The following is a 114518-nucleotide window of genomic DNA, read 5'->3' on the forward strand; positions in this document are numbered from 1 at the left end:
ACGTGTACCTCGACCAGGAACACATCGACGAAGAAGTCGAGCGCATCACCGGTGCGATCCCGATCGTGCCGATGCCAGGCGCAGACACCTCCGACATGGCGCCACACACCGCCGCGGCCGCGGAGACCCTCGCGGAGCAGGAACCGGACGACCCCGACCCAGCCAAACCCATGAAGTAGCCGCCAGGTTGGTGGGCTAACCGCTAGGTTGATGGGCCAACCGATACGCTAGTGCCCGGTGCTGACACGCTTCAGCGCCGGGCACTAACGTTTAACCACAGCGCCGTTTAACCACCAGCCGCGAACACACCGACCTCAAGCGAACAGGAGCCGCCATGGACGACATCGAGCTCTTCATGAACGCCTTCTCCTCCGTCAACCAAGACATCGGAGGGCTGCTTTGGAAACGCGGCTGGCTCGCCGACACCAACGTGGCCGACGACGAAGAACTCAGCTGGTTCTGGCCACCTACAGCCCCGGTAGGCTTCGGTGGACTGCCCGAATGGAGCGGCCGCCTGGCCAAACTGCCGGCCGGAACGCTGCCGCCGCGCCGCACCCCGTGGACCAAACCCACGACGCTGCGGAAAGTCAACGGGGCATGGCACCTGGAATTCGGTCAGGCACCACAGCTTGAAGCACGCGAAACCACGAAGTATTCGAACGAATACGACCTGCTACAAGACCTCAAAGCGATCGAATGCTGGCCCCTCACCGTGGAAGAAAACCGTGACATCCGCATGCACTGGCTCTACCAAGCCATGAAAGCCGAATCACGCCACGACCACTACCGCACCGTACGGCCCACCGAACCGTACGCAACCCGGATCGAGGAACTCCAAGAACACGTCGACTGGGAAAACGACGCCCTCGAGGCCGCACGCACCGGACGCGAACTACCAGCCCCACCCCAAAGAGCCCGGCCACACGGAGACGTCAAAGCGAAACTCCTCATGGCAGAAGCCGAATCATGGGCCTCAGCCGTACGCACCGCACGCGTAGGCGGCCCCGGCTGGAGCATCAACAACCTGTAGAGCTAGCAGCGGGGTGAGCCAGGCCCGGCGGCCAGGTGCTCCAGCGGACCTGGCGGAGCGGCCCTGGCTAGCCAGCCAGCGCTTTCAGCTGCTCGGCCCGCTCCCTCGTTGCTTCCGCCCCGGCTTCGGCGGCACGCTCAAACTTATTGAACGAAGTGAACCCCACATCGTCCATCGCAGGATCAATCAACACATCCGGCGGAAACAGCGACAACCGCATCTTGGTCAGCTGCGCCTGCATAATCTCGATCCCCCGCACAGCCTCCTTGAACGTGCCCTTAAGGAACCGCCCCGTAGGGACCGGCTGAGAATCCTTAGTCATATCCACGGTTTGCAAGGACGTCGCATTCACCGCAATCACATTCTGAGCCCCGAAGAAATGCGCCGCGTCCACCGGCAACTGATTCAACATCCCGCCATCCATCAACAAATCACTGCCAACCCGCACCGGTTCCAAAACCCCAGGGAACGCGGCCGAGGCATGCACCGCGGCGAGCAGATCCCCCGAATGCAGGTAGCGGGTGGTGCCGCTCGCGACATCCGTGGCCACCACAACCAACGGAATCTCAAGCTCCTCAAACGTCTCCGGCAAATACTGGGCCAAGAAGGAACGCAGACGCTTAGTCGAAAACACGCGGCCGCTGAAACCCCAATTCAGGACCTTCAACCAATCAACATTCACGCTGATCTTCTGAACCGACGCCGCATCATGCCCCGCCGCAATCAACGCACCGATGATCCCGCCCATGCTCGTCCCAGCAATCACCTCCGGACGCACACCCAACGGCTCCAGCTCGCGCCACACCCCCACATGACACAAACCACGAGCACCACCGCCACCCAACGCTAAACCAAGCACACAAACCTCCTACACCTACGGCGACGTGCCTGGTTCTACATTTCCGCATCAACCACAAAATCACCAGAGAAAACACCAATAAGACGCCGCCGCACCCGAGCCGTGCGAGACTGTCCATATGCTCACCGCCACCATGTGGGGAACCATCGCCGCCTCATCGCTCATCATCGGCGCCGTGCTCGGGTTCATCACGCCCTGGCCGCCGAAGCTCATCGGTGCGATCCTCGCATTCGGTGCCGGCGCAATCTTCTCAACCATCGCATTCGAACTCGCAGAAGAATCCATCACGAGCGGCGGGCCACTCGCCACCGCGATCGGCGTGGCACTCGGGGCGCTCACCTACTTCATCGCAGACCGGCTCATCGAAGGCCGCGAAACCCCGTCCGGTGCGGTCAGTGGGGCAAGTGCGGCGAGTGCGGCCAGTGAGGCGACCGAGGCCAGCACAGCGCAGCACTCATCCCGCACAAAGCGGCGAACCCGCCGCAATAACGCGGGAATGGTGCTCGTCATGGGAGCGATCCTCGACGGGATCCCGGAACAAACCGTGCTCGGTGTAGGAATGGGCGCCGGAAACGACGTCAGCATCGCGCTCCTCATTGCGATCTGCCTCGCCAACATCCCCGAATCCGTTGGCTCCGCCTCCGACATGAAATCGGCCGGTGTGCCGACGCGACGGATCCTCGGAATCTGGCTACTTGTCCCGGCGCTCTGCGCGCTGGCGACCGTGATCGGCTACGGACTCTCCCACACACTCTCCCCCGAAGCCCAAGCCGGAATCAACGGTTTCGCGGGCGGGGCGCTCCTCGTGATGCTCGTGGATTCGATGATCCCCGAAGCCCGCGCAAAAACCGGACGCACCGCAGGGCTACTCACCGTACTCGGCTTCGCACTCGGCGCCGGGCTCTCGCTGCTGACGTAACGGCGTGGACGGCGCTCGGTCCCGGCGCCGACGGCTGCCTTCAAGCGGCAGGGTGGGTGCGCCGCACACCCACCAACGCAACGATCACAACGCAGGACGCCACCGCCATCGTCAGCGCCATCGGCAACGCGGTAGTGCCATCGCCAATACCCGTCAACGGCGCCACCACGGCGGCTAAACCAAACTGAGCCGCACCCAACAACGCAGACCCCGCACCCGTACGCCCGCGCGAGGACTCCAAAGACAACGCCACCAAATTAGGTAGCAAGAAACCGTTACAGCACACCACCACAACAAACCCAGCCATCAGAGGCCACGCGGATGCCCCCAACAAGGTCACCGAAACCACGAGCCACGCGACAGCCGCAACCTGCGTACACCCCACCATCGTGACCCAGCGACGTGGCGGGATCCGGTCGATAATCCACGGATTCACCGCGCTCGCAAGCACCAGCGAAAGCGAGTTGAATGTGAACATGGCCGCATACTCGCCGGCTGAGAAACCATTCATGCGGATCATGATGAACGAACTCGCCGAAATATAGGCGAACATCGTAGCGAAACTGCCCACATACATGAGAGTCGGGAACACATAGGCGCCACGGGTCAGCAACTCCCCCATGTTGCCGAACGCCTTCTTCAAACCGCCCGAATGCCGGTCCTCGCTACGTAGCGTCTCCGGGACAGCCCACCACACACCCAAAGCCGCCACCGCGAAAACACACGCCAACATCACAAACACAGCACGCCACGAAAGCCACGGAATCAAAACCCCACCCACCGCGGGAGCGATCACCGGAGCGATCGACTGAATCGCCATGATCGTGGACAACGCCTTCGCGATCCCCTTACCGCGCCCGATGTCCGCGATAATCGCCTTCGACAACACCACCCCAGCAGCGCCGCACACACCCTGGAAACAGCGCGCCACAATCAATACCACAATGCTCGGAGCCAACGCCGCAACCAACGACGCCACACCCGAACCCACCAAGCCAAACACCAACAGCGTGCGCCGGCCACGCTGATCAGACAACGGACCGATCACCAACTGGCCCAACGCCATCGTGATCAAGAACCCCGTCAGCGACAACTGCGTCACCGACGCACTCGAACCAAACTCCCGGGAAATCTGATCCAGCCCCGGGATATAAGCGTCGATCGCAAACGGCGCCAGCCCACCACACAACCCCAACACCGCGATCATGCGGCGCGGCAGCGGACGGCTCACAGAACGTTCATCACTCATCAGCGACCATGCTACGACGCCCGCCCCGCAGCTAGCTCATTCGCTACCCCGGCATTCGCTACCCCGGCGTTCGCTACCCCACAGGTAAACGCAACGTCACCTTAGAGCCCTGACCGTGCCACGACTCCAAGCCCGTGGAACCGCCGTGCCGCTCAATGATGGCCCGCACCATCGGAAGCCCCAAGCCACTGCCGTCGGTGCCCCGCACCTCACGCGAACGACCAAGCTCTTCCCACACCGTCTCCAGCTCATCCGGCGCGATGCCGCGGCCCGTGTCCGCGCAGTCGATATAGACCGAACCATCCGCCTCACGGCCATGGATCTCGATGCGCGCACCCGGCTCCGAATACTTCACCGCGTTGCTGAGCACATTAGAGATAGCGAGGAACAACAAATCAGAATCCCCCTGAATGCGCGGCAACGGGCGCGGAGCACGCGGCAACGCGACCTCGATGTGCCGCTCACGCGCCCCCGGGATCTCCATGACCGTCTGAACGGCTTCTTCCACCAGGTCAGTCAGATCCACGCTCGAAAGCTCAAGTTCTGCATGTTCAACTTCGCTGATCTTCCGCAAGTCACTCAACAGGCTCGAAAGCCTCTGCGCCTGCACGCCAATGCTGTCCAACTGACGTTGCGACGGCTCATCCGCAAGTGCTGCACGGATCCCCTGAATAGGGTTCTTCAACTCGTGATCCAAGCGAGCCATGAGCCGATGCCGGCGCTGTGTCTGCTCCTCACGTTCCTTACGGACCGCACGCACCTCACCCCGGCGCAACCAGCCGACAGTCCACCATCCCGCAAGCAACACTGCAGTCGCCACGAGCCCCAGAATGAAAGGAACCCACGCGAGCTTGGTCGCGACCGTCAAAACCTTGCCGCTATCAAGTGGAGCCCACACGAGGCTCGCGACAAGACCCACCACCAGCGGCGCAAAAACCCACAACAACGTCCAATTCAGCTTGCCGCGGCGACGCTGCTTGCGCTGTTGCTGCTGCTGAGGGCGCGGTTGCTGGGTACGATGCGGGGCCGACTGACGCGGGGCCGGCTCAGTGTTGCCGTGGTGGGCTGGGGGCATGATCGGCGGATGCGGCGCCGATTGGCCCTGTAATTCAGTTGGGCGTGGTGGCTGGTTCATGCGCGCTCCACCTCGCCAGCGAAACGGTAGCCTTCGCCGGAGACCGTCTCGATCAACGACTGCCCGGCGCCCGCATCGCCGATCACCTTGCGGATCTCAGCAACACGGTGATCAACCGCTCGCGTGGTCACGATCGCCTCGAAACCCCACACGGTCTCCAGCAGACGCTGCCGCGAAAACACCTCATCAGGGTGGCTCATCAAGAACTCGAGCAGCGCGAACGCCCGCGGGGTCAACGACTTCTCGCGGCCATCAACAAAAATACGGCGAGCGGGCCTATCCAGCTTCAGATCGCCAGCAACCAGCGACTCCGCCGCACTCAACGGGGCACCACCCTGCCCGCTGCGCCGCAACACCGCGCGGATCCGCGCCATCAACTCGACCGGATCGAAAGGCTTGGTCAAGTAGTCATCAGCGCCGTCATCGAGCGCGGCGGCACGTTCGAACGACTCCCCGACCTCCGTCAACAGGATCACCGGAAGCCAGTCGTCATCGGCTCGGATGCGGCGCAAAACCTCGCGGCCATCAACCCGCGGCATCAAAACATCCAAAATAACCAAGCTCGGGCGGCGGTGCTCAATCTTCCGCAGCGCATCCGCTCCGTCCACGGCGACGTCCACGTCCAAACCGTTCCGGCTCAAAACGGGTGCCAGATGTTCCCTGATGGTCGCGTCGTCATCAACCAACAGAATCTGCGGACGAGGCGCAACACCGCCCATGAACACTCCTACCCTTCACAACGCCAAGCGGGCCCACCACGCGGTACGTCCGCGCGATGGACCCAGCCTAGCCGCTAATAACGAATTTCGACCCGTCGGTTCTTCTCACGGCCCTCGAAATCCGGGTTCTTTTTAGTGCCGTTATCAGCAACCGGCTTAGAGTCAGCGAAGCCCTTCGCATCAACCTTGACATCCTTGCGCGCCGACTTGATCGCATCAGCGACAGACTTTGCCCGCAGTTCGGAAAGCTTCTTGTTCCCGACCTTCGACGGCACATTATCCGTGTGGCCGCCCACCGAAATCTTCGCGCCCTTCGGAACATCCTTGACCAGCTCACCGATGCGCTTCTTCGCGTTGTCAGAAAGCTCATGCTTTTCGATGTTGAAAAGGATGTCAGAGGAAAGACTCAGGACTTCCTTACCCTCTTCTTTCCGCTTAGTTTCAAGCTTCTTGATCCCAAGATCCATCTTCTCGATCTTGAGATCGATGGGCTTGATCGAATCAGAAATCTCTTTATCACTCAGCTCAGCAAGATCATCATCAGCGAGCGCCGGCTGCGCCCCCGCCACCAAAGCGAGAGCCACAAGCGACGCCGCGACACCCGTTACGCGCCTCAATCGATCTCAACCCCCTGAGCCATCTCCACGCTGTTCCACAAGTTGAAGTCCATCTTGTGCACGTCCTCAGGTGGAGCCGCGAACACGGACGTCGCATACGTGCGCTTGCCCGGAGTCAGGTGCACACCCTGGTTGGTTATCGCTCTAGTGTTAAGCCGCTCATGCTTGTTGAGGTTCTTCTGGTCGATCGCGTACTCGAACACGTTGTGCTGATTCCCCGCGACTTTCCACAGGTTGAAGTTGCCCTCGTCTTCCGCGGTGGTGTGCAGCGTGTACCCGTAGACGACCTTGACGAACTTACCTTCACGCTTAGCTTCAAGCATGTCGACGGTTAGTGTGGCGTCCTTATCACCTTCCACGGTCACTCCCGTGGTGACGCTCAGGATCGGTTCCCGGTTGTCCATCTCGCCGGGCTGGCTGCCTTCGCCGGCTTCGTTACCCTGGCCAGATTCAGCGTCCGATGCGTCCGAATCGGTTGCTGTGGAATCACCTGACGTGGTCTGCGCTTGGTTTTCAGTACTTGCGTTATCGCCCTGAGCGCTCTGCTGCGCGGAAGCCTGGTTCGCGTTCTGGTCCTGGCCCTCATCGCTCACGCCCACCGAGCAACCTGCCAAACCAATGGACGACGCGAGCGCCAGGCCCAGGATCATCTTGCTTGCAGTTGACTTGTTCATGACTAAACCTTTCGCCTATACAGAAAGCTGTGCGCCTCCGTCTTGTTTTACAACGCTACGAACAATCAGGAGGCGTCTTTTCGCAGCTTTGTCTCAAGCAGTAAGTTTTTCGTATCGATATTGCGACAACCCAGAAACCCGTCAGTACCGGGCCCGGCCCGCGGTTCAGTACCGGATCTCGACGCGGCGGTTCAGTACCGGATCTCTACCCTGCGGTTCTGTGCGCGGCCTTCCAGGTTCGGTTTAGCATCCGAACCGTTATCCGCTACCGGCTTCGTATCTGCGAAGCCCTTCGCATCCACCTTGAGGTCCTTGCGGGCGGCCTTGACCGCATCGGCCACAGACTTTGCGCGCAGCTCGGACAGCTTCTTGTTCCCGACCTTCGACTTCACGTTGTCCGTGTGGCCACCCACCGAAATCTTCGCGTTCTTCGGAACGTCCTTGACCAGGGCGCCGATCTTCTTCTTCGCGTTATCCGAAAGCTCATGCTTATCGATGTCGAACAGAATGTCAGAAGACAACGTCACAACATCCTCGTTGCCGTCTTTCTCCTTGGTCTCAAGCGGCGTGATGTTGATATCAAGCGGCGTGATGTCGATATCGAGAGGGGTGATGTCCCCGTCGTTCGCCCACGCCGGCTGGACCGTCAACGCAAGCATCGACGCAACAGCAGCCGCTGCAATTACCTTCCTGCGTTTCAATCGATCTTCACATCCTTCGCCATCTCGGCGCCACGCCACAGCTGGAAGTCCATCTCGTGAACATCCTCAGGAGGGGCCGGGAACACGAACTTACCCGTGACCCGCTTATTCGGCATCAGCTTGATCTTCGCGGCATTATCCGAAGCCTTCCGGACCAGCGAATGGCGGTTCAAGTTCTTCTGATCAACCAGGTAAGGCCAGAACTGCGAGTTGTCATTCACATCGAATACCGATGCCCCGGGGTCAGTTGTATCCGTGTTCGCGGTGAAGCCATAGATCGCCTCGATCAGATCACCCTTCCGCTCAACCGAGAGCAACTCGACAGTCAGGCTCGCGTCCTTATCCTCACCGATCTTTGTACGAACCGTGGTGCTTGCCAACGCTTTCAAGGAATCCGCTGTGACACCGTCACCGGAGGCCGCGCCGTCAGCGTTGCCGACCTGGTCCCCGCCCGAGGCGGTGGCGTTCTCCTCAGCGCTCTCCTCCGGGCCCTCAGCAGGCTGGCTTTCCTGAGTCGTCGAGCCGCCGTCCTGCGGCTGCGCACCCTGTTGCTGAGCCGAAGCCTGCTCGGCGTTCTGGGTGTTGTCCTTACCTTCATCGCTCACGCCAACCGAGCAGCCGGTCAAAGCGAGCGAGGTCGCAAGCCCCAAACATACGATCGCTTTAGAAGTTGCTGACTTAAACATGACGAACCTTTCGCGTCTTCTAGCTTCAGTTGAGTTTTCGTGGAGTGGCTTTCTGCCGCCCCGTTGATATCAACGCTACGGCGAAGGACCCTTCAACCTATCGCAGATCTGTCGCCAACAACCCGGATTTTGTACCGAATTAGCGACAACGACGCGAAACTTCAGTCCGCGTTTACCTGAGGTTCGTTTTAGCTATGTTTCCCGGGTTTGCGTGCGGTGCGGCGTCGGAGCCGAACGCTGGGCAACGGCCGGGCGGCACCTACGCATTCCGCGGCGGGCGGGCAAGTCTCCGGAGCGGAACCGACGGGTCAGCCAACGCATCGGCGGGGACAACGATCCCCTGGTCGATGATGCGGCGGGCAGCACGCACCGTCATGCCGCCGTCGACGGCGGCGCACCCCGCCATGGTTCCATCCGGATTCAGCAGGAACGTCGCCTGCGGAGTGCCGTCCTCGTTGAACCGGTGGATGTACTGGGCTGAGTCCGCCGCTCCGGCCTCCGGGTGGGGTGCCGGGTGGGCTACTGGCTGGGGTACCAGCGAGCCCACGCCTTCAACATGAACTCCGTGGCGGTCAGACCAGAACCACGGCGCACCTTGCTGAGGAATGTCCTGCCCCAGGATCGCGGCGGCCGCTCGGGCGCCGCTGTGCATCGCATTCTCCCAATGCTCGGCGCGCGGCAACAGCTCGCCAGCGTCGGTGCGCATGCGAGCGGCATCGCCCACGGCAAAAACCGCTGGATTCGAGGTCTGCTGGCGCTCGTCAACAACCACACCATCGTTGACTTCAAGGCCCATAGCTTCGGCGAGCGCCGTGTTCGGTGTGATGCCGATCCCCACCAGGACCTGATCTGCCCGTAGCTGCGTGCCGTCCGTCAGAGTGACGACTCGCTCGGCGCCGTCGACTTGGATGCGCGCGGGGGCGGACTGGATGACGTCGACCCCGCGTTCAGCGTGCATCGCGTGAAGGTACTCGGCCAGGACCGGCCCAACGGCGGGAACGAGTGGCGGCTGCTCCGGCTCCACAAGAGTCACGTCAGCACCCAGCGCCAACAGTGTCGAAGCCGCTTCCGCACCGATCAGCCCCGCACCCACAACAACGATGCGGGTGCCTTCGCCGACGCTGTCTCGCAAACGGTCAGCGTCGGCGCGGGTGCGCAGCTCGAGAACCTCGGGCAGCTCGCCGCCGGGAACCGGGAGCTTGCGGGCGGCACCGCCCGTAGCGAGCACGATGCGGTCGGCGGCCACCGCATCGCCGTTACTCAACCGGACGGTTGGTTGCTCATTGGTGTCAACCCCCACGGCCGAGTCCTCGATGAGCTTCACGCGGTTCTCAACGAACCATTCCCGCGGCTGGAACTGAATCTGCTCGAGCGTCTTTGTACCCAGCAGATAATCCTTCGACAGCGGCGGCCGATCATAGGGCAACCCACCCGGCTCCACCATCGTGATCTCACCGTCAAAGCCACGCGAACGCAGCTCCTGCGCGACCGTGAAACCAGCCACGCCACCACCGACGATGGCGACAGACCCCACCGCCATCATTCAGCGTCAGCGGCAGGGACGCCCGGGTACAGAACCACGGTGTCGCCTTCGACCTCAACCTTGTGCGTCTTCGCGTCCACCGTGGCCGGCAAGCACAACGCCTTACCGCTCTTGAGGCAGAACCGAGCCGCATGCATCGGACATTCAACCTCGGTGCCTTCAATCCAGCCGTCGGCGAGGCTTGCGACCTCGTGAGTGCACTCGTCATTGAGCGCATAAAACGAGCCATCCTCGGCATGAAACACCGAGATGTCCTCGCCGGTCGAGTTCTCATCACCCGGAACCAGGTAGGCCTCCGCCTCCGGGATGTCACTGACAGGGATCTTGATGGTCTCGCTCATGAGTGCTCTCCTCTGTGTTGGTACAGCCACCGGAGTCAGTTGCGGTGCTCCACAAGGTTGCGGCGTTCAAGACGCAACGTGACATCCGCTGCCTTCGCAAGCTGCTTCGAGTGCGTCACCACGATGACGCACTTATTCTGCTGATGCGCGGCATCACGCAAAATCTCGATCACGCCGTCCGCGGTTTCTTCATCCAGGTTACCCGTAGGCTCATCAGCCAGGATCACCGGGGCGTCAGACACGAGTGCGCGGCCGATCGCGACGCGCTGCTGCTGCCCACCAGAAAGAGCCAACACATTCCGCTTAGCCGCTGCCGCATCGAGCCCCAGGCGGGTGAGGTCCTCAACCGTTGCCTTCGAGTTCACGAGGCGCAGGTTCTCAAGTGGGGTGAGATAGTCGATGAGGTTGTAGTTCTGGAACACCAACGCGATCTGGTCGCGGCGGTGGCGCGTGTAGCCGGTGGAAGCGATGTCCTTGCCGTCAAAGCGCACAACTCCGTTTGTGGGCGCATCCAGGCCGGCGAGCAGGCTCAGCATCGTGGTCTTGCCGGCACCGGAAGAACCCACGATCGCGTAAAACGTTCCGACCTCGAAGTCATAGTTCACGTTCTTCAAAACGCGCTGAGCGGCGCTACCGTACGTGAAATCGACGTTCTCAAGCTGCATGATAGACATAATTTTTTCCTAACTAAGTTTCGAAAGAATGCGTTTTGGACGCTGCATGATGAGAGGCAGAACCCCCACCGAAACGCCCATCAAGACGATGATGAATCCCCATGTGAGCGCCGTAGCGATACCGCCGGCGTTAGTCGCGAGGTGGATCGACGAAAGAGTCTCGTCCCCGGCCTGAGCGACAACCGCCCGCCCGAGAACTCCCGAAAGAACAGGCCCAAGAACCGCTGAAATGGCGGCGGCGACGGCCGCGAAAATGGTTGCCTCAAGCGCGAATTGCGAAAGCACATTGCCTTTGCTTTTCCCGAGCGAAAGCAACACACCCACCTCGTGGATACGGCCGCGCGCCCAGAACGTGCTCACCAACGCGAGCACCAACGCACCAGCAATGCTCAAACCCAGCAGCATCGTCGCCAACAGCTTGTCCACACCAGCGATAGCCTGAAGTACCGGCGCGAACTGAGCCGAATTGTCTTCCAACGACAGTTTCGGCGCGATCTTCTTGGCCGCGGCGAGCGCCTGCGGAAGCTCCTCGGCGTTATGCGTGAAATAACGGCCAGCCGTGATCGGCGCGCCGAGCTCCCGCGCTGAAGCGAGGTCCACGAACACGTTGTTCTCCGAGGCGCCGACCGGAAGCCCACTCGGGTTCTCCGTTTTCCCTTCAAAGATGCCGGCGACCGTCACGGTGACCTTCTTGGCACCCTGAGCGAGGGTCAACTTGTCCCCCACCTTGAGGTTGTTGTGGTCAGCGAACTCCCGATGGATCACAGCCTGCGATGCGGTTGCGCCCACATGCTTGCCCTCAACCAGCTGATACAGCTTGCCCTGGAACGCCGGGTTGAGCGAAGAATCACTCGCGCCAGTCACCGTGGCACCGCCAGCGAACTCAGGATCCAACTGAACCCCACGGTTGCTAGCTACCGGCTTGGCGCCTTCCGGTTGAGCAATCGTCTCCGCCTCTAAGCTGTGCCTAGCTACCTGCGGAAGGCCCGCCAAACGCTCAGCGACCTTCTCATCGACGCCGGCTTGCTCGGCTGGTGCCTGCTGAGTGGGCGGCTGCTGCTGCGCATCGGAGCCGGGCTGCGCTTCAGAACCAGGCGCCGCATCGACGTCTGCTGTTGCGGTGAAACCAGCGCCAACATTCGCGCTGATCGCGTTCTTAACCTCAGCCATGGAGGAACGCACACCAGACTGCGCAACGAGCGCGGTGAACACAACGGCCATGATGAGGATCATCAGGACGCTGCGCCGCGGTTTACGCAGAACGCTACGGATTGCTCGAGGCCACGGGTTCGTCATTTGTTGTCCACGAGGATCGCGCGAGGGCTCTTACGCAGCATCGGGATCGACGTGATCGCAACGACCACCGCGATCACAGCCACGCAGATAATCACGGCCTGGATCACCGAACCATTGGTCAGGCCAACAGCGAGGCTATCCAGCGTCTGAAGCGATGCTGAAGACTCCATGTCCGCACCGAACTGGCCCGCCTGCTCCATCTGCTGCTCAGTGGACTTGTTCACGCTCGCAAGCGTCACGCTACCCATCCACTGAGCGACGGCACTCGAAGCGAAGTACGCGAGGATGAACGCCGGAATCGCGATCAGGATGAGCTCCGCGAAATACTGGGCCGTGATGTTGCCCTTGCGAACGCCGATGGCGAGCAAGGTTCCGGTTTCCTTCTTACGTTCGTTGAGCCACAAGAACAGAACCAGCGCAACCACTGCGGTCGCGAAGATAGTGGCACCCACCATCGTGTTGCTCATGATGCTCTTGACGCCATCGACTGCCCCGGTGATGCCGGCGAGGTACTCGGCCGAACGCGAGAGCTGATAGTTGTTCCAGTCGATGCCCTGGGCCGCGGCGGCCTTCACGACATCCTCGAAGTTGGCGTCTTTAGCGACGAAGAAGTTCGCGTCCTGATAAATCTCGGTTTCCGGCGTGAACTGGTACAGCGCACGCGTCGTATCCAAGTCTGTGAACACCGTGTTCGCATACAGCTCGCTGCGCACAGCAACCGGGCGGGTGTTCTTACCCGAAACGATGCCCACAACCTCAGTCTTTACTTCCTTCGTGGACTGCTTCTGGTTGTCGGCGTCGTACTTATTACCCTTCAAGGTGAGGGTGCTGCCGAGCTTGAGGTTATTCGCTTTCGCAAGGTCCTCGTGAATCACGGCCTTGTTCTTGTCCTCCGCCGTCAAGTGGCGGCCTTCAACGAGCTTCAACGAGCCGCTGCGGAACGCGTTAGCCATATCGCTACGGTTCACACCCCACACGTTCACAGCGTTACCGAACTGTGCCTCGCGTTGCTGGTCATAGTCGTCGTGATCCGGCTTGAGCACCTTCGCCCCCACAAGATCAGCGGTCACGTTCTGCCGGGCCACATGGGAAGCAACACCGTCCAGGCCCGCGAGCTTTTCAATATCAGCCGGCTTGACGTTACCCGCGCCGCGCGGCGTACCCATGTTGTACTGCGGATTGTTCTCCAACACGAAACCACTACCGGTCTTCGCGTCCACCTCCTGCGCCACCTGATCCGCAGAACGCGTCACAGCCCCCGCGGACATCACCACAGTCGCCATCACAGCAAGAACAACAAAAATAATCAGAGTTTTAACAGGCTTGCGGACACAATAGCGCCAAGCCCTTCCCAGAAACGTCACAGTTTCCCTTTCACGGTAAAACGGTTGGCGCGTCCATGGCGCTGATCGCAAGACTCGTCGCGGGGCTACCCACAGTGGCATACATCGTGGAGAGCGAAAACTGATTCGCAGAATGCAGCGCGCCGTAAAGGTTCGTAAAGAAGGTATAACCCAATTCTGAATTGATCCTGAAAACCCGCTAGAGCGTCGCTGAAGGGACGCGTAGAGGTTCCCGGGAGCGCAGGTTGGGGCCGCGATACCGACTACGTATGGTCCCCGGCGAGCGCCCTATATTCCTGGGTTGCCGGCTTCCAGAACCCAGCCCGATGCGCGAGCAGCTCCTTGAAATGCCGCGGAGTCACCTCATCCAAAGCAGCGATGTAGCCAGGCACCATCTCGCGCGGGAGCCGCAACCCCATCGTGAGATGAGGGATCCAATCGATACGGTGATCATCCGGGTTCAGAGCGCTGATCTCGCGGGCCGCATGCCGCATCGGCTCCCCCGTTTCGAGCAGCCACGCGACGGTTTGCTTGCGGCGCGTACCGAAAATCACGGTTCCGACCCGCTGAAAATCCGCGGGGACAACGCCCGGCAACACCTCGGCGGCGCGATCAACGGCGGCGGGCGACATGTCGTGCGAAAAAGAGATGGTGATGTGCGGGGTCTGGTTCTGGCGCGGGAAACCGCGGGCTTCGAGGGCGTCGAAAATCTCGCGCACCTGCCGCTCCTGCTCAGGCGACAAATACATCAAGATGTTCTGCGGTGACGCCACGAAACCTCCTCCCGCGTTCGCTTACAGACCCTATCCACTGGTGAGAATTTAGCCGCGCAGCACCCGCGGGTTCCGCATGACCATCGCGGTCCCCTCGAAGAAACCGAGCCGCTCATAGTAGCCAATCAGGTGGTCGTCGCACGCCAGGTCGATCGAATACATGCCGTCGAGGCTGGCCACGATGCGGCGCACCAGCTCCTGGCCGATTCCCTGGCTTTGATACTCCGGCAAGACCTCAAGCCACGGGATGAACGCGGTGAGGACGCCGTCGCTGATCGCGTTAATGTAGCCGACGACGCGCTCGCCATCGAGCGCCCACACGCGCCGGTACGAGCCGTCCATGACGTCCACGAGCTGTTGCGCGCTCGGCGGGGTCGGCCAGCCGACAAAGAAACCCTCCCCGACCTGCTCGGCTCGGATAGCGCCTGGCTCATCGAGGTAAGTGATCATGCGGTCACCCTGTCTTCCTTAAACGTTGTTGCTTTCCCTACGCGTTCTCTTGCAACCAAGCCGCCAGAACCGGAACGTGGGAATGTTCGACATCCTTGGCCGCCGTCAATAAGGTTACGTGAGCCTTGTGCGACAGCTCCTCAGCGAGTTCCGCGGCCGCATCATTCTCGTCCAATTCCGCGCGGTAACAATTCTTGAACTCGTCCCAACGTTCTTGCGGCGCCTCATGAAACCACTTGCGAAACGCGTTGCTCGGGGCGGCGTCCTTAGCCCACACGTCATAGTCGAGTGCTTCCTTCTTAATCCCGCGCGGCCACAGCCTGTCAGTCAAAACGCGGGTACCTTTGGTCGGTTCCATTTCCCCATAGACACGACGAAACGTCCACTTAGCGCTCAATGAGCCCACGGTTACCCTCCCGAACGGTTTCGGACAACGGCACTTGTTGACGCCAGCGCTTGTTTACGCCTGCGCTTGCCGGTCGCTATCTACCTTAGTAACTCTCCCGGGGAGTCCAGGCTTGAGCCGCACCGCATAGGATCGGAGGTGAAGCATCTGCGAACGAGGAGGCCGCATGACGTTGAACATCGCGCTGATCGGATACGGCGGGATCGCTTCCCGAGTCGCCGCCGCGGTTCGCGACATGCACGACGTTGAACTCGTGGGCGCAATCGTGCGCACGCCAGGGCAAGCAGCCGACGACGGCGTTGCTGAGCTGAGCCTGAACGATGCGCTTGCGGACGGCGCGGCTGAGTGCAGCGCGGATGCGGGCGGAGAATCTGCCCGGCGCGTGGATCTGTTCGTTGAATGCGCCGGAGTACCCGCCGTGACTGAATACGGTCCCGCGATCGTTGCGGCCGGCAAAGACCTGTTGATCACCAGTGTTGGGGCGCTCGCTGACCCGCAACTACGCCGAACCCTGCTCGATGACGGGCCGGGCCGCGTGTACGTGACGAACGGCGCGATCGGTGGGCTCGACATCCTCGCAGGTGCAGCACGCGACGGCGGCCTAGACTCCGTGGTTTTGGAAACCCGGAAAGCGCCGGCCAGCTTGATCCAGCCGTGGATGGACGACGGCCTCACCGAACAGCTCCGGGGCGGTTCCGCGATCCGGGACGGCAAGACCACTGAACCGATCGTTCTCTACGAGGGTGACGTGGCCGGGGCTATCGACAAATTCCCCGCGAACCTCAACGTCGCCGTAGCCCTCGCCCACGCAACCGGAATGTGGGAAGACACAGTCGTGAAACTCATCGCCGACCCCGCCGCAGACCAAACCAAACACACCATCACAGCTGCTGGCGCATCGGGCACCTACCAATTCGAGATCACTAACAATCCCCTACCGGATTCCCCGGCAACCAGCGGGATCGTGGTGGACTCAGTCATCACAGGCATCCGGACCATCGCCGGCGAGTCCGGAGTCAGTATCTGAGCGGCGGGCACCGTCACCTGCCGGCACACTCACCAGCCGTAGTCCTTTAGGCGTTGCTCGTTACGCTCAACGATCTCGAGCATGTACCGCACGGCTTCTTGCTCTTCACGGAAATCCCGCACGGCTTGGGCACGACCGCGCTCCACAACGTACACGTGGTAGGCCCCATCAGACTTTTCGAGCACGGTAGCCCCCTCGTGCGGCTCACCATCGACCACATAAGCATCCGGCCGGGACGCGTGCTTGTCGATGTAGCGGCGCAAGTCATACCTGTCCGAGCAAGTGAAAGCATCGACCTCGAACTGATCGCGCAGCAGCCGCAAGCGCTTCTTAGCCAGGCCGTCCCGGTACACAATCGTGATCATCGCCGTGTATTCGCCCGTGCTGCGATCAACTGACACAACATCCTCACGGCGCAACTCCATCCAGCCACGAAACGCGCGGTACACCACCAGTTCGTTCATGCCCGCATACAACCTGAACGAAGCGAACATATAGGCGAGCAAAAGCAATACGACCCCGAGCGCCAGATAACCAACGCCCGTGAGTGTGTGCGTCGTCGGGTCCTCACCCTCGGGACCGAGCAGATACATCCACACAACTTTCACCACCTGCGCGGCGCCAAACAGCCCCGGCAAGAGAACAAAGTGCAGCCCATATTTCTGCACCTCACCCGCATCAGGTTGCCTACCGACGGTCGGCTTACGATGCCTGATGTACAGCAGGAAGGCGACCGTCGCGGCCGGGATCCCGGCCGTGATCAACAGGTGCGGCACCAGAGCAGGCCAGACCTCGCGCAGAATGTCGTTCACGAACCTCACTCTAGCGAGCGTTTGTGGGCGGCGACTAGGCTTGGCGCGCGCTACGAAGCTGGCGTGTGCGCGTGGCCGTGATTGTGGATGTGGATGTGCGGCTGGTGTGCGGCCCGCAAGCCGTTGAGGATCACGAGCACCTCGGTGAGTTCGTGTGCGAGCACCACCGCCGCGAGGCTCATGACCCCGAAGAACGACAGCGGCAACAACAGCACGATCAACGCAAGTGAAACCGCAAGGTTCTGGTTCATGATCCGCCGGCCGCGACGCGCGTGGGCGAAAGCCCGCGGCAGCAAGCGGATGTCCGTGCCGGTGAAGGCGATGTCAGCGGACTCGATCGCAACATCCGCGCCACCGGCACCCATCGCAATACCGATGTCAGCCACGGCGAGCGCTGGCGCATCGTTGATGCCGTCGCCAATCATCGCAACCTGGCTGAGCTCCTCAACCGCCGCGACCTTGTCTTCCGGACGCAGTTCAGCACGCACGTCCGTGATGCCAGCTTGGGCCGCGATCGCTTTTGCGGTGCGAGCATTGTCGCCGGTCAGCATCGTGATTCCGATGCCCTGCTTCTTCAACGCGGCCACCGCATCGGCCGCCCCTTCACGGAGCTCATCGCGCACGCCGATCACCGCAACAGCCTCGCCGTTGACATGCAGGACCACGGTGGTCATGCCGTCCTCTTCCAGCTCGGCGGTGTCAGTGGCGAGCGGACCGGGGCTCAGCCATCGTGGGCTACCGATAGCGATGCGGTCGCCGCCAACCCAGCCTTCGATGCCGCTGCCGGCTTGCTCCGTGACGTCCGTCGCGATGGGGACGACTGGCGCGGCGGTGGTGATGGCGGTGGCGATCGGGTGGGAGCTGTGTTGCTCGAGGGCGGCGGCCCATTCCAGTGCAACGTCCATGGTCACACTCGGGACGGAGCGGACTGCGGCGACTTGTGGTTTGCCGCGGGTGAGGGTTCCGGTTTTATCGATCGCGATATGACGGATGGTTCCGAACCGTTCAAACGCGGCACCGGATTTGATGATCACGCCGTACTTGCTGGCCCCACCGACCGCCGCGATCACGGTGAGTGGGACGGCGATTGCGAGCGCACACGGAGACGCCGCCACGAGCACGGTGAGGGCGCGAGTGATCCACAGCTCTGGGTCACCTAGGAGTGAACCGACTACGGCGATGAGTGCCGCGAGGACGAGGACCCCCGGCACGAGCGGTGTAGCGATGCGGTCAGCGATGCGCGCACGTTCCCCGCGTTCGTTTTGTGCTCCTTGCACGAGCGAGACGATGGTCGTGAGCGAGTTATCGGTTCCTGGCGCGGTGGCCTGGATTTCCAGTGGCGTTGTGGTTGCGATGGAGCCGGCGCTGATGTGTTCGCCTTGTTCGACGCTGAACGGCATGGATTCGCCGGTGATGGCGCTGGTGTCGATGTCGGTGCGGCTGGTGATCAGGGTGCCGTCCGTGGGGACGCGTTCGCCTGGGCGGATGAGGATGTGGTCCCCTACCGTGAGTTCGGCGGTGGGGATGGTGATGGTGGTGTCGCCGCGGCGGATGGTCGCTTGGTCTGGTGTGAGGTCGAGGAGGGCGCGTAGGCTGCCTTGGGCTTTAGCCATCGCTTTATCTTCGAGCGCTTCAGCGATGGAGAACAGGAACACGAGTGCTGCAGCTTCCCCAACGTAGCCGAGGGTCACGGCACCAACGGCGCTGATCGTCATGAGGAGAGCGACGCCGATTTTGCCTTTGAATAGGCGTTTGAGGGCGTCGGGCACGAAGGTTGCCGCGCCGATGATGAGGCTAGCCCAGTAGAGGAGATGTTCGGCGGCTTCGTAGCCGAGCAGGCCGGTGATGAAACCAGCGACGAGCAGCAACCCCGAGGTGAGTGGCACGAGGATTTCGATGTCCCGCCACCACGGGACTGTTTTGACGTCGATGCCTTCCATGACGATGTCGCCGCCGCAACCGCACGCCGAGCTCATATGACCCTCCTCCTTGTCGAGACCGGCTGATGAAACCGAACGGGGATCCGGTTCATGAATGGCCGGTTAACCTGTTTCCAGGCTAGCCCCGCAGAGGCGGGAAACGGGCATTTATACGTGATGCAGGGCACATCGTCAGAAACATATGTAATTTACTTTTTTGCCCTAGCTACAGCTGAAAATGACATCGATTTTCAAGAGGGTTTTTTGGGGGGCTATGCACAGCTTTGAGACTGGTGACTTATATCTCATTTGACCGAAACTGATGCCCCCGGAGTACCCACGTGTCTAAGAGACTCGCATCTGTTTTCCTCCTCAGCGGCGCTCTGTTGCTCACAGCCTGCGGCGGCTCAGGCGACACTTCCGGCGATGGCGGCAACGTATCCGCTGAAGCCACCACGGAAACGAGGGAACGGAAAACAAAGCAGCAGAAGAGAACAAGAGTGACAAGCAGCTCTTCGAGATTGGCGAGACCGTCGACATCGAGGCAGCTGTCATGGACTACTCCATCATGGTGAAGTCGGTTGAATTCACCAAAGAGTTCCAGGGCATGTCCTATGACGAGTACGTGATCGGCGCACCAGACAACACGATGTTCGTGGTCGCCAACGTGGTCATCGCCAACACCAGCGATGAACCGATCATCCCCGAAGAACGTGTCCTCAACCCCAAGCTCGCCACAAAAATCGCGCATCGACTGCGCAGCCCAGCTCATGAGTTCGCTCCCGAGACGCGTCCCTCGTGTGTCAGCAGAGATCACGACGCCGCCGACTCCCGCGATCGAGGCACCATCGGGGCGTAGCACCGTTCGGTTGGTCATACCACTTGTAGCGGCGAAATAGCTTCAACCGTGTTCTTCAACGCGCGACGCTGCCACCGCAACTCGTAGTTCGACTGAAGATTCATCCAAAACTCCTCGGACGTCCCGAAATACCGCGCCAGTCGTATCGCAGTATCGGCGATAATACCTCGCTTGCCATGCACGATCTCGTTGATCCGACGAGGCGGCACCCCAATCGCAACGGCGAGCTTATGCTGCGTGATCCCGAATCTCTCAATGAGTCCGTTCTTTAGCAGCACCCACGCGTCCTACCACCGCGACAACAACGCCCACGATGTAGGACTCAATCACCCCAAGGGCACACAGCAAAAACAGTATCCAGGAAAGCTCTAATGCTTCCCGCCCCATAAACACGGTAAAGACGGATTTCACGCTCTCCTGGCTGTCACCGCCATCGACCAGAAAGAAGCCGGCTAGGGAGAGAAACACGGTCATCGCGATGAAGGCCCAGGACTCGCGCCACCCGAAGGTCTTATACGGCCTTTCCTTCACGGTGCGCACGGGGATAAACCACAAACCAAGAAGCGCAACTGCAACGATGGCCGCAAGCGGAGCTGATGTGGACACTCCTGTAGCTCATGCACCACATCCTACTTACTAAACCAGGCGTAACCCTTCCCTACTCCAACAGCATTCCCACCGGGCATGGTTCGGACCGGACTTCGGTGGCAGGGCACCACGAGGATGGCGTCGCGGGTCCGAACAGCCTGCGACCCCGTGACGAGCGTTAGCCCAGCAGCCGAGGCGCCACTTCAGTGCAAGCACCCACCCCCATAACCTAGAGTGCTAGCATTCTATATATGGCCGAGAAGTCCCAGTTCAACGTCTATCTGCCGCGCGAGCTCGTCACACAGGTGAAGCACCGCGCCGTAGATGAGAACACCAGCCTGTCCGCGCTCGTCGAGAAGGCGCTGACCGAGTACCTGCAGAAGGAGCAGTCATGATCGTGCACCCCGTCATCACCACCCCGAACCCGGAGCGATGGATCGCACTGCTGAAGGCGCTCGGCGCCTCGGTGTCCATGCACGACGACGGCACTCACCTGGCCGAGTTCGCCGGCGGTCGGCTCTCGGTCACCTCCGGAGACTCCCCCGGCGTGGAATTCGGCCTCGAAGAGGTCCGAGGCGAGCGGCCGGTGAAAAGCGGCGCGGTGCAGGTGGCCCCGCTGATGTTCACACCGCAGGTCGAGAAGACCGCACAGATGCTGGCGGACCAGGGGCTGCAGAGGCGGCTGACCTCGGACAGCGGCGACTGGGCAGACCTGGTCGGCGACGGGATCGTGGGTGTGCACATCGGCCGGGAGGAGTCCACGGTGATGGCCTTTGAGGCCGCGGATGTCGGGGCCTTGAAGGAGCCGCTGGAGGGGGCCGGGTTCCGCGTGGCCCTGGTGGATGAGGCCTACGGCCGGACCCTGCACGTGGAGCATCCGGACGATCCCCGCCAGGAGGCTGAGATCTGGATCAACGAGACTCAGACCGACACCTACGGGTACACGCGGCACGAAGAGGACTGAGTCGGCCGCCGTCGAGAAGCCCTCAGGGGCAGGGACTCACACGTTAACGCGGAACTCGACCGAGCTCCGACTGGGAACCATCAGCGCCCGTGGTCGTGCGTGGCATCGGTTCGCTGGCGGTCCAGCCAGCGACTGAGCGCGTCGATCCACATGTCGAAGGCGTCGAGGTGCGCGTCATGGCTACCGCCATCGAGATCAATCCTGTCGGTCTGGGACCTGCGCCGAATCAAAGCTTCCCGATCACCGCTGCCTTTCACATGCCCTTCCAGCATCACGAGCCATTTGACCAGGTCTGGTCGTGCCACCGCGACGAGGAACGCGGTATGGGCTCCCATCGACTGCCCGACGAGCACCGCGCGCTGCCGAGGGACGAGCTCCTCGAGCACTGCGACGACGTCTCCGACGAAGGCATCGCGCGACAAGTCATTGGGAAGCCGTGTACTCGCACCGTGCCCCCGCTGGTCCACGAGTAGCACCCGATATCCCGGTAACGCTTGCGCCGTTGGCAGCAGCTCGCGCGAGCTCCCCGCGAGATATGCGCCCATGCAGATTCCGAGGTAGCTTCCACCGGTAGCAAAATAGTCACGTAGCCCGCGGATGTCGCGGCCAAGGCCGTCGTCAAGCAATTGCCCGACCTGGATGCGGCACTGCCACGAGTGCCCCGGCCCGAACGGTGCGGATTATAACCATCCGACCACCCCAGACACAGCCCGCCCAGAGCAAAGAACGCCGCCTCTAACAGACTCAGGACAGGCACCACGACGGGGTGGATAGGGACATTCCAGTAGCTCATCCACCGCATCCCCCTTACAACCCTGGCTATCTACTGCAGCGTTCTTTCTTTTAAGTACAATCCCTGATCAACCACCTTGTTTCCCTAGAGGAAGAACCAGCCACCATGCCAGAGTTCTCAGCACAGGTTCAAGCGCTACGGTCACTGATCGAGTCGGGAGAGCTCATCTCCGAAGACGCTGATGGCCTAATCCAACTTGCTAAACCAGCCGTAACCCTTCCCTACTCCAACAGCACTCCTACCGAGCATGGTTCGTACTTCGGTGGCAGGCCGTATCTTCCGGAAGGTTCGGCCTGGCCCGTCGCAAAGAGCGGTCAGCCATTGCTCCATGTCATTCAGCTAAATTTTGCCGATATTGTCCGTCATGTGCGTGCGGAGGGGGCATCGGAAAGCGAAGCAACTCTCGACGAATTGATTCCGGAGTCAGGAATTTTTCAACTCTTTGTCGGTGCTGATCCGCTCTCTGGCGGATTTGATTCGGATTCGCCTGGCGACGGCATGGAAATTCGCTATATCCCTGAGCCTGCGGAAGGCTTTGGCAACCACAGCTTCCCTGGACCTCATACCGCGGAGCCTGCCGCATTCGATGAACAGCACGAGGATTATTGCTCCCCGTTTAGCGAGGATATTGGGGAGGTTATGAACTCTCCGATTTCCTTGTCTAGTGCAGTGGCAATGATCCCACCCACTGACCAAGCAGCGTACGAGGCTTTGAAGTCTAGAAAAAGCGATGACTTTCTTGAAAACTTTGATTACTTTGATGAGCTGGTTGAATTGCGGAAAGCAGCCAGCCACAAAAGTGACATCATGCTCGGCGGTTTCCCAGCTTTCGCCCAAGACCCTACAGAGCCCGATGGGTACGTTCACTTCCTAGAAATTGATTCCACATATCTGGAAGGAGAAGAGCTCCCCTTCGAGATCATGTGGGGTGACTTAGGTGTAGCTCACGTATTCCTACACCCAGACGCGTTGAAGAAAATGCATGCCGGCGAGGCCGTGGTGTACCGCTCCGAAAATACTGGCACAACCGATGGTGCTGTGTTTTCCTGGGATTGCGGCTAATTCAGTTTTCCGCAGGCCCCCATCTAGCTTGCTTTTATCGCCCGTTCAACGGGCACATGACTTGGCACGCTTCTCTTTCGTGTGTCTCGCACGGAAGATAGGGAAATAAAGCCAACGAAGAGACCGAGCGCATTCGCAGGTTTGCGCATGTATTTCCCGCCTATACTCACCTTAAGTGGATATCTGTCTGGGCGGTCTTGGGGGATGACGAAATGGTGTCAGGCGAAGGACCACATCTGATTGGCCCGCATGTGGACTTGGTACAAAAGTTGGTCGACCGTTTGGACGCACTGACTGACGACAACGAGAGCGCCCCGCAGGTGGTGGTGTTGCGAGGTGAATCCGGGGTGGGCAAATCACGCATCGTGCGGGAATTTTACTCGCGTCTGTGTGACCGCCAGCCGAAACCAGCATTCTGGCCACCCATCACCAGCCCGGACGGTCACACAGGTGCTAATCCGTTGGCAGACCGAAAGGTGCTAGGTCCGCCGCTGGATGACTTCGTATGGCCACCGAATGCGTTGCCCTCGTTTGGGTGGTGGACGTTTAACTGCGAACGCTTACAGTCCACGTTGCAGGGAAATCTGCTGGCTGAAAAACAAGCCGAGCTCGCACAGTGGATTCCTCCTTTAGCACAAGCGTGGGCACAACAAGCTGGCCGATGGGACCGGGCGCTGGCCAAGCGTAAAGACGCCGCAATTCTGTTGCGGGACGCGGCAGTTGGGGAAGTGACCGATGCCTCGTTGGACCTGTTGCAGGACCTATTGAACGTCACAGTGCCGGCGATTGGAACGATGGCTTCGTGGGTGTGGAAGGCAGGAAAGGCCGGGAAGCGCCGGAGGGCTGAGCGGCAGGACCGGATCAAAGAGGTTCACCTAGGTCAGCGATCCGCTACCCGACGCGAGGAAGTCGCCGGCCAGTTGGCTGACAGTATCCGGGGCGTTACGCATCCCACCCTTCCGGGTGTGGTGGTGGTCGAAGACGCCCACCGTCTAACCGAAGACTTAGGGGTGTTCCTCCAGAACCTAGCTGAGCCGAAGAAGAACCAGCCAGTGCTGGTGGTCTTAACAGTCTGGCCCGAGGGTGAGCTCAACCCGGTGTGGGATAACTGGTTGGACGCGATGGTGGATGCCGGCCGGGGTGAGGTCTGGGAGGTACCCCGCCTCGGCGGCGCAGACCTTGCCACCCTTATTCAGTCCCACGCCCCTCGTGTGACGACGGCAGATACCGAAGCGCTGACAGCTGTACTGAGCACGCCTTTGATGGTGGAGATGTGGATCACTTCGCCCAAAATCCAGCGACGCATCAAGCGCTACAACGGTGCCCTGCCGGTGGATGAGGATGTGCTTAAGGGGATCCCGCGCACTCTTGCCGAGGTGTATAGGCAAAGGTGGGAAGAGTTGCCATACGAGGTCAAGGAAGCCCTGAAGGCAGCGGTCGCTCTGGCCGACAAGAACGACGTACCCGTATTCCTAAGCGAGATCGTCACCAAGGCTGCAGCTTTTATGGTGGATCAAGATGACCTGGCTAGGGGGTTGGAGTTGGCTGCCGACCCGGCAGCTTGGACGATGATCCACCAACAGGTGGATGCGTTCCGTGAAGCTCCCTTGGCTCGTCAGGCTCGAGCAGCATTGGACTTGGATCACGATGACGAAATCGAGTTGAAGCAGGCAGCAGTCACCGAACTCCATCTCTGGATCGCAAAGCGACTCGAAGGAGACTATTGGTTGCCCAAGTCAGCGACAACCTCGGTGGCGGCTGAATGGCTTGTCTCCCTTAACCCGAACACGTTCGACACTCCTGCGGACATTGCCGCTACCTGGCTACATGCCTACAACCTGTCTGAAGCCTTCCAGTACCAGTCCGCAACGGAGTTGCTCAGCCGAGCCATCAAGCACTGCCCATTGGAGCACACTCAGGTTTTTGCTATGCGCCTGAATCTGGGAGTCTGGCTAAAAAAACGAGGTCAAGTACGAGACGCCATCGAGTGTCTTCAGAGCCTGGCCACGGACACTCAACGTATCCTGGGCCCTGACGACCCCGACACCCTCACCTCTCGCGACAGCCTCGCCGGCGCCTACCTCTCTGCCGGGGACCTGAAACGAGCCATCCCCTTATTCGAACAAACCCTCACCGACCGTGAACGTGTCCTCGGCCCAGACCATCCCGACATGTTCGCCTCGCGCAACAACCTCGCCTACGCCTACAAGGCGGCCGGGGACCTGAAACGAGCCATCCCCTTATTCGAACAAACCCTCACCGACCATGAGCGTGTCCTCGGCCCAGACCACCCCGACACCCTCACCATCCGCAACAACCTCGCCTACGCCTACAAGGCGGCCGGGGACCTGAAACGAGCCATCCCCTTATTCGAACAAACCCTCACCGACCATGAGCGTGTCCTCGGCCCAGACCACCCCGACACCCTCACCATCCGCAACAACCTCGCCGGCGCCTACCTCTCTGCCGGGGACCTGAAACGAGCCATCCCCTTATTCGAACAAACCCTCACCGACCATGAGCGTGTCCTCGGCCCAGACCACCCCGACACCCTCACCGCTCGCAACAACCTCGCCGGCGCCTACCGGTCGGCCAGGGCCCTGAACCAGGCCATCCCCCTATACGAACAAACCCTCACCGACAGAGAACGCACCCTAGGCCCAGACCACCCCGACACCATCAGCTCTCGCGGCGGCCTCGCATACGCCTACGAATCGGCCGGGAACCTAAAACGGGCCATCCCCCTATACGAACAAAACCTCACCGACCGTGAACGCCTCCTCGGCCCCGACCACCCCGACACCCTTACCTCCCGCGACGGCCTCGCATACGCCTACGAATCGGCCGGGAACCTAAAACGGGCCATCCTCCTATACGAACAAAACCTCACCGAGCATGAGCGCATCCTAGGCCCCGACCACCCCGACACCATCAGCTCTCGCAACAACCTCGCTGCCGCCTACCAGGCCGCTGTAGATCTAAGTGAGAACACTCGCTCAAACGCGCCCGATGGAAGCGACCCGTAACGGGCCTCATGAGCGCTCCTCAGATCAGGGCCGTCACCTAATCATGGCACGCGGTTTTGCCACCCGGTTTGCCCGACCAGATCATTCCTTGACATAGCGGAGCGGCGGCACGAAGCGCCGCCCCTCGTGTCACGCAGTACCCAGCAACTCCTGGATGCTGACAACCGACCTTGACGCCTTGCTCACGTCACTGCCCTCAATGGTGGACGGCGGAGGGTAGAGGGCGATGCCCTGCGACAACGCCAACGACGCCACGTCCTCCTGCCAACCAGGCCAGCGCAGCGACTCGAACACCACGTCGAGCGCACCGCTCAGCGCAGCCTGTAGGAATGCCGAGTAACCGCCACCGAGTCCATCCCATGCGAGGGTGTCCGGACCGAAGTAACACACTTCACCGGGCGCAACACCCAGCGCACCGCCATCGATGGCGAACAGGCCACCCAAGACGTCATGCCCGACAACGAGCGCACCGGGCGGTTCTGGAACTGGGCCGCTCAGCCCGTTCGCTTCAGCGATGCTCGGCAGATGCTCGCTGCCGCCGCCGTACAAACGAACCCAACCGTGGTCGGCGACGATGCCCCCGGTGTGCAACGCGACGGCCCCCATCGTCGACGCGGCACTGACCTGCAACCCCCACAGCGAACGCTGCCCTCGCTCCGGGTCGACGGGAAGCGCGACAGCATCGGATTCAGCTAACGCCTGCTGAAGATGGGGCCAGGCCGGGTCGTCGACGGCGATGAGGCTTTCGATATCGTTCATCGGGGTTCCTTCACCTGTCATAGTCACATCTCCAGCTGAAGGGCGGTCTGTCCCTCGTCGACGATGCTCGGCTGCCACGACGTCATGATCTTCTCGTTCTCGTCGCGTCCGAGGGTCTCTCCTGCCCGGATGCGACCACCCCGAATTTGGTAGTCGACGATGTCCGTCAGGTATCCGAACAATTCCATGGGCTCACGCTTCGACCCGACCACTTGAATATCTGGAATGCCCCATTTCGGCAGGCCGATCGAATACGCGTTCCAGGTATCGTCCTCGCCCGGCCTCACCCATACCGGCCCGATGAACGCCGCGGGCATCGGGTTCTCTGCGTCAGTTATTGTCAGGTAGGTCTCTTTGCCATAGCTGGTGCCCACGTCTCCGGAGTAGTAGCCAACGGCTTCCGGAAGAAGCAACAACGAACGCACGGCCTGCACCTGTAAAATAACGGCATCCTGGTGACTAAACGGAGCTTCACCGCCACTATGTCCCTTCGACAAAGCGGGCACGCCTGCCACGATGAGGAAGGCGCGGTGTTGTTCGATGGCTTCGGGATCGTCGCCACCAAACACTGGCTGGAGTACCCCCTGCGCCTCGCCGTCGGGAAACGGCGCGTCCGTCAGCGAAATCGATATCCAGAGCCCATTGATCGAGCACCCTAAGCTGTCTTCATCAGCCGCGTCCTCATCCCATTCAAGCTGGTCGTCTTCACTGACGTAATCATTCAGGGCCTCGACAATCCGCTCCCTACTGACCGCCTCACGCAACAGCACGTAGCCGATGACCGGGTCGTCATTCATATCATAGGTGGGCTCAGGGCGCGTGCTTTTGATCGCTTTTCCAGAACGTTTGCCAAACAGTCCGAACATGTCTGTCTCCTGGTCAAGGGATCCGGGCGGTCCTACGCAGAATCCTAATAGGCGCGATTCATTTGCGCACGGCTTATTTTCCCCTCAACACCAGTACGGTGAACCTAAACTACATCGCGTTCCGGCGCGAAGAATCGTCTGCAGTCAGCGACTGTCGAGCCCGTCCGTCTGCTATCAACAGTCCTGGCGTGAATGGGGCGCGCCGGCAAGATAGAAGCGAGGCGACTGATACTGAAGAAGCGACGTCTCACTAGCCGGCGCACTCAATTCCGTATTACGATTAAGAATATGAGGACGATTAATGGGCAACAGGTTAGCGAAGAACAAATCGATGAGTGGGTAGCGGAAGCCGAGGACGGCTACGATGTGGAGACGCTTCGCCGTCGAGGCAGGAAACCTCGCCACGAAAATGCGGCTAAAGTTATCTCCATTCGCCTTTCACCCAGCGAAATTTCAGACCTGGATAAATACGCGGCCACCCACGGATGGTCGAGGTCCCAGGCAATCCGAGAAGCTTTACGGAATGCCGTCTAAATGGAAGTTCGCTCAAGCGCCACAAAACACGGGATCAAACCAGAACTGAACCAAGGTCAGCCACCACGATCGAGACGCCAACGAGGCGATGCACTCTGCGGTTGATCACACCACCTGCAGTGGCGTGATCTTAGTTATCTGATCAGCCGCACGTTCCTACGCCAGCTCAAGCTCATAGCGGCCCTGAAGATTGATCCAGAACTGCGGCTCCACTCCGAAATACCGGCCCAGACGCAACGCCGTATCAGCAGTGATAGCGCGCTTGCCGTGCACGATCTCATTGATCCTCCGCGGAGGGACACCGAAAGACACAGCGAGCTTGTGCTGCGTGATGCCGAATCCCTCAATGAAGTCTTCCATCAGAACCTCGCCAGGGTGAATCGGCACGTAGAGCTTCTCAGTCATGATGCACCTCAGTGGTAGTCCTCGATGGTCACATTCTCCGGGCCAGCCTCGGTCCACTCAAAGCAGATCCGCCACTGACTGTTGATTCGAATGCTGTACTGACCCTACCCGCGAGCTCAGACCAAGGTGCAATCATTCAAAATAGTTGAAGGGAAACCTCACACGCAGTTGCGGATGGATGCTGTTCAGAAGGTCCGAAACTTCCTGCTCGTATTCATCAATCTCCTGCCCCTCGTCAAGCTTCTCCTCGAGCTCCGACAACAGGAACGCCATCCTGAGAAAACCAGTAAAGTCGATCTTCAGATCGAGGAAGCTCTCTGGCCCTCCGTACTCCCCCTGGTCGTGATCGAAAAAGAACACTGTCTTGCGCCGTGCACTCAAGAACCACTCATCGCCCTGCCCCGACTGCCCGATAAGCAACAGATCTTCGGGCAAACCATCGCCACGTGCTCGACGATTCCACTCGAGCACCTTCTGATAGCCATACAGAACAATGTCCGGCGTGAGACTTACCCCGGCATAACGATGAATGAACTCGGTGTACGTTGCATCGATGTCAGGGATCTTGCCTTTGTCTTTTATGGCGGGATCAAGCTGCTCAAGAGAACTAAAAAGCTCGTTCGGATCAATCAACTTCACGATTTTCCCCTACTCATCCGTGTCTGGAGAGTGATCGACGAAAACCACTTCGACGGGCAGAACCCCAGTGAGTTCGCGATTCCAAAGATGGACGGCATCGTCGCCCGCCAGTATAACAAGGGCGGTGCCGGACAGAGCTTCCTCGGTGGCGCGGATTCGATTGCCATCGGCAAGGAAGGTCATGCCGACAGATAAACCTAAGCCGCCCAATTCCTCATTCCATCCGAGCCATGCGCACCACCATGTCACTCATGCCAAACGGCTCCACGCACACGAAAAGGGCGGCCATTCAGCCGATCAGCCAGAGTCTGAACGACGCACTCGGCTACGTACTGCCTAATAGAACGGATATCCTGATAGCCGGCCAACATTAACGAAATTCGGATCGGTAAGGCACAAAAGACACCAAGGAAAACGCAAAATGAGACTGTGGAATTCCGCTGAAGCAGAGCACACTGTAGGGCACGCATACAGCACGATTGCGAATGAGATTGAGAAAATAGTTAATTCATATATTGAGGACAAACAGTTTTCTGATGCATATGAAGACTGGTGCTGGGCATACATTGCGATCCTAGAAGGACCGATAATGCAGAAAATGAAGCTGCCCGAGGTTGTGCGCCGCAACAATAAACAAAAGGATTTAGAGTTTCGACTGAAAATCGACTATCAGTCTTTCCTTGATGGCGACCATAATCGACGACTCGGACTAATTATCGATTCCTTGAATCGCTGCTTAAACCATCCAAAAATGACGAAAACTTGGAAAGTACCCGAAAGCGACATAGCCATTCTCAAACAAGCGCTACAGGCAGCAGAGCAAGAAATGAGGCAAGATTAAAGGCTGTCCGAGCGCTGGTAGCGGTCGGTGGGGCAGCCCGACTGGTGGAGGGGAACGCGAAGCCCTAGCAGAGCGTCTCAAAGGCATTCCACTCAAAGTCGTAGAGGCTACCGAATAAGCACTCCCAAGAAACACCGAGGTTCGCTAGAAACACAGGCGTCAAAGACGAAACTCATTAGGGCTTGGATTGAATTACCAAAGCTACGCCGAGGCAGCTTGGACCGGCTGAATCTGCTCAACCTCGGCAAGGACTTTGTCCTCGGCCACATCTAGGTCGTACTGCGCTTGCAGCCCCAGCCAAAACTGCGGGCTCATCCCAAAATACTTCCCTAAACGGAGAGCAGTATCGGCAGTAACAGCCCGCTTCCCGTGAACGATCTCATTGATCCGGCGCGGTGGAACACCGATGGAAACAGCAAGTTTGTGCTGCGTGACCCCCATCTCCTTGAGGAAGTCCTCCATGAGAATCTCACCAGGGTGTACTGGTGGAAGCTTGTCAGTGATAGTCAACGACCTCGACCTCCTCTGGACCAGCTGCCGTCCACCGAAAGCAGATCCGCCACTGGCTGTTGATGCGAATACTGTGTTGACCCCGCCTGCCCCCTTTCAACGCCTCGAGACGGTTTCCCGGCGGAATCCGCAGCTCCTCGAGGCTTTGCACGTACGCAAGCTGCCGCAGCTTGCGCAGTGCCACCGAATGGATTCTGGAATCAATCAAGCGCACCCGCTCTCGATTCCACAACCGCTCGGTGTCCTTGTTGGCGAATGACTGGATCATGCTTCACCCTACCCCCATAACGCCACACGTCAATAACGCTACACGTTAAACCGGAACTCCACACCAACGCCGTGTCCACTACTCGGGGGACACCCCCAACAATCAATGCTGCCCTGCCGGCAGACCAGGGCGGCCGTGTGAGTATCGGACAATAATGCGTAGTCCTCCAAGGGTCTGGACACAGGAGCTTTCCCTTCCTCAGTGGTGCGACCAGAGGGAGAAAAAACATCCACCCCGGTGCACCCGCTGCGGTGACAACGACCCATCGCCCACAGCAGGTGGCAATCGTCACGGTTATCCCTCTTTTTCAGATGCCTGTCCTCGGGATCAGAAAAAGACGGGGACCTGTCATAGGTCAGTGAGCATCTGCTGCATCTGGGCGATCTCGGCCTCCTGGTCGTTGATAATTTGTTCGGCCAGGGTGATCGCATGGGGATTCTGGCCGTCAGCAACCTCGTCACGGGCCATGTCGACCGCACCTTCGTGGTGGGCGGTCATCTGCTCCAGGTAGAGGCGGGCAGCCTCGGTGCCCTGGGCCTCCTCAAGGGCTGTCATGTCCTCCTGGCTCATCATCCCGCTCATGCTACCCATCTCGCCGTGATCCATTCCACCCATCTCGTCCATGGTCCCCATGCCCCCCAGAGTCGGTGACCGGCTGCTGGCCCCACGCCTCGAGCATGGCGTTCATCCGGTCAATCTCCGGTCCCTGGGCGTCAATAACCCCTTGGGCAAACTCCACGACCTGGGCGGGGATACCCTCCTTGACCAGGAGCATCTCACTCATCTCCACGGCCTGCTGGTGATGGGGGATCATCATCTGGGCAAACATGATGTCCGCGTCGTTGTGATCGGCGGAGATCTCCCCGTCCGCCTCAGTCGTCGCCGTGGTGGTCTCGGTCGTCTCAGCGGTAGTCGTCGCAGTGCTGGTGGCCGAGATGGTGGCGTCGGTGTTGTCTGACTCGGTGGTCTCACCGCAGGCGGCCAGCGCCAGGGTGGAGGCCACGGCGAGAGCGGAAAAAACAAGGGTGCGCTTCATGGTCGAGCCGTTCAGGGTCATATGGGGGCAGTGGAGAGAAGTGGTGGATCAGTGGACAGCGGTGGATGCCGGAGTAGGCGTGGTGTGTTCAGCCTTCGACTCGGCCGGAGCCAGGTGAGCCGGATCCAGATCAATGCGGCGCAACAGCTGGGCGTTCAGGGCCACCACGATGGTCGAGGCAGACATCAAGATCGCGCCCACGGCCGGGGACAGCACGAACCCGATCGAGGCGAGCACTCCGGCGGCCAGCGGCACGGCGAGGATGTTGTAGCCAGAGGCCCAGATCAGGTTCTGGATCATCTTGCGGTAGCTGGCCTGGGACAGCTCAATCATCGACAGCACTGCCCGCGGGTCATCACTGGCTAGGACCACCCCGGCAGATTCCATGGCCACATCCGTGCCGGCACCGATGGCGATACCGACCTCCGCGCGGGTCAGAGCGGGGGCGTCATTGACACCGTCACCGACCATGGCCACGCTCAAACCTCGGTCCTGCAACTGCGTGACCTTGGTGTCTTTGTCCTGTGGCAGGACCTCGGCGAAGACCTCATCAATGCCTAAGTCCTGACCGACCGCGTGGGCCACCTGCTGGGCGTCGCCGGTGATCATCGCGACCTTCACCCCGCGGTCCTGCAGGGCTTTCACGGCGGCGTGGGATTCGGGGCGGATCTTGTCCTCGACGGCCACCGCACCGATGATCTGACCGTCGCGGACAATATGGAGCACACCAGCCCCACGCCCGGTCCAGGCGCTGGTGGTGTCGGTAAGCTCGGCCGGGATGGCGAGGTTGAACTCGCGCAGCATGTTCGGCCCGCCCACGAGGATCTCAGCGCCATCGACAGTGGCCCGGACCCCCCGACCGGAGGCGGCGCTGAAACCAGTTGCACGGATTCGTCGACGGGAGGCCTCGGGGTGGGCGGCCGCGGCCTCCACGATGGCGCGGGCCACGGGGTGCTCGCTGTCGGCCTCCGCGGCGGCGGCCAGGGCCAGCAACTCGCCCTCGGTGACTCCGACAGCTGCCGCGACACCGGTGACCGCGTGCGCACCCTCGGTCAGGGTGCCGGTTTTGTCGAATAGCACCACGTCGATGGTGCGCATCCGCTCGAGCGTCATTCGGTCCTTGATGAGCACCCCGGCTTTCGCGGCCCGCTCGCTGGAGATCGCAATGACCAGCGGAATCGCCAGGCCCAGGGCGTGCGGACAAGCGATGACCAGCACCGTGACCGTGCGCACCACGGCATCGTCCGGGCTGCCGATGATGGTCCACACCACCGCGGTGATCAGAGCGGAGATCAGCGCGAACCAGAACAACAACGCCGCCGCCCGATCCGCCAGGGCCTGGGCCCGGGAGGAGGACTCCTGGGCGTCGGCAACCATGCGTTGGATCCCGGCCAGGGCGGTGTCCCCGCCGGTAGCCTCCACCCGGATGCGGACGGTGTTGTCGGTGGCCACGGTACCGGCGACCACCTTGTCACCGGTGTCGCGGAAGACGGGACGGGATTCGCCGGTGATCATCGCCTCATCGAATTCGGCGGCTCCGTCGAGGATGGTTCCATCGGCCGGCACCCGGGCACCGGCCCTCACCAGCACGACGTCGTCGACGACCAGCTCGGAGATGGCCACGGTGCGGGTGGTCCCGTCGATGACTTTCTCGGCCTCATCCGGCAGCAGGGTAGCCAGCGCGTCAAGCGCGGAGGACGCGGCCCCGAGAGCGCTCATCTCCAGCCAGTGGCCCAGCAACATGATAGTCACCAGCAGAGCCAGCTCCCACCAGAAGTCCAGCTCAAAACCGCCCAGCCCCAGAGTGGTGACCCAGGAGGCAACAAACGCCACAGTGATGGCCATGGCGATCAGGAGCATCATCCCGGGTTGGCGGGATTTCAGTTCTTTCCATCCGCCCTTGAGGAAAGGCGTTCCGCCGTAGACGAAGATGATCGTGCCCAGCACCGGGGGGATCCAAGTGGATCCGGGGAATGCCGGGAGGTGGTAGCCGAGCAGGTGGGCGACCATGGGGCTGAAAATAACGACAGGAATGGACAGGATCAGCGACCACCAGAAGCGGTCCCGAAACATTGCGGTGCTGTGTCCGGCGTGTTCGCCGTGACCATGAACGTGGTGGTCTTGATCCAAGGCGGAGTGCGGGTGATCGTGGGGCATCGCCTGGCCGTGGGTGTCGGCATCTGCGTGGTGTTCGTGCCTGGCATGATCCGGGTGGTGGGTGTGGTCTGTTTCCGGAGCGGGGTGATCACCATGGTGATCACCGGAATGGTGGGGAGTACTCATGACGTTCCTTCCACTCAACCTGATCGGGGTCGAGATGATGGGTAAAACTGATCAGGATAAGACGGTGTAGCCGGCCTCCTCGATGGCCCGGCGAACCATCTCCGGAGGTACGACACCGGTGACCGTGACGGTGGAAACACCACCAGCAGCGAGATCAACCTGGACGTCGTCGACCTGAGGGAGGTCCTGAAGGGCCTGGGTCACGCTTTTCGCGCAGTGCCCGCAGGTCAGGCCAGTGACCTGGTAGCTAGGGGAGGCCCCTCCTGCTGACGAGTCGCTGGCGGCAGGGATGGAGGCGATGTCGACATCTGAGGCGGGTCCGCAACAGCTGCAGCCGCGGGGGCCATCGGCAAGAGGCGGGGCGGGAAGGTGATCATGGGAAGGCTCCTTCGGTTCGGTGGGGTGCGGCAATTCCGCTCTCTAGCATATACCCCCCCGGGGTATATTTTCAAGGAGTGGAGGGCACGGCTCTCACGCGGGGCAGGGTGTGGTCACCGAGCAGCCCCCTCACTGTCGGGAGCGGACAGCGGGAGGCGGAGGGCAAACACCGCTCCGCGACCGGGTCCGGGGGAGGTGGCAGTGAGAGTGCCGCCGTGGGCCTCGATCAATGCCTTGGAGATGGTCAGACCGATACCGGACCCGCCGTAGTCCCGGCTGCGGGCGGCATCCCCCCGGTAGAAGCGTTCGAAGATGTGTCCGAGCTGGCCAGATGGGATGCCCTCGCCGTCATCGGCGACGTGGATGAGCGCGGTGGACGCCCCCTGGCGGTGGACGCTGATCCGGACCTGCCCGCCGGCCGGGGTGTGCCGTAGCGCGTTCGACAGGAGATTGCTCATCACCTGGCCGAAGCGTTGCCGGTCCACGAGCACTCGGGCGGTGTCCGTAATGGTCTCGACGTGTAAATCGACGCCTTTGTCAGCATAAGCTTCCCCCGCGGCAGCAGCGGTGGTATGGAGCAGATCCCCGAGCCCTTCCTCCGCCAGGTCCAAATCGATCCGGTGTTCCTGGGCCCGGGAGACATCGTCAATGTCCTCCATCAACCGGGTCAGGCGGGTGAGTTGGTCAGCCATGATCGTGTGGTTGGCATTATTCCAGTCCACGACCCCGTCCTGGAGACCATCGAGGTAGACCGTGAGCACCGATAAAGGGGTGCCCATTTCGTGGGCCAGATCAGAGAGCATCTGGCGGCGGACCTGTTCGGTGTGTTCCAGCCGGTCGGCCATGGTGTTGAAGGCATGCGCCAGGGTGGCGACCTCGGGGCCTGCTTCTCCGTCGGGCACGCGGATACGGGAGTTACCGGCCGCCAGGCTGGTAACGGCGCGTGTGAGATCCTGCAGGGGGGTGCGCAGACGACGCGATGACCACAGGCTGGCCAGTAGGGCGCTGATCAAGGCAGTGGGCAGGGCGACGGCCAGGGTGATCAGGTTGGCGTCCCGGTAGGCCTGCTCGGCATGGAATAGCTCCAGCGAGGGGTCCTCCCGGCCGGCCATCAACATATGATCATGGAACAGGGGCGGGCCCACCGTCGTGGCCACGGCCGCGGCCACCAGCAGGCTAATCACCACAACCAACACCTGAGCGGCCAGGAAGCGGAAGGTCAGGCCGGGTCCGTGATTCATGGCTGCCCCACCCGGTAGCCCACGCCACGTACGGTGTCGATAAACCCCCGGCCCCGGGTGTCGGTGCCGAGCTTGCGACGCAAGTTGCCGATGTGGACATCGACGATGCGTTCATCACCGACCCAGGTGGTGTCCCAGACCTCGGTGACCAGATCGTGCCGGGTCAGCGCCTGGCCGGGGCGCAGGGCCAGGGCAACCAGCAGCTCGAACTCCGTGCGGGTGAGCTCCACGGTCGTCTCCCCCACCCGCACCTGATGGGCGACGGGGTCAAGGATGAGGTCACCAACGATCAAGGGGCTGGTCACCTGCGGTGGGGTGATGCTGGTGCGCGGGCGGCGCAGCACCGCATGCACCCGGGTCACCAGTTCCCGGATGCTAAAAGGTTTGGTGATGTAGTCATCCGCCCCCAGGGTCAAAGCGCTGATCTTGTCGTCCTCGCTGCCACGCGCGGTGAGCATGAGGATGTAGCAGTCCGAGAAGGTGCGGATCCGTCGGCATACCTCCAGACCGTCGAGTTCGGGCAGCCCCAGATCCAGCACCACAACATCGGGGGAAAAGCGACGGGCCTCGTCCACGGCCTGGGTGCCGGTGTGCGCCTGGCGGGTATCGAAGCCGGCCCGGATGAGGTACGAGGCCACCATCTGAGCCAGGGGTTGTTCATCATCGACGACCAGCACCCGCCCCAGGGACGTGGCGGTGGTCGGTGTGCGGTCAGCCATAGACCCCAGTATCGCTCGGGGCAGGGGGAATACCACCCTCGCTCAGTGCCCGGCGGGGAAATCTTCATCAAATCTTCAAACATCACCCTTCAACCGCCGTCACCCCTGTGCCCCACCCCGGGCCGGTGGCATCGCCTCTCCTCGTCGGTTCAGCAGGCGCCACCAGGGATTTCACTGCCTGCACCGCATACCTGAGGCGGGTAGAAGGACATCACCCACGGCTGTGGAGAGGTGTCCCGGTGGTGACCCAGCCCACCGAACTCACCCCCTTTTCGCCCTGTTATAAGGCTGTGAGCAGGGTTTTTGATTTCTACTCCGTCAGGCGCCCGTGCAAGATAAAGGTATGGCACCGACCTTGAGGTGGTGTCTTCTCACAGTGTTACCACGATCCAAGGAGATTGACGTGAAACGAGCAGCGATCGCAGCCGCCGCCCTTGCCCTCGCCCTCACGGGGTGTTCGGCCGCCGACCCGGAACCCACGGCCGACGGGACGGTGTCCCAAGATACATTCTTGACTACCCATGGCCTGGCCGACTTGGACGCGGTGGAGATCATTGATCACCTCGACCGGCAGAAGGTCACTGAGCGTCCCACGGATCTGATCGCCTCAGTACGTGCCGATGAACTGCTGCTCTCGAGCGGTGACCAGGAAGTCGTGGTCGATCTTCCCGACAATCAGACGTATGTCTCGATCGCACCCTATCTCAACTCCACCCACGACTGCTTCTACCACAGCCTCACGACCTGCCAGGGGGAACTCGACAATAAGGACATCCAGGTCACGATCACCGATGAGGCGACCGGTGAGGTGCTGGTGGACGAGGCGACAACCACCTTCGACAGCGGGTTTATTGGCTTCTGGCTTCCCGATGATGTCACCGGCCTGATTGAGGTCAGCTACCAGGGGCGTACCGGCACCACGGAGTTTTCCACCACCGACGACGGTGCTACCTGTTACACAGACCTGCGCCTGACGTGATAGCTCAGCAGGGTCCTCGCCTGCGCCTGTCTCCCGTGTCACTGAAGTCCCCCACGGTGGCACCTACTTCTACCATTCCCACACCGGCCTGCAGCTTGATCGCGGCCTCCACGCCCCACTGATCATCCGTGACCCGCAAGACGCTGAAGACCAGGACGTCGAGTGGGCCATCGTGCTCGACGACTGGGTCGATGGCATTCAAGGCACTCCCGACGATGAGCTCGACAAGCTCACCGGACCTTCGAAGCTCGCCCGCGCGGAAAGGCCCACCTGCGGTTTATCAACTCCGGCGGTAACACCATCTTCAAGGTGGCCCTCGGTGGTCACCGCATGACCGTCACCCACCCCGACTGCGATCCCGGCACCGATGAGCCAAGGGTTGCCGAGGAAACCTCCGATACCTGCGAGGGCTCCGCCCGCGGCGAGGAGAGGCCGGCCGCAGCAGATCAGCAGCGGAAGCGCGCAGCATGCCAACAGGAGCAAGCCCGTCCCAGCACCGACAAGCACGCCCGCGCGATGCGAGTCGTGGTCCTTATCGCCGCTCATCGTCTGTTCCTCTCCCAGCTGAGCGTCCCCCCCCCGATTGTCTGCGTGCGCGTTCACGCGCAGCACGACAGGAGCGACGGATCGGTGGTGAAGGCCTTGGCGGCGATCCGGATGCCCTCGGCCATGGTCAGGTAGGGGGCCCAGGCGTCGGCGACCTCGGCGACCGTCTTGCCGAGCACGTGGACCCCGGCGGCGGCGAGCTCGCCGGCGTCCTTGGCGACGGCGGTGATGCCGAGAATCTTCCCGGTGTCGGCGTCCACGACGATCTTGACGAAGCCGCGGGTGTCGCGGTTGACCAGTGCGCGGGGGACGTGGTGCAGCGGCAGGACGCGGCAGTCGCAGCGGATCCCGGCGGCGACGACCTCCTTCTCGGTCATCCCGACCGCGCCGATCGCCGGGCCGGTGAACGTCACCCTCGGCAGTCGGGCGTAGTCCACGGCTCGGTCGGCGTCGGCGAACGCATTCTCGGCGATGAGGGTGCCGTGGTGGGCGGCGACGTAGACGAACTCGGGGTGGCCGGTCACGTCGCCCGCGGCCCAGATCCGCGGGTGGGAGGACTGCATCCGGTCGGAGACGACCACCTCGCCGAGGTCCCCGGTCTCGACCCCGACCCTGTCGAGGCCGAGCCCGTCGGTGACCGGTCGTCGTCCAAGGGCGACGAGCACCTGGTCGGCGCGGAACTCCTCCCGCCCCCCCAGCGACGTCCGCGGTGACGACGGCCTGCCCGGTCGCGGCGTCGCGGGACACCCGCGTCGGCAGCGCGCGGCGGACCACCCGGATGCCCTCGTCGGCGAACACCTCCTGCAGCGTCCTGGACACCTCCGGCTCCTCCTTCGACGCGAGCCGGGACCGGGCCAGCACGGTGACCTGGGAGCCGAGCCGGGCGAACAGCTGCGCCTGCTCCAGGGCGACGTAGCCGCCGCCGAGCACGAGCAGGGACTCAGGGAGTTCGGTCAGCTCCATCGCCGTGGTCGAGGTCAGGTACCCGGTCTCGTCCAGGCCGTCGATCGGCGGGGCCCACGGCCGAGAGCCAGTCGCGACCAGGTAGTGCGCGGCCTCGATCGTCTCGGTGCTGCCGTCGTCCTCGGCGACCTGGAGGACCGGTGCGTCGGGGGTGCCGGCGAACGCGGCGTCCCCGCGGCGGACGGCCCACCCGTAGGAGTCGGCGACGTCGGCGTACTTCTCGCCCCGCAGCGACTCCACCAGCGCCTGCTTCCCGGCGATCAGGGCGGGCATGTCCACCGGCCCCGCCGTCGTCTCGATCCCCGGGAACCGGTCGGCGGCGTCGGCCGCGGAGTGCCATGCGTCGGCCGCGGCGATCAGGGCCTTCGACGGCACGCAGCCGGTGTTCACGCAGGTGCCGCCGAGCGTCCTGCGCTCGATCATCACCACCGACTTGCCGAGCGTGGTCGCGCGGATCGCGGCGGCGAACGCACCGCCGCCCGATCCGATGATGGCGAGGTCGTACTTCGTGGGCATCGCAGCTCCTGTCAATACTTGGACTTCCGGTCTATCTCAGCCATACTGGACCTTCCAGTGCAGGGGAAGGTCAAGAGGACTTCTGCCGAAAGAACAGGGGGCCTGCGATGCGCATCGGGGAACTCGCCGAGCGGGCGGGAACGACGGCGAAGACGCTGCGGTTCTACGAGGAGCAGGGCCTGCTGCCCCCGGCCGAGCGCACGCCGTCCGGATACCGCGACTACGCGCCCGAGACGGCCGCCCGGATCGACTTCGTCCACCGCGGCCAGGCCGCGGGCCTCACCCTCGCCCAGATCCGCCAGATCCTCGACATCCGCGACGGCGGCGCTGCTCCCTGCGAGCACGTGCGCGACCTCCTCGACGCGCGCCTCGCTGAGATCGAGCAGCAGAGCGCCCAGCTCACAGCGCTCCGAGACACCATCGCCGAGCTCAGGCACGACGCCGCGCAGCCCGACCCCGACTCGTGCAGCGCGGACCAGGTCTGCCGATACCTGTAAACGGCAGAGCCGTTCGCGCCAACGCCACAACCCCGACATGCGCTATGAAAACCCGCTCCACCTCGGCGGAACAGGCCGCCAAGGACGGGCTCAACCTGATGTCCTCCACCCTGGTTTCCGAGACCACCGCCGAGACCCTGGGCGAAATCCAGGCGGATCAGATCAGCCGCTACCGCGCCGCGTGGAAGGAGGCGGGCCACGATTGGACGCCGCGCGTGTCGGTGTCCCGCTCTATCTTCCTCATTGTCGACGGCACGGACATGCAGTTGTTCGGCGTGCAGGCCTCCTGCCCCGACCAGGCGGGCACGCTACCTGACGTCGGCGCCTCCACCTTCGGCCGCACCTACGCCACTGAGCCCGACAAGCTCACTGAGCAGCTCAAAGCCGACGCCGCCGTCATGCCCGCTGACACCCTGTTCAACACCATCCCCACCGGGATAGGCGTGGACGTCAACGTGAAGATCTTGGACAACTCCGCCACCCACCTCGCCCCCGCGTTGGGTTGGCAGCCGTACCACAAAAGCCCAGTTACCGTCTTTCCCATCGACTAATTTCTGCAGGTCGCAAGCTCTTCGCCCCAACGTCAGTTCAGTGCATGTTGAATAGTTCAGGGAATACTGTATAGTTCAGCACATGCTGACTATTGCTTCACGCCTCGACGTCATGAACCGGCTCGGCCGGGCTATGGCCGATCCGACGCGCTCCCGAATCCTGATGACCCTACTCGACGGCCCGAGCTACCCAGCCGTGCTTGCGCGCGACCTGGACCTGACCCGCTCGAACGTCTCGAACCATCTGACCTGCTTGCGCGACTGCGGCATCATCGTCGCCGAGCCAGAGGGCCGCAAGACTCGCTACGAAATCGCCGATCCGCACCTCGCGGCAGCGCTCGACGCGCTGGTGAACGCGACGTTGGCTGTCGACGAAAACGCCTCGTGCATCGACCCTGAGTGCTCGGTGCCCGGCTGCGGCGTGAAAGGAGCGGACGCATGAGCTCGGCATGTGGATGTGAATACGAAACCGCCACGGAGATTGAAGAGCTCGATCGGCCATGGTGGAAGGACCCCGAGCTGCTGCTACCGATCTTCTCCGGCGTAGCCCTCGGCATAGGCCTAGCGCTGGACTGGTCCGGGCTGGAGACACCCGCGACGATACTGTTCTGGGTCGGCCTGCTGCTGGGTGCATACACGTTCGCACCTGGAGCGATCCGGAACCTTGTCACGAAGCGCAAGCTCGGCATTGGTTTGCTGATGACGATCAGCGCGGTTGGCGCGGTAATCCTCGGCTTCGTCGGAGAGGCCGCGGCGCTAGCGTTCCTATACTCGATCGCCGAGGCACTGGAAGACAAGGCAATGGACCGGGCCCAGGGCGGACTGCGGGCACTGTTGAAGTTGGTACCGCAGACCGCGACGGTGCTGCGCGACGGCACGGCGGTCGAGGTCACAGCGAAGGACCTCGTGGTTGGCGAGTTGATGCTCGTGCGCCCCGGGGAGCGGATCGCCACGGACGGCATCATTCGGTCTGGACGTTCCAGCCTTGACACCTCAGCGATAACCGGAGAATCCATTCCGGAGGAGGTCGCACCCGGCGACGAGGTGCCCGCGGGAGCGATCAACTCCGCCGGTTCGCTGGAGGTCGAGACGACCGCAGCTGGAACGGACAATTCACTGACCACACTCGTGGAGCTGGTCGAGCAGGCGCAGGCGGAAAAGGGCGACCGCGCCCGGATCGCCGACCGGATTGCCCGACCCCTCGTGCCCGGAGTGATGATCCTGGCTGTGCTGGTCGGCGTGATCGGCTCGCTGCTGGGCGATCCTGAGACGTGGATCACCCGTGCACTGGTGGTCCTGGTCGCCGCGTCGCCGTGCGCGCTGGCAATCTCCGTGCCGCTGACGGTCGTGGCCGCGATCGGCGCGGCCAGCCAGTTTGGCGTGGTCATCAAGTCCGGCGCGGCGTTCGAGCGGCTCGGCGGCATCCGTCACCTGGCGGTGGACAAGACCGGAACCCTCACCCGCAACCAGCCCGAGGTTACCGGCGTGGTCCCGGCAGACGGATTCAATCGGGCGCAGGTGCTTGCTTTCGCCGCGGCAGTTGAGCAGCAATCAACGCACCCCCTCGCCGCGGCGATCGCGGCGGCGAGGCCCGAAGCGCCCGCCGCCCAGGACATCAGCGAGGAAGCCGGACATGGCATCAGCGGCACCGTCGAAGGTCGTCGGGTGCTGGTAGGCAGCCCCCGGTGGATCGGCGCCGGGCCGCTGAAGGCCGATGTTGAGCGCATGGAGTCCGAGGGGCAGACCTGCGTCCTTGTCACCGTCGATGACGCCCTTGCCGGGGCGATCGGGGTCCGCGACGAGCTGCGTCCCGAGGTGCCCGAGGCCGTGCAGACCCTGCACGCCAACGACGTGGAAGTAAGCATGCTCACCGGCGACAACACTCGCACCGCCCGGGCGCTGGCTGAAATCGCCGGAATCGACGACGTGCGCGCCGAGCTGCGCCCGGAGGACAAGGCGATCATCGTCGCCGAACTCTCATCCAAGACGCCGACGGCGATGATCGGCGACGGCATCAACGACGCGCCGGCACTGGCGGGCGCTACGGTGGGCATCGCGATGGGAGCGTCCGGCTCCGACGCCGCGATCGAGTCCGCTGACGTCGCCTTCACCGGCCACGACCTCCGGCTGATCCCGCAGGCTCTGCAGCACGCCCGCCGAGGCAGCAGGATCATCAACCAAAATATCGTGCTGTCTCTGGCCATCATCATCGTGTTGATGCCGCTGGCGATCAGCGGCGTGCTGGGCCTGGCCGCCGTCGTGCTGGTCCACGAGGTCGCCGAAGTCATCGTGATTTTGAACGGTCTGCGGGCTGCGCGAGCGAAGCGCTGAGCCACACTTTCGCCCAGCGCGCTGGATCTCCAATGCGGATCTTGGAAGGATCGAGCTACTCAGGGACCAAGCGTCATCTCAAAACTTTTGACGCCGAGCTTCATCGACACGGCCCGCGACTACCTGGGCGGTGTGTTTGGCAAACGGCCCGACACCCATCAGGGTTGCCGAGCCGTCGCCGGTCCAATTGCCGTAGCCGACCAGATGCAGATTCTGCACCGCGGTTTCGCGGCCACGCATGAGGTGACGGAATGGGCCGAGAGCCGGACGGAAACCAGTGCACCAGATCAGATGGTCGTGGTCGAGCTCGCTCAAACTATCGAAGATGGGGGTAGCGGTGAGTTGGCCGGAATCGCGGAGCTCACGTAGATGGGGAAGCGCGACAATATCCCCGAGGTTCGGGCCGGAATCGCCACCGAGAATCCGGCGGCGGCTGCGGAGAAAAAGATCGCGGCCATCGACATCATCAGGCATCCAGCGCGGTTGCTCACGTGTGAACCATGTGACCTCCGACGTCCCGAGGAGGTCTGCGGCGATCTGGGCCCCCGAGTTCGCCCCACCGACCACCGCGACCTTCGCGCCGCGGAATGGTTCGGGACCGGGGTAGGTCGACGAGTGCCACTGGCGTCCTTGGAAGGTACCGGGATAGTGGGGTACGAAGGGCGCGGACCACGTTCCTGTGGCCGCGATAACGTGTTCCGCTGTGAATTGACCGGCGCTCGTATCTAGGTAGAACATCCCTTCGTCACGGGACACGCTGTGAACGTGCACTGGGCGCCGAGCCGGGAGGTCATAGCGTTTTTCGTAGCTTTCCAGATAGTCGATGACATGACTTGCCGGCGGGTACCCCGGGTACCGCGGCATAGGCCAGCCGGGCAGGTTGGAGAACTCCGCGGCGGAGAAAAGTGTCAGTGAAGGCCACGTGTGCAACCACGCTCCCCCGGGTTCCTCTTGGTTGTCTAGGATCAAGAAGTCCACTTTGAAGCGCCGCAGATAGTACGACGTGGCTAGGCCGGACTGGCCACCACCGACGACGATGGCAGTGTGATGCTCCGTGGTGCTTCTCACCTCATCGGGCAAATGCCCACCCAGTTGTGTATCCGCGACCTCACCCTCCACAACCGTTCCTCGCTACACGTTAAACCGGAACTCCACGACGTCGCCGTCCTGCATAATGTAGTCCTTGCCTTCAAGACGCACACGGCCCGCGGCCTTCGCGGCCTGCATCGAGCCCGCCGTGATCAGGTCATCGAACGAAACAACTTCGGCACGGATGAACCCGCGCTGGAAATCCGTGTGAATCACGCCGGCCGCCTCAGGAGCGGTAGCGCCCTGCTTGATCGTCCACGCACGCGTCTCCTTCGGACCCGCCGTCAAATACGACTGCAAACCAAGCGCCTCGTAGCCAGCCTTCGCAAGCTGCTCCAGACCAGACTCCTCAATGCCAGCGTCAGCGAGCATCTCTGCCGCATCGTCCTCATCAAGCTCCGCGAGCTCCGCCTCAAACTGAGCGTTCAAGAACACCGAAACCGCAGGCGCAACCGACTCCGCAAGCGAAGCCTTCAGCTCCTCATCAGCAAGCCCATCGTCATCCAGGTTGAACACGTAAATGAACGGCTTAGCGGTCAACAGCTGAAGTGGCTTCAGCTCGTCCAGATCCACCTCATCGCGGGCAGAGAACAGCGTGCGGCTATCAGAGAGGATCTTCTCAGCCTGCTCTACAGCCTCAACATAAGCCTTACTGACCTTCTTGTTCGTCAGCTCCTTCTGCAGCCGCGGCAACGCCTTCTCCACAGACTGCAGGTCCGCCAGGGCAAGCTCAGTGGTGATGACGTCAATGTCCGATGCCGGATCAACTTCCCCAGCGACGTGGACAACATCGGAATCCTGGAAGCCGCGGGTCACCTGGCAGATCGCGTCCGCCTCACGAATGTTCGCGAGGAACTGGTTACCGAGCCCCTCCCCCTCGGACGCACCTTTCACGATGCCAGCGATATCAACGAAAGACACGGTTGCCGGCAGGATCTTCTCCGAACCGAAAATCTCCGCAAGCTGCGGCAGGCGCGAATCCGGGAGCGGCACCACACCCACGTTCGGTTCGATCGTCGCGAACGGATAGTTCGCCGCCAAAACATCAGCACGGGTCAAAGCGTTAAACATAGTGGACTTGCCCACATTCGGGAGCCCAACGATTCCAATAGTAAGAGCCACGCCCACCATTCTACGTGGCGGCGGGCAGAGGGCGCACACGCGGCATGCAACCGGGCGCCACCCACGTTGCGCCCAAGTTAAAAGCTCATGTCTAGACGGAATACGCGCGTTCCCTAACCCTCACAGCTGGTTCACGAACCCGTCGAGTTGAACCGATACAGCTTGTTGTGTCCATTGACCATGACACTCGCTAAGAAAGTGAAGGACATGACACCCTCGAGGTTCACCGAACACCGCAGCAACGGTAAAGCCAGCAAGGTTCTTGCCGCAGCGGTCCTCAGCTTCTCACTCGCTTCTGCCCCGATCCTCGCGCCGGCAACCGCATCCGCCGCACACAACGCAGCACACGCGGCCCGTGCCGATCGCCCAGTCCAGACCGACACTGCTACTGCCCCGCTCACCATCACCGAGCTCGACAGCGGCACCGACAACAACACAACACACAACTACCCATTCGTTGAGCTCACCAACCCAGGCACCAAGCCGGTCACGATCAGCGAAGACGGCCTCAAGCTCAGCTACATCACCGAAGACACCGCTGAAACCGCCGACGATGTTGAACTCACCGTCAGCGAGCCAGTCACCATCAAGCCAGACGAGAAGGTCGTGCTGTGGCTGACCCCGAAGCGTGAAGACGCTTCCGATGAGGCTGCTGATGCTAAGGCTAACGACGAGGCTGCAGCATCCGCTGAGGCAGAGGTCAAGGACGCGGCTGAGGTGACCAACGAGGAGATCGCGGACTTCAAGAAGGCCTGGGACCTCAAGGACTCGACCCGCGTTGAAGTCGCCAGTGGCCTCGAAGAGGACGCAGAGAAGGACTTCGGCCTCCGCATCTCCAACGCAGACGGCAAGGAACTCACCCGCGCCTTCACCGCAACCGAATCCGCAGAACCAACCGAATCCGCGGAACCGACCGAGAGCGCAGAACCAAGCGAGACTGCAGAACCAAGCGAGACTGCAGAACCTTCCGAGACTGCAGAGCCTTCCGAAACTTCGGAGCCGAGCGAATCGGCGACACCGCCTGAGTCCGCAGAGTCATCCGAGTCCGCTACCCCATCGGAATCAGCTACCCCATCGGAATCCGCTGAAGCCAAGCCACAGGCCGCACCGTCAGAGGCACACCTCGGCCAGCTGCTGATCACCGAGCTCACCCCAGACTCCACCAACGTAGGCGGAGCAGACGGATACGAGTTCATCGAGATCTACAACCCAACCAATACCGCGATCAACCTTCGCGACTACCAGCTGCACTACCTGTACATCCTCAACGACCTCACCATCACCAGCTCCGCCGAATGGCCGATGGAACCACACGATGCGGTGGTTGAACCAGGTAAAACCGTTGTCGTCTGGGTCAAGAACGGCCCTAACGACAACCTCACCGCGGAAGACTTCGCGAAGAACTACGGCGTCAACGTTGAGGACCTCACCCTCGTAGAAGTGCACTCCGCCGGCATGGCCAACGGCGGCCCTCGCGGCATGGAGCTGCGCACCCGCACCGGTGAAAAAGTCCACCGCGTCAACTACAACACCACCGACAAGAAAGACCCGGCCAAAGACCAAGGCCTCCACTACGGCTACAACACTGAGGACCCAGGCAACTCGACCATCCTCGAAAAGAGCCCTGCAACCCCTGGCAGCGTCAAGCCAGAACAAGTTCCTGGCAGCGCCATCGAGGTACCCGAGGACACCGAAGCCCCGGTCATCAAAGACCAAAGCCCTCAGTCCCTGTCACCAAACACCGACGCCGAACTCAAGTTCAGCATCACCGACAACGTCCAGGTACGCCGAGCAGAGCTCAGCCTCTCCAACAACGCGGACAAAGAGCCGCAGGTCCACAACCTGACCACCAACGGCGACGGAACCTACACGTTCACCATCCCGCAAGCAGACCTCGTCGGTAAGCGCTACTTCGAATACACCGTCACCGCAACCGACGGCACCAACGAAACCACCACCGAAAAGGTCCGCGTACCGCTCGACGGCGTCAACACCGACCCGCTGCGGCTCAACGTTGAAGACGGCCAGTTCGTGCGCGGAACCGTTCCGGTCTCCGTCGCATCCGACAACCCAGGCGAAAAACTCGGACTCTGCGTAGACGACACCGACCTGACCGAAACCCACGCCTCCCTCGAAAAAGCACCCGTCTTCGCTTTCGAGACCTCCCAGACGGACACGTTCTTCCGTAACGGCGTGCTCGTCGACGGTGACGAGCTGAACATCTTCGACGAAGGCACCTACTCCGAGTGGGCCACCATCTCAACCGACATCCCACTCAACTACGTGACCGCCGGCAAACCACTCCAGGTCGACATCGCTGCCGGCACCAAAGCCGCGCCAGGTCCAGACCCGAACGAAAACAACGACGACTTCGTGGTCCGCAATGTACGGCTCGTCCTCCCAGACGGCCGAACCCTGCGCGCACCTGGCTGGGACGACCCCGCCAAGATCATCCAGATGGGCGACTCCTCCGGCAAGGTCGAAGTGCTCGAAGCGCTCTTCACCATCCCAGAAGACGCCTACAACGCCCACGCGGCACAGTGGGACTCCACCACCGTTGCCGACGGTGAACACACCGTATGCGGCACCGACTCCAACGGTGAGCGCGTAGAGCGCACCATCAAGGTCGACAACACCGCCCCTGCCATCACCACATCCATGAAAGACGGCGAAGAAAAACGCGGCGCCTTCACCATCGACTTCGAAGCAATCGACGCAGGCTCCGGCCTCGACAGCATCGAAGCAACCCTCGACGGCGAAAAGATCGACACCGGCACCGAGCTCTCCAGCGTGACCATGCCAGCCGGCACCCATACCCTGGAAATCACCGCCAAAGACAAGATCGGCAACGTCTCCAAGCGCACGCTGACGTTCACCACGCCAGTCGAACAACCTAACGGAGCGATCTCCAACCAGGCCGGCGCAGTACTGAGCATCTGCACCCCAGGTTCGCTCGCCGCCCGCGTCTCCGACCCGAGCGGCGACCCACTCACCGTGTCCTTCCGCGAAGGCCACACCGTAAGCCTCGAAAACGAGACCCTCACCGCCGTGAGCGGAACCGTCAACGACGCCAACCAGACCGAACGCGAAGGCGACGCGCTCAAGGCCGGCGGAACCACCACGTCGGACTCCGAGCTTCCATTCCACGCGTTCACCACCAAGGTTCCGGAAGGCGCAAGCGACGACTCCCTCGTCCGCGTCGCATGGGAAGGCACCACCGACCCAGGCGCACGCGTCCGCCTGCTCGTATGGAACACCAAGGCCAACGCCTACCAAGAAGTCGATGTGGCACTCACCGACAAAGAATCCAGCGAAGCCACACTCGAAGCGATGGTGCCCCTCGGAGACCACGCAGTAGACGGAGAAATCCGCGCTGTTGTGCAGCACTCCGAAGGCTGGGCCGGACCTAACCTCTCCGGACGCGACAGCGCCGTAGAGCCATACCACCCAGAAGACACCCCACGCAGCGACTACGACTTCACGTTCGCATGGGAAACCGACACCCAGTACTACAACGAGTCCTTCTACGACCACCAGATCGCAATCCACAACTACCTTCTGGAACGCCGCGAAGCACTCAACCTGCAGTACCTCTTCCACACCGGCGACATCGTCGACAAAGCCGAGCAACAGTTCCAGTGGGACAACGCCAACAAGGCATACAAGATGCTCGACGAAGCCGGCTTCCCATACGGTGTGCTCGCCGGTAACCACGATGTGGGCCACATGAGCAACGACTTCACCGAATACTCCAAGAACTTCGGTGAAGACCGCTACGCACACAACCCGTGGTACGGCGGTTCATACCAGAACAACCGCGGCCACTACGACCTCATCACCGCCGGCGGGCACGACTTCATCATGCTCTACATGGGTTGGGCTCCAGGCGATGCCGAGATCGAATGGATGAACGAAGTGCTCGAGGCATACCCAGAGCGCACCGCGATCATCAACCTCCACGAATACATGCTCACCACCGGTGGCCTCGGCCCGATCCCACAGCGGATCTACGACGAAGTGATCACCCCGAACGCTAACGTTCGCGCCGTCATGAGCGGCCACTACCACGACGCCTACACGCGCGTGGACCGCTTTGACGACGACGGCGACGGCGAAGCAGAGCGCACCGTGACCCAGATGCTGTTCGACTACCAGGCACTGCCAGAAGGCGGCCTGGGCTTCCTGCGGCTCATGCACTTTGACAACAAGGGCCAGCACGTCAAGGTCCGTACATTCTCCCCATCGCTGAAGCAGTACAACGCTGACGACGCAACCCTTGAGCCAGAGCACCAGGAATTCACCATCAGCTACGATGCGCTGGGGCTTGAGCAGACCACCAAGTCTCTCACCACGGCCAAGGCCCGCGTGGACGTGCTGACCGCCAAGGAACTCGGCTCTGTGGAGGATGTGGAGTCCGGCACCGAGGCCAAGGTTTCCGTTGAGAACCTCGCTGAAGGCGAGCACACCATCTACGTTCTGACGACCGACCCCTACGGCGCCAAGCACTACTCCGCGTTGCAGCGCGTCACCATCGAAGGCGGCGACTGCCACGTAGAGGAACCAGAGAACCCAGGCACCGATGTGGATCCAAACAAGCCAGAAGATCCGAACAAGCCGACCAAGCCAAGCGAGCCGGGTGTTCCGGGTCAGCCAGGCGTACCGGGTCAGCCGGGTAAGCCTGGGGTTCCGGGTCAGCCGGGCCAGCCTGGTGTTCCGGGTCAGCCAGGCGTACCGGGTCAGCCGGGCGCCAACAATGGCACCGGTTCGCACACCATCGGGCACTACCGTCCGAACCAGCCAGCCCCAGGGCTCGCTGCAACCGGCGCGAACGTCACGGCCCTCGGCCTCGCGGCTGCCGCCCTCACGATGGGTGGAGCGGCCATGGCTTGGATGCTACGTCGTCGCACGCGCTAACTCCGGTCACATAGGCGAGCCCGCTAGGTTTAGCCGATAACAACGCGGTGGCTCCCTCCATGCGGAGGGAGCCACCGCTGTGTTTAAGGTGAGGACTGTGTTTTGGGGCTGACGGGCCGGGTCAGTTTCAAACTGTCAGGGGGTCTTGAGAAGCTCGATGCATGGAGGTTATGTCTGTACTTGTCGCAGTTTTCGCCCTGCTGATCGGGCTCGTTTTGGGTGCGTTCGCAGCGTTGCGTTGGGGTCCTGGCTCTGCGGAACGGGGCGAGGTGGAACGTTTGCGAGCAAGCGTGAATCAGTTGCAGCGCGGGCTGGATGAGGCTCGCGCGGCGGAGTCCCGCGCGCGGGAGGAAGCTGCGGGTGCGCTCGGGCGCGCGAACGTGCTGGAACGTGCCCAAGCCGAATACGAGGCTCAGAAGACGGAGCAAGAGCAGACCGAAAACCAGATCCTGCGCACGCTCGCGCCGATGACGACCAAGCTCCATGAACTTGGGATCACGGTCAACAGCATGGAGAAGCAACGCAACCGGCACGATGCAACCCTCCAAGAGCAGTTGCGCAGCCTCATGGAGCACGACCAGAAACTGCTCACAACCACAACGGCCCTAGCCGGTGCGCTCAAAGACAGCTCCAAACGCGGAACTTGGGGAGAAATCCAGCTGCGGCGCATCGTCGAGCTGGCCGGGATGGCCCGCTACGTCGACTTTACCGAGCAAGCCTCGGTACGGGCAAGTGGTGAAGCGCCCGGTGGGCGTCCCGACATGGTCGTGCACCTGCCAGGCAACGGCAACATCGCCGTCGACGCGAAAGCGCCGTTCCCAGACGCCGCATCATTCGCCGATCAACGTGAATACGAACTCAGCACCGCGAAAGTGCTCGAAGACCGGATCAAAGAACTCAGCAAACGCTCCTACGAAACCGTGCTCGACGGCAGCCCGGACGTCGTCGTGTGTTTCGTGCCAGCAGAGTCAATGCTCTCCCGCGCACTTGACGCACGCCCGCAACTACTCGATACCGCGTTCGCGAACAACGTTGTACTGGCCTCCCCCAACACGTTGCTCGCCATCCTCAAGGGCCTCGCCGTGTCATGGCGTCAACACCAACTCACTGACAACGCGACCGCCCTCTACAAAGAAGCGAAAACCCTCCACCAGCGCATCGGAGTAGTCATCGGCCACTTCAACGAACACGGGAAAGCCCTCAACCACAGCGTTGAAAGCTACAACCGGATCCTCAGCTCAATGAACGTACGGCTCATCCCAAGCCTGCGTCGCATCCAAGAACTCGACCCCGCCATCGGGGCATCCAACGCCGAACAGGACCTCACAGCCCTCGACACCAGCGCCAACCCGGCGCCACACATCAACGACTAAGCAGTAGGGCGTGCCCCACTGCTAAGTGGTCGGGCGTGCTCCACGGCCGCCCAGAACGCGGGAATCATCGCCGTCCTCACGCAACTTAGCGCGAAGCTCCTTAGGCAACGAGAACAGAATGTCCTCCTCCGCCGTCACAACCGGCTCAACATCTGAATAACCGTACTCAGCCAGCAGATCCAAAACTTCCTGAACCAAAACATCAGGAACAGAAGCGCCAGAAGAAACACCCACCGTGGCAACGCCCTCAAACCAGGACTCATCCACCTCACGTGCGAAATCCACCAACTCCGCACGCTTAGCGCCATACTGCAACGCAACCTCAACCAACCGCACAGAGTTCGACGAATTCGTCGAACCCACCACGATCACCAAATCAGCGCGCGGCGCCAACTCCTTAATCGCAGACTGACGGTTCGTCGTCGCATAACAAATATCATCCGACGGCGGATCCTGAAGATTCGGGAAACGCTCCCGCAAAACCTCAACAATCTCCATCGTCTCGTCAACCGACAACGTCGTCTGAGACAACCAACGCAACGAATCAGGATTCTTCACCTGAACCGTGCGCGCCTCCTCAACGTCATTCACCACCGTCGTCACTTCAGGGGCCTCACCATACGTGCCCTCAACCTCTTCGTGACCATCATGACCAATCAGCAAAATCTCCTGACCAGCCTTCGCGAAACGCACAGCCTCACGGTGAACCTTCGTCACCAACGGGCACGTCGCATCAATCGTGCGCAGATTCCTCTCCGCAGCCTCCTGATGCACAGCCGGCGAAACACCATGCGCAGAGAAAATCACCATGGCACCCTCAGGCACCTCATCGGTCTCCTCCACGAAAATCGCGCCGCGCTCCTCCAACGTCTCAACAACGTGGCGGTTATGCACAATCTGCTTACGCACATAAATCGGCGGACCAAAATGCTCCAAAGCCTTCTCAACCGTGATCACAGCACGATCAACACCCGCGCAATAACCACGCGGCTCAGCCAAAAGCACACGCTTAGGCCCACGCACCTCAGCCGCAGCCTCAACCTCTTCACGAGAACGACGCACACGCGGAACCGGAGGCAAACCCAAAGAAACAGCAGCAGTCGACATACTTCAGTATTCTACCGGCCGCCTACGAGCACGGCCTATACCCAAGCCAACCAAAGCCAACACAACCGAAACCCCACCAGCAATCAGCACCGGCAAACCAACCGAGCCCGCAACATCCTTAATCCCCAAAATAAACGGGCGAGCCAACGGCTCCGAAACCACGCGAGCCGACGTATCCAACATCCCCGTCAACCCCATCACCAGCGCGCCCATCGCAACCGCCACAAACCCAGCCGCCATGAACACCACCGCACGGCGCTTCGCAACCAGCAACGCCAAAACCAAAGCCGCTGCCGAAACCACGGTATACGCCTCCCAATGAGCCGACTGCTTCACCTGCGACGTCAACATCGGCACACCCACTGCAGAAATCGGGATCCGCTCCGTAATGCTGAACCGCATACGCCACTCATCCCCGAACACGGCGCCCGAAGCTGGCACCATGGAACGCAACGCCGGGAACCGCTCCGCCAGCTGATCCACAACCTGATCAACCTTCGCGTTCACTTGCTTCACGAAAGGATCCAAAACCAATGGGATCTCGCCGGCAGAAGCCTGCCCGGACCGCACCTGCTCAACGTAAGCAGCCCGAGACTCATCCAACGTCTCCAACCACGCCGCATGCGCCTCAGGGCTATCCAAAACCGCATCGACCACCTTGCCCAGCGGCTCCTCAAGCAGACCCTCCAACTGAGCATTCTCGACATGAATACCCTGGAACAGCTTGTCATTCGCGTTCTTCGTGAGTCGCTCCCGCACCTGCGGATCATCAATCACCGGCCCATACAGCTTCTTGACCTCATCCGGGTGATCCAAAAACCCATCCACCCGGAAACCCGACCACGCCAACGCACCACACACCGCCGCGGTAGCCGCCAACAAAACAGCCAAAACATTACGCACAGATCAACATCCCATCTCAGGGCCCTACGGTGTGGACAAACACAATCCTATCCACATAGCTTGCCCCAACCCCATGGACATCAGGTCTAATGGTGTGTAACAACAACGGGAAGGAAACACACGGGCATGACTCAAACACCCGATGCGCCCCAAACACCTGGCGAGGCCGCCGCAACCGACGCATCGCTTCAGCTTCCAGACGCCGCATCCGTGCCTACCCCCGACCCGCAACGAACCCTCGCCAGCACCGCCGCGGAAACCACCGACGAAAACCCGTGGCCGCTCAGCTACTTCGCGAACAACCTCAAAAGCCACATCGAACGTGTCTCCAACACGTGGGTCGAAGGCCAACTCATTGAGGTCAATCACCGCCGCGGATCCGTCTTCGCAACCATGCGAGACCTCGAAGAAGAAGCGTCGCTCTCGCTTGCGATCTGGGGGAACGTCGCAGGCTCACTCGAAACCCGGCCCGAAGTCGGGCAACGCGTCGTAGCCCGCATCAAACCCAACTTCTGGCTCAAAACCGGCCGCCTCTCGATGCACGTCACCGACATGAAACCCGTCGGCGAAGGCGAGCTGCTGCTCCGGCTTGAAAAACTCCGCCGCGCACTCGCCGCGGAAGGCCTCTTCGCACCCGAACGCAAGAAACCAATCCCCTTCCTTCCGCAACGCATCGGCCTCATCACAGGAGCACATTCCGATGCGGAAAAGGACGTCCTCCGCAACGCAGAGTTGCGCTGGCCGGCAGTTGAGTTCGAAGTCCGGCACGTCGCCGTCCAAGGCACACGCAACGTACCCGAGGTACTCGCAGCCCTCGAAGACCTCGACGCCGACCCGCGGGTCGATGTGATCGTGATCGCCCGCGGTGGCGGCTCCCTTGAAGACCTCCTCGGTTTCAGCGACGAACGCATCATCCGCGCCGTCGCAGCCGCGCAAACCCCCGTCGTCTCCGCGATCGGTCACGAGAACGACCGCCCTATCCTCGACGATGTGGCCGACCTCCGCGCCTCAACCCCCACCGACGCCGCGAAACGCATCATCCCCGACGTCGCCGTGGAGAAGGCAACCATCCTCGAAGGGCTGGCCCGCATCGACGCCGCAATACACACGATGCTGGCCCGAGCCCGAACAGACCTCGCCGACCGCCGCTCCCGGCCTGTTCTACAAAACCCTGAACGGATGGTCGAGGAACGCCGCAACGAACTCTCACACTGGGAGGGCAGGCTTGAACTATCAACGCGCGGTGCACTGACCCACTCACGCCAAGAGATCACACACCTCCTCGACCGGGTGCGCTCACTCTCCCCACAGAAAACCCTTGAACGCGGCTACTCAGTGCTCCAAGACAGCGCAACAGGACGCGTCATCATGAACACCGGCCAAGCACCCGAAGGCGCCGAACTCACCGCAAGGCTCAGCGACGGCATACTGACGCTGACCTCCCGCGGAGCACGCAACTAAGCGGAGCCCTTCTAAACCGACCCTCGCCTCAACCGAAACCCACCTGAACTGAAACCCACGAAGGAATCCCTATGACTGAAAACCCAACCGAACGCCCTGACGTATCCACGCTCTCTTACGAGCAGGCCCGCGCCGAACTCATCAACGTCGTGCAACGGCTCGAGGCCGGAGGCGCGACCCTCGAAGAATCCCTTGAACTGTGGGAACGTGGCGAACAGCTCGCCCAGCGCTGCCAGGCATGGCTCGACGGCGCACAAGCCAAACTCGACGCAGCGAAAGCACGCCGCGAGGAAACAGCAACGTCGGCCGCCCCATCCGAAGACGGAACGGCCGACGCCTAAAACGAGGAGCGCTAGCGACTAATCAGTAACGGACGCCGCGCTCACGCAGACCCTCGAGGTATTCCTCGATGCGGTCCAGCGCTTCATTGAGCAGATCCACGCCCGGCAAGAACACGAGCCGGAAGTGGTCCGGGTTCGGCCAATTGAACCCGGTACCCTGCGTCACAAGGATCCGCTGCTGACGCAAAAGATCCAACGCGAACTGCTCGTCGTCCTTGATCGGGTACACCTCAGGGTCAAGGCGCGGGAACAAGTAAAGCGACCCATCAGCCTGCTGCGCCGAAACACCAGGGATCGCGTTCAAACGGTGATACGCGACGTTACGCTGCTCCAGCAAACGCCCACCCGGCAGAATCAAGTCGTTGATCGACTGGTAACCGCCCAGTGCCGTCTGGATCGCGTGTTGCGCAGGAACGTTAGCGCACAAGCGCATGTTCGCGAGCAAATCGATGCCCTCAATGTAGTCAGCGGCAGTGTGCTTAGGGCCCGAGATAGCCATCCAGCCAGAACGGTAACCACACACGCGGTAAGCCTTCGACAACCCAGAGAAAGACAGCGTCAAGACATCGTCCGAAAGCGCCGCCATGTTGTGCATCTGCGCGCCGTCATACGTGATCTTCTCGTAAATCTCATCCGCGAAAACCACCAGCCCATGCTTACGAGCAAGCTCCAAAATCCCCTCGAGCACGTGCTTCGGGTACACCGCGCCAGTCGGGTTGTTCGGGTTGATCACCACGATGCCCTTAGTGCGAGGCGTGATCTTGCTTTCCATATCCTCGAGGTCAGGCATCCACCCCTCTTCCTCGACACACAAGTAGTGAACCGGCTTACCACCCGACAACGACGTCGCGGCAGTCCACAGCGGATAGTCCGGCGCAGGAATCAGAACCTCATCGCCCTGGTTCAGCAACGCGTTCAAGCTCAGCTGGATCAGCTCAGAAACACCGTTGCCAAGGTAGATGTCATCGACCCCGATGGTCTGGATGCCCTTGGTCTGGTAGTACTGGCTGACAGCAGTGCGGGCAGACAAAATGCCCTTCGAATCCGAATACCCCTGCGCATGCGGAAGGTTCCGGATCATGTCAACCAACACCGCATCGGGCGCCTCAAAACCGAACGGCGCGGGATTGCCGATGTTCAGCTTCAGGACACGGTTGCCCTGCTCTTCGATGCGTTGCGCTTCCTTAAGCACAGGCCCACGGATGTCATACAGAACATTGTTGAGCTTGGCTGACTGTTTGATCTCCGACATTCTTCTATCCAATCATGCTGAAAAGGCGTCGATCACAAACGTGATCGACGCCTCTCCAAGATTACTCCGATGTGTCATGCATCGGGACTACTAACGTGGCTTATGCCCGACGACGGTTCATGATGTCGTCCAGGTCCAACGCGTTCTGCTGACGTTCACGCTCGGCGCGGGCACGCTCAGACTTGCGGATCGACGTGACCTCTTCAGGCTTCTTCTCCTCAGCCTGGAACGGTTCAGCCTTCTCGCGGCGAGCCTCAGCCTTAGAGACGTAACCAGGTGCCGGAAGTTTATTCGGAACCCAGCCCTTACCGGCCTTCGTTGCCTCAGCAACACGCTTCGCTTCCTCAGAGCCCGACGCCTCTTCCGCGGCTTCTGCCTCGGCACCTACCTCGGCCTCTGCTTCAGCGGTGGCTTCAGTCTCGGCATCCGTCTCTGCATCCGCATCGGTAGCTGCAGGCTCAGCGCCGCTGTCGATATCGCCGTCGACATCGAACGGGGCGTCGTCCGCTTCGGCAACGGCCTGCTCAGTGTTCCGTTCAGCGGTCTCCGACTCTGCGGATTCCTGCGCGTCGTCCAGCTCATCAGAAGCTTCGGTTTCAGCCGCGGCCTCCGAAGCATCGGCCGCAACCTCAGACTGTTCGTCAGTCTCAGTTGCTTCCTGCTCGTGCTGAGCAGCGACCTCTTCAGCAGCGCGCTTCCAGGCCTCCTGACGGCGCTCCTGCACAGCCCACGTCCGCAACGTAACCAGCGCTCCAAAGGCGATCAGGACGCTAGCCAGCGGCCACCACCAGCTCATCGGGGTCAGAGCGGCAAGCACCAAGAAAACAGGCGCCCCCACCAAAGCTAGGGCACCAATCGCGGCTACACCGAGCCGGCCCCAACGGATTTTGAGGCGTCCTTGCGAGCGCTTTGCGTCGGCGGTCATGCGCCCTCCTTGGTAGATATCAACGGAAGTCTGAACGGTTTTCTTATATAACGCTAACGACATAAACCCCAAGGTCACGGGAGTTTTCGCGGTGTGTTGGCACTAAACTACATCAATGTAACTCTTATTTGGTGAGACTGCCTGCAAACCATCCCTCATCGACGTTCTCGGAGCATTCCCGTGGAAGAGACCTCAGCCAATCTGCATGAAGCCGCCCCGCACACGGATGCCTCACGTGATGCGAAAAAAGCTCTGCGTTCCCGCATCAGGTCTGCGCGCCGTCAACGTGGCGCCGATGCGCGAAAGGCCGCCGCAGAAGGTTTCGCGCGGCGTTCCGCAGAGCTAATCCGAGTAGCGCGGCACGTAACGCCGGAAGATGCTGTTCCAGTTGTGCTCGCATATTGCGCAGCAGATACGGAACCCGATGTTTCCCATGCGATGCGTTCCCTGCACGACGCGGGTGTGCGCGTTGCGGTTCCACGGAGCCTGCCTGGTGCGCGTATGAGTTGGGTGCGGTGGCATCCCGACCTTGACATCGCCATCGGAACGGTGGCGCCGGTTCCTGAACCGGTTGGCGGCGAAGACCTTGAACTGCCGACGCATCCGATGGTGGTCGTGTTGCCGGCACTGGCCGTGGATGCGGCCGGGCTACGGCTGGGGCAAGGCGGCGGATTCTATGACCGGTTTGTTGAAACCCTCCCAGCCGGATCGGTTCTGATCGCGACAGTGTTTGAGGATGAGGTCTACCCCGCCGGCGAAGTCCCTTCCGATCCGTGGGATGCCGTAGCCGACTACGCGTGGACCCCTCACAACCTGCATCAGCTGCGCTAACAGCAGTTTCTGTATCCACACATTGCCTTTGAACAAGGGCTCATCCACAGATTCTGTGCCACCCGCCCGATGAGGTCCCGCACGAGCCAGGCTGGACTCCATGAACCTGTTGTCCCGGCCCCGCTCCCCTCGGAACCAGTCCAATCGCCGAGAGCGCTCGTCACCGCCCACCCAACGTTTGGCACGGCCACGCCGCACTCCTGCGGAATGGTGGCACACCCATCGGCGTCTGGTGGCCGCAGTGAGCGCGTTCTGTTGCGTGGGCCTGGGGCTCAGCATCGTATCCGCCCAGGCCCCTCCCCGCGCGAGCGTTGTTGCGCCAGCCCGTGCGATCGCGGCCGGACAGTCCGTGACTGCTGATGACCTCACGACGGTTGAGATGGTCGGCTCTACTCCCGATGGTGCTCTCACTCGCACATCCGATGTTGTGGGGCAAACTCTAACGGTCGACTGGCCAGCGGGCGTCCCGCTGCATGAGTCCGCGGTCGCTGGCTCGGAGATGCTGCGCGAAGTCGGAGCGGGGCATGTCGCCGTGGGTGTGGCGTTGTCGAACACGGTTTCAGCAGGTTTTGTTCGACGCGGCGACTACGTTGACGTTGTACTGACCCGCGCGGATGAAGTAGGTGACGTCCACACCGACGTGGTCGCTGCCCGCGCCAAGGTCTTGTGGGCTGGCTCCCCCGATACCGCCTCCGATTGGCTGCCTCTAGGTAAGCAGGATGCCGACGGCGCGATCGTGGTCTTGGAAGTCACCGAAGATCAGGCGCCGGTGGTGTCCGCAGCTCATCAGCGCGGAAGCGTCACCTTGGTGATCCGCAGACCCGGAGAGAGCGAGCGCTGACATGCACGCGAGCCTTAAGAAGCCGGCCCACTCCAGTGCGGAGGGCGCTCAGCGAGAAGCGCAGCGTCCCCTGGCTGTTCTTCCTCGTTCTGAGCACGTTGCGAAGGCCCCACCACGTGAGACACACCTTCTCGCTGTGCCGGGTCCGTGGGAAGATCAGCTTCCCACGAACCCACGAGATCAGCAGGCTTTCCGCCCAGCCGCGTCGGCGGAACCGACGCGACCCTACGACGCCGCGGCCCCGTCATGAACGCTGCTCCATCATGAACACAGCTCCATCACGATTCCTGCTCAGAGATGCCAGCCCCGCGCTCTACGTCGGCACCGCGCTGTGCATCGGCTCTGCGCTTTACATCAACACCGAGCTGCGAGGCGATGCTCCGAGCGACCGCATCGGGATCCTTGAACACGTCAATCGTCCACAGCTGAACAGGCTTCCATCCTCGACGCTTCAGAGCCGCCGGTACGGTACGCGTACGGCTACGCACCGACTGCTGCGCATACTCCGGCGAGGAATCCACGGAAACCGCGAGCGGACGACGCTCGTGCCATACCGGCCCATATACCGCCAGATCCACGCCGAAACCCGGATGCTGGATGACAGTCAGCCCGTAGCCACGCAGGCGATCAGCCAAGTCCGCCATCAAAGCGCCGCCATGCCCGTCACGGCTAGTAACCGCATCGGGCGCCTTCTGATCGACGCCAGCCGCCGGCTGCACGTCAGTCTTCGCGGACTTCTTCTTGAAGCCAGGCTTCAACAACTCATACGTGCGCGGTTCCTCAACCGAACGCATCAGACGAGTCAGCAGCTCCATACCCGACCGCGCCGGGGTCTGCTCAGCCAGCGGACCGCTATGAGCCAAAGCCATGCGTTCCTCAAGCTGATCGAGAGGCAAAGCGCACACCAGATACAGCCACGAACGAGCCGCGGCAAGGCTCGACATCACGAACCTCAAACCATTACGACCATTCAGCTCACCGAAATGCTGGGGCTGGCGGCCCTGCGGACTGTTCGCGAAACCCAGCGAGAAAATCACCGAGTCACGCCGCAGGCCAACAACGCGATCAGCAGACGTCACGATGAACGGCTCATGACGGCGCTGGAACGACGGCACCGCGCTTGGGTGATGCGGAAGAGCGTTACTGATGCCACGAGCAATCTCCTGTGCATGTTCAGGAGTTCCAGCAACAACAGCGAGCGAACGCTCAGGATGCTGTGTCAGTTGCTCGAACACCATCCGCACAACCTTCTCAACCTCAGTCGAGGTGGACTTCACCGTCCCCTGACCTGCAGTTGCACGCGGTTCCTCAATCCGTACCAACTCAACAGAGGCATCAGCCGTTGCCGGGGTTGGGAAAGCCTTCAAACCCTGCTCATATTGAGGGCTCAACGTCTCAACGAAACGCTCGTCCAAAACCCGCGTGTTTTGAGTCAAGCTACGGCGCAACGTCACGCGGCCAAGCGCCTCGAAAGCACTCAGTGGCGGCTCTTCACCCTTGCCAGCAGTCAACGGCTTGTCGACCTCAACATTCAACCGGGCAGGCACGCCCGTGTTCGGGTCACCGATCGCCACGACCTGATCGACACGGCTGATCGTCGTCAACGATGCCTCGAGCGCAAGCGACTCCGCATCCAACAAGATAGCGGCATCGAAACGCGACCAACGCGGCAAAACCGTCGGCAAATACAACGGGGCACCGACCCACACGGGAGTCGCCGAACCCACAACAGCCGGGGCCAAAGCCGCAAGCTGCTGCGGCGTCGGATCCCCCACCTTCAACAATGCACGCATGTCCCGCGCACCCACACGGTGATCAGCAATCGCGGCCTTCCAACGGCGCGAAAGAGCCTCCCGCACCCGCGCCGAACCCTGCTGAATGTGCTGGGCATCCGCGCGCTCAAATTCGGCACGGACCTTCTCCAGATCCCGCGAATTCTGCAACGCAAGATAGTCATCGCCCGAAATCATCGCTTCCAGAACCGACTGCCACCACGCAAGCTCAAGTTCCGGCGCCAAAGCGTCAGCCTTCACATGGCGATCAGCGAAATCATCCAGAAGCTCACCGAGCCCCTTCTCACGCAACGTCTCCATCAGAAGCGTGCGCTCCGGGATCGTATCCAGATCAGACTTCTTCTCTTGCAACAACGCCAAACGTTCCTGCAATGCGTCGGTCGGCAACGCATCCAACCGAACCTCATCCTCAGGAAGCACCGCCTGCAACTGGTTCAAGCTCGCAGAAACCGACCGGAACGTCTGCAACACACGCTCCAAACCAGCCGGAATCGACGGGTAGCGGCGATCCGTTGCAAGCTTCTCCCACTCAACCCGCTGCTCACGCACCTGGGTCAACGCCGTATGCAAATCATCAATGTGCACACCCGGGCGAACATACTCTTTAGCGACACGACGCAAACGCGAACGCGTCATCGCGGACATCTCGATACCGCGATCACGTCGCCACTGAGCCGAGGCCGTCGCCGCGATCAAATCATCGACAGGCTTGTCGAAAATATCCGGTTCAAACAGATCCAAGCTACGGCGAACAGCAACCAAAAGTCGCAGCGTATCGCCCCACTGCGCGAAAGACTCAACAGGCTTGATACGGGTCGAAGACGCCGTCTCCTCAAGAGTTCCACACAACTCAGGGATCGAATCCGAGAGCTCACCGACCAGCTCAACCGCGGCCTCGGCCTCACCTTGGTTCCGCAAACGCGAGCCATACCAAGGGCTCTCAACAGACTCCTGAGCGAACCCACCCAACTCAGCGATCCGCTGCAACTGCTCAACCACAGCCCCGCGATCAGTCATCACATCCAAAACAGAGCGCTTCAAACGCACCGTCGTCGACGGGGCATCGTCCTCAGAAGACAAACGCGCAAGCTCCTGCATAGCCTCCAGCGGCGAAGCACCCCAACGCGAACGCACCGAATGCAACGAACGAATATGCTCGACCAACTCGCCGCGACGATCCCGCGCCACAGAATCGTTCGTCGACGTGTCCGTCTCCCCCGCACGCTCGTTACGCAAAATCGCGTCCATCAAACGCTCACGCAACGACTCCGGATCGGATTTCCGGTCAAGCTTCAAAAGCAACGTCTCAAGGTTCACGTCCGCGAACATCGCCGTGACCTGCTGCATCGTGGACTCGCGCTCAGCGACAATAAGTACCCGCTTACCATCCGCCGCCAAACGCGCAGCCGCGTTCACAGCAAGGTTAATACGGTCCGTTCCCGGAGGTGCGCTGACTGTAACCGACTTACCCTTCGACACCGCATCCAAAACCGCATACGCATCGTCATCAACATCGGTCACCAACAGCTCGTCCGCCGGATCGCGGTCATCAGCGCCCAGCGTCTCGACGTCATCCAGCAACGTCGGAGCAACCTGAACCTCTGCAAGTTCCTCAGCGTCGGTCTCAGCGCCTTCCTCAGCGTCGCCCTCCGACGCCGCGACTTCATCGGTCGCGTCGTCATCGATAGCTTCATCCCTGACGGTCTCCTCGGCAGACGCCTCGGCGCTAACAGAATCCCCGTCATCAGCAGCGTCCGGCTGCTCACCATCCGGCTGCTGACCATCCAGCTCGGGCTCATCTGTGCCCGTGATGTCAGCGACCTTTGTCGCCAGGTCATAGGAAGCGCCCGCGTCCTCATCAACCGGCGCAAACTCATCCAGCAGCGCGGCAATGATCGGGTGATTCACCGAAACAACGGAAGGGTCCACCGGATCGCTCGCAGCCGGGAAGGTCGAAACGCACACCCGGTCTTCAATCACGATGGTCGCGCCCGCTTTCGCGGCGATGTCACGCAAAACGGTGACCGGACCCGAAGGGTTGAAGCGAGCCGTCATGTAGCCGGCCTTCAACAGATCCTCAGGCCGCACATCGATTCCATACGAGCTCTTCAAGAAACGAAGCAGCGTTTCATTCGGAGTAGCACGCCCCACCAGCTGCAACTCTTCATCATCAACGCCCTCGCGGCGCTGCAACGAAACACGGCCCAGCATCAGCGGCGAGGAGTAATACTCGGTACGCCCCGAACGCAACGTACGCCACGTCACCAAACCAGCCGCGACATAGCCCACATCAACACCGCGAGATTCAGAGATCTCACGCATGCGCGTAGCCATCGCCCGAGTCGTACGACGAGCATTCTTGTACTGAACCGGGTCACGCAAAAGCGTCGACAAACGCGTGCGACGTCCCGTCAAAAACTGCGCCAAACCGGATGGATGCGCGTGAGTCAACTCAACCGCGTTCTTCTCCGTCGGGACGAACCGCAACAAAGAATCCGTACCAGCCGAACCACTCAACGACTGAACCCAGTCACGAAAACGGGTCTCGGGGGTCTGCTGCACGCTCACCTGATTCCTCACTCCATCCATTACGGCACGTCAATACACAACGGTAGTTCACCCCACCGAGCAGAATGCGCAACGCCGCGGCATCCACACGCATCTACAACACATGTGACATACCGCGGCGCTACACAAACACCAGGTGCCGTAACGCTACAGCGCTGCCGGCAGGCGTCCTCTACTCGGGAATCACTCCCACTCGATCGTGCCCGGTGGCTTCGACGTCACATCGACAACCACACGGTTCACTCCGTCAACTTCATTCGTGATGCGGTTAGAGATCTTCGCGATCAAGTCATACGGCAACCGCGCCCAATCCGCAGTCATCGCGTCCTCGCTCGTGACCGGACGCAACACGATCGGGTGACCATACGTACGGCTATCGCCCTGAACACCCACCGAGCGGACATCAGCCAGCAAAACAACAGGCATCTGCCACACCTCGCGGTCCAAGCCAGCCTTGGTCATTTCCTCGCGGACAATGGCATCTGCTTCACGCAACAGATCCAGGCGTTCCTTATCCACCGCACCAATGATGCGGATGCCAAGACCCGGGCCAGGGAACGGCTGACGGTGAACAATCTCATCCGGCAAGCCAAGCTCCGTACCAACAGCACGAACCTCGTCCTTGAACAGCTCACGCAGCGGCTCAACCAGCTCGAACTCGAGATCCTCAGGCAAGCCACCTACATTGTGGTGGCTCTTAATGTTGGCCGCACCCTCACCGCCACCAGACTCGACAACGTCCGGGTACAACGTGCCCTGAACCAAAAACGCAACGTCCTCACCCTCGGACTCAGCGACAATCTCAGCCTGAGCACGCTCAAACGTGCGGATGAACTGCTCGCCGATGATCTTGCGCTTCGTCTCAGGATCCGCGACGCCCTTGAGCTTCTCCAAGAACACCTCGGAAGCGTCAACGACCTTCAGCACAGCGCCGCCATGAGCCTTACCGAAAGCCTGCTCAATAGCCTCCGACTCACCGGCACGCATCAAACCATGGTCAACATAGACACACGTCAGCTGATCCCCCACCGCGCGCTGAACCAAAGCAGCAGCAACAGCGGAGTCAACACCACCAGAAAGGCCGCAAATCGCGCGCTTGTTACCGATCTGTTCACGGATCCGCGCAACCTGGTCCTCCACCACGGACTCAGCAGTCCAGTCTGGGCTCAAGCCAGCCGACTCATACAAGAAGTTCTTCAAAAGCTGCTGGCCATGCGTGGAATGCTGAACCTCAGGGTGCCACTGGACACCGTAAAGCTTGCGCTCCTCATCAGCGAAAGCAGCAACAGGCGTGCGCTCCGTGGAAGCCAAAACAGTGAAACCCTCAGGAGCCTCGGTCACAGCATCCCCGTGGCTCATCCACGCGATCTGCGCATCCGGCAGACCATCAAACAGCGTACACGCCTCGCCCTTCGAGGACACCGCAGTCGAACCATACTCACGCTGATTCGTCCGTGAAACCGTGCCGCCCAACGCATTCGCCATAGCCTGGAAGCCATAGCAAATACCCAACGTAGGCAAGCCAGTCTCAAACAAGCCTTCAGGAACCTTCGGGGCACCATCGGCATAAACCGACGACGGGCCACCCGAAAGAATCAAGGCAACAGGGTTCTTAGCCAGGATCTGCTCAGTCGAAAACGTGTGCGGAACAACTTCCGAATACACGTTAGCCTCACGTACACGCCGAGCAATCAGCTGCGCATACTGGGCCCCATAATCGATCACGAGCACCGGGCGCGGATGCGGGGGAATTACTGCAGAAGTCACGTTCAAAGCCTATCGCGTTTAACTATGTGCTCAGTACCAAGCAAGTATGTGGGATCAGTAACGACGCAACTGCTGCGGGTTCTTCTCAAGCTCCGCAACAACCTGCTGATGCACCTTCTTCTCCATCACGAACGACAGGAACGGAACCACACCGCCCAACGCGATCAAGATCAGCTGCTTCAAATCCCAGCGCATGCGGGACCACAAAATGAACGTCGCGAGCAAATACACAACGTAAAGCCAGCCGTGAACAATCAGCACCGCAATCGAAACGTTGAACCCATCGACCACCATGCCCGGCTCAGCCAGAGTGAACACATTCGCTTCACCCGTACGCAACATCGTGCCACCCGCATACGCAATCAAGTTGAATGCATACTTGAGTACCATCTCGGCCACAAGCAGCAACAACATGACACCGGTCGCGTACGCCGCGATGCGGAAGAACACTGCCGCGCCACGGATCTGAGTCTCAGTCCCACCGAAGCCCTGCTTACGCTGCGGCATCGGATCGTCCTCCGGAATAGGGACATCCTCAGGACGCGGAACACCATTCTGCTCAGTCATCATTACCCGTTCTCTCTATTCCCAGGGTCAGTGTTATTTTCAGCCCCGGCGTCATCTTCCGGCCCGGCATCGCCTAATTCGCTACCCGACGCTTGGGCCGCCAACCGTTCCCGTGCCTCGGCCTGAGCCTGCGCAACACGAGCATCCTGCCGCTTCTGCCACGCAGCCAGCTCAGCCTCAAACTTCAACTCATTCTGGTAATCATCACGCACCAGACGCCACCACACAAACAACGAGAACACAGCGAACACGATCCACTCAACGCCATAAAACACGTTGAGCCAATTCAACTGGTTCTCCTGCAAATACCCCGGCGCAACATATACATGCTTGAGCTGGTCAACGCCAGCCTTCACATCGTCCGGACTCTGCTCAAACACCACCACAAAACCCGCATAAGCATCCCGGTTCCACATATTCGACAACCGGGCCGCCGAAACATCCTTCAGCACCGGCAACCCATGCAGATCATCCGCGCGTCCCCTGGCGATCGGCGCCTCGGACGGCAAAAGACGACCCGTCACCGTGACCTCGTCGGCATCCGTTGCGGGCGGAACCTCAGACTTACCTGGTTGCCAGCCCCGCACCACCGGCATCACATCAGAAACGCCATCAACCTCAAAAGCCTGAACAACCCAGAAACCCTGCTCACCTTCGAAAAGACGATCCTGAACGTAAGCTTGAGTGCCCTCGACGTAACGCCCCTTCATCGTCACAATCTGGTCAGCATCCGCATGCGTCATGTCCCTACCGGGCTCAAAATGGCCTTCCAACGGGACAGCGGTCTCGGACTGCTCCTGGGTAGTCGGCGCATGGTCCACAGAACGATCAAACTGCCACTTACTCAGCCACACGAACCCCGTCGACACCACCAAACACGCGAGTAGCAGGGCAAGCCACTTAGGTTGAAGAGCAGTCTTTAGCACGTCCCTTATCCTATCGAGCACCACGCACGAGCCCTTAACCGGGGCTCCGTAAGCACCGCCCCCACGGAAATACAACCATTGTTAGAATCCAGCCGTGTCCATTTCTATTCGCAGGCGCCACGTCGTCTACATGCTGGTGCTCACGTTCAGCTCAGGAATCATCGACGCAATCGGGTTCCTCGCGCTCGGACGAGTCTTCCCTAGCAACATGACCGGGAACGTCGCCATCCTCGGCGTCACGCTCTCCGGCGCCTCCGAACACTCCGCGCTACGCCCCGCTCTCGCCTTCGCGTTCTTCCTCCTCGGCGCCGCCATCGCCGGAGCCTACCTACGCAGAGAACACCGCATCTGGTCTTTCAAAACAACCACGATGCTCGCACTCGTTGGCCTCGGAATGCTCGTTACCGCCGCCTACACCTACACAGCAGGGCTCGGCACAACTGATGCGTTCAAGGGATTCTCCGGGCACGTCATCACCGTGCTGCTCGCGTTCTTCATGGGCGCTCAAGGCGCGGCCGGGCGACGCATCGACATCAACGACATCAACACGATCGTTGTTACAAGCACCATCGTGGGCCTCGGCGCAGACATATTCACTGGCGAAAACCGCCGTCAAGCAACCCGCCGCCGAGCACTCGCAATCTTCGCGCTCCTAGCCGGCGCGTTCACCGGCGGATTCTGCCTCATGGTCGCCCCGTGGCTCGGAATCCTCGTGACAGCGCTCCTCACCATCGGCGTGGCAGTTGCTGGCGACGTTGGCCGGCAACGCTACCGCCGGGCGCAAAGGAGCCCCGACGAACTCTAAGTTCCTCGCGACGACGATTCGCGACTACGAGTTGTACGAGGCCTGCACCATATCAACGTGCTGGAATTGCTTGAGGTCAACGTAGCCGGTCGTAGCCATCGAGGAACGCAACATGCCCGCAAGGTTCGATGTGCCATCCGTGTGGTGCGAGGGACCGTACACAACCTGCTCGAGCGGGCCAACCGTTCCGACAAACACGCGGTCGCCACGCGGCAAACGCTCGTGAGCGGCTTCCATGCCCCAGTGCCAGCCGTGGCCCGGAGCCTCCTCAGCGCGAGCCAAAGCCGTCCCCAGCATCACAGCATCCGCGCCGCAACCCAACGCCTTCACAATGTCACCGGACGTAGAGACGCCGCCGTCAGCAATCACATGCACATAACGGCCACCCGACTCATCCAGGTACGCAGTGCGGGCTGCAGCCACATCGGCAATCGCAGTCGCCATCGGAACGTGAATGCCCATCGCACGGCGGGTTGTGCCGGTTGCGCCGCCACCGAAACCAACCAGAACACCCGCAGCACCGGTGCGCATCAAGTGCAACGCCGGGGTGTAGCCAGCCGCGCCACCCACAATCACAGGAACATCAAGCTCATAGATGAACTGCTTGAGGTTCAACGGCGCACGGCCCTCAGACACGTGCTCAGCAGAAACCGTGGTCCCGCGGATCACAAACAGATCCACGCCAGCCTCAAGCACCGTGCGGTAGTACTCCTGGGTGCGCATCGGGGTCAAAGAACCCGCGACCACCACACCAGCCTCACGAATCTCGGCCAGGCGCTCATGAATCAGCTCAGGGCGGATCGGCGCCGCCAACAGCTCCTGCAAGCGGCGGGTCACCTTCGGGTTCGAGCCACGCTGCTGCGCAGATTCCAGCGAAGCGATCTCCTCAAGCACAGCCTCAGGGTTCTCGTGGCGGGTCCAGATACCTTCCAGGTTCAGGACACCCAAGCCACCCAGCTTGCCCAAGGCGATCGCCGTCTTAGGCGACATCGCCGAATCCATCGGCGCGCCCATGAACGGGACATCAAAGGTGAACGCGTCAATCTGCCACTGAGTCGACACGTCCTCCGGGTCACGTGTACGACGATTCGGCACAATTGCCACATCATCGAGGGAATACGCGCGGCGGGCGCGACGATAACGGCCGATTTCAATCTCGCTAGTCACGCTCCAAGGTTACCAACAGCCCCGCCCGAACGCCTCCGCCGTGACCCGCGGTGTCCCCGACGCCACCCAGCGCCGGCACCCATCGCCGCCGCATCGAAAGCAGTTCTTAAACAACGATGGTGGCCCCGGCTGAGCGACGTCACCTTCAACACAGCGCGTTAGTTGCGGCGGTAGTTAGGCGCCTCGACCGTCATCGCGATGTCGTGTGGGTGCGACTCCTTGAGGCCGGCCGCGGTGATGCGGACGAACTTGCCCTTTTCCTTGAGCTCGGCGATCGTGTGGCCGCCCACGTAGAACATCGTCTGACGCAGGCCACCCACGAGCTGGTGGATTACAGCGCCTAGCGGGCCGCGGTACGGAACCTGGCCTTCGATGCCTTCTGGGATGAGCTTCTCGTCGCTTGGGACGTCGGCCTGGAAGTAGCGGTCCTTGGAGTAGGACGTGTTCTTGCCGCGGGTCTGCATCGCGCCGAGCGAGCCCATGCCGCGGTAGGTCTTGAACTGGCGGCCGTTGACGAACACGAGGTCACCCGGGGATTCCTGGGTACCGGCCAGAAGCGAACCGAGCATAACCGAGTCAGCACCAGCAACCAGCGCCTTGCCGATGTCGCCCGAATACTGGAGGCCACCGTCAGCGATCACTGGGATGCCAGCCTTGCGGGCCGCCTTCGCGGACTCATAGATCGCGGTCACCTGCGGAACACCCACACCAGCGACCACGCGGGTCGTGCAGATCGAACCCGGGCCAACGCCAACCTTGATCGCGTCAGCGCCGGCGTCAATCAGCGCCTTAGCGCCCTCGTACGTCGCGGCCTGGCCACCAATCACATCGACGTGAGCCGCCGCCGGATCCTTCTTGAGGCGAGCGATCATGTCCAGAACGCCCTGCGAGTGGCCGTTCGCGGTATCCACCACGAGCGCGTCCACGCCGGCATCAACCAAAGCCATCGCGCGGTCATAGCCTTCACCGAAGAAGCCGACAGCCGCGCCAACACGCAAGCGGCCCTCGTCGTCCTTGGTCGCGAGAGGGTAGTCCTCGGCCTTCTCGAAGTCCTTGACGGTGATGAGGCCCATGAGCTTGTTGCGGTCATCAACCAGCGGAAGCTTCTCGATGCGGTGCTGAGCCAGCAGCTCGAGGGTCTTTTCGCGCGTCGTGCCTACAGGCGCGGTGATGAGCGGCATCGGGGTCATCTTCTCGGAGACCTTGATGCTTGACCAGTCGGCGCGAGGCACAAAACGGGTGTCGCGGTTGGTGATGATGCCGAGCAGCGTACGCTCCTCGTCAACAACCGGGAGGCCGGACACGCGGTAGCGGGCGCACAGCGCATCGAGGTCTGCGAGCGTCGCATCCGGGCTGACGGTCACCGGGTCGATGATCATCCCGGATTCGGAACGCTTCACGGTGTCGACCTGGCGGGCCTGATCGTCAATCGAAATGTTGCGGTGGATGATGCCCATACCGCCCTGGCGTGCCATTGCGATCGCCATGCGGGCTTCGGTCACGGTGTCCATCGCCGCGGAGATGATTGGCACCTGGATGTCGATGCGGCGGGTCAGTTTTGTGGATGTGTCCGCCTCGGAAGGGATCACATCGGTTGGCCCTGGCAACAACAGGACGTCGTCATAGGTGAGGCCTTCGAAGGCAAATGGGTTGAAGTCATCGCTTGAGCTCACGAGCGCACCTTTCAACGGCAGGTGATGGTTTGTGTCCATCTTAGAGCGTTGCGCGTTGCTACGGGCAACGGCGTGATGTGGGCAACTCAAACGCCGGTTTAAACGGCGGTGACCCGCCCGAGTTCGTCTCGGGCGGGCCACCAGATCTTGGGCCGGGAGGAAGGTTTAGTCTTCGTCTTCCTCGGCTGGCTTGTCCACGACCAAGGTTTCGGTGGTCAGGACGAGCGCTGCGATTGATGCCGCGTTACGCAGTGCGGAGCGGGTCACCTTGACTGGGTCGATCACACCAGCTGCGAGCAGGTCTTCGTAGACGCCGGTCTTGGCGTTGAAGCCGTGGTTCGCTGGAGATTCTGCGACCTTCGATGCGATGACGGAGCCGTCAAAGCCGGCGTTCGCTGCGATCTGCTTGACCGGGGTGGTCAATGCGCGGCGGACGATGTCGACACCGGTAGCGGCGTCGCCTTCGAAAGCCTTGAGGTTCTCGTCTTCATCGAGCACGTGAAGTGCGTCGACGAGCGCGGTACCGCCGCCTGCGACGATGCCTTCCTCGAGCGCAGCGCGGGTCGAAGACACGGCGTCTTCGATGCGTGCCTTGCGTTCCTTGAGCTCTACCTCGGTTGCGGCGCCAACCTTGATGACACCAACACCGCCGGCGAGCTTAGCGAGGCGCTCCTGGAGCTTCTCCTTGTCCCATTCGGAGTCAGAGTTTGCGTACTCTGCCTTGATCTGGGCCACGCGTGCTGCGACTTCTTCGTCGTCGCCTGCGCCATCGACCAGGGTCGTGTTGTCCTTGGTGACAGTGACGCGGCGAACCTTACCGAAGACCTCCGGACCAACCTGGTCCAGGCGCAGGCCGAGGTCCTGGGATACAACCTGGGCGCCGGTCAGGATCGCGATGTCCTGCAGCATTGCCTTACGGCGGTCGCCGAAGCCTGGAGCCTTAACGGCAACAACGTTGAGGGTTCCGCGCAGCTTGTTCACGACGAGGGTCGAAAGGGCTTCGCCTTCGATGTCCTCAGCGATGATGAACAGCGGCTTGGATTCCTTCAAGACGTGCTCGAGCAGCGGGACGATGTCCTGCAGAGCAGAGATCTTGCCGGAGTTGATCAGGACGTAGGCGTCCTCGAGGACGGCTTCCTGGCGCTCAGCGTCCGTTACGAAGTGTGGCGAGAGGTAGCCCTTATCGAACTGCATACCCTCGGTCACGTCCAGCACGGTCTGGGTCGTGTTGGACTCTTCGATGGTGATGACGCCCTCGGTGCCGACCTTCTTGAAGGCCTCAGCGAGAAGCTCGCCAACCTCATCCGACTGAGCGGAGATCGCGCCGACGTGGGCGACGTTTTCGTCCTGGACGTCGCGGGCGTTCTCAAGCAGGCGAGCCTCAACGGCCTCAACTGCAGCTTCGATGCCGCGCTTGATTTCGCCTGGCGCCGCACCTGCCGCTACGTTGCGCAGGCCTTCCTTGACGAGGGCCTGAGCCAGGACGGTTGCGGTGGTCGTGCCGTCACCGGCGATGTCGTTGGTCTTGGTGGCTACTTCTTTAGCCAGCTGTGCGCCAAGGTTCTCGTATGGATCCTTGAGCTCGACGTCGCGAGCGATGGTCACGCCGTCGTTAGTGATGGTTGGTGCGCCCCACTGCTTATCAAGGACGACGTTGCGGCCGCGTGGGCCTAGAGTGACCTTGACAGTGTCCGCCAGGCGGTCGACGCCGGCTTCGAGGGCCTTGCGCGCTGCGTCGTTGAACGCAAGCTGCTTTGCCATTCGTTTTACTCCTTCATAGCCTCAACCGGTTCCCGGGAGGCCGCTAGATCAAGAGTTTATGAAGAAACGGGTGTTTACTTCTCGACTACTGCGAGCACGTCGCGAGCGGACAGAACGAGGTATTCCTCGCCGCCGATCTTGACTTCGGTGCCGCCGTACTTGGAGTAGATGACGACGTCGCCTTCCTTGACGTCGACTGGGATGCGGTTGCCCTTGTCGTCGACGCGGCCGGCACCAACAGCAACGACCTTGCCTTCCTGAGGCTTTTCCTTCGCGGTGTCTGGGATGACCAGGCCGGAAGCGGTGGTCTGCTCTGCTTCGAGCTGCTGAATGACGATGCGATCTTCGAGGGGCTTGATAGAGATCGACATGTGGACCTCTCCTTTGCGTAATAGACCTGTGGGTGTACGGGCCATACAACGCGTCCTCCGGGCGTCGTCGCGGGTGTCGACCGGAAGCAGCTGATGGCTTGCGCACTCGGATTTAGCACTCTCGGCTTCCGAGTGCTGATGCCTCCACTTTAGGAACATTTCTGGCACTCGGTCAAGATGAGTGCCAATTGTTCGCCTTGAGCGTGCTTCACCCCATCGCGCACGCTCGTCATGTCTGCCGCACACGTTGCACCTGGCTCCCACATATTCGTGACAAGCTGGAGGCATGGCATCCACCAACAAACCGGACTCGATCACGTCTGACCCTACGGAGCCCATCGCGGCCGCTTTCACGCCTGAAGGCCAGGAGCTGCTCGCCCAGCTCTCCCCTGACCAGGCCGCGACCAAGAAGCTCGCAACCGACCTGACCCTGACCCTACGCAAAGCCGGGCATTCAGCGGAGGCAGTCGCCGCCGTCGTGCATCAGCTTGAGCTGCGGTTCAAGGCGCGCGGCAAGTTCGGGCCGTTCGCTGAGCGGATGATTCTCACGCAGGCAGGCCTCGAACAGGCAACCCGCCTGCCTGTTGCCGCGCGACACGCGGGCCGGATGCGCGATGCCGGTGTGCGGCACGTCGCTGACCTCGGTTGCGGCCTGGGTGCGGATGCGATGGCGATGGCGGCGCTGGGTATCGATGTGACCGCGGTTGAAGCGGATGAGGTCACGGCGGCCGCGGCGACAGTGAACACAGCGCCTTTCCCTAATGTCACGGTGGTGCATGGGCTCGCGGAAGATGTTGATTTTTCTGCCGCCGATGCGGTGTGGATGGATCCTGCACGTCGCGAAAGCACGACCTCCGGCACCAAGCGGCGCTGGGATCCGGAGGCGTTCTCTCCCCCGTTGTCATTCGTTGAAGAGATCGCTGACCGCGGGCTTCCCATGGGTGTGAAGCTTGGCCCTGGGATCCCGCACGAGTCGGTTCCGAACACTGCGGAGGCGCAGTGGGTTGAACACGACGGCAGCGTGGTCGAAGCCACGCTCTGGTTTAACGCGGCAAGGCGGCCCGAGGTTCGGCGCGCGGCGCTGGTCATCAAGGATGACCAGGTTACGGAGCTCACCTCGAGTGCGGCTCACCCCGATCAGGACCCGGACGCGCTCGCCCTAGGAGCCAACGTTCCCGTCCTCCCACATGACAGCAACCTGACAAACCCCGAAACGTACGCAACGTATCTTCACGAGCCAGCCGGCGCCGTGATCCGTGCCGGCCTCGTAGCCGACCTCGCAGAACAACTCAACGCAACCGGGCTCGACCCGCACATCGCCTACCTCACCGGCACCACACCATCGACCACGCCGCTGGCAACCAGCTACCGCATCGACATGGTGATGCCCTACAAAATCAAAGCCCTGCGCTCATGGGTGCGTAACATCCGCATCGGGCAGCTGATCATCAAAAAACGCGGACTCGACGTCACGCCAGAAGAGCTACGCAAGATTCTGCTCGGCAAAGGCCACGGCGACGGCACCGCAACGCTGATCCTCACACGCATCGGGAAGCAACGTGTCGTGTTCGGATGTGAGATCACGCCCGGTTCCGCCGTATGATCAACTAATTGCAGTATGACCGATGCGAGGAGACCCATGGGCATCGAATTCACACCTTCAAAGCCCTCGACCCTTGGGATCGAATGGGAGATCGCGCTCGTAGACCGCGACACCGGCGACCTCCGCCCGGAGGCTCCCCGCATCCTTGACGAGCTCGAAAAGCAGAATCGCATCACTCACCCCGACGGCGCGCCGCGGCTCACGCGTGAACTGCTGCAGAACACGGTGGAATGCGTCACCGGCGTGCATAACAAGGTTGCCGATGCGGTTGCGGACCTCGCTTCCACGGCCCGCGATGTGAGCGATATTTTGGATCCGCTCAACACGTCCCTCTACTGCGCCGGCTCCCACCCGTTCGCGGAGCCGACGCTGCAAGAGGTTTCAGACAAGGACCGCTACGCGACCCTGATCGACCGAACCCAGTGGTGGGGCCGGCAGATGGTTATCTACGGCGTGCACGTCCACGTGGGCATCGACCACCGGGACAAGGCCTTGCCGATTGTTGACGGGCTCATCAACAAGCAACCGCACCTGTTGGCGTTGACGTCGTCCTCGCCGTTCTGGGGCGGGACTGACACGGGCTACGGTTCGCAGCGTTCGCTCATGTTCCAGCAGCTTCCGACCGCGGGCTTGCCGTTCCACTTCTCCAAGTGGTTCGAATACGAGTCATACGTTGCAGACATGCTCCACACCGGTGTGGTGGATGTTTTGGATGAGATCCGTTGGGATGCTCGCCCGGTGCCTAAGTACGGCACGGTTGAGATGCGGATTTGTGACGGGCTGCCTGACTTGGATGACATCGCCGCGGTCGCCGCGTACACGCAATGCCTCGTGACCGAAATGTCTGACATGTTGGACTCCGGCTGGAGCATTCCGGTCATGACGCCATGGTTCCGCGTCGAAAACAAGTGGCGTGCGGCCCGTTACGGCCGCGAGGCCATCATCATCGTGAACTCCGCTGGCGACGAACTGCTAGTGACCGACCACATCGCACAGGACGTCGAACGCCTCACCCCAATCGCTGAACGCCTCGGTTGCGCTGAGGAACTCAACCACATCATGACGATGATGCAGCAGCCATGCGAATACGAACGGCAACGCAACGTGGCCGAGGCCCACGGCGGCGACTTGGCCGCGGTTGTCAAGGACAACTCGGAACGACTGCACGCCTCACTTGACCGCTAACGTATTTACATAGAGACCGTATTTACATAGACACAGTGCTGACGGGTAGCGAGGTGTCGGTTCCGAAGTCGGTTCCGGTTGGTTCTACCCCGTCCATCACGAGTTGAGCGCCGAGCGCGGCGATCATCGCGCCGTTGTCGGTGCACAGGGAGAACGGCGGGATCCGCAGCTCGATACCCGCGGAAGCGCAGCGTGCGGCGAGCAGTTCACGCAAACGGGAATTCGCTGCGACGCCTCCTCCCAAAAGCAGGGTTGTGAGGCCGTGTTCGCGGCACGCCATCACCGCTTTGGACGTGATGACGTCCACGACTGCTTCCTGGAATGAGGCGCACACGTCCTCGATCACGAGCTCTTCGCCGGCGGCTTCGCAGTGCTCAACATAGCGCGCCACAGCGGTCTTGAGGCCAGAGAAGCTGAAGTCATAGCGGCGCGGGCCCGGCTCTTCGGCGGTGCCCATGAACTTGCCGGTCGTGAGCCCGCGCGGGAAACGGATCGCTTTCCGGTTGCCTTGCGCAGCGAGCTTGTCGATGACCGGCCCGCCCGGATAGCTCAACCCCAGCAGGCGGGCGACCTTATCGTAGGCCTCCCCCGCGGCGTCATCGATCGTTGACCCGAGCATCGTGATGTCAGAGGTCAAGGAATCCACTTTGAGGATCTCCGTGTGACCACCCGAAACCAGAACCGCGCCCAGATTCGGTGGTAGCTCTCCACCGTCGAGCACACCAACGCCGACGTGCGCAACCAAATGGTTGACCGCGTACAGTGGCTTCCCCGTGGCCAACGCAAGAGCCTTCGCGGCGGAAACACCCACCATCAACGCACCCGCCAGGCCAGGCCCAGCGGTCACAGCGATCGCATCCACGTCATCGAGCGTAAGTTCCGCGGTCTCCAACGCTGAACGTAACGTCGGGACCATCGCCTCAACATGCGCGCGCGAGGCGATCTCCGGGATCACGCCACCGAAACGCACGTGCTCATCCACCGAGGACGCCACGGCGTTAGCGAGCAACGTGGTTCCACGGACAATGCCGACGCCCGTCTCGTCACAGCTGGTTTCGATGCCCAAAACGACGGGTGCCGCGTCCACCGATTCGCGTACGGCCTCAACACTCACGGCGCTCATACCTTCCCTCGGATGTCTTTCTGCATAATCACGGCGTCTTCGCCCGCGCTGGGCGCACCGGCTGGGCTAAGTGCGTCGGGCGCGGCGGGCGCTCCACCTGGATAATATCCGCGGCGGCGTGCGATCTCCTCAAACTCGTTGCGCTGATACAGCTCGATGGCGCGCTCATTCGAAGCACGGACCTCAAGCATCATGTGGGTCGCGCCCCAGTCACGCGCCCGGGACTCCATGAGCCACATCAGATACCGCGCGACCCCGCGGCCAGAATGCTCAGGCACCACGCCGATCGTCTGAACGTCCGCGATATGCGGGCTGTATTGCAGGCCCGCATACGCGATCAGCTCGCCTGTTTCCGCCTCGGCCTCCTCGCCGCCAGACTCGACGCCTGAGACCTGCTCGGCCACGCCCCAGTATTGCCGCCATTCAGGGTGGGAAAGTTCCTCCCGCATCATGCGTTCATCCCAGCGATCCAGCGGGAAAAGTTCGGCTTCGAGCGGCGTGAGTTCCTCGACGTCGGCCGCGTCCAGCTGGCGCACGACGTACCCTTTCGGGGCCCGCGCAAGCTCAGCTTCGGTAGCGGGAGCTAAGTCGGTGCTCATCGTTGGCGGCCTTGCATCGCGGCCGGGACCACCGCATCGGACTCCCTCAGGTACCGAGCAACGGGCGGGTCAGTTGGCATGCCGGCGGCGTGCCAGGCCCGGGCCAAATACGATGCGGAAACCGGCGTGGTTTCGGTGCCAGTGAGAACAGGAATCGCGGCCTCAGCGAGCTCTTCAGCGCGAACGCTCACGCCAGCACCGCCCACCGGGTAATCGACTGGAAGCTCGCCAGGCTTGGTCACGTGCGGACCATCGATGCGGGCACCGTTGCGTGCATAGCTCGCCCAGTACAGCTCACGACGGCGGGCATCCAGCGCCGCTGTCAGCACGGGTTCCGCTGCGCCCGGCTCATCCCCTGCCGCGGCGTCAGCGGCATCGGCAGTTGCATCAGGATCCGAGGCAATGCCGCTTTCGGCGAGTAGCTGCGCGGCGAGGCCGTCGAGCGAGCAGATGCCGTAGGCGTCAACACCCCACGCGAACGCGAGGCTCTGCCCTGCGGCGATCCCAACCCGCAGGCCAGTGAATGGCCCAGGGCCTTCGCCCACCAGGACCGCGTCGGGACGATCCCACCCGGCCTCAGCAAGCAGGCGTTCGCACACCGGGATGAGGTCTTCGGCGTGTCGGGTCGTGGAATCGGTCTCGTGTTCCGCGACCACCTCAACGCCGGCGCCGTTCGAATCCCCGCTGCCCACGGTCACGCACGCGACCGAAACCACCGAGGACGTATCCAACGCAAGAATCTTCTGAACACCGTCGCGCATCTCAGCCCTCCTGCTTAGCGTCTTCTTGGGACTCGACCACATCGGCGACGTCAACGAACCCGGCGAGCGCGGCTCGCAACCCCTCAGCGGCCGCATCGTTCCAGCGCGGGCCAACCCAACGCAGCGTCACGATGCGGGGTGCCGCGGCCTCTTCTTCGTCTTCGATTTCCCATGGCGCAGGGGCGTCGCCGTTCGGCTCCGCTGCTGCCTCTTCTGCCGCCCCGCCCCCGATCGGGCGTTCGAGCATGATCTCCAGGCGGGATTCTGAGAGCCCCTCGGCGCGGTCGCGTCCCCATTCGACCACGGTCACGGATTCGTCCACGGTATCGATGAGGTCGAGGTCCTCAAGTTCCTCAGCTGAGCCCAGCCGGTAGGCGTCCACGTGCACCAGCGCTGGCCCGTCGGTCAACGATGGATGGATACGGGACAGCACAAACGTTGGCGATGTGATGCCCTCACGTACGCCGAGGCCTTCACCGAGCCCCTGCGTGAAAGTCGTTTTGCCGGCGCCGAGCTCGCCCGTCAGGATCAGAACGTCTCCTGCGTGTAACTCCCCGGCGAGCGCGCGGGCGAAGCGCTGCATTGCCGACGGAGTGTCAATCGTCAACGACAGCGGGCTGTCAGCTGCGCTACCGTGCGATTCGCCGCCACCTGCAGCTCCACCCCGAACCATCCGGCGCGGGACGCGGTCAGAGATCCGCGTGACCGTCTCGTAGTTGATGGTGAGGGAGGCCTCGGACCATTCCTCAACGGCAGGCTCGCCCCGCTCAGGGTCACCGAAAACCACGGCATCCTCACCCAAGAAATCGGCCGGCTCCGCGTCGGGCCCCAGGTCGATCACGAACTGATCCATCGCGATCCGGCCCACCACCGGATACCGGACACCATCAATGCTCACGTGGGTGCCTTCAGCAATCCGCGGGATGCCATCCGCGTACCCCACGGGAACCAGCCCCAGCGTCGTCGGCTGTTCGGCATGCCACCGCAAGCCATAAGACACGCCCTGGCCCGCATCCACCCGCTTGGCCCCAGCAACGTGCGCAACCAGACGCATGGCCGGCCGCAAACCCAAATCCGCTGAGGTCTTGCCCTCGAACGGCGACAGCCCGTACAGACCCAAACCGACCCGGACCATGTCATACATCGCGTCCGTGCGGGCAAACACCGTAGGGGTGTTCGCGATGTGCCGCACTTCAGGTTCGAGCCCGGCCTCAGCCACCACGGCGAGTGCGTCCTCGAATGCGCGCGTCTGGGCATCGTTCGCGGGATGCTCCGGCTCATCGCCCATCGCGTAGTGCGAGAAAACCCCCACGACGCGGACGTCGCCTGCGCGCTCCGCCGCGGCCGCACGCTCAACAAACTGTGGCCACTGCGACGCCGTGCAACCGTTGCGACCCAAGCCCGTGTCGATCTTGAGGTGAATCCGCGCCACACGACCCACCGCGTGCGACGCCTCGATCACCCGTTCCAGCTCCCAACCGGACACCCCAATATCGATGCCGTGGGCAACCGCCGCTTCAAAATCGGTGTCCGATGTGTGCAACCAGCACAGCGCAGGCGCATCGATCCCCGCGGTACGCAGCTCCAAAGCCTCACTCACATGAGCAGTGCCAACCCACGTGGCACCCGCCTCCAACGCTGCCTGAGCACACGCGACCGCGCCATGCCCATAAGCCTGCGCCTTCACAATCGCCATGATGTGCGCGGCACCCACGAGTTCACGAACACGCGCGACATTGGCCGCCAATGCACCCAAATCGACCTCAGCGCACCGTTCAGGTGCAGCCGCAACCGCATCGTGCGCATGCAACCATTGCGTCGCCGACGTCGAGGCCACGGCGGCGTCGCCTAACACATCAACGCCGGCAGGGGAAGAAAAACTGTGGGAAGACACCCTTCTAGCCTAGACCTTCGCCAGCACTACGCCGCGCTTTGCGACCTAGCGCCTAAGATCATAGGTAGCCAACCGTGAAGGAGACCATTCGTGCAAAACGAAGCACAACCGCGGAAGATTTCGGTGATCGGCGCCGGATATTTAGGGGCCACACACGCTGCGTGCATGGCGGAGCTCGGCTTCGACGTTGTTGGTGTTGATGTTGATCCTGAACGTGTTGAACGTCTCAACGCCGGGATCCTTCCGTTCCACGAGCCAGGCCTGGACGAGATGCTGGAACGTCACGTTCGTGATGGCCGCTTGCGTTTCACGACGGATTATCAAGAGGTGGCCGATGCGGATGTTCACTTCATCGGTGTGGGCACCCCGCAGCGGGAAAACGATCACGGCGCTGACATGCGGTACGTCGATGCGGCGATCGATTCGTTGGGTGCCGTGGTTTCGAAAGACACACTGATCGCGGGTAAGTCCACGGTCCCGGTGGGTACCGCGGCGCGGCTCGCTAAACGGTTGAAAAAGCTCGTTTCTAAGCGTGGCCTGGATATCAACGCTGAGCTGTGCTGGAACCCTGAGTTTCTGCGTGAAGGGTTCGCGGTTGAAGACACGCTAACCCCGGACCGGTTCGTGTTCGGCGTGCAGTCCCAGCGGGCCGAGGACATCCTGCGGGCCGTGTACGCGAAGCCGCTCGCCGACGGTACCCCGCTCGTCGTCACGGACTTTGAAACGGCGGAGCTTGTGAAGGTTGCCGCGAACGCCTTCCTGGCGACCAAGATCTCTTTTATCAACGCGTTCTCAGAAATCACCGAGACCGTGGGCGGCGATATCAAGACACTCGCAGACGCGATCGGCATGGACCCGCGCATCGGGCGGAAGTTCCTCAACGCCGGCATCGGCTTCGGTGGCGGTTGCCTGCCTAAAGACATTCGCGCGTTGCAGGCCCGGGTATCTGAGCTCGGCTTGCCGCACACGATGCGTTTCCTCGACCACATGGACGAGATCAACCTCCGCCGCCGCGAACGCGCGATCTACCTCGCGGAGCGTGCGGTGGGTGGGGATTTGCACGGTGCGCGCGTCGCGGTTCTGGGTGCGGCATTCAAGCCGAACTCGGACGATGTGCGTGACTCCCCCGCCTTGGATGTTGCGGCACGCTTGTACTCCTCCGGCGCGGACGTGTCCGTCTACGATCCGCAGGGCATGAAGAACGCGGCCAAGCGGTTCCCACGCTTACGGTACGCGGAATCTGCCGAGGACGCGGCAAGTGGCGCCAACGTCGTGTTGCTATTGACCGAATGGGACGAGTTCAAGAACCTCGACCCGGCTGCATTCGGTGAGGTTGTTGCGGATCGTTACATGATCGATGGCCGCAACGTACTTGATCCGCAAGCATGGACTTCCGCAGGGTGGACCCTTGACCGCATGGGCCACAAGCCGGACCACAGCTGAATGCACACGCGCCGGCTGAACGCACGATAGAAACAGGCAAGGACCTACATGACTGGTTTCGACGTCAACACTGTTCGCAGTGACTTCCCAATCCTGAACCGCACGGCTGCGGATGGCTCGCCCTTGATCTATTTCGATTCGGGCGCCACCTCGCAGCGCCCGCAACAGGTCATGGACGCCGAAACCTCGTTCGTGCTGGGTTCCAATGCGGCTGTTAAGCGTGGCGCGCATCGGCTCGCTGAAGCGGCGACGGATGCGTACGAAGGTGCGCGGGAGACAATCGCGGAGTTCATCGGCGCGGCCTCGGCCAGCGAAGTCGTCTTCACCAAGAACGCGACGGAAGCGCTGAACCTGGTGGCCTATGCCCTGGGCAACGGCGATGACACGACCCCCAAGCGGCTCCGCGTTGGTGCGGACGACGAGATCCTCATCACCGAGATGGAGCACCACGCGAACCTGGTTCCGTGGCAAGAACTCGCCCGCCGCACCGGCGCGACCTTGCGCTGGATCCCGCTCACGGATGATTTCCAGCTCGACCTCACCGAGCTGGACACGCTGCTCAACGAGCGAACTAAAGTGGTTGCGTTCACCCACCAGTCCAACGTGACCGGAACCATCAACCCCGTGGACACCTTGGTCGAAGCCGCGAAGAAGGTCGGCGCGCTCACGGTGCTCGATGCGTGCCAGTCGGTACCGCATATGCCTGTCGATGTGCAGAAGCTCGACGTCGATTTCCTCGCGTTCTCCGGCCACAAGATGCTCGCCCCAACCGGCATCGGCGTTCTGTGGGGCCGCTACAAACTGCTCAAGGACCTGCCCCCGTTCATGCTCGGCGGCTCGATGATCGAAATCGTCACGATGGAACACACGACCTACGCCGAACCTCCAGCACGCTTCGAAGCCGGGACGCCACCGACATCGCAAGCCGTAGCGCTCGCCGCCGCGTGCGATTACCTCACCGAGCTCGGCATGGACAACGTCGCCGCGCATCAGGCGCGACTCGTTGAGCGCGCCATCACGGGTCTCAGCCGCATCGACGGCGTCCGCATCATCGGGCCAGGGCTCAATAGCACCGCTACTGAGCGTACCGGCGCTGTTGCTTTCACCATCGACGGCCTACATCCACACGACGTGGGCCAGGTCCTCGATTCTCAAGGCGTGCTCGTGCGCGTGGGGCATCACTGCGCGTGGCCGCTGCACCGCCGCTACGGGATCCACGGGAGCACGCGCGCAAGCTTCAGCGTCTACAACACTGAAGCTGAAGTGGACGCGTTCGTCGAGGCCGTCCAGAAAACCATCGACTACTTCAACAGTTTCCGGTGACCATGAACCTCAACACGCTGTATTCAGAGCTCATTTTCGAACACGATAAGCACCCCAAACACGCGGGTCTGCGCGAGCCTTTCGACGCCGACGTCCACCACGTCAACCCCGTGTGTGGCGACGAGGTTCAGTTGCGTTTGAAACTCTCCGAAGACGGCTCGACGGTCGAGGACATCTCTTACGACGCCGCGGGTTGCGCGATGAGCCGCGCATCCGTTTCGATGATGGCTGACTTGTTCATCGGCGAGCCGATCAGCGAGGTTGAAGCGATGATCGCCCACTTCGATGAGGTACTCCACTCCCGCGGGAAGGTTGAGGCTGACGAGGAGATCGTCGGCGATGCCGTGGCCCTCGCGGGCGCCGCGAAGTTCCCTAACCGGGTCAAGTGCGTTCTGATGAGCTGGAAAGCGTTCCAAGCCGCCTACGCCGAAGCGCTGTTGTTCCGCGAACAGTAACCGGCAGATTGAGCAGCTGTAGATGATCAGCTGTCGATGCTGTAGGTCACCCCGTGCAAGACGGCCGCTGCTGCGCACAATTCGGCAATCCGGTCCTGTGACAGCTCGATGCCGCTGCTGAGGGCACGGGCCGCGTGGGTTGCGAGCATCGCACCCACCACGCCAGCGAGTTTGTCACCCGAGCCCGCGCGAGCCAGCGTCGGCGCCGCCGATGCCGCTACGAAAACTGGACCATCTGGGGCAGCAACCACTGTTGCTGATCCCTTCAATAACACCACCGCATTGACCGCTGAGGCTAGATCGTATGCTGCCTCCAAAGGATCCTGAAGTGGATCCCAAGTTGGCACACCTAAACGCTGGGCCAGGGCCGCGAATTCGCCCGCATGTGGGGTGAGCACATAGTCCCGATTTACAGCTTTGATAGGCGTCCCATCCCCTCGGGAGGCTAGCAACGATTCCGGTTCCCACAGCGACAAGGCTGAAGCATCCACGACCACCGGACATTGGCTGTTCTTCATCACGGCCACTGCTGGTTCACAATCCTCCGGCTCCGTGCCAATACCCGGCCCCACAACCCAGGCAGTTGCCTTCTGCGCGGCAGCCGGCCAAGCAGAAGATAATAACTCTGCACGGTCAACATTGACCACCTCGGGCAAAGCCTGCACCACACTGGCACCGGTCTCTCCACGACCAGCGGTCACCAGCATCCCCACCCCGCCGCGACCAGCATCGTGTTGGCCTACCGCGGCAGCTGCCGTAGAACATAGCACCGCTGCCCCCGGATAAGCCGGTGACCCTGCAAGCACCCCGAGCACTCCACGCGAATATTTATGATCCCCCGCACGCGGTGCAAGTAGCTGAGCATCCGCTTCCTGGGGAGTCACCAAAAGCGGCATCGGACCCGAGGACAGCCAAGTTTTCAAACCCATCTCTACCAGGTACACATCGCCGGTTTTCTCCCGCCCTGCACCCACCACAAGCCCGCGTTTCAGTGCACCGAAAGTCACTGTCAGGTGGGCGCTTGGAACCAGCTCATCTGCAGATCCGGTCAACGTGTTCAGCCCCGATGGGCAGTCAACAGCGATAACCAGTGCCTTTAGTTCATCCCCGACCACAGCCCATTTTTGGGTCTCTTCATCCCAGCCAGGAATCCACATCCCACCTTGAGCTCCAATGCCCAGGACCGCATCAACGATCACATCCGCTTTCCTAAGCAGCGCCCAAACATCCAGCTCCTCAACAGTGACCGGCAATTGCCCACCTGCTTGAGGGACCACCTGCTCCTGTGCCGTTGCTGCACATAACTGCCAACGCGATGCCCGCTCAAAAACAGTGCCCGGCAATGGCCCACCTGCTTGAGTGACCAGCAGCTCAACCCCGGCATCCCGAGCTGCAGCCGCGGCGCGCTCATGCCAACGGTCCGCAACCATGACAGCCACGCATAGCGCTCCGCGGCGGGCCAGACCCGCCAAAGCATAGAGTCCATCACCACCGTTATTCCCCGGGCCAATCAAACCCACGATGAGCGCCCCACGCAAAGAGGACACCGGGCTGTATCCCGCGGCAGGACTGTATCCCGTGCCAGCACCTATGCCGCCGGAATAGATCTCAGCCACAGATGTGGGAGCAGGGACGATCGGCTCCCCTAGCGCGGGCCGCCGCGTCACAGCCCTGGCGATGTGCACCACCAACCCGTGGGCGGCCTGACGCATCAAACGATCCGGATCCCCCGCTGCCTCACATGCGGCAAGCATGGGCGCCTCCGCCGCACGAATCTGATCCGGGGTGAACAAAAGATGCATCGCGATACCTGATTTCTCGTCTTGGTGACTTCTAGCCTTCAGCGATCACATACGCGATCGCAACATCGCCATCGTGGGTCAATGAAACATGCCAACGCTTAATGCCGAGCTGGTCCGCGACCGCCTTCACACTGCCGCGGATGGCTAGCTCCGGGGCACCAGATTCAAGCGTACACACCTCGCAGTCATGCCACACCATCCCGCCCGGGGAACCCAACGCTTTCGCGACCGCTTCCTTGGCGGCGAAACGCGCCGCGAGGGAACGCGTACGCACCTGACGCTCCTCGGGGCAAAACAAGCGCTCAACCAAAGCTGGGGTCCGCTCAATCAGCTTTTCGAAACGCGGAACGTCCACAACGTCAACACCGATGCCCACAATCATGCTTCGATGCTATCGCTCTTGATGTGCAGGTGCTCACCTGCCGAAAGTACGTGAGAACTACCAGTCGTATAAGTGTTATTCACCTACTGCTAACCTTCGCTGGTTTAATGCAGAGAATGAACCAGTTCAAAGTCCGTAAAGCTGTCTTCCCTGTGGCCGGCCTTGGAACCCGTTTCCTGCCAGCCACGAAAGCGATGCCCAAAGAGATGCTGCCGGTCGTCGACCGCCCTGCCATCCAATACGTCGTCGAAGAAGCAGTCAACGCGGGACTCGATGACCTCCTCATGATCACCGGCGCACCCAAACGCTCCCTCGAGGACCACTTCGACGCTTCCCCATACCTCGAAGAACAGCTTGAAAAAGCCGGCAAAAAGAAACTCCTCAAAGCAGTCCAGCACGCAACCGAGCTCGGCGATGTCCACTACATCCGCCAGGGCGAACCCAAAGGCCTCGGCCACGCTGTCGGCCGCGCTGCGGGCCACGTAGGCGATGAGCCGTTCGCTGTCCTGCTCGGCGACGACCTCATCGAAGAATCCTCGACCCTGTTGAGCGACATGATCGACGTTCAACAGCGCGTTGGAGGCTCAGTCATCGCCCTCATGGAAGTCGACCCCGCCGAGATATCCTCCTACGGTTGCGCAGCAGTGGAAACCGTCGAAGACGAAAACTTCGTTCGCGTGACCGACCTCATCGAGAAGCCTGCAGTCGAGGACGCCCCGTCCAACCTCGCAGTGATCGGCCGCTACGTCCTCCACCCAGCCGTGTTCGATGTCCTCGAGCGCACCGCCCCCGGCCGCGGCGGAGAAATCCAGCTGACCGACGCCCTACTTGAGCTCGCCGCGATGCCAGCGGAAGACGGCGGCGGCGTCACCGCGGTCATCTTCCGCGGCCGCCGCTACGACACCGGCGACAAACTCTCCTACCTCAAAGCCGTGATCGAACTCGCGTGCCAACGCGAAGACCTCGGGCCAGATCTACGCGAATGGCTCAACGAATTCACGGCTTCCTAAAAGGCGTCCTAAAGACAACTAACCCCGCACCAGAGCCGGCCGCGTAGCCTACGTGGCCGGCTCTCGCGTATCCAATAGATTCGGCGGCCTACGGCGCTGATACGTCACCAAGAACAGACCCACGACCATCACAGCGCCCGCAATCAAAACCTCAGCACCGAGCGGCTCATGCAAAACCAGCGCGCCCATCGCCACCCCAATCACCGGAACCGCAGTCGACAACGGCGCGATCCGATCCGCACCATACTGCGTAATCAAGAACGTCCAAATACCCGTCGCAACCGCCGAGGACATCAAACCCAAATACAACACAGCCAACACGACAGTCACCGCGTCCGGGCCCCACAAAGAAGACACACCCGCCCACGTCGCCTGCGGACCATCCACAATCAGCGCCAGCACCAGCATCGGAATCGGAACAGCAACCGCCATCCACAACGCCAACGCGAACGGCTCACGGCACCGAACCCGCCCCGCAAGAATGTTGCCGAACGCCCACGCCAAACCGCTCAAGACACAAATCACGACGCCCGCCACGGGAGCCGAACCGCCCCGACCAGCACCAATCACCACCAGCGCTGCCACACACAACAGCAGCCCCACCGCGACCCGCATCGTAGGCCGAATCCTGAACAGCAACGCACTCAAAATCACAGTGAGCGGCGCCGAAGACTGAATCACCAACGACGCGAGCCCCGAGGAAAGCCCCACCCGCATCGACAAGAACAACAAGCCGAACTCAAGCGAACCCATCAACGTCCCATAACCGATGATGACCCACCACGAAACCTTCGGCTTAGGAACCACGGCGAGCGCGATGATCGCCAACGGCAAGAACCGCAACGCCACCAACAGATACGGGCTCATATGCTCCATCGCGGCATTGGCCACAACGAACTGGGTACCCCAAATGACGATGCACAACGCAGCCGCAACGGCATGAAGACGAGACACTGTTGCCTTCTCCTACAAACCGTTCACGCACCCACCGCCCGGCGTTATGTTAATGCACGCAACATTGAGTTAGTGGCAGTGGGCGCGTGAAACGCAACGTTTATTCGACGGTCACCGACTTCGCGAGGTTGCGAGGCTGATCAACATCGAGCCCCTTAGCCGCGGCCAACTCCATAGCGAAAATCTGGAGCGGAACGACCGTCAAAAGCGGAGCGAGCAACGCCTTGGTCTCCGGGACACGGAAAACCCACTCAGCGTAATTGCCGACCGCTTCGTCGCCTTCCTCAGCGATCACAAGCGTCTGCGCGCCGCGAGCACGGACCTCCTGAATGTTGGAGACCACCTTCGAATGCATCGAATGGCGACCCGACGGCGAAGGCACAACCACGAACACCGGCTGGCCCTCTTCGATCAGAGCGATCGGGCCGTGCTTGAGCTCGCCAGCCGCGAAGCCTTCAGCGTGGATGTAGGCAAGCTCCTTGAGCTTAAGCGCGCCCTCCATCGCAACCGGGTAACCCACGTGGCGGCCCAAGAACAGCACCGCTTCAGTCTCAGCCATGCTGCGCGCCAGATCGCGGATCCGATCCTTCTGCTCAAGGATGCGCTCGATCTTCGCAGGGATCTCCGCCATATCGGCCAGCAGGTCAGCGACCTCGCCAGAGAACATGTTGCCCCGCAGCTGCGCCAAATACAGGCCCAAAAGATAGGTTGCAGCGATCTGCGCGAGGAACGCCTTCGTCGACGCCACCGCGATCTCGGGGCCAGCATGCGTGTACAGAACCGCATCCGATTCACGCGGAATCGACGAACCGTTCGTGTTACAGATCGCGAGCGTGCGCGCGCCCTGCTCCTTCGCGTAGCGCAGCGCCATGAGCGTATCCATCGTCTCGCCGGACTGCGAGATCGTCACGATCAACGTCGTCGGGGTGACGATCGGATCGCGGTAACGGAACTCGTGAGAAAGCTCGACCTCCACCGGGATGCGGCACCAGTGTTCAATCGCGTACTTAGCGACCTGCCCCGCATACGCCGAGGTACCGCACGCGAGCACAATGATCTTATCGACGTTCCTCAGCTCAGCCTCATCGATACGCAACTCATCGAGCTTCAAATGCCCGCGGGCATCCGTACGGCCCAGCAACGTGTTCGCAACCGCTTCCGGCTGATCGAAAATCTCCTTGGCCATGAATGATTCGAAGCCATCCTTCGACGCCGCCGCGGCATCCCAGTCAACCGTGAACTCGGTACCTTCAGCAGGGTTGCCCGAGAAGTCCGTGATCTCGTGGCTCGTCGGAGTGATCGTGACAACCTGGTCCTGGTCCAGTTCAACCGCGCGCTTCGTGAAGTCGATAAAGCCCGAAACATCAGAGCCCAGGAAGTTCTCACCCTCGCCCAGACCCACCACGAGCGGTGAGTTCCTGCGAGCCGCAACCACAACACCCGGGTGCTCCGCGTGAATCGCGAGCAGAGTGAACGCTCCCTCGAGGCGCGAGGCCGTCATCTGCATAGCCTTCGTGAGGTCACCACCGGCCTGATTCCGGTACACATCGCCCAAAAGCACCGCGGCAACCTCGGTGTCGGTCTCCGACTTAAAGCTGTGCCCCGCATCGAGCAGGTTCTTCTTCAACGAATCAAAGTTCTCGATGATCCCGTTATGGATCACCGCAAGGCGCCCCTCATCCGCCGCGTGTGGGTGTGCGTTGACATCGCTCGGGCCACCGTGGGTGGCCCAGCGAGTGTGGCCAATGCCAGTGCCCGATGCGGGCAACGGATCCGCTTCAAGCTCAGCCAAGAGGTTGCCCAGCTTGCCAGCCTTCTTCCGGTATTCGACAACATCGCCGGCGTCTACAGCGACACCTGCGGAGTCATAGCCCCGGTATTCCAAACGTTTGAGCCCCTCAAGTACCACCTCGAGTGCATCATGTTTGCCGTTGTGTTCCGGCCCAGGGCCTGTATATCCGATAATTCCGCACATGACAAAAAATTTATCACCTCTCCCCTCACTGGATGAGCCACACGGCGGTTTGAGCAACGTCGCGAGATGGGCACTCGGCGGACTGAGCCACATGGAGAAATGTGCCATTCGGCCGTTCAACACGCGTGCCCTAAAGATGACACAATGAAGAGGATGACCACCCCTGAGGACCTCATTGACGAAGCGCTAGACGACGGCGCACTAAACAAAAGCGCCAACGCCGCAAACCTCGAACACAGCGAGAGCACCGGCGGCCGCTCTCCGTTCGTTGGGCTTGACCGTGCCACCTGGGCACGCCTAGCCCACACCATGGAGCAGCCTTTCAGCGCTGAAGACGTCGAACGCCTCAACGCGCTCGGCGACCGCCTCGACCAAGACGAAATCCGGGAAGTCTATCTGCCGCTGTCCCGCCTGCTGTCCCTCTACGTCGAAGGTGCCGCCGCAACACACTCGGCAACCAACAGGTTCCTCGGCGAACACTTCCGCCGCACCCCATTCGTCATCGGAGTCGCGGGGTCCGTCGCTGTCGGGAAATCAACCACCTCACGCGTGCTCCGCGAGCTCTTGAGCCTCTGGCCGGGCACCCCTAAAGTTCAGCTCGTGACCACCGACGGGTTCCTCTACCCCAACGAAGAGCTCATCCGCCGCGGCATCATGGACCGCAAAGGCTTCCCAGAGTCCTACGACCAGCGCGCACTCACGCGCTTCATCACCGAAGTGAAATCCGGGGTGCCCAACGTCAAGGTCCCCACCTACTCGCACCACTTCTACAACATCGTGCCGGGCGAATACACGATCGTAGACCAGCCCGATGTGCTGATCGTCGAAGGCCTCAACGTCCTCGCACCACCACGGCTACGCGGCGACGGCACCGTTGGGCTCGCCTTGAGCGACTTCTTCGACTTCTCGATCTACGTTGACGCCCGCACACGAGACATCCGCGACTGGTACATCAAACGCTTCATGCGTCTACGCACCAAAGCGTTCAGCTTGCCGGACAACTACTTCCACCGCTACTCACAGCTGACGGACGACGAAGCGATCGCGACCGCAACCAGCATCTGGACCCGGATCAACGAACCCAACCTCACCCAAAACGTGCGGCCAACCCGCGGACGAGCCCAGCTTGTGCTCACCAAAAACTCCGACCACTCAGTCCACCACATGCTCTTGCGGAAAATCTGACGCACATCACACTGTGAAAGGCACCATTTAGGGTCCCATACACAGCAAAAACACATATACTCGAGGCATGATCAAAGGCTTTAAAGACTTCATCTCCCAGGGCAACGTCATGGACCTTGCCGTGGCCGTCATCATCGGCGCCGCATTCGGCAAGGTCGTCGACGCACTCGTAGAAGCTGTGCTCATGCCAGCTATCGCGATGCTCGTGGGCACCCCGAACTTCGACGAATGGCTCGTCTTCGGTTCCATCAAGGTCGGCGTACTGCTAACCGCCATCGTGAACTTCCTGCTCATCGCAGCGGCTGTCTACTTCTGCATCGTCATGCCAATGAACAAGATGATCGAGCGCCGCAACCGCAAGCTCGGCATCGACCCGGAAGCAGAAGCTGTCGACCCACAGGTACAGCTGCTCACCGAAATCCGCGATGCCCTCAACGGCACCGCACAGGGCTCCAGTGGCGACCACGTAGCCCGCTAACCACTACCGTCTAGAGCGTCAAGCTCAACGGCTGGGGCCCGGAACCATTCACGGTTCCGGGCCCCAGCCGTTTAATATCTCCGCCGTTTATTTCTCTCTGCGCTGATCAGCGCACAGACCTAACCGAGCAGGCCTACCCCAGCGGCAGCGCCGTCTGCACCGTCTGCGCCAAGCGGCGCGCCTCATCGGTGGCCTGCTCCTCGGTAGCGGCCTCAACCATCACGCGCACCACCGGCTCAGTGCCCGATGGGCGCAACAGCACGCGGCCCGTGTCACCCAAGCGTTCCTCCGCCTCAGCCACAGCCTCCTGGATCTGTTCAGAAGATCCAACACCCGCCTTATCGACGCCGCGCACGTTGATCAGGACCTGCGGCAAAACCGTGACAGCATCGCCGAGCTCCTTGAGCGACTTACCAGTCGCGGCAACCCGCGCGGCAAGATGCAGGCCCGTGAGCACGCCATCGCCCGTCGTCGCGAATTCCTGCATAATCACGTGACCGGACTGCTCACCGCCCAGCGAATAACCGTTCTTACGCATCTCTTCGAGAACGTAGCGGTCGCCCACCGCGGTCTCAACAACGTTGATGCCGTGCTCATTCATCGCGAGCTTGAGACCCAGGTTGCTCATGACCGTAACCACCAGCGTGTCATCCTTGAGCTTGCCGGCCTCGTGCATCGCGATCGCAAGGATCGCCATCTCCTTGTCGCCATCGATCACGTTGCCCTCGTGGTCAACGGTCAAACAGCGGTCAGCGTCGCCATCGTGAGCGACACCCATATCGGCGCCGTGTTCAACAACAGCCTTCTGCAGCATCTCGAGGTGCGTCGAACCGCAGCCTTCGTTGATGTTCAAGCCATCCGGGGACGCACCGATCACCACAACCTCAGCGCCCGCCGCGCGGAACGCGTCCGGAGAACAACCAGAAGCCGCACCATGCGCCGCATCGATCACGATCTTAAGGCCGTCCAGGCGGTTCGGCAGCGTCTGCAACAGGTGCATCACGTACCGGTCTTCCGCATCAGCGAAGCGGTACACGCGGCCCACATCGCCGCCTTGCGGACGCAACGGTTCAAGCTGCATGCGGGACTCGATCGCGTCCTCAAGCGCGTCATCGAGCTTCTGCCCACCGCGTGCCAGGAACTTGATCCCGTTGTCTGGTGCCGGGTTGTGGGACGCCGAAATCATGACGCCGAAATCCGCTTCCAGGTCTGCTACCAGATACGCCGCGGCCGGGGTTGGGAGCGTGCCCGCATCGTAGACCTCAACGCCGGATGCTGAGAGCCCCGCCTCGATTGCCGCGGAGATGAAGGAGCCCGAAATGCGCGGATCCTTCGCGACGACCGCAACCGGTTTCCGGCTGCCTTCGATGTCGTTGAAGCCCAAAACCACGGACGCTGACTGAGCGAGGCTCATCGCCAGCTCCGGGGTTAGGAGTTTATTTGCTCTGCCGCGCACGCCATCGGTGCCGAATAGTCGAGTCATATCCCTATCCTACGAGTCCTGATGCTCTTAGCCGCTTCCTAACACGCAACCGCGCCGCGTGCGATGCTGTGGAAAGCATCACCCGCGGCGCGGTGAATAGTCAGGTTGCGCCTCGCTCACGCGAGTTGAGGCTTAGTCGTCCGAGTTTGAGGCGTCCGTTGCGAAACCGTCGATGAGTGGGAACTCGCCCACTGGGCCCTCGTCGGCCTCGAACACGCGGTCAGCTGAGCCCACGATCAGCGGATCCGGCGTGTAGACAACCTCAGGATCCTTACCTGGGTAATCGACCGTGTTGAGTACGTGGCGGATCGCTTCGAGGCGTGCACGCTTCTTGTCGTTGGACTTCACCACGGTCCATGGAGCGTCCCCGGTGTGGGTGTAGAAGAACATCGCCTGCTTGGCCTCGGTGTAGGCGTCCCACTTGTCGAGGGATGCGAGGTCGGTTGGCGAGAGTTTCCACTGACGCACTGGGTCGGTTCCGCGGGATGCGAAGCGGTGCAGCTGTTCTGCACGGGATACCGAGAACCACAGCTTGACCAAGCGGATGCCGGAGTTCACGAGCATGCGCTCAAGCTCTGGGGTTTCACGCATGAACTCGACGTACTGGCGTGGGGTGCAGTAACCCATGACGCGCTCAACGCCGGCGCGATTGTACCACGAGCGGTCGAACAGCACGATCTCGCCGCCGGATGGCAGATGCTGGATGTAGCGCTGGAAGTACCACTGGGTCTGTTCGACCTCGGTTGGCTTAGCGAGCGCGACGACCCGAGCGCCACGCGGGTTGAGGTGCTCGGTGAAACGCTTGATCGCACCACCCTTACCTGCGGCGTCGCGGCCTTCGAAGATGATGACGAGGCGCTCGTCGTTGTCCTGCATCCAGCGCTGCATCTTGAGCAGTTCGATCTGGAGCTTACGCTTCTCTTTTTCGTATTCGCGGCGGCCGAGCTTCTTCTCGTATGGGTAGCCCTGGCGCCATGCGTCGTCATCAAGCTCGAGCTGCGAGATGCGGTCCGAACCGGCTTCCTTGATCGGGTCGAAGCGGGTCTCGGTCTTGTCGAGCTGCTTGTAGTCCACATCGTCTGGGAACTGCTTCAGGAATTCGTCCTTTTCCTCACGGCGGTGCGTGGTACCGCTTACGGTGTACAGCGCTTCTTCGCCGTGGAGCTCGCGGTTGGATTCCGCGACCATCGGAGTCTGTTCCTTCGATGCCTCTGCTGGCTTCACGTCCTCTTTAGCCGTGTTCGCCGTGCTCTGAGCGGTTGAGTTGCTGCTGCCTTTGCGTGAGGTAGCCATGCGATTCCTTCTTCAGGGTGGATGGTGAGAATGGTGGACGCATCACTGCTTCCAACACCCCTTATTTTACGCTAAAAGTAGCCAGTTATTACTCTTCCGTAAGGTTTATCACAGCTAAAACACAGCACGATGCGGTGGCTGCTTCGCGGGGTCCGTTCGGTGGATTGCGCGGCAGCTTAAACGACGGGTGGCCCGCCCCTGAAAGGGACGAGCCACCCGTATGCACGCTCCATGTAGGAGCTGAGCGAAAATTAACGCTTCGAGTACTGTGGAGCCTTGCGCGCCTTCTTGAGACCAGCCTTCTTCGACTCGATGACGCGAGCGTCGCGGGTCAGGAAGCCAGCCTTCTTGAGCGCTGGGCGGTTGTTCTCGCGGTCAATCTCGTTGAGCGCGCGAGCGATACCGAGGCGCAGAGCACCGGCCTGGCCGGATGGGCCACCGCCGTGGATGCGAGCGATCACATCGTAAGCGCCTTCGAGCTCCAGAACGGTGAACGGATCGTTCACTTCCTGCTGGTGCAGCTTGTTCGGGAAGTACTCGGCGAGTTCACGGCCGTTGAGGGTCCACTTGCCGGAGCCTGGAACAACGCGAACGCGAGCGATCGCGCGCTTACGGCGGCCAACAGCGGAGCCAGCAACGGTCAGGTTGCGTGGGGTTGCTTCGGTTGCTTCTGCGACCGGAGCGGATTCAGTCGTGTAAGTCGAGGGAACCTGGCCCTCGGTGAGCTCTTCGTTCTGAGCCACTTTAGTCTCCTTAGAAGATATCCGTTATCGGGTGGCCCAGTGTTACTGGGAGACCTGCGTGATTTCGAAGGTCTTAGGCTGCTGAGCGGCGTGTGGGTGCTCTGCACCGCGGTACACCTTCAGCTTGGTCAGCTGCTGCTTACCCAGGCGGGTGTGAGGCAGCATGCCCTTGACAGCCTTCTCCACTGCGAGCGTCGGGTTCTTCTCCAGAAGCTCAGCGTAGTTGGTGGAGCGCAGACCGCCCGGGAAACCGGTGTGACGGTATGCGCGCTTCTGTTCGAGCTTGGCGCCGGTGAGGGCAACCTTCTCAGCGTTGATGATGATGACGTAGTCGCCCTGGTCATTGTGTGGGGCGAAAGTCGGCTTGTGCTTACCGCGCAGCAGGGTTGCGGCCTGGCTTGCGAGGCGGCCCAAAACAACGTCCTCAGCGTCGATGATGTACCAATCGCGCTCGACGTTTTCGGCCTTAGGAGAGTACGTACGCACTGTTCTTTTTGCCTTCGGTTGAATACTGGTCAGACGGTCTCGGTCTGGTTGTCGTGAGGTAACCAGGGCTCGCACCGCCGTGCGGATGATGCGCCGGCGCACACGCACTACGGGTGAGGGCCGTAGCCGGTTCGCTTACTCTCTTGCTCTGCTCACAGACCAGAGGTCCTGCAACTGGACCGTCACGTAAACAGGTGGTGTCAAGAGCGCACTGCGCAACAGCTATCTAGTCTAGCTTAAACTTCCCGCCGATGACCAACTCATGGTGATCAGTATCTCTTGACCCGGCTAAATCGCCCGGATCGCTGCACTGACGTCTCTAGGCGGGGACCTATTCCTGATCCCGGCGGGCGCGGGTCGCTTCAGCGCGAGCCGAGGCCGCATCGTCATCCGGATAGTCAACGCCCTTCAAGACCAACGCGTGCCCCGCCGCCATCTTGGTGTTAGCATCGCGCACCCGCTCCCCCAGCCGCTGCGCAGGCCAGTCCACGGGTCGCGCATCTTCGCCGACGCTGATGAGAGCGCCGACGATCGTGCGCACCATGTGGTGGCAAAACGCGTCCGCGCTCAGCCGCGCCTCAACGAAGCCCTCCGGCGAGCGCGTCACGCTGATCTCCTGGAGGTCGCGGATCGTTGAGGAGTGTTCGCGGGGCTTACAGAACGACAAGAAATCGTTGAGTCCCAAAAGGCCTTGTGCGGCCTCGTGCATCGCGGCGGGATCGAGTTCGCGCGGGTGAAAAAGAACATCGTGCCGGCGGAGCGGATTCCAACGGTGCGGTCCATCAGCGATCAGATACCGGTAGTGGCGACGCAGCGCCGAGAAGCGCGCATCAAAGCCCGGAGGAACCGCGCGGGCGGAGTCGATGATGACAGCTTGCTCCGTAGTCCGGGACAGCACGGCGTTAAGGCGACGCACCAGGGTCTCCTCAACGGGGGCCGCGTTGTCCCGCACCGTGAGTTTCGCGATCGCTTCGGGCAACAGATCACAGTGGATCATCTGCCCTATCGCATGCACACCCGCATCCGTGCGACCCGCGACCACCGTCCGCACATCCGTCCGCGTGATCGTAAACAGCGCCTCTTCGACAGCCTGCTGCACACTCGGCTGATTCGGTTGGCGGGCCCACCCGCTAAAAGGCGTGCCGTCATACGAAAGCCGAATCGCGAACCGTTGCATATCCATCAGCCCCATCCTAGCCGCGCACACGCCACCCAGACATGCCAGAGCATAAGTGAGCCCCGCATCGAACCTACGATGCGGGGCTTACTTATGCACTCATGCGCTGGTTACTGCTGTGGAGGCGCCGGCGGAGCCGGCAGGGCAGGCGGAGTCGGCGGAGCAGGCGGAGCCGGCAGCGCCTGCGGTGCGGCCTTGTTGCCTGACTGCGGCTCAGGCTCCGGTGGAGGCGGAGCAACAACTCCAGTGTTTTCAGCTGGCGGCACCGGAGGTGCCGACGGAGCAGGTGGCGCGTCGCCAGCCGGGGGCGCGGGCGGTGCAGACTAGTTGTCAGTCTGCCAGTGCAGCGCATGGCCGTGGTTCTGATCCTGCACGTATACCGGAGGATCCTGCTCGCCTCGCCGCCTTGTTCCCTTCGCCTTCGCGCCCTTTTTCTTGCGCAAAACTACGGCAAGCACCACAAGCAGAATGACAAGCACGATAACCGCGCCCGCGACTACAAACCCTACGATTGTCGGGCCGCTATAGCTGTATTCGGCGGTAGATCCCCTCAGTTCGTAGCCCTCGTCTGGCACATCGCCGCTCAGGCTGGAGAAGGCTGGGGGTTCAAGCTTCAGACGTGGGGTCGTTTCGAAGTCGGTGTGCAGATCCGCGTATTGGTTGAGTTTCACGGTACCTGTGGTCTTCTGCCATAGAGCACCTTCGCGCTGTTCTGTGATCGAAAACGAGCCGAAGCTCTTCTTGACTTTACCTACGAGCTCTTGGGTGTCCGACCCTTCCCATTTCAGGGTGAAGACCTGTTCTTCGCCCCGCTTCTCAGAGGTGATAGACCCATCGCTCGGAGCAAGTTTCTTTTCGATTTCTTCTACATCCGAGTTCAGCTACGCTACCGCTACCCCAACCTCAACTCCAAACGAAACCGCATCGCCCGCGCCCGGCTTCAGCACAGCGGTAAAGCTGGACAGCTTCGCAGACTTCTCCGCAACAGCTCGGAACCTTTTCTCGCCAGATACTTCGGCGAGTACAAGAAAGCTAGCCCCGTGAGTGAAACCTAATTCCTTTTCCTCTGATTCTTTCATTCTCGCCGGCCGGTAGGTGCCATCAGGATCGGAGACGAAAGGCATCACGCAATCAATCCACTCAGTACGCACTTTCTCTTTATCACGGGCACCAGTGCTCATTTCGTAACTGACCGCAACCCGATACCCTTCGGGTTTGATTTCAATCAACGGCCGAATCGACGTAAATCCGTGTTCGATTCGCTTCGACTCGAAGAACGGGGTCCGCGAATCCTTGAAAGAACTTTTGCCAATGTCTAGAGTTCCTCCGCGATCTTCCACGCGAAACTTTTCGAGTTCCTTCTTCGCCAGCAACTTATCTTTGATGAGTGCCTTGCCCATCCAGTCCAGCAATTGCCTGCTAGAGGCGTTCTCTTTAAGTAGAACATCCTCCCTGAGAGGCCCCTCGATCGCCCTGAACTCGACTTCAAGGCTATCTGCATTATGATCACCGGCCTTGAGCGCGTGGCTGAGAACTCCTTTGTACTCGTCAATGTCTTTGAAGGACATCTCGACCTTGATGGTCAGCTTGTCGCCCTTCTTCTTGACGCTCGTAACCTTGGTTCCCTTAGGTGCGGCCTTCTTAAGAGATTTGTCGACCTTTTTCGCGTCGAGTTTCGCGGCATCGTCGTCCTCGACCTCTACCACCGCCGTCATCGTCCGGGTGCCTTTACCCTTCGAATCCATCTTTTGCGTAGTCGAGATATCGACCGAGCAAGCAGTCAATACGAACGAGACCAAGGCCAGCAAAAGAACCAGAAAAGTCGAGCGTGGGTAGAGGCTGCGTTGGTGAAGGCCGCGTTGATGGAGGCCGCGTTGGTAGAGGTTTTGTCTAGCGACAGACCCAGTGGCATTCGGGGAGGACAGCGCGTTCATACGGAGTATCTTTCGAAAAGGCCGACGGGTTTCTTCACCAAAGATATAGGCTCGGGCCTTAAAAATAAGTCCCTGCACCGCAAAAACGGTGCAGGGACTTACGTGTGGTCTAAGCGATGCTCAGCTCACGATGGACGACTTACTTGTCTTCCTTCGCGTCAGCTTCTTCAGCCTTAGCTTCGGTGTCTTCAACCGGGGTTGCGGCTTCATCCATCTCAGCAACGTTGGCTGGAGCATCCTCCTGGGTCTCCACCTCTGGTGCAGCCTGCTCGGTAGCCTTCTCAGCTTCCTTCACAACAGCCTGCTTAGGGGAAACCGGCTCCATGACGAGCTCGATAACAGCCATCGGTGCGTTGTCACCGGAACGGTTACCGATCTTGGTGATACGGGTGTAACCACCGTTACGCTCAGCCATTGCAGGCGCGATGTTGGTCAGCAGCTCGTACACAGCGTTCTTGTTCGTTGCGGAACGTGGAGCGATCGCGGACTGTACGCGGCGGCGAGCGTTGAGGTCGCCAGCCTTAGCAGTCGTGATCAGCTTCTCAGCGAACGGACGCAGACGCTTTGCACGGGTCAGCGTGGTCTTCAAACGGCCGTGAGTGAAAAGCTCACCTGCCATGTTGGACAAAATGAGGCGCTGGTGCGCCGGGCTACCGCCGAGGCGTGGGCCCTTAGTTGGGGTTGGCATAGTCGTAAATCTCCTTGAGTGAGGCCTCACCCGTTACCGCGAGTGAGACCATGCGAGACGCTTCAGAGAGCGAACTCAGAACTCTTCAGTTTCGTAGTCGTCATCCGCCAGAGGAGCTTCGTATCCTGCTGGAGAATCCTTGAGTGCAAGACCCAGCTCGTCGAGCTTGGACTTGACCTCATCAATCGACTTTGCGCCGAAGTTACGGATGTCCATGAGATCCGCCTCAGAGCGGGCTACCAACTCACCAACGGTGTGGACACCCTCGCGCTTCAGGCAGTTGTACGAACGCACCGTAAGCTCAAGATCTTCAATCGGCAGAGCCATGTCAGCTGCTGCCTGCTCATCCGTTGGGGATGGGCCGATCTCGACGCCTTCGGATTCCGTGTTGAGCTCGTGTGCCAAGCCGAACAGACCAACGAGGGTCACACCGGCGGAAGCAACAGCATCACGCGGGGACATCGACGGCTTCGTCTCAACATCGAGAACGAGCTTGTCGAAGTCAGTGCGCTGTTCAACACGGGTTGCGTCCACACGGAACGTCACTTTGAGAACAGGCGAGTAGATCGAGTCAACCGGGATACGGCCGATCTCGGAATCTTCACGCTTGTTCTGAGCGGCGGACACGTAGCCGCGGCCGCGCTCAATGGTGAGCTCCATATCGAAGTTTCCGTTTTCGTTGAGCGTTGCGATCTCAAGCTCTGGGTTGTGGATCTCAACACCAGCAGGTGCGGAGATGTCACCAGCGGTGACAACGCCAGGGCCCTGCTTGCGCAGGTATGCAACAACTGGTTCGTCATGCTCAGAGGAAACGGAGAGTTGCTTCACGTTGAGAACGATCTCAGTGACGTCCTCCTTGACACCCTCAACGGTCGTGAACTCGTGCAGAACACCCTCGATGCGCACGCTGGTTACAGCGGCACCCGGGATGGACGAAAGCAGAGTACGGCGAAGAGAGTTACCGATCGTGTAGCCAAAACCTGGCTCAAGCGGCTCAAGGGTGAAGCGTGAACGGGTCTCAGACAGCTGATCTTCGGTCAGGGTCGGGCGCTGTGCAATTAGCACGGATGTTGTCCTTTCAGCGAGCGTCCGCTATATGACGCTGCAGATGGCGACTGGGTGAATGAGGAACTGTTGTTCCCCACTCCGGGGGAAGAACATCGGATCTTCCGGGACAGGACTCCACAACACATTTTGTACTACAACAGATTTTGTACTGCATTGCGTTGTCCAGCGCGCAACCCGCGTACTAGACGCGACGACGCTTCGGCGGGCGGCAGCCGTTGTGTGCAACCGGGGTGACGTCCTGAATGGAGCCAACCTCGAGGCCTGCAGCCTGAAGCGAACGGATTGCGGTTTCGCGGCCCGAACCCGGGCCCTTCACGAAAACATCTACCTTGCGCATGCCGTGGTGCTGTGCTTCCTTAGCGGCCTTCTCGGCAGCCATCTGCGCAGCATACGGGGTCGACTTGCGCGAGCCCTTGAAACCCATCTGGCCCGAAGAGGCCCAGGAGATCACAGCACCGGTTGGGTCGGTGATCGAAACGATGGTGTTGTTGAACGTGGACTTGATGTGCGCATGACCCTGCGCAACATTCTTCTTGACTACGCGACGCGGCTTACGTGCCGCGCTCGTGGCCTGACCCTTTGGGGGCATTTTTACTCCTACCTGAAAGTCTTCTCTAAGTTGGGCGAGCTAACCGTGTGGATTAGCGGGCCTTCTTCTTACCGGCAACGGTCTGCTTAGGACCCTTGCGCGAGCGAGCGTTGGTCTTGGTGCGCTGACCGTGGACCGGGAGGCCCTGACGGTGACGCACACCCTGGTAGGAGCCGATTTCGACCTTGCGGCGAATGTCGGCTGCAACCTCACGGCGAAGGTCACCTTCAACCGTGTAGGAGCCCTCGATGTGGTCGCGCAGCTTCACGAGCTGATCGTCGCTGAGATCCTTGATGCGCGTGTTTGGGTCGATGCCCGTTGCTTCGAGGGTCTCGGCGGCACGGGTCTTGCCCACGCCATAGATGTAGGTGAGTGCGATGATTGCGCGCTTATCGCGCGGAATATCAACACCGGCGAGACGAGCCATAGTGGTCTCTTCCTTACTGTGTTCAGGAGGTGTTCGGCAATACCATCCGCACCGTTTCGATGCGGCCCCGGCCTCCTGGTAGCCCGAGGGTAGACGGTAGCTGAGCTACCCGGTACTGCTTATTTTCAATGTGTGGCGTGGTGCCGTGCGTCTGCTGCTTTGCTTAGCCCTGGCGCTGCTTGTGGCGAGGGTTGGAGCAAATAACCATAACGACGCCGTGGCGACGAATGACGCGGCAGTCGTCGCAGATTGGCTTCACGCTCGGATGGACCTTCACGTCGGTTGTGTCCTTACGTTTCTGATTGATCAGTTTTTGATTTCAAACATCACGTCAGACGCGAACATCCCTTCAGACACAGACCAACGGCGGACCCGTCTGCAGGGTACGCCGTGACTGGATCTTCAGAGATCACTTGTAGCGGTAGACAATCCGTCCACGGTTGAGGTCATACGGGGTCAGTTCAACGACCACGCGGTCCTCGGGAAGAATTCGGATGTAGTGCTGGCGCATCTTTCCAGAGATCGTTGCCAGAACTACGTGATCATTTTGCAAACGAACACGGAACATCGCGTTTGGTAGAGCCTCCGTAACGGTGCCCTCCAGCTCGATGACTCCTTCTTTCTTACCCATATCCTCCGCTAACGTCCGAACCCATCAACATCACCAGTATGATGCTGACAGATAGCGATGATTGACTGGCCACTTTGAACGTTAAATGCGTAGCAAAGCAACCAGCTATCCATCTTAGCGCACTATCACAGAATCAAGCAACTGCGTGTGAGGCGGATCGCCCTCGCGTGGCGATGAAGCGACCCAACATCCAGGTTAGGCCTGTACCGGCGTCGGAGTTACACCGTAACGAGCAAGATCAGCCGCCCCGCCATCTTCGGCGGTAGAAACCCAAATGCCACCACGATGGAACAAAACCGTATGTTCCCACTGAGAAGCACGGCCACCATCGGTCGTGACAACAGTCCAGTCATCTGCCAGCGTCTTGGTATCCAGGCCGCCGGTCACTAGCATCGGCTCAATCGCCAACGCCATGCCAGGCTTGATGCGCGGGCCACGGTAATCCGCCGCATAGTTCAACACGTCCGGGGCCATGTGCATCTCAGAACCGATGCCGTGGCCGCAGTAATCCTCCAGGATCCCCAGGTCATGGCCGCCCTGATCGAGCACTGATGCCTCGATCGCCTGGCCGATCTGGCCCACAAAACGAGCCGATGCCGCAGCCGCAATACCAGCCCACATCGCCTCACGCGTGATGTCGGAAAGACGCTGATCCTCAGGCGAGACCTCACCAATCAAAACCGTCCGCGCAGAATCAGCGTGCCACCCATCAACGATCGCGCCGCCGTCAATCTTCAACACATCGCCGTCCTGGAGGACCCTCTCCCCCGGGATGCCGTGCACAACTTCGTCATTGACGGAAGTGCAGATCGTGGCCGGGAAACCGTGGTAGCCCAAGAAGTTACTCTGCGCTCCGTGCCGATCCAGCACGCCACGGAACACCTGGTCCAGCTCCAAAGTCGTAACGCCGGGCTTCACCGCTGCAACCGTCTCGTCCAAAGCCTCACGCAGAACCACGCCCGCATCGGCCATCCGCTTCAGCTCAGCAGGCTTCTTATATTCAACAGAGCGCATACCGGCGCCCCTCCTCCGCATACTCCACAAACAAAAACAAACGAACGGCGCCCGGCCCCGTAAACGAGGACCGGGCGCCGCCCATAACAAATCTCAACCGCTTCAGGTTAGGCCTTCAACGCATCCATGATGCGCGCGGTAACCTCATCGAGCTCACCCAAGCCATCAACCTCACGGACCAGCCCGCGGTCACGGTAGGCAGCAACCACATCGGCCGTCTGATCCTTGTAGACCGAAAGACGGTGACGAATAACCTCTTCAGTGTCGTCATCGCGGCCCTCAATCTCAGCGCGTTTCAGAAGACGCTTGACCAGCTCATCCTCATCAGCTGCCAACAGAATGACAGCATCAAGATCCTGGCCCTTAGCCTTCAGAACACCGTCGAGGAACTCAACCTGCGCAACCGTGCGCGGGTAACCGTCCAGCAGGAAGCCATCCTTGACGTCATCCTGAGCGAGGCGATCCTCAACCATCGAGTTCGTCACGGAGTCAGGCACATAGTCACCACGGTCCATGTACTTCTTGGCCTCAACGCCCAACGGCGTCATTTCCTTGACGTTCGCACGGAAAATGTCACCCGTGGAAATCGCTACAACACCCAAACCCTCGGTGATACGAGCAGCCTGAGTACCCTTACCTGAGCCCGGAGGGCCAACAATCAACAAACGCTTTGTCATCGCAGAAGTCCTTCGTAGTGTCGTTGCTGCATCTGAGCGTTGATCTGCTTGACCGTCTCAAGACCAACACCAACCATAATCAGCAGCGAAGTACCACCGAATGGGAAGTTTTGGTTTGCCCCGACCGATACCAGCGCAATCACCGGAATGACCGCAATCAACGCCAAATAGACAGCGCCAGCGAACGTGATACGGGACGAGACATAGCCCAGATACTTAGCGGTCGGCTCTCCAGCGCGGATGCCCGGGATAAAGCCGCCGTACTTCTTCATGTCGTCTGCAACATCAACCGGGTTGAACGTGATGGAGACGTAGAAATATGTGAAACCAAATACCAGGAGCAGGTACAGAACCATGTGCAACGGCGCGGACGTCGTCGCAAGGTTAGCGTTGATCCACTCAGCCCAGCCAGGCATGTTGCCCTGGGCATCCTGGTTGAACTGCACCAGCATCATCGGCAACGTCAGCAACGAGGACGCGAAGATAACAGGGATCACGCCGGCCATGTTGACCTTGATCGGAATGTACGTCGACGTACCGCCCACCGTGCGGCGGCCGATCATACGCTTCGCGTACTGAACCGGGACGCGACGCTGCGACTGCTCAACAAAGACCACGCAACCAAGAACCACGAGGCCCAGAACAATCACGACGAAGAAGATGAACCAGCCCTTCTGCTGAAGGATGTTCATCATCGAGCCTGGGAAGCCAGCCACGATAGACACGAAGATCAGCAGCGACATACCGTTACCGACACCGCGCTCGGTCGCGAGCTCACCGAGCCACATGATGAAGACCGTACCGGCAGTCAGCGCGACGATCGCCAGCAGAATGGTCCACAAACTGCTCTCCGGGAAAACAGGCGCCGGGCAGCCTGGGAACAGGTTACCTGTGTTAGCGAGCGTCACAAGCGTCGTAGCCTGCAACATACCCAAACCAACGGTCAGGTAACGCGTGTACTGCGTGAGCTTAGCCTGACCCGCCTGGCCTTCCTTGTGGAGCGCCTCAAAGTGTGGGACAACCACACGCAACAGCTGCACAATAATGGACGCCGTAATGTACGGCATGATGCCCATCGCAAGAATCGATACCTGCAGCAGCGCTCCACCTGAGAACAGGTTTACGAACTCATACAAGCCGCCCGACGTATCAGTCAGGGCTAGACACTGGTTCACCGCCGAATAGTCCACGCCTGGCGCCGGAATGAAAACGCCGATGCGGTAGACGATGATGATGCCGATCGTAAACAGCAATTTACGTCGCAGATCTGGGGTTTTGAAAACCCTTGATATTGCGCTCAGCACGCGTGGACTCCTTGCAAGTGGACAATAAACCTGTGTCTCGATGGCGCAAAGACCAAAGACACAGTTAAGCTCTTGGGATTCTACCGGTAAGTGCGGGCTGGGGCTAATCTAACATTTTGAAATCTTCGCCTAGCGGAATGATTTAGCCGTATGGATGCCCAGGATTCTCTCCGTTAATGCGTATTCACGCATATTGTTACCGCAGTATCTTCTATAAAAATAAGAGGGGCTCTTTCCGGCGTATCGGAAAGAGCCCCTCGTTGCAGAGCCACATGTAACTGTTACACGGTCACATGCCGCTCAACGTATTTTCAGACGATGGTAGCGGTACCGCCAGCAGCCTGAATCTTCTCGGAAGCCGATGCGGAGAAGGCGTTGACCTTCACATCGAGCTTCACGTTCAGCTCGCCGGTGCCAAGCACCTTGACTGGCTGGTTCTTGCGTACAGCGCCCTTAGCAACGAGTGCCTCGATCGTAACCTCGCCGCCCTCTGGGAACAGTTCCTCGAGGCGGGTCAGGTTAACAACCTGGTACTCGGTGCGGAATGGGTTCTTGAAGCCGCGGAGCTTCGGCAGGCGCATGTGCAGCGGAAGCTGACCGCCCTGGAAGCCTGCAGGTACCTGGCGACGTGCCTTGGTGCCCTTGGTGCCGCGACCTGCGGTCTTACCCTTGGATGCTTCACCACGGCCAACGCGAGTCTTCGACTTGCGGGAACCTGGTGCCGGGGCAAGATCGTGGATCTTGATCGGGTTCTCAGTGTTCTCAGACATGGTTACTTGGCCTCCTCGACCTCAACCAGGTGCTTCACCTTGTTCACCATGCCAACGGTTACTGCGTCTGCCGTGCGCTCGACCGTGTGGCCGACGCGCTTGAGACCCAGCGAACGAACCGTCTCACGCTGAGCCGGGGTACGGCCAGCAACGGAACGAACAAGGGTGATGTTCAGCTTTGCATCAGACGGAGTCAGGTTCTTCATAATTAGGCACCTGCCTTCGCGTTCTGCATCTTGCGGATCATCGCGCTTGGAGCAACCTCATCGAGAGCCAAGCCGCGGCGAGCAGCAACAGCTGCTGGCTCTTCAAGCGACTTCAGCGCAGCGATGGTGCCGTGCACGATGTTGATCTGGTTCGTCGAGCCCATGGACTTCGACAGCACGTCGTGAATGCCTGCGCACTCGAGTACTGCACGAACCGGACCGCCAGCGATAACACCAGTACCCTCAGCAGCCGGAACAAGGAGAACGACGCCTGCAGCGGCTTCGCCCTTGACGCGGTGCGGGATGGTCGTGCCAACGCGTGGAACGCGGAAGAAGTTCTTCTTAGCTTCCTCCACACCCTTCTGGATGGCTGCTGGAACTTCCTTGGCCTTACCGTAACCGACGCCAACCATGCCGTTGCCGTCACCTACGACGACAAGCGCGGTGAAGCTGAAGCGACGACCACCCTTGACGACCTTGGAAACACGGTTAATGGTGACGACGCGCTCGAGGAACTTGTCCTTGTCATCGTCCTGGCCACGGCGGTTGTCACGGCCACGGCCGCGATCCTCGCCACGTCCACGGCCTTCACCGCGACCGCGGCCCTGACCGCGTCCGCGACGCTGACCCGCGTCGTTCTGCTCTTCGCCCTGGACGTTCTTCTGCTCTTCCACAGGGGCTTCGTTCTTCATTTCTTCACTCACAGTGCCAGCCCACCTTCACGCGCGCCTTCGGCGACCGCGGCCACGCGGCCGTGATACTTGTTACCGCCGCGGTCGAAAACCACAGCTTCGATACCGGCAGCCTTCGCACGTTCAGCGAGAAGCTCGCCAACGCGCTTGGCCTTTGCGGTCTTGTCACCCTCGAAAGCACGAATATCGGCTTCCATGGTGCGGGCAGACGCGAGCGTCACGCCGCGGCCATCGTCCACGATCTGCGCGACGATGTGGCGCGCGGAGCGGGAAACGACGAGGCGCGGACGGACAGCGGTGCCCACGATGTGCTTGCGCACACGAGCGTGACGACGGCTGCGGGAGGCAGCCCGGGAGCTCTTCTTTGTAGCCAGAGCCATAGTCACTTACCTGCCTTTCCGACCTTGCGGCGGATGACTTCGCCCTCGTACTTGATGCCCTTACCCTTGTAAGGATCCTGCTTACGGAGCTTGTGGATTTTCGCGGCGGCTTCACCGACGCGCTGCTTGTCGATACCCGAAACGGTCACCTTGTTGGTGCCTTCAACCGTGTAGGTAACGCCTTCGGCGGCCTTCACGATGATTGGGTGCGAGAAGCCGAGCTGGAACTCGAGATCCTGGCCCTTGGCCATTACACGGTAACCAGTACCGGTGATTTCGAGCTTCTTGGAGTAGCCCTCGGTGACACCAACGATCATGTTGTAGATCAAGGTGCGGGTCAGGCCGTGCTGGCCGCGGGTTTCGCGCTCGTCATCCGGACGCTCGACCTTGACGGTGTTCTCTTCCTGAGAAACAGTCAGCATCGAAGGAACGGTGTGGGAGAGCTCGCCCTTGGGGCCCTTCACGAATACCTCTTGGCCGTCGATCTTGACCTCGACGCCCGAGGGAACGGTGATCGGAAGACGTCCGATACGTGACATAGTGTCTTCCCCTTCCCTTACCAGACGTAAGCGACGACTTCGCCGCCAACGCCCTTGGACTCTGCCTGCCGGTCAGTCAAAAGACCGGAAGACGTGGACAGGATCGCGATGCCAAGACCGCCCAATACCTTAGGCAGCTCAGTGGACTTCGCGTAGACGCGCAAGCCTGGCTTCGAGACGCGGCGGAGGCCAGCGATGGCGCGCTCACGGTTCGGGCCGAACTTGAGGTCAATCTTGAGGTTCTTGCCAACGCGGGCGTCCTCTTCGGCGTAGTCAGCGATGTAGCCTTCAGCCTTGAGGATTTCCGCGATGCGGACCTTCAGCTTGGAGGACGGCATGGTGACGTCCTCGTGGTGTGCAGAGTTCGCGTTGCGCAGACGCGTCAGCATGTCTGCGACCGGATCTGTCATGGTCATGTGGGCTTGTGCCCTTCCTCGTCGGGGTTTCCTCGCGGCCTGTTAGGGCTGGTTTCGGAGGACCTTCGACGTAGTTGGTTTAGTTTTCGTTCTTGAACGGGAAGCCCAGCGCCTTGAGGAGCGCGCGGCCTTCTTCGTCGGTCTTTGCGGACGTTACGAGGGTGATGTCCATACCGCGGGTGCGGTCGATCTTGTCTGGATCGATTTCATGGAACATAACCTGCTCGGTCAGGCCGAACGTGTAGTTCCCGTTACCGTCGAACTGCTTAGGGTTCAGACCACGGAAGTCACGGATACGTGGCAGTGCCAGCGTGACGAGGCGGTCGACGAACTCCCACATGCGGTCGTTGCGCAGGGTCGCGTAGGCGCCGATTGGCATGCCTTCGCGCAACTTGAACTGTGCAATCGACTTGCGAGCCTTGGATACAAGTGGCTTCTGGCCGGTGATCGCGGTCAGGTCGCGTACTGCGCCTTCGATGACCTTCGAGTCACGTGCGGCTTCGCCAACGCCCATGTTCACAACGACCTTCACGAGGCCTGGAACTTCCATGACGTTCTTGTATTCGAACTGCTTCTGCAGTTCGCCCTTGATCTCTTCGCGGTACTTGGTCTTCAGACGCGGCTGGATCTTCGTAGCGGTTTCAGTCATCACAGATCCTTCCCGGAAGCCTTGGCGTAACGGATACGGACGGTCTTCTCGCGGCCGTCCTTGGTTACGGTTTCGAGGCGGAAGCCAACACGGGTTGGCTTCTTGGTCTCTGGGTCAACGATCGCAACGTTGGAAACGTGGATCGGTGCCTCGACCTTCTCGATGCCGCCGGTCTTTGAACCGCGTTCAGTCTGGCCTTCACGGTTGTGCTTGGTGACGACGTTGACGCCTTCAACAATCACGCGCTGCTCAGACGGGATAACCTTCAGGACCTTGCCCTGGAGACCCTTGTCCTTGCCGGACAGGACCTGTACCAGGTCGTCTTTCTTGATCTTTGCACCCATGAGTCAGAGCACCTCCGGCGCCAGCGAAACGATCTTCATGAAACGCTTATCGCGCAGCTCGCGGGCTACTGGCCCGAAGATACGCGTACCGCGTGGCTCGTTGTCGTTCTTGAGGATAACGGCTGCGTTTTCGTCGAACTTGATGTACGAACCGTCAACGCGGCGACGTTCCTTCTTGGTACGGACGACGACGGCTTTGACGACGTCGCCCTTCTTTACGTTTCCGCCAGGGATTGCGTCCTTGACGGTGGCGACGATGACGTCACCAATTCCTGCATAGCGACGGTTGGTTCCGCCGAGAACGCGGATGGCCAGGATTTCCTTGGCGCCCGTGTTGTCGGCGACCTTCAGTCGCGATTCCTGCTGAATCACTAGTCTCTCCTGTGTCTCGCTGGTTCTTCGTACTCGAAGCCTTGCGGAACGGAATGAATGGACTTCTCAGGCCATCGCTTACCCCTGACCCATGCGTCGGAACGTTTGTTGCGTTCCAGTGGAGGGGTCAGGGCCGAGGCTTTCGGCCTGAGCCCGTGCTTGAGTTATATAAGCTGCCGATGGTGTGGCTGGCTGATCTCTATGTCAGCTGGTGGAGGTGGATAGTCTCCGTTCACTTGCCCGTTACGAGCGTTTCAGACCTTAGGTCTTGGCACACTTGTTTTAGGGCGCGCGTAGCCAGCTAACGCACGGACTTTCTAGTCTAACAAAAAAGAAGGCCGGAACTGTAATCGCGTTAGCACGATCACAGTTCCGGCCTAGATGGGTCAGCGTGATGCTGCCCCGATAGCTAGATCTGACTTACTTCGCCTTCTCGACGATTTCAACCAGGCGCCAGTGCTTGTCCTTGGACAGCGGGCGGGTCTCAGCCACGATGACCAAGTCGCCAATGCCGGCGGTGTTGTTCTCATCGTGAGCCTTCACGCGCTTCGAGCGGCGCATGACCTTGCCGTAGAGGGCGTGCTTCACACGGTCCTCAACGTTGACCACGATGGTCTTATCCATCTTGTCGGACACCACGTAACCGCGCAGGGTTTTGCGGTAACCGCGGGCTTGTGCCTCTTCGGCCACAGCGTTCTCCTTTTCGCTCATCACTTAGCGTCCTCCGCCTTCTTGGTCTTCTTCTTGGCCTTCTTCTTGTCGTCAGTCTTGGTAGCGACAACATCCTCGCGGATGCCGAGCTCGCGCTCACGAAGAATCGTGTAGATGCGAGCGATGTCGCGCTTGACGGCCTTCAGGCGACCGTGCTGCTCGAGCTGACCGGTTGCAGCCTGGAAACGCAGGTTGAAGAGTTCCTTCTTAGCGTTTGCAAGCTCCTCGTTCAGACGAGCGTTGTCCATGCCGTCGAGCTTGTCGACTGCGAGATCCTTAGAACCGATAGCCATTGGATCATTCACCACCCTCGCGGCGCACAATACGCGCCTTCAGCGGAAGCTTGTGGATTGCAAGACGAAGAGCTTCGCGAGCGACCTCTTCGGAAACGCCTGCCAGTTCGAACATAACGCGACCTGGCTTGACGTTTGCAACCCACCACTCTGGCGAACCCTTACCGGAACCCATGCGGGTTTCGGCAGGCTTCTTGGTCAGTGGACGGTCTGGGAAGATATTGATCCAGACCTTACCGCCACGCTTGATGTGGCGGGTCATCGCAATACGTGCAGCTTCAATCTGGCGGTTGGTGACGTATGCAGGAGTGAGAGCCTGGATGCCCCACTCACCGAAGGTCACCTCGGTGCCACCAGATGCCATGCCCTTACGGCCTGGGTGGTGCTGCTTGCGGTACTTGACGCGACGTGGAATCAGCATCAGGCGTTGCCTCCTTCAGCCGCTGCTGGAGCTGCTGCACCACGATCGTTACGACGGCGACGCTCGCCACCGCGACCGCCACCACGGCGATCGCCGCGACGGCCACCACGGCCTGGTGCTGCTGCCTGCTGTGCAGCGAGTTCCTTATCAGTGACGTCTCCCTTGTAGACCCAGACCTTCACGCCGATGCGGCCGAAGGTGGTCTTTGCCTCGAAGAAGCCGTAGTCGATGTTCGCGCGGAGGGTGTGCAGTGGCACCTGGCCCTCGCGGTAGAACTCGCGGCGGCTCATTTCTGCACCACCGAGGCGGCCGGAGCACTGGACACGGATGCCCTTAGCGCCAGCGCGCATTGCCGACTGGATTGCCTTCTTCATTGCACGGCGGAATGCCACACGGGAGGCAAGCTGCTCAGCGATACCCTGAGCTACGAGCTGCGCATCGATCTCTGGGTTCTTGACCTCGAGGATGTTCAGCTGAACCTGCTTGTTGGTGAGCTTCTCGAGCTCGCCGCGAAGACGGTCTGCTTCTGCACCGCGGCGGCCGATGACGATACCTGGGCGTGCGGTGTGGATGTCCACACGTACGCGGTCACGGGTACGTTCGATCTCGACCTTGGAGATGCCGGCACGGTCCATGCCGTCAGTCACCAGCGAGCGGATTTTGACGTCTTCCTTGACGTAGTCAGCGTAGGACTGACCCGGCAGCTTCGAATCGGCGAACCAGCGCGACACGTGGTCGGTGGTGATACCGAGTCGGAAGCCGTTTGGATTAATCTTCTGACCCATTTACTTCTCCCCACCCTTCTCAGGCGTGGCAACGACCACGGTGACGTGGCTGGTGCGCTTGTTGATGCGGAATGCACGGCCTTGGGCGCGTGGCTGGAACCGCTTCATGGTTGGGCCTTCGTCTACATAAGCTTCGCTGATGTAGAGCTCGTCCTCGTTGAACGGCAGACCCTGCTGATCGGCCTTCTGGCGCGCGTTCGCGACAGCGGAGGCGACAACCTTGTACACAGGCTCCGAAGCGCCCTGCTGGGCGAACTTCAGGATCGCGAGTGCCTCGGTCGTCTGCTTGCCGCGGACAAGATTGACGACGCGCCGGGCCTTCATCGGCGTAACGCGCAGGTGGCGCGCAATTGCCTTGGCTTCCATTGCTTTCCTTTCCTAAGGAAGGAGCTGCAACCTCTGACCTATGGTCAGCGGCGCTTGCCCTTCTTGTCGTCCTTCACGTGGCCGCGGAAAGTACGCGTCATAGCGAACTCGCCGAGCTTGTGGCCGACCATCGACTCAGTGATGAACACTGGGATGTGCTTACGTCCGTCGTGCACAGCGATCGTGTGGCCGAGCATGTCCGGCACGATCATGGAACGGCGGGACCACGTCTTGATGACGTTGCGGGTACCTGCTTCGTTCTGGTTCAGGACCTTCACAAGAAGGTGCTGATCAACGAAGGGGCCCTTCTTAAGGCTGCGTGGCATCTAAGAGCTCCTATCGCTTGTTCTTGCCAGTGCGGCGACGGCGCACAATGAGCTTGTCGCTGGACTTGTTAGGACGGCGCGTGCGGCCTTCCTTCTTACCGGCTGGGTTGACTGGGTGACGGCCACCAGAGGTACGGCCTTCACCACCACCGTGTGGGTGATCGACTGGGTTCATAGCGACACCGCGGACGGTTGGGCGGATGCCCTTCCAGCGCATACGGCCGGCCTTACCCCAGTTGATGTTGATCTGCTCAGCGTTGCCGACCTCGCCGACGGTTGCGCGGCAGCGAACGTCAACGTTGCGGATTTCGCCGGATGGCAGACGCAGCTGTGCGTACTTGCCTTCACGTGCTACGAGCTGAGCGGATGCACCAGCGGAACGAGCCATCTTTGCGCCGCCACCTGGGCGGAGCTCGATTGCGTGCACAACGGTACCGACTGGGATGTTGCGCAGCGGCAGGTTGTTGCCTGGCTTGATGTCAGCGTTCGGGCCGGACTCGACGCGGTCGCCCTGCTTGAGGCGCTCTGGCGCTACGATGTAGCGCTTGGTGCCGTCCACGTAGTGGAGCAGTGCGATGCGGGCGGTGCGGTTCGGGTCGTACTCGATGTGAGCGACCTTTGCCGGTACGCCGTCCTTGTCTGCGCGACGGAAGTCGATCAGACGGTACTGGCGCTTGTGGCCACCACCCTTGTGGCGGGTCGTGATGCGGCCGGTGTTGTTACGGCCACCGGTCTTGTGCAGCGGGCGGAGAAGGGACTTCTCTGGCGTGCTGCGCGTAATTTCTGCGAAGTCGGCAACGGACGAGCCACGCAGGCCCGGCGTTGTCGGCTTGTATTTGCGAATTGCCATTTATTGTTCCTCGTTAAAGTGGTCTCCGGTTGCCTTAGGCGACCGGACCGCCGAAGATGTCGATGGTGTCATCGCCCTGGAGGGTGACGATTGCGCGCTTGGTGTTCTTGCGCTGCCCCCAACCGAAGCGGGTACGCGTGCGCTTACCCGGGCGATTGTTGGTGTTGACCGATGCAACCTTGACGCCGTAGATCTCCTCTACTGCAGCCTTGATTTCGGTCTTGTTCGAACGTGGGTCCACCAGGAAGGTGTACTGACCCTCGTCGATCAGGTTGTAGCTCTTTTCCGAAACGACCGGAGCGACGATGACGTCGTGGGCCGTGCGACGGTTGATGTTAGTCACTTGGCGTCCTCCTTACCGATGAAGGCGTCGAAGGCAGCCTTCGTGAAGATGACGTCATCAGCGCGGAGCACATCGTAGGTGTTGAGCTGGTCCACGAACAGTGCGTGTACGAACTCAAGGTTGCGCACGGACAGAGCTGCGACGTCGTTGGCGCGTTCGAGCACCACGAGCAGGTTCTTCCGGGTCGTGAGGGACTTGAGGTTCTCGCGAGCCTGCTTGGTCGACGGGGTGTCGCCCGTGACGATGTCCTCTACGACGTGGATGCGATCGTGGCGTGCACGATCGGAGAGGGCGCCGCGAAGTGCAGCTGCCTTCATCTTCTTAGGGGTGCGCTGGGAGTAGTCGCGTGGGACTGGACCGTGTGCGATACCACCGCCGCGCATCTGTGGCTCACGGATGGAGCCCTGACGTGCGCGACCGGTGCCCTTCTGGCGGAACGGCTTGATGCCGGAGCCGGAGCGTTCTGCACGGGTCTTAGTCTTGTGCGTACCCTGGCGGCGTGCTGCCTCTTGCGCAACAACTACCTGGTGCAAGAGAGCAACGTTAGCCTCGGTATCGAAGATCTCTGCTGGGAGATCAACCTTTACGGTTTTGATAGCCATTGGTTAGGCTCCCTTCACTGCAGTGCGAACCAGGACAACCTGGCCACGCGGACCTGGGACGGCGCCCTTGATGAGCAGGAGGTTGTTCTCTGCGTCTACGCCGTGAACGGTGAGGTTCAGGGTCGTCTGACGCTCAACACCCATGCGGCCCGGAAGCTTCTTGCCCTTGAAGACGCGACCTGGGGTCGACGCCTGGCCAACGGAGCCTGGCTTGCGGTGGTTCTTGTGCTGACCGTGGGATGCACCAGCGCCGGCGAAGCCGTGACGCTTCATTGCACCTGCGAAGCCCTTACCCTTGGTGGTTCCGGTGATGTCTACCTTGGAACCGGCTTCAAACTGCTCGACGGTGAGTTCCTGGCCGAGCTCGTAGTCTGCTGCGTCAGCGGTACGTACTTCGGCTACGTGGCGGCGTGGGGTCACGCCTGCGGCCTTGAAGTGGCCGGCGAGTGGCTTGGTGACCTTGGTTGGGTCTACCTGGCCGTAGCCGATCTGGATCGCGGTGTAGCCGTCGCGCTCTTCGTTGCGCAGCTGGGTGACGACGTTAGCGTCAGCCTTGACGACGGTTACCGGGATCAGGTTGTTGTCTTTATCCCAGACCTGGGTCATGCCGAGCTTCGTGCCCAGCAGGCCCTTGATGTTGCGGCTTGCGGTCATAGTTATCTCAGCACCTCCCTATTAAAGCTTGATTTCGATGTTGACATCCGCTGGCAGGTCGAGGCGCATAAGCGAGTCGACGGCCTTTGGAGTTGGATCCACGATGTCGATGAGGCGCTTGTGGGTGCGCATCTCGAAGTGCTCGCGGGAGTCCTTGTACTTGTGTGGGGAGCGAATCACGGTGAACGTGTTCTTCTCCGTTGGCAGTGGCACTGGGCCGACGACGGTT

General features: G+C 61.0%; 124 protein-coding genes and 2 pseudogenes (2 of these 126 only partly in view). 32 read left to right on the forward strand and 94 right to left on the reverse strand.

What is annotated here, in order from left to right; translation table 11 throughout:
- Together JOD50_RS01205 and JOD50_RS01210 are read left to right on the forward strand one after the other, a co-directional pair.
- Window positions 1-179 carry the end of an APC family permease gene (locus JOD50_RS01205; protein ID WP_204880115.1) on the forward strand. Its footprint begins 1492 nt before the window's first position, so the window shows 179 of its 1671 coding nt (coding positions 1493-1671); its start codon lies beyond the left edge, outside the window; its stop codon occupies window positions 177-179.
- A gap of 155 nt (window positions 180-334) precedes the next feature.
- Window positions 335-1030, forward strand: coding sequence for a hypothetical protein (locus tag JOD50_RS01210; RefSeq protein WP_204880116.1), 696 nt, complete (start codon window positions 335-337; stop codon window positions 1028-1030).
- 67 nt (window positions 1031-1097) lie between these two features.
- Here JOD50_RS01210 and JOD50_RS01215 read toward each other — a convergent pair whose 3' ends face one another.
- Entirely contained in the window at window positions 1098-1889 is a 792-nt protein-coding gene (locus tag JOD50_RS01215; protein WP_204880117.1) for a patatin-like phospholipase family protein, read from the reverse strand.
- A 118-nt stretch (window positions 1890-2007) separates the two neighbouring features.
- Between JOD50_RS01215 and JOD50_RS01220 the strand changes: the two genes are divergently transcribed.
- Window positions 2008-2808, forward strand: coding sequence for a ZIP family metal transporter (locus JOD50_RS01220; protein ID WP_204880118.1), 801 nt, complete (start codon window positions 2008-2010; stop codon window positions 2806-2808).
- A gap of 40 nt (window positions 2809-2848) precedes the next feature.
- On the opposite strand, the gene JOD50_RS01225 is transcribed toward JOD50_RS01220, so the two are convergent.
- The 15 genes from JOD50_RS01225 to JOD50_RS01295 form a co-directional block, all read right to left on the reverse strand.
- Window positions 2849-4057, reverse strand: coding sequence for a multidrug effflux MFS transporter (locus tag JOD50_RS01225; protein WP_204880119.1), 1209 nt, complete (start codon window positions 4055-4057; stop codon window positions 2849-2851).
- A 73-nt stretch (window positions 4058-4130) separates the two neighbouring features.
- A complete protein-coding gene (locus JOD50_RS01230; protein WP_239541483.1) occupies window positions 4131-5192 on the reverse strand; it encodes a sensor histidine kinase in 1062 nt (353 codons plus the stop codon).
- The gene (locus JOD50_RS01235) at window positions 5189-5911 is read right to left on the reverse strand and encodes a response regulator transcription factor (RefSeq protein WP_101630560.1); all 723 of its coding nucleotides are present in this window, start codon (window positions 5909-5911) and stop codon (window positions 5189-5191) included. Before JOD50_RS01235 ends, JOD50_RS01230 begins: the two co-directional genes overlap by 4 nt.
- Before the next feature lie 74 nt (window positions 5912-5985).
- Window positions 5986-6528, reverse strand: coding sequence for an OmpA family protein (locus JOD50_RS01240; RefSeq protein WP_204880120.1), 543 nt, complete (start codon window positions 6526-6528; stop codon window positions 5986-5988).
- A complete protein-coding gene (locus JOD50_RS01245; protein WP_204880121.1) occupies window positions 6525-7202 on the reverse strand; it encodes a hypothetical protein in 678 nt (225 codons plus the stop codon). Before JOD50_RS01245 ends, JOD50_RS01240 begins: the two co-directional genes overlap by 4 nt.
- 191 nt (window positions 7203-7393) lie before the next feature.
- A complete protein-coding gene (locus JOD50_RS01250) occupies window positions 7394-7903 on the reverse strand; it encodes an OmpA family protein (protein WP_204880122.1) in 510 nt (169 codons plus the stop codon).
- Entirely contained in the window at window positions 7900-8589 is a 690-nt protein-coding gene (locus JOD50_RS01255) for a hypothetical protein (RefSeq protein WP_204880123.1), read from the reverse strand. The genes JOD50_RS01250 and JOD50_RS01255 overlap by 4 nt, the downstream gene beginning before the upstream one ends.
- Window positions 8590-8848: 259 nt before the next feature.
- The gene (locus tag JOD50_RS01260) at window positions 8849-10129 is read right to left on the reverse strand and encodes an NAD(P)/FAD-dependent oxidoreductase (protein WP_204880124.1); all 1281 of its coding nucleotides are present in this window, start codon (window positions 10127-10129) and stop codon (window positions 8849-8851) included.
- Window positions 10129-10473, reverse strand: coding sequence for a non-heme iron oxygenase ferredoxin subunit (locus JOD50_RS01265; protein WP_101630566.1), 345 nt, complete (start codon window positions 10471-10473; stop codon window positions 10129-10131). Before JOD50_RS01265 ends, JOD50_RS01260 begins: the two co-directional genes overlap by 1 nt.
- Before the next feature lie 35 nt (window positions 10474-10508).
- Window positions 10509-11147 carry an ABC transporter ATP-binding protein gene (locus tag JOD50_RS01270; protein ID WP_204880125.1) on the reverse strand — a complete coding sequence of 213 codons (639 nt, stop codon included), beginning with the start codon at window positions 11145-11147 and terminating at the stop codon, window positions 10509-10511.
- A gap of 9 nt (window positions 11148-11156) precedes the next feature.
- Entirely contained in the window at window positions 11157-12443 is a 1287-nt protein-coding gene (locus JOD50_RS01275; RefSeq protein WP_204880126.1) for an ABC transporter permease, read from the reverse strand.
- On the reverse strand, window positions 12440-13807 hold the full coding sequence (locus JOD50_RS01280; protein ID WP_204880127.1) for an FtsX-like permease family protein: 1368 nt from the start codon (window positions 13805-13807) through the stop codon (window positions 12440-12442). Before JOD50_RS01280 ends, JOD50_RS01275 begins: the two co-directional genes overlap by 4 nt.
- Window positions 13808-14049: 242 nt before the next feature.
- On the reverse strand, window positions 14050-14559 hold the full coding sequence (locus tag JOD50_RS01285; RefSeq protein ID WP_338051961.1) for a 2'-5' RNA ligase family protein: 510 nt from the start codon (window positions 14557-14559) through the stop codon (window positions 14050-14052).
- 48 nt (window positions 14560-14607) lie between these two features.
- Window positions 14608-15009, reverse strand: coding sequence for a GNAT family N-acetyltransferase (locus JOD50_RS01290; protein WP_204880128.1), 402 nt, complete (start codon window positions 15007-15009; stop codon window positions 14608-14610).
- A gap of 37 nt (window positions 15010-15046) precedes the next feature.
- Window positions 15047-15415, reverse strand: coding sequence for a DUF488 family protein, N3 subclade (locus JOD50_RS01295; protein WP_204880129.1), 369 nt, complete (start codon window positions 15413-15415; stop codon window positions 15047-15049).
- Between the two features lie 166 nt (window positions 15416-15581).
- Here JOD50_RS01295 and JOD50_RS01300 point away from each other — a divergent pair, with 166 nt between their 5' ends.
- Window positions 15582-16442, forward strand: a complete 861-nt coding sequence (locus JOD50_RS01300; RefSeq protein ID WP_204880130.1) for an aspartate dehydrogenase domain-containing protein — start codon at window positions 15582-15584, stop codon at window positions 16440-16442.
- Between the two features lie 29 nt (window positions 16443-16471).
- Here JOD50_RS01300 and JOD50_RS01305 read toward each other — a convergent pair whose 3' ends face one another.
- On the reverse strand, window positions 16472-17254 hold the full coding sequence (locus JOD50_RS01305; protein WP_204880131.1) for a hypothetical protein: 783 nt from the start codon (window positions 17252-17254) through the stop codon (window positions 16472-16474).
- A 50-nt stretch (window positions 17255-17304) separates the two neighbouring features.
- Window positions 17305-19230 carry a heavy metal translocating P-type ATPase gene (locus JOD50_RS01310; RefSeq protein WP_204880132.1) on the reverse strand — a complete coding sequence of 642 codons (1926 nt, stop codon included), beginning with the start codon at window positions 19228-19230 and terminating at the stop codon, window positions 17305-17307.
- Window positions 19231-19726: 496 nt separating this feature from the next.
- Between JOD50_RS01310 and JOD50_RS01315 the strand changes: the two genes are divergently transcribed.
- Window positions 19727-20032: a hypothetical protein gene (locus tag JOD50_RS01315; protein WP_204880133.1), complete on the forward strand. Its 306-nt coding sequence runs from the start codon at window positions 19727-19729 to the stop codon at window positions 20030-20032.
- A 14-nt stretch (window positions 20033-20046) separates the two neighbouring features.
- Here JOD50_RS01315 and JOD50_RS01320 read toward each other — a convergent pair whose 3' ends face one another.
- Together JOD50_RS01320 and JOD50_RS01325 are read right to left on the reverse strand one after the other, a co-directional pair.
- Window positions 20047-20310 (reverse strand): HigA family addiction module antitoxin, encoded by a 264-nt coding sequence (locus tag JOD50_RS01320; RefSeq protein WP_204880134.1) that lies wholly within the window; start codon window positions 20308-20310, stop codon window positions 20047-20049.
- On the reverse strand, window positions 20285-20638 hold the full coding sequence (locus tag JOD50_RS01325) for a hypothetical protein (protein WP_204880135.1): 354 nt from the start codon (window positions 20636-20638) through the stop codon (window positions 20285-20287). Before JOD50_RS01325 ends, JOD50_RS01320 begins: the two co-directional genes overlap by 26 nt.
- Before the next feature lie 233 nt (window positions 20639-20871).
- Between JOD50_RS01325 and JOD50_RS01330 the strand changes: the two genes are divergently transcribed.
- Window positions 20872-21015 (forward strand): ribbon-helix-helix domain-containing protein, encoded by a 144-nt coding sequence (locus tag JOD50_RS01330; protein ID WP_109303246.1) that lies wholly within the window; start codon window positions 20872-20874, stop codon window positions 21013-21015.
- Complete coding sequence (locus JOD50_RS01335; protein WP_204880136.1) at window positions 21012-21584, forward strand: hypothetical protein; 573 nt, start codon at window positions 21012-21014, stop codon at window positions 21582-21584. The genes JOD50_RS01330 and JOD50_RS01335 overlap by 4 nt, the downstream gene beginning before the upstream one ends.
- Window positions 21585-21664: 80 nt before the next feature.
- Here JOD50_RS01335 and JOD50_RS01340 read toward each other — a convergent pair whose 3' ends face one another.
- On the reverse strand, window positions 21665-22210 hold the full coding sequence (locus JOD50_RS01340) for an alpha/beta fold hydrolase (protein ID WP_230972604.1): 546 nt from the start codon (window positions 22208-22210) through the stop codon (window positions 21665-21667).
- A 272-nt stretch (window positions 22211-22482) separates the two neighbouring features.
- Here JOD50_RS01340 and JOD50_RS01345 point away from each other — a divergent pair, with 272 nt between their 5' ends.
- The gene (locus tag JOD50_RS01345) at window positions 22483-23439 is read left to right on the forward strand and encodes a DUF1963 domain-containing protein (RefSeq protein ID WP_204880137.1); all 957 of its coding nucleotides are present in this window, start codon (window positions 22483-22485) and stop codon (window positions 23437-23439) included.
- A 572-nt stretch (window positions 23440-24011) separates the two neighbouring features.
- A complete protein-coding gene (locus tag JOD50_RS01350; protein WP_338051962.1) occupies window positions 24012-26465 on the forward strand; it encodes a tetratricopeptide repeat protein in 2454 nt (817 codons plus the stop codon).
- Window positions 26466-26594: 129 nt separating this feature from the next.
- On the opposite strand, the gene JOD50_RS01355 is transcribed toward JOD50_RS01350, so the two are convergent.
- On the reverse strand, window positions 26595-27224 hold the full coding sequence (locus tag JOD50_RS01355; RefSeq protein WP_204880139.1) for a DUF2625 family protein: 630 nt from the start codon (window positions 27222-27224) through the stop codon (window positions 26595-26597).
- Between the two features lie 23 nt (window positions 27225-27247).
- Complete coding sequence (locus JOD50_RS01360) at window positions 27248-28090, reverse strand: DUF4261 domain-containing protein (protein ID WP_204880140.1); 843 nt, start codon at window positions 28088-28090, stop codon at window positions 27248-27250.
- Window positions 28091-28378: 288 nt separating this feature from the next.
- Between JOD50_RS01360 and JOD50_RS01365 the strand changes: the two genes are divergently transcribed.
- Entirely contained in the window at window positions 28379-28624 is a 246-nt protein-coding gene (locus JOD50_RS01365; protein WP_035755593.1) for a ribbon-helix-helix domain-containing protein, read from the forward strand.
- Between the two features lie 156 nt (window positions 28625-28780).
- Here the strand turns inward: JOD50_RS01365 and JOD50_RS01370 are convergent, their stop codons facing one another.
- Both JOD50_RS01370 and JOD50_RS01380 read right to left on the reverse strand, forming a co-directional pair.
- Window positions 28781-29029: a HigA family addiction module antitoxin gene (locus tag JOD50_RS01370; protein WP_101630582.1), complete on the reverse strand. Its 249-nt coding sequence runs from the start codon at window positions 29027-29029 to the stop codon at window positions 28781-28783.
- 132 nt (window positions 29030-29161) lie between these two features.
- On the reverse strand, window positions 29162-29668 hold the full coding sequence (locus tag JOD50_RS01380; RefSeq protein ID WP_204880141.1) for an SMI1/KNR4 family protein: 507 nt from the start codon (window positions 29666-29668) through the stop codon (window positions 29162-29164).
- Window positions 29669-29698: 30 nt separating this feature from the next.
- Between JOD50_RS01380 and JOD50_RS01385 the strand changes: the two genes are divergently transcribed.
- Together JOD50_RS01385 and JOD50_RS01390 are read left to right on the forward strand one after the other, a co-directional pair.
- The gene (locus JOD50_RS01385) at window positions 29699-29863 is read left to right on the forward strand and encodes a hypothetical protein (protein WP_204880142.1); all 165 of its coding nucleotides are present in this window, start codon (window positions 29699-29701) and stop codon (window positions 29861-29863) included.
- 226 nt (window positions 29864-30089) lie between these two features.
- The gene (locus JOD50_RS01390; RefSeq protein WP_204880143.1) at window positions 30090-30509 is read left to right on the forward strand and encodes an Imm44 family immunity protein; all 420 of its coding nucleotides are present in this window, start codon (window positions 30090-30092) and stop codon (window positions 30507-30509) included.
- Window positions 30510-30710: 201 nt separating this feature from the next.
- On the opposite strand, the gene JOD50_RS01395 is transcribed toward JOD50_RS01390, so the two are convergent.
- The 8 genes and pseudogenes from JOD50_RS01395 to JOD50_RS01425 all read right to left on the reverse strand — a co-directional run bounded on the left by JOD50_RS01395 (window position 30711) and on the right by JOD50_RS01425 (window position 36944).
- The gene (locus JOD50_RS01395; protein ID WP_204880144.1) at window positions 30711-31019 is read right to left on the reverse strand and encodes a HigA family addiction module antitoxin; all 309 of its coding nucleotides are present in this window, start codon (window positions 31017-31019) and stop codon (window positions 30711-30713) included.
- Window positions 31006-31287, reverse strand: a complete 282-nt coding sequence (locus JOD50_RS01400; protein ID WP_204880145.1) for a type II toxin-antitoxin system RelE/ParE family toxin — start codon at window positions 31285-31287, stop codon at window positions 31006-31008. Before JOD50_RS01400 ends, JOD50_RS01395 begins: the two co-directional genes overlap by 14 nt.
- Before the next feature lie 348 nt (window positions 31288-31635).
- Window positions 31636-31842, reverse strand: a complete 207-nt coding sequence (locus tag JOD50_RS10670) for a DUF305 domain-containing protein (RefSeq protein WP_420825519.1) — start codon at window positions 31840-31842, stop codon at window positions 31636-31638.
- Between the two features lie 28 nt (window positions 31843-31870).
- On the reverse strand, window positions 31871-32344 hold the full coding sequence (locus JOD50_RS10675) for a DUF305 domain-containing protein (RefSeq protein WP_239541486.1): 474 nt from the start codon (window positions 32342-32344) through the stop codon (window positions 31871-31873).
- Window positions 32345-32371: 27 nt separating this feature from the next.
- Window positions 32372-34606: a copper-translocating P-type ATPase gene (locus JOD50_RS01410; protein WP_420825520.1), complete on the reverse strand. Its 2235-nt coding sequence runs from the start codon at window positions 34604-34606 to the stop codon at window positions 32372-32374.
- Window positions 34607-34657: 51 nt separating this feature from the next.
- Window positions 34658-34983 (reverse strand): annotated as a pseudogene (locus JOD50_RS10345) (heavy-metal-associated domain-containing protein).
- Between the two features lie 114 nt (window positions 34984-35097).
- Entirely contained in the window at window positions 35098-36225 is a 1128-nt protein-coding gene (locus JOD50_RS01420; protein ID WP_204880146.1) for a sensor histidine kinase, read from the reverse strand.
- Window positions 36222-36944 carry a response regulator transcription factor gene (locus JOD50_RS01425; RefSeq protein WP_101630591.1) on the reverse strand — a complete coding sequence of 241 codons (723 nt, stop codon included), beginning with the start codon at window positions 36942-36944 and terminating at the stop codon, window positions 36222-36224. Before JOD50_RS01425 ends, JOD50_RS01420 begins: the two co-directional genes overlap by 4 nt.
- A gap of 403 nt (window positions 36945-37347) precedes the next feature.
- On the opposite strand from JOD50_RS01425, the gene JOD50_RS01430 reads away from it, so the two are divergent.
- On the forward strand, window positions 37348-37923 hold the full coding sequence (locus tag JOD50_RS01430) for a CueP family metal-binding protein (protein ID WP_338051963.1): 576 nt from the start codon (window positions 37348-37350) through the stop codon (window positions 37921-37923).
- A gap of 198 nt (window positions 37924-38121) precedes the next feature.
- Here the strand turns inward: JOD50_RS01430 and JOD50_RS10720 are convergent, their stop codons facing one another.
- Window positions 38122-38469 (reverse strand): hypothetical protein, encoded by a 348-nt coding sequence (locus JOD50_RS10720; protein WP_476704299.1) that lies wholly within the window; start codon window positions 38467-38469, stop codon window positions 38122-38124.
- Between the two features lie 53 nt (window positions 38470-38522).
- Window positions 38523-39948 (reverse strand): annotated as a pseudogene (merA, locus tag JOD50_RS01445) (mercury(II) reductase).
- Window positions 39949-40055: 107 nt separating this feature from the next.
- On the opposite strand from merA, the gene JOD50_RS01450 reads away from it, so the two are divergent.
- The 4 genes from JOD50_RS01450 (at window position 40056) to JOD50_RS01465 (ending at window position 43327) form a co-directional block, all read left to right on the forward strand.
- Complete coding sequence (locus JOD50_RS01450) at window positions 40056-40445, forward strand: heavy metal-responsive transcriptional regulator (RefSeq protein ID WP_204880148.1); 390 nt, start codon at window positions 40056-40058, stop codon at window positions 40443-40445.
- 44 nt (window positions 40446-40489) lie between these two features.
- A complete protein-coding gene (locus JOD50_RS01455; RefSeq protein ID WP_239541487.1) occupies window positions 40490-40996 on the forward strand; it encodes a flavin-dependent oxidoreductase in 507 nt (168 codons plus the stop codon).
- A gap of 82 nt (window positions 40997-41078) precedes the next feature.
- The gene (gene cmtR / locus JOD50_RS01460; RefSeq protein WP_204880149.1) at window positions 41079-41438 is read left to right on the forward strand and encodes a Cd(II)/Pb(II)-sensing metalloregulatory transcriptional regulator CmtR; all 360 of its coding nucleotides are present in this window, start codon (window positions 41079-41081) and stop codon (window positions 41436-41438) included.
- Window positions 41435-43327: a heavy metal translocating P-type ATPase gene (locus JOD50_RS01465; RefSeq protein ID WP_204880150.1), complete on the forward strand. Its 1893-nt coding sequence runs from the start codon at window positions 41435-41437 to the stop codon at window positions 43325-43327. The genes cmtR and JOD50_RS01465 overlap by 4 nt, the downstream gene beginning before the upstream one ends.
- Window positions 43328-43405: 78 nt before the next feature.
- On the opposite strand, the gene JOD50_RS01470 is transcribed toward JOD50_RS01465, so the two are convergent.
- Together JOD50_RS01470 and ychF are read right to left on the reverse strand one after the other, a co-directional pair.
- Window positions 43406-44446 carry an NAD(P)-binding domain-containing protein gene (locus JOD50_RS01470; RefSeq protein ID WP_338051965.1) on the reverse strand — a complete coding sequence of 347 codons (1041 nt, stop codon included), beginning with the start codon at window positions 44444-44446 and terminating at the stop codon, window positions 43406-43408.
- A 12-nt stretch (window positions 44447-44458) separates the two neighbouring features.
- Window positions 44459-45538 (reverse strand): redox-regulated ATPase YchF, encoded by a 1080-nt coding sequence (gene ychF / locus JOD50_RS01475; protein WP_204880151.1) that lies wholly within the window; start codon window positions 45536-45538, stop codon window positions 44459-44461.
- A gap of 207 nt (window positions 45539-45745) precedes the next feature.
- Here ychF and JOD50_RS01480 point away from each other — a divergent pair, with 207 nt between their 5' ends.
- Window positions 45746-50452, forward strand: coding sequence for a lamin tail domain-containing protein (locus JOD50_RS01480; RefSeq protein ID WP_204880152.1), 4707 nt, complete (start codon window positions 45746-45748; stop codon window positions 50450-50452).
- Window positions 50453-50622: 170 nt separating this feature from the next.
- Window positions 50623-51825 carry a DNA recombination protein RmuC gene (locus JOD50_RS01485; protein ID WP_204880153.1) on the forward strand — a complete coding sequence of 401 codons (1203 nt, stop codon included), beginning with the start codon at window positions 50623-50625 and terminating at the stop codon, window positions 51823-51825.
- Window positions 51826-51846: 21 nt separating this feature from the next.
- Here JOD50_RS01485 and JOD50_RS01490 read toward each other — a convergent pair whose 3' ends face one another.
- Entirely contained in the window at window positions 51847-52932 is a 1086-nt protein-coding gene (locus tag JOD50_RS01490; protein WP_101630596.1) for a 4-hydroxy-3-methylbut-2-enyl diphosphate reductase, read from the reverse strand.
- A 3-nt stretch (window positions 52933-52935) separates the two neighbouring features.
- The gene (locus JOD50_RS01495) at window positions 52936-53835 is read right to left on the reverse strand and encodes a hypothetical protein (protein WP_204880154.1); all 900 of its coding nucleotides are present in this window, start codon (window positions 53833-53835) and stop codon (window positions 52936-52938) included.
- Window positions 53836-53961: 126 nt separating this feature from the next.
- Here JOD50_RS01495 and xseA point away from each other — a divergent pair, with 126 nt between their 5' ends.
- On the forward strand, window positions 53962-55296 hold the full coding sequence (xseA, locus tag JOD50_RS01500) for an exodeoxyribonuclease VII large subunit (RefSeq protein ID WP_204880155.1): 1335 nt from the start codon (window positions 53962-53964) through the stop codon (window positions 55294-55296).
- Between the two features lie 71 nt (window positions 55297-55367).
- Entirely contained in the window at window positions 55368-55637 is a 270-nt protein-coding gene (locus JOD50_RS01505) for an exodeoxyribonuclease VII small subunit (RefSeq protein WP_101630599.1), read from the forward strand.
- Window positions 55638-55659: 22 nt separating this feature from the next.
- Here the strand turns inward: JOD50_RS01505 and JOD50_RS01510 are convergent, their stop codons facing one another.
- A complete protein-coding gene (locus tag JOD50_RS01510) occupies window positions 55660-56889 on the reverse strand; it encodes a pyridoxal phosphate-dependent aminotransferase (protein WP_204880156.1) in 1230 nt (409 codons plus the stop codon).
- A gap of 100 nt (window positions 56890-56989) precedes the next feature.
- Window positions 56990-57814, reverse strand: coding sequence for a UbiA family prenyltransferase (locus tag JOD50_RS01515; protein ID WP_204880157.1), 825 nt, complete (start codon window positions 57812-57814; stop codon window positions 56990-56992).
- Between the two features lie 180 nt (window positions 57815-57994).
- Between JOD50_RS01515 and JOD50_RS01520 the strand changes: the two genes are divergently transcribed.
- Together JOD50_RS01520 and cpaB are read left to right on the forward strand one after the other, a co-directional pair.
- Window positions 57995-58645 carry a 5-formyltetrahydrofolate cyclo-ligase gene (locus JOD50_RS01520; protein WP_338051966.1) on the forward strand — a complete coding sequence of 217 codons (651 nt, stop codon included), beginning with the start codon at window positions 57995-57997 and terminating at the stop codon, window positions 58643-58645.
- Between the two features lie 232 nt (window positions 58646-58877).
- Window positions 58878-59486: a Flp pilus assembly protein CpaB gene (cpaB, locus tag JOD50_RS01525; RefSeq protein WP_204880158.1), complete on the forward strand. Its 609-nt coding sequence runs from the start codon at window positions 58878-58880 to the stop codon at window positions 59484-59486.
- Between the two features lie 14 nt (window positions 59487-59500).
- On the opposite strand, the gene JOD50_RS01530 is transcribed toward cpaB, so the two are convergent.
- From JOD50_RS01530 to JOD50_RS01550, 5 genes are all read right to left on the reverse strand, one after another.
- Window positions 59501-59734 (reverse strand): hypothetical protein, encoded by a 234-nt coding sequence (locus JOD50_RS01530; protein WP_204880159.1) that lies wholly within the window; start codon window positions 59732-59734, stop codon window positions 59501-59503.
- A gap of 30 nt (window positions 59735-59764) precedes the next feature.
- The gene (locus JOD50_RS01535; RefSeq protein WP_204880160.1) at window positions 59765-63847 is read right to left on the reverse strand and encodes a DUF4011 domain-containing protein; all 4083 of its coding nucleotides are present in this window, start codon (window positions 63845-63847) and stop codon (window positions 59765-59767) included.
- Window positions 63848-64030: 183 nt separating this feature from the next.
- Window positions 64031-65578 (reverse strand): glutamine-hydrolyzing GMP synthase, encoded by a 1548-nt coding sequence (guaA, locus tag JOD50_RS01540; protein WP_204881479.1) that lies wholly within the window; start codon window positions 65576-65578, stop codon window positions 64031-64033.
- Between the two features lie 90 nt (window positions 65579-65668).
- A complete protein-coding gene (locus JOD50_RS01545; RefSeq protein WP_204881480.1) occupies window positions 65669-66181 on the reverse strand; it encodes a DUF3817 domain-containing protein in 513 nt (170 codons plus the stop codon).
- A 2-nt stretch (window positions 66182-66183) separates the two neighbouring features.
- Window positions 66184-67107, reverse strand: coding sequence for an SURF1 family cytochrome oxidase biogenesis protein (locus JOD50_RS01550; RefSeq protein ID WP_204880161.1), 924 nt, complete (start codon window positions 67105-67107; stop codon window positions 66184-66186).
- Window positions 67108-67201: 94 nt separating this feature from the next.
- Between JOD50_RS01550 and JOD50_RS01555 the strand changes: the two genes are divergently transcribed.
- Window positions 67202-67912 carry a DUF1275 family protein gene (locus JOD50_RS01555; protein ID WP_204880162.1) on the forward strand — a complete coding sequence of 237 codons (711 nt, stop codon included), beginning with the start codon at window positions 67202-67204 and terminating at the stop codon, window positions 67910-67912.
- A 24-nt stretch (window positions 67913-67936) separates the two neighbouring features.
- Here the strand turns inward: JOD50_RS01555 and JOD50_RS01560 are convergent, their stop codons facing one another.
- The 4 genes from JOD50_RS01560 to groES all read right to left on the reverse strand — a co-directional run bounded on the left by JOD50_RS01560 (window position 67937) and on the right by groES (window position 72884).
- Window positions 67937-69079, reverse strand: a complete 1143-nt coding sequence (locus tag JOD50_RS01560; RefSeq protein ID WP_204880163.1) for a GuaB3 family IMP dehydrogenase-related protein — start codon at window positions 69077-69079, stop codon at window positions 67937-67939.
- 158 nt (window positions 69080-69237) lie between these two features.
- Complete coding sequence (guaB, locus tag JOD50_RS01565) at window positions 69238-70752, reverse strand: IMP dehydrogenase (RefSeq protein ID WP_420825521.1); 1515 nt, start codon at window positions 70750-70752, stop codon at window positions 69238-69240.
- Between the two features lie 165 nt (window positions 70753-70917).
- Window positions 70918-72513 carry a chaperonin GroEL gene (groL, locus tag JOD50_RS01570; RefSeq protein WP_204880165.1) on the reverse strand — a complete coding sequence of 532 codons (1596 nt, stop codon included), beginning with the start codon at window positions 72511-72513 and terminating at the stop codon, window positions 70918-70920.
- A 74-nt stretch (window positions 72514-72587) separates the two neighbouring features.
- Window positions 72588-72884 (reverse strand): co-chaperone GroES, encoded by a 297-nt coding sequence (groES, locus tag JOD50_RS01575; protein ID WP_101630611.1) that lies wholly within the window; start codon window positions 72882-72884, stop codon window positions 72588-72590.
- Window positions 72885-73170: 286 nt separating this feature from the next.
- On the opposite strand from groES, the gene JOD50_RS01580 reads away from it, so the two are divergent.
- Entirely contained in the window at window positions 73171-74487 is a 1317-nt protein-coding gene (locus JOD50_RS01580; RefSeq protein WP_204880166.1) for a class I SAM-dependent methyltransferase, read from the forward strand.
- Window positions 74488-74523: 36 nt separating this feature from the next.
- Entirely contained in the window at window positions 74524-75672 is a 1149-nt protein-coding gene (locus JOD50_RS01585; RefSeq protein WP_204880167.1) for a glutamate--cysteine ligase, read from the forward strand.
- Between the two features lie 22 nt (window positions 75673-75694).
- Here JOD50_RS01585 and tsaD read toward each other — a convergent pair whose 3' ends face one another.
- The 4 genes from tsaD to alr are packed head-to-tail and all read right to left on the reverse strand — an operon-like array spanning window position 75695 to window position 80049.
- On the reverse strand, window positions 75695-76795 hold the full coding sequence (tsaD, locus tag JOD50_RS01590) for a tRNA (adenosine(37)-N6)-threonylcarbamoyltransferase complex transferase subunit TsaD (RefSeq protein WP_204880168.1): 1101 nt from the start codon (window positions 76793-76795) through the stop codon (window positions 75695-75697).
- On the reverse strand, window positions 76792-77394 hold the full coding sequence (locus JOD50_RS01595; RefSeq protein WP_204880169.1) for a GNAT family N-acetyltransferase: 603 nt from the start codon (window positions 77392-77394) through the stop codon (window positions 76792-76794). Before JOD50_RS01595 ends, tsaD begins: the two co-directional genes overlap by 4 nt.
- The gene (gene tsaB, locus JOD50_RS01600; protein ID WP_204880170.1) at window positions 77391-78155 is read right to left on the reverse strand and encodes a tRNA (adenosine(37)-N6)-threonylcarbamoyltransferase complex dimerization subunit type 1 TsaB; all 765 of its coding nucleotides are present in this window, start codon (window positions 78153-78155) and stop codon (window positions 77391-77393) included. Before tsaB ends, JOD50_RS01595 begins: the two co-directional genes overlap by 4 nt.
- A gap of 1 nt (window position 78156) precedes the next feature.
- On the reverse strand, window positions 78157-80049 hold the full coding sequence (gene alr, locus JOD50_RS01605; protein ID WP_338051968.1) for an alanine racemase: 1893 nt from the start codon (window positions 80047-80049) through the stop codon (window positions 78157-78159).
- Window positions 80050-80139: 90 nt separating this feature from the next.
- Between alr and JOD50_RS01610 the strand changes: the two genes are divergently transcribed.
- From JOD50_RS01610 to sufU, 3 genes are read left to right on the forward strand one after another with little or no spacing between them, the layout of a single operon-like run.
- Window positions 80140-81492 carry a nucleotide sugar dehydrogenase gene (locus tag JOD50_RS01610; protein ID WP_204880171.1) on the forward strand — a complete coding sequence of 451 codons (1353 nt, stop codon included), beginning with the start codon at window positions 80140-80142 and terminating at the stop codon, window positions 81490-81492.
- Between the two features lie 48 nt (window positions 81493-81540).
- A complete protein-coding gene (locus JOD50_RS01615) occupies window positions 81541-82815 on the forward strand; it encodes an aminotransferase class V-fold PLP-dependent enzyme (protein WP_204880172.1) in 1275 nt (424 codons plus the stop codon).
- 2 nt (window positions 82816-82817) lie between these two features.
- On the forward strand, window positions 82818-83270 hold the full coding sequence (gene sufU, locus JOD50_RS01620) for a Fe-S cluster assembly sulfur transfer protein SufU (protein WP_204881481.1): 453 nt from the start codon (window positions 82818-82820) through the stop codon (window positions 83268-83270).
- A gap of 26 nt (window positions 83271-83296) precedes the next feature.
- Here the strand turns inward: sufU and JOD50_RS01625 are convergent, their stop codons facing one another.
- Window positions 83297-85072, reverse strand: coding sequence for an NAD(P)H-hydrate dehydratase (locus JOD50_RS01625; protein ID WP_204880173.1), 1776 nt, complete (start codon window positions 85070-85072; stop codon window positions 83297-83299).
- A gap of 31 nt (window positions 85073-85103) precedes the next feature.
- Window positions 85104-85454: a holo-ACP synthase gene (locus JOD50_RS01630; protein ID WP_204880174.1), complete on the reverse strand. Its 351-nt coding sequence runs from the start codon at window positions 85452-85454 to the stop codon at window positions 85104-85106.
- Between the two features lie 116 nt (window positions 85455-85570).
- Here JOD50_RS01630 and galU point away from each other — a divergent pair, with 116 nt between their 5' ends.
- A complete protein-coding gene (galU, locus tag JOD50_RS01635; RefSeq protein ID WP_204880175.1) occupies window positions 85571-86464 on the forward strand; it encodes a UTP--glucose-1-phosphate uridylyltransferase GalU in 894 nt (297 codons plus the stop codon).
- Between the two features lie 48 nt (window positions 86465-86512).
- Here galU and JOD50_RS01640 read toward each other — a convergent pair whose 3' ends face one another.
- On the reverse strand, window positions 86513-87418 hold the full coding sequence (locus tag JOD50_RS01640) for an EamA family transporter (protein ID WP_204880176.1): 906 nt from the start codon (window positions 87416-87418) through the stop codon (window positions 86513-86515).
- Between the two features lie 100 nt (window positions 87419-87518).
- Complete coding sequence (gene glmS, locus JOD50_RS01645) at window positions 87519-89393, reverse strand: glutamine--fructose-6-phosphate transaminase (isomerizing) (protein WP_204880177.1); 1875 nt, start codon at window positions 89391-89393, stop codon at window positions 87519-87521.
- 153 nt (window positions 89394-89546) lie between these two features.
- On the opposite strand from glmS, the gene coaA reads away from it, so the two are divergent.
- Together coaA and mscL are read left to right on the forward strand one after the other, a co-directional pair.
- Window positions 89547-90578 (forward strand): type I pantothenate kinase, encoded by a 1032-nt coding sequence (gene coaA, locus JOD50_RS01650; RefSeq protein WP_204880178.1) that lies wholly within the window; start codon window positions 89547-89549, stop codon window positions 90576-90578.
- 67 nt (window positions 90579-90645) lie between these two features.
- The gene (gene mscL / locus JOD50_RS01655; protein WP_204880179.1) at window positions 90646-91056 is read left to right on the forward strand and encodes a large conductance mechanosensitive channel protein MscL; all 411 of its coding nucleotides are present in this window, start codon (window positions 90646-90648) and stop codon (window positions 91054-91056) included.
- Window positions 91057-91189: 133 nt separating this feature from the next.
- On the opposite strand, the gene glmM is transcribed toward mscL, so the two are convergent.
- The 36 genes from glmM to rpsJ all read right to left on the reverse strand — a co-directional run.
- Window positions 91190-92539, reverse strand: a complete 1350-nt coding sequence (gene glmM / locus JOD50_RS01660; protein ID WP_204880180.1) for a phosphoglucosamine mutase — start codon at window positions 92537-92539, stop codon at window positions 91190-91192.
- Between the two features lie 132 nt (window positions 92540-92671).
- Window positions 92672-93832: a polyphosphate kinase 2 gene (gene ppk2, locus JOD50_RS01665; protein ID WP_239541490.1), complete on the reverse strand. Its 1161-nt coding sequence runs from the start codon at window positions 93830-93832 to the stop codon at window positions 92672-92674.
- Window positions 93833-94083: 251 nt separating this feature from the next.
- Window positions 94084-94575 (reverse strand): 30S ribosomal protein S9, encoded by a 492-nt coding sequence (gene rpsI, locus JOD50_RS01670; protein ID WP_035758105.1) that lies wholly within the window; start codon window positions 94573-94575, stop codon window positions 94084-94086.
- Window positions 94576-94617: 42 nt separating this feature from the next.
- Window positions 94618-95061, reverse strand: a complete 444-nt coding sequence (gene rplM / locus JOD50_RS01675; protein WP_035758103.1) for a 50S ribosomal protein L13 — start codon at window positions 95059-95061, stop codon at window positions 94618-94620.
- Window positions 95062-95392: 331 nt separating this feature from the next.
- Window positions 95393-96244, reverse strand: coding sequence for a tRNA pseudouridine(38-40) synthase TruA (truA, locus tag JOD50_RS01680; protein WP_239541491.1), 852 nt, complete (start codon window positions 96242-96244; stop codon window positions 95393-95395).
- Window positions 96245-96561: 317 nt separating this feature from the next.
- A complete protein-coding gene (locus JOD50_RS01685; RefSeq protein WP_204880182.1) occupies window positions 96562-96909 on the reverse strand; it encodes a hypothetical protein in 348 nt (115 codons plus the stop codon).
- Window positions 96910-97119: 210 nt separating this feature from the next.
- Window positions 97120-98250 carry a hypothetical protein gene (locus JOD50_RS01690; RefSeq protein ID WP_204880183.1) on the reverse strand — a complete coding sequence of 377 codons (1131 nt, stop codon included), beginning with the start codon at window positions 98248-98250 and terminating at the stop codon, window positions 97120-97122.
- Between the two features lie 61 nt (window positions 98251-98311).
- The gene (gene rplQ / locus JOD50_RS01695; RefSeq protein ID WP_109303206.1) at window positions 98312-98860 is read right to left on the reverse strand and encodes a 50S ribosomal protein L17; all 549 of its coding nucleotides are present in this window, start codon (window positions 98858-98860) and stop codon (window positions 98312-98314) included.
- 75 nt (window positions 98861-98935) lie between these two features.
- Window positions 98936-99925: a DNA-directed RNA polymerase subunit alpha gene (locus tag JOD50_RS01700; protein ID WP_109303205.1), complete on the reverse strand. Its 990-nt coding sequence runs from the start codon at window positions 99923-99925 to the stop codon at window positions 98936-98938.
- Between the two features lie 184 nt (window positions 99926-100109).
- A complete protein-coding gene (gene rpsK, locus JOD50_RS01705; RefSeq protein ID WP_101630956.1) occupies window positions 100110-100517 on the reverse strand; it encodes a 30S ribosomal protein S11 in 408 nt (135 codons plus the stop codon).
- 52 nt (window positions 100518-100569) lie between these two features.
- Window positions 100570-100944: a 30S ribosomal protein S13 gene (gene rpsM / locus JOD50_RS01710; RefSeq protein WP_035758086.1), complete on the reverse strand. Its 375-nt coding sequence runs from the start codon at window positions 100942-100944 to the stop codon at window positions 100570-100572.
- 163 nt (window positions 100945-101107) lie between these two features.
- A complete protein-coding gene (rpmJ, locus tag JOD50_RS01715; RefSeq protein WP_083285170.1) occupies window positions 101108-101221 on the reverse strand; it encodes a 50S ribosomal protein L36 in 114 nt (37 codons plus the stop codon).
- A 132-nt stretch (window positions 101222-101353) separates the two neighbouring features.
- The gene (gene infA / locus JOD50_RS01720) at window positions 101354-101575 is read right to left on the reverse strand and encodes a translation initiation factor IF-1 (RefSeq protein WP_035758084.1); all 222 of its coding nucleotides are present in this window, start codon (window positions 101573-101575) and stop codon (window positions 101354-101356) included.
- A gap of 195 nt (window positions 101576-101770) precedes the next feature.
- Complete coding sequence (gene map, locus JOD50_RS01725) at window positions 101771-102589, reverse strand: type I methionyl aminopeptidase (protein ID WP_239541492.1); 819 nt, start codon at window positions 102587-102589, stop codon at window positions 101771-101773.
- A gap of 107 nt (window positions 102590-102696) precedes the next feature.
- Entirely contained in the window at window positions 102697-103266 is a 570-nt protein-coding gene (locus tag JOD50_RS01730) for an adenylate kinase (protein ID WP_204880185.1), read from the reverse strand.
- Window positions 103263-104570 carry a preprotein translocase subunit SecY gene (secY, locus tag JOD50_RS01735; RefSeq protein WP_204880186.1) on the reverse strand — a complete coding sequence of 436 codons (1308 nt, stop codon included), beginning with the start codon at window positions 104568-104570 and terminating at the stop codon, window positions 103263-103265. The genes JOD50_RS01730 and secY overlap by 4 nt, the downstream gene beginning before the upstream one ends.
- A gap of 311 nt (window positions 104571-104881) precedes the next feature.
- Window positions 104882-105340, reverse strand: a complete 459-nt coding sequence (gene rplO, locus JOD50_RS01740) for a 50S ribosomal protein L15 (protein ID WP_239541493.1) — start codon at window positions 105338-105340, stop codon at window positions 104882-104884.
- Window positions 105341-105342: 2 nt separating this feature from the next.
- Window positions 105343-105549 carry a 50S ribosomal protein L30 gene (gene rpmD, locus JOD50_RS01745; protein WP_285330300.1) on the reverse strand — a complete coding sequence of 69 codons (207 nt, stop codon included), beginning with the start codon at window positions 105547-105549 and terminating at the stop codon, window positions 105343-105345.
- Complete coding sequence (rpsE, locus tag JOD50_RS01750; RefSeq protein WP_204881484.1) at window positions 105549-106238, reverse strand: 30S ribosomal protein S5; 690 nt, start codon at window positions 106236-106238, stop codon at window positions 105549-105551. The genes rpmD and rpsE overlap by 1 nt, the downstream gene beginning before the upstream one ends.
- Before the next feature lie 8 nt (window positions 106239-106246).
- Window positions 106247-106618 carry a 50S ribosomal protein L18 gene (gene rplR, locus JOD50_RS01755; RefSeq protein WP_101630961.1) on the reverse strand — a complete coding sequence of 124 codons (372 nt, stop codon included), beginning with the start codon at window positions 106616-106618 and terminating at the stop codon, window positions 106247-106249.
- Between the two features lie 2 nt (window positions 106619-106620).
- Complete coding sequence (rplF, locus tag JOD50_RS01760; RefSeq protein ID WP_109303202.1) at window positions 106621-107157, reverse strand: 50S ribosomal protein L6; 537 nt, start codon at window positions 107155-107157, stop codon at window positions 106621-106623.
- A 17-nt stretch (window positions 107158-107174) separates the two neighbouring features.
- Window positions 107175-107573 carry a 30S ribosomal protein S8 gene (gene rpsH / locus JOD50_RS01765; protein ID WP_101630963.1) on the reverse strand — a complete coding sequence of 133 codons (399 nt, stop codon included), beginning with the start codon at window positions 107571-107573 and terminating at the stop codon, window positions 107175-107177.
- Window positions 107574-107652: 79 nt separating this feature from the next.
- A complete protein-coding gene (rplE, locus tag JOD50_RS01770; protein WP_101630964.1) occupies window positions 107653-108222 on the reverse strand; it encodes a 50S ribosomal protein L5 in 570 nt (189 codons plus the stop codon).
- Window positions 108222-108566, reverse strand: coding sequence for a 50S ribosomal protein L24 (rplX, locus tag JOD50_RS01775; protein ID WP_101630965.1), 345 nt, complete (start codon window positions 108564-108566; stop codon window positions 108222-108224). The genes rplE and rplX overlap by 1 nt, the downstream gene beginning before the upstream one ends.
- A gap of 3 nt (window positions 108567-108569) precedes the next feature.
- The gene (gene rplN / locus JOD50_RS01780) at window positions 108570-108938 is read right to left on the reverse strand and encodes a 50S ribosomal protein L14 (protein ID WP_035758055.1); all 369 of its coding nucleotides are present in this window, start codon (window positions 108936-108938) and stop codon (window positions 108570-108572) included.
- 420 nt (window positions 108939-109358) lie between these two features.
- Window positions 109359-109649 (reverse strand): 30S ribosomal protein S17, encoded by a 291-nt coding sequence (gene rpsQ, locus JOD50_RS01785; RefSeq protein ID WP_101630966.1) that lies wholly within the window; start codon window positions 109647-109649, stop codon window positions 109359-109361.
- Window positions 109649-109942 (reverse strand): 50S ribosomal protein L29, encoded by a 294-nt coding sequence (gene rpmC / locus JOD50_RS01790; protein WP_204880188.1) that lies wholly within the window; start codon window positions 109940-109942, stop codon window positions 109649-109651. Before rpmC ends, rpsQ begins: the two co-directional genes overlap by 1 nt.
- 4 nt (window positions 109943-109946) lie before the next feature.
- Window positions 109947-110363 carry a 50S ribosomal protein L16 gene (gene rplP / locus JOD50_RS01795; protein ID WP_035758047.1) on the reverse strand — a complete coding sequence of 139 codons (417 nt, stop codon included), beginning with the start codon at window positions 110361-110363 and terminating at the stop codon, window positions 109947-109949.
- Window positions 110363-111148, reverse strand: coding sequence for a 30S ribosomal protein S3 (rpsC, locus tag JOD50_RS01800; protein ID WP_101630968.1), 786 nt, complete (start codon window positions 111146-111148; stop codon window positions 110363-110365). Before rpsC ends, rplP begins: the two co-directional genes overlap by 1 nt.
- Window positions 111149-111514, reverse strand: coding sequence for a 50S ribosomal protein L22 (gene rplV, locus JOD50_RS01805; protein ID WP_035758042.1), 366 nt, complete (start codon window positions 111512-111514; stop codon window positions 111149-111151). It lies immediately after the preceding gene.
- 44 nt (window positions 111515-111558) lie between these two features.
- Window positions 111559-111840: a 30S ribosomal protein S19 gene (gene rpsS / locus JOD50_RS01810; protein WP_035758039.1), complete on the reverse strand. Its 282-nt coding sequence runs from the start codon at window positions 111838-111840 to the stop codon at window positions 111559-111561.
- A gap of 10 nt (window positions 111841-111850) precedes the next feature.
- Complete coding sequence (gene rplB / locus JOD50_RS01815; RefSeq protein ID WP_204880189.1) at window positions 111851-112690, reverse strand: 50S ribosomal protein L2; 840 nt, start codon at window positions 112688-112690, stop codon at window positions 111851-111853.
- Window positions 112691-112724: 34 nt separating this feature from the next.
- A complete protein-coding gene (rplW, locus tag JOD50_RS01820; protein ID WP_101630970.1) occupies window positions 112725-113033 on the reverse strand; it encodes a 50S ribosomal protein L23 in 309 nt (102 codons plus the stop codon).
- Window positions 113030-113635 (reverse strand): 50S ribosomal protein L4, encoded by a 606-nt coding sequence (gene rplD / locus JOD50_RS01825; protein WP_101630971.1) that lies wholly within the window; start codon window positions 113633-113635, stop codon window positions 113030-113032. Before rplD ends, rplW begins: the two co-directional genes overlap by 4 nt.
- Before the next feature lie 3 nt (window positions 113636-113638).
- Window positions 113639-114289 carry a 50S ribosomal protein L3 gene (gene rplC / locus JOD50_RS01830; protein WP_101630972.1) on the reverse strand — a complete coding sequence of 217 codons (651 nt, stop codon included), beginning with the start codon at window positions 114287-114289 and terminating at the stop codon, window positions 113639-113641.
- Window positions 114290-114310: 21 nt separating this feature from the next.
- Window positions 114311-114518 carry the 3' portion of a 30S ribosomal protein S10 gene (rpsJ, locus tag JOD50_RS01835; protein ID WP_035758027.1) on the reverse strand. Its footprint extends 101 nt past the window's final position, so only the last 208 of its 309 coding nucleotides appear in the window; its start codon lies beyond the right edge, outside the window; the stop codon is at window positions 114311-114313.

The sequence above is a fragment of the Pseudoglutamicibacter cumminsii genome, assembly GCF_016907775.1.
Lineage (GTDB): Bacteria > Actinomycetota > Actinomycetes > Actinomycetales > Micrococcaceae > Pseudoglutamicibacter > Pseudoglutamicibacter cumminsii.

Coding starts and splice junctions, on each gene's coding strand:
- JOD50_RS01210 (WP_204880116.1), top strand. CDS start 335: ATGGACGACATCGAGCTCTTCATGAACGCCTTCTCCTCCGTCAACCAA.
- JOD50_RS01220 (WP_204880118.1), top strand. CDS start 2,008: ATGCTCACCGCCACCATGTGGGGAACCATCGCCGCCTCATCGCTCATC.
- JOD50_RS01225 (WP_204880119.1), bottom strand. CDS start 4,057: ATGAGTGATGAACGTTCTGTGAGCCGTCCGCTGCCGCGCCGCATGATC.
- JOD50_RS01230 (WP_239541483.1), bottom strand. CDS start 5,192: ATGAACCAGCCACCACGCCCAACTGAATTACAGGGCCAATCGGCGCCG.
- JOD50_RS01235 (WP_101630560.1), bottom strand. CDS start 5,911: ATGGGCGGTGTTGCGCCTCGTCCGCAGATTCTGTTGGTTGATGACGAC.
- JOD50_RS01245 (WP_204880121.1), bottom strand. CDS start 7,202: ATGAACAAGTCAACTGCAAGCAAGATGATCCTGGGCCTGGCGCTCGCG.
- JOD50_RS01255 (WP_204880123.1), bottom strand. CDS start 8,589: ATGTTTAAGTCAGCAACTTCTAAAGCGATCGTATGTTTGGGGCTTGCG.
- JOD50_RS01260 (WP_204880124.1), bottom strand. CDS start 10,129: ATGGCGGTGGGGTCTGTCGCCATCGTCGGTGGTGGCGTGGCTGGTTTC.
- JOD50_RS01265 (WP_101630566.1), bottom strand. CDS start 10,473: ATGAGCGAGACCATCAAGATCCCTGTCAGTGACATCCCGGAGGCGGAG.
- JOD50_RS01270 (WP_204880125.1), bottom strand. CDS start 11,147: ATGTCTATCATGCAGCTTGAGAACGTCGATTTCACGTACGGTAGCGCC.
- JOD50_RS01275 (WP_204880126.1), bottom strand. CDS start 12,443: ATGACGAACCCGTGGCCTCGAGCAATCCGTAGCGTTCTGCGTAAACCG.
- JOD50_RS01290 (WP_204880128.1), bottom strand. CDS start 15,009: ATGATCACTTACCTCGATGAGCCAGGCGCTATCCGAGCCGAGCAGGTC.
- JOD50_RS01300 (WP_204880130.1), top strand. CDS start 15,582: ATGACGTTGAACATCGCGCTGATCGGATACGGCGGGATCGCTTCCCGA.
- JOD50_RS01310 (WP_204880132.1), bottom strand. CDS start 19,230: ATGAGCTCGGCGTGCGGTTGCGGCGGCGACATCGTCATGGAAGGCATC.
- JOD50_RS01315 (WP_204880133.1), top strand. CDS start 19,727: ATGGACTACTCCATCATGGTGAAGTCGGTTGAATTCACCAAAGAGTTC.
- JOD50_RS01330 (WP_109303246.1), top strand. CDS start 20,872: ATGGCCGAGAAGTCCCAGTTCAACGTCTATCTGCCGCGCGAGCTCGTC.
- JOD50_RS01335 (WP_204880136.1), top strand. CDS start 21,012: ATGATCGTGCACCCCGTCATCACCACCCCGAACCCGGAGCGATGGATC.
- JOD50_RS01345 (WP_204880137.1), top strand. CDS start 22,483: ATGCCAGAGTTCTCAGCACAGGTTCAAGCGCTACGGTCACTGATCGAG.
- JOD50_RS01355 (WP_204880139.1), bottom strand. CDS start 27,224: ATGAACGATATCGAAAGCCTCATCGCCGTCGACGACCCGGCCTGGCCC.
- JOD50_RS01360 (WP_204880140.1), bottom strand. CDS start 28,090: ATGTTCGGACTGTTTGGCAAACGTTCTGGAAAAGCGATCAAAAGCACG.
- JOD50_RS01365 (WP_035755593.1), top strand. CDS start 28,379: ATGAGGACGATTAATGGGCAACAGGTTAGCGAAGAACAAATCGATGAG.
- JOD50_RS01370 (WP_101630582.1), bottom strand. CDS start 29,029: ATGACTGAGAAGCTCTACGTGCCGATTCACCCTGGCGAGGTTCTGATG.
- JOD50_RS01390 (WP_204880143.1), top strand. CDS start 30,090: ATGAGACTGTGGAATTCCGCTGAAGCAGAGCACACTGTAGGGCACGCA.
- JOD50_RS01400 (WP_204880145.1), bottom strand. CDS start 31,287: ATGATCCAGTCATTCGCCAACAAGGACACCGAGCGGTTGTGGAATCGA.
- JOD50_RS10670 (WP_420825519.1), bottom strand. CDS start 31,842: ATGACAGCCCTTGAGGAGGCCCAGGGCACCGAGGCTGCCCGCCTCTAC.
- JOD50_RS10675 (WP_239541486.1), bottom strand. CDS start 32,344: ATGACCCTGAACGGCTCGACCATGAAGCGCACCCTTGTTTTTTCCGCT.
- JOD50_RS01410 (WP_420825520.1), bottom strand. CDS start 34,606: ATGAGTACTCCCCACCATTCCGGTGATCACCATGGTGATCACCCCGCT.
- JOD50_RS01420 (WP_204880146.1), bottom strand. CDS start 36,225: ATGAATCACGGACCCGGCCTGACCTTCCGCTTCCTGGCCGCTCAGGTG.
- JOD50_RS01425 (WP_101630591.1), bottom strand. CDS start 36,944: ATGGCTGACCGCACACCGACCACCGCCACGTCCCTGGGGCGGGTGCTG.
- JOD50_RS10720 (WP_476704299.1), bottom strand. CDS start 38,469: ATGAGCGGCGATAAGGACCACGACTCGCATCGCGCGGGCGTGCTTGTC.
- JOD50_RS01450 (WP_204880148.1), top strand. CDS start 40,056: ATGCGCATCGGGGAACTCGCCGAGCGGGCGGGAACGACGGCGAAGACG.
- JOD50_RS01455 (WP_239541487.1), top strand. CDS start 40,490: ATGAAAACCCGCTCCACCTCGGCGGAACAGGCCGCCAAGGACGGGCTC.
- cmtR (WP_204880149.1), top strand. CDS start 41,079: ATGCTGACTATTGCTTCACGCCTCGACGTCATGAACCGGCTCGGCCGG.
- JOD50_RS01465 (WP_204880150.1), top strand. CDS start 41,435: ATGAGCTCGGCATGTGGATGTGAATACGAAACCGCCACGGAGATTGAA.
- JOD50_RS01480 (WP_204880152.1), top strand. CDS start 45,746: ATGACACCCTCGAGGTTCACCGAACACCGCAGCAACGGTAAAGCCAGC.
- JOD50_RS01485 (WP_204880153.1), top strand. CDS start 50,623: ATGTCTGTACTTGTCGCAGTTTTCGCCCTGCTGATCGGGCTCGTTTTG.
- JOD50_RS01490 (WP_101630596.1), bottom strand. CDS start 52,932: ATGTCGACTGCTGCTGTTTCTTTGGGTTTGCCTCCGGTTCCGCGTGTG.
- xseA (WP_204880155.1), top strand. CDS start 53,962: ATGACTCAAACACCCGATGCGCCCCAAACACCTGGCGAGGCCGCCGCA.
- JOD50_RS01505 (WP_101630599.1), top strand. CDS start 55,368: ATGACTGAAAACCCAACCGAACGCCCTGACGTATCCACGCTCTCTTAC.
- JOD50_RS01510 (WP_204880156.1), bottom strand. CDS start 56,889: ATGTCGGAGATCAAACAGTCAGCCAAGCTCAACAATGTTCTGTATGAC.
- JOD50_RS01515 (WP_204880157.1), bottom strand. CDS start 57,814: ATGACCGCCGACGCAAAGCGCTCGCAAGGACGCCTCAAAATCCGTTGG.
- JOD50_RS01530 (WP_204880159.1), bottom strand. CDS start 59,734: ATGACGGGGCCGCGGCGTCGTAGGGTCGCGTCGGTTCCGCCGACGCGG.
- JOD50_RS01545 (WP_204881480.1), bottom strand. CDS start 66,181: ATGACTGAGCAGAATGGTGTTCCGCGTCCTGAGGATGTCCCTATTCCG.
- groL (WP_204880165.1), bottom strand. CDS start 72,513: ATGGCAAAGCAGCTTGCGTTCAACGACGCAGCGCGCAAGGCCCTCGAA.
- groES (WP_101630611.1), bottom strand. CDS start 72,884: ATGTCGATCTCTATCAAGCCCCTCGAAGATCGCATCGTCATTCAGCAG.
- JOD50_RS01580 (WP_204880166.1), top strand. CDS start 73,171: ATGGCATCCACCAACAAACCGGACTCGATCACGTCTGACCCTACGGAG.
- JOD50_RS01585 (WP_204880167.1), top strand. CDS start 74,524: ATGGGCATCGAATTCACACCTTCAAAGCCCTCGACCCTTGGGATCGAA.
- tsaD (WP_204880168.1), bottom strand. CDS start 76,795: ATGAGCGCCGTGAGTGTTGAGGCCGTACGCGAATCGGTGGACGCGGCA.
- JOD50_RS01595 (WP_204880169.1), bottom strand. CDS start 77,394: ATGAGCACCGACTTAGCTCCCGCTACCGAAGCTGAGCTTGCGCGGGCC.
- tsaB (WP_204880170.1), bottom strand. CDS start 78,155: ATGCGCGACGGTGTTCAGAAGATTCTTGCGTTGGATACGTCCTCGGTG.
- JOD50_RS01615 (WP_204880172.1), top strand. CDS start 81,541: ATGACTGGTTTCGACGTCAACACTGTTCGCAGTGACTTCCCAATCCTG.
- sufU (WP_204881481.1), top strand. CDS start 82,818: ATGAACCTCAACACGCTGTATTCAGAGCTCATTTTCGAACACGATAAG.
- JOD50_RS01625 (WP_204880173.1), bottom strand. CDS start 85,072: ATGCATCTTTTGTTCACCCCGGATCAGATTCGTGCGGCGGAGGCGCCC.
- JOD50_RS01630 (WP_204880174.1), bottom strand. CDS start 85,454: ATGATTGTGGGCATCGGTGTTGACGTTGTGGACGTTCCGCGTTTCGAA.
- galU (WP_204880175.1), top strand. CDS start 85,571: ATGAACCAGTTCAAAGTCCGTAAAGCTGTCTTCCCTGTGGCCGGCCTT.
- glmS (WP_204880177.1), bottom strand. CDS start 89,393: ATGTGCGGAATTATCGGATATACAGGCCCTGGGCCGGAACACAACGGC.
- coaA (WP_204880178.1), top strand. CDS start 89,547: ATGACCACCCCTGAGGACCTCATTGACGAAGCGCTAGACGACGGCGCA.
- mscL (WP_204880179.1), top strand. CDS start 90,646: ATGATCAAAGGCTTTAAAGACTTCATCTCCCAGGGCAACGTCATGGAC.
- glmM (WP_204880180.1), bottom strand. CDS start 92,539: ATGACTCGACTATTCGGCACCGATGGCGTGCGCGGCAGAGCAAATAAA.
- ppk2 (WP_239541490.1), bottom strand. CDS start 93,832: ATGGCTACCTCACGCAAAGGCAGCAGCAACTCAACCGCTCAGAGCACG.
- truA (WP_239541491.1), bottom strand. CDS start 96,244: ATGGATATGCAACGGTTCGCGATTCGGCTTTCGTATGACGGCACGCCT.
- rplQ (WP_109303206.1), bottom strand. CDS start 98,860: ATGCCAACCCCAACTAAGGGCCCACGCCTCGGCGGTAGCCCGGCGCAC.
- rpsK (WP_101630956.1), bottom strand. CDS start 100,517: ATGCCCCCAAAGGGTCAGGCCACGAGCGCGGCACGTAAGCCGCGTCGC.
- rpsM (WP_035758086.1), bottom strand. CDS start 100,944: ATGGCTCGTCTCGCCGGTGTTGATATTCCGCGCGATAAGCGCGCAATC.
- infA (WP_035758084.1), bottom strand. CDS start 101,575: ATGGGTAAGAAAGAAGGAGTCATCGAGCTGGAGGGCACCGTTACGGAG.
- map (WP_239541492.1), bottom strand. CDS start 102,589: ATGCGCTCTGTTGAATATAAGAAGCCTGCTGAGCTGAAGCGGATGGCC.
- JOD50_RS01730 (WP_204880185.1), bottom strand. CDS start 103,266: ATGACAAAGCGTTTGTTGATTGTTGGCCCTCCGGGCTCAGGTAAGGGT.
- rplO (WP_239541493.1), bottom strand. CDS start 105,340: ATGTCTGAGAACACTGAGAACCCGATCAAGATCCACGATCTTGCCCCG.
- rpsE (WP_204881484.1), bottom strand. CDS start 106,238: ATGAAGAACGAAGCCCCTGTGGAAGAGCAGAAGAACGTCCAGGGCGAA.
- rplR (WP_101630961.1), bottom strand. CDS start 106,618: ATGGCTCTGGCTACAAAGAAGAGCTCCCGGGCTGCCTCCCGCAGCCGT.
- rplF (WP_109303202.1), bottom strand. CDS start 107,157: ATGTCACGTATCGGACGTCTTCCGATCACCGTTCCCTCGGGCGTCGAG.
- rpsH (WP_101630963.1), bottom strand. CDS start 107,573: ATGACCATGACAGATCCGGTCGCAGACATGCTGACGCGTCTGCGCAAC.
- rplE (WP_101630964.1), bottom strand. CDS start 108,222: ATGACTGAAACCGCTACGAAGATCCAGCCGCGTCTGAAGACCAAGTAC.
- rplX (WP_101630965.1), bottom strand. CDS start 108,566: ATGGGTGCAAAGATCAAGAAAGACGACCTGGTACAGGTCCTGTCCGGC.
- rpsQ (WP_101630966.1), bottom strand. CDS start 109,649: ATGAGCGAAAAGGAGAACGCTGTGGCCGAAGAGGCACAAGCCCGCGGT.
- rpmC (WP_204880188.1), bottom strand. CDS start 109,942: ATGGCTATCGGTTCTAAGGATCTCGCAGTCGACAAGCTCGACGGCATG.
- rplP (WP_035758047.1), bottom strand. CDS start 110,363: ATGCTGATTCCACGTCGCGTCAAGTACCGCAAGCAGCACCACCCAGGC.
- rpsC (WP_101630968.1), bottom strand. CDS start 111,148: ATGGGTCAGAAGATTAATCCAAACGGCTTCCGACTCGGTATCACCACC.
- rplV (WP_035758042.1), bottom strand. CDS start 111,514: ATGGAAGCCAAGGCAATTGCGCGCCACCTGCGCGTTACGCCGATGAAG.
- rpsS (WP_035758039.1), bottom strand. CDS start 111,840: ATGCCACGCAGCCTTAAGAAGGGCCCCTTCGTTGATCAGCACCTTCTT.
- rplB (WP_204880189.1), bottom strand. CDS start 112,690: ATGGCAATTCGCAAATACAAGCCGACAACGCCGGGCCTGCGTGGCTCG.
- rplD (WP_101630971.1), bottom strand. CDS start 113,635: ATGGCTATCAAAACCGTAAAGGTTGATCTCCCAGCAGAGATCTTCGAT.
- rplC (WP_101630972.1), bottom strand. CDS start 114,289: ATGACCGCAAGCCGCAACATCAAGGGCCTGCTGGGCACGAAGCTCGGC.